The sequence below is a fragment of the Micromonospora sp. NPDC047730 genome (assembly GCF_043204765.1).
Lineage (GTDB): Bacteria > Actinomycetota > Actinomycetes > Mycobacteriales > Micromonosporaceae > Micromonospora.
Genome location: NZ_JBIDCU010000005.1, coordinates 170,153 through 282,532, shown reverse-complemented (window position 1 = coordinate 282,532; position 112,380 = coordinate 170,153). Strand labels below are relative to the sequence as shown.

Here is a 112,380-nt window from a genome sequence, read left to right as displayed (position 1 = left end):
GGCGGCATCTATGAGCACGTCTGGCTGACCGACAATCCAAGACCACCGAAGGTCGACCCCCAGGTCGTGGCGAACCCCGACGCCGGACTGATCCACATCCCGCGCAGCACGCTGCCCATACCCCAGATTCGTCTAGCCGTGGAAGAGTTCTGCTACGGGGACGCCGGCGACCGGCCGGAACGAGTCCGCTGGGCACGCGGCGACCTGAACGGCCACCGCCACGACTGAGCCGGACACGTCAGCCGATGGCCCAGGCCCACCAGCGTTTGGAGCCGCGCGCCAACATTAACTCATCGGTAGGTCGCCGCCTGCCGCCGTTGCTCGGTTGTCGCAGCATGCGACCGGAGTTCTCCCAGTAATCAAGGCCGACCGTCAAGTATGTCCTGGGACGGATTCGTCAAGCATGTGGTGGGACTAGACAGATTACTGCTAGCTGATGGGTGGGAAAAAGCCGTACCGGCCCAGACTCTTCTGCTTGGTGAACCGGTGCACAAGTGCTGCTTTAGAGAGCTGTGCGGGTGGCGTGGTGTTTTCGATGACGATCGTCTGAGCCGCAACTTCGCTGTCGAGGTAGCGGTAGAACGCCGCAGCGACATCGGAGCTTACATACTCCTCTTCGTTCGCGCTCTTGTTTTCGGCTTCGGCCGCCTCCGGCTGCCGGTAGGTTACAAGTGGCGAGTCGAGCACGGTGAAGCCGGGGTGCGGTAGGCCGTGTTGCCGGCAGTATTCCGAAAGCGCGAGAGTGAAGCCGGCATGGATCACAGAACGCATGCCTTTTCCGCGTGTATGACGCGGGCGGTTATCTACGAGAAGATCGTCGCGCTCGACGTCGAATGCAACGGTTCCGTTCGTTTCGACGCCCCATTTGTCCAGCAGTTGTCGGATGATTTCCGCGAGGGCCTGCAGCGACGCTGGGCTAGGCCACTTTTTCGCTGGAACAACGTCTTCCGGTTCGCCAAGTACTGCGAAGGTGGAGGCCAGCCGCTCGATCTCCTCGATTTGTTCGTAGGTAGCGAGCATGTGATTGACCTGTGACTGCTTAGCGTATGCGGAGGCTAACTCCTGTTGTGTTGGACCGATCTCCCCTTCGAGGGCTACCACTGCGGCACGGGCAACTTCAGTGCGCTGGGCTGCCTCTGTCGCAGCAGCTTGCGCAATTTCTACCTGACTGGCTAGATCGTCCAGAGTGAGCTGTAGATCAGTTAGCAGATCGCTGGTCTTCTGCTGTTCCGCCGCAATTGCCTCCGCGAATTTTTCGGCTTCAGCTACGGCATGGCTTGGCGGAATTTGATGCTCAGTAGATGCGCCACAAAATATGCAGACGTCGGATTGGAAGAAGCCGAGGACGTTGCCCGCTTCCTGGATTGCCTCCAGCCGCGCTAAGTCGGATTGATACTGCTGACTCAGAAGTCCGAAGCGTGCGGTGACTTCCTTCATCTGGCCGATCCGGTGTTCCAGCGACCGCTGATCGTCGGCAAGTTCATTCTGAGCACGAATCAAGCTGTCACGCCTGACGAGTACGTCCTCTAACGTTGGAGTTAATTCGGCGATGGTTCGGCTGAGTGCTTCGTTCTGCCTGTGAAGCTCTGCAACTGACGCTGATCCTTCTACAGAGCGATAAAGCGCACTAAGGACCTGCTGTAGAACTTCATGCTTGCCTTTACTAACCTTGCGAACATCGTCGGATACTGCGGCCTCTAAGTTAGAGTCGTCTTCGCCTTCGAGCATCACGCGTAGGAGCGAAAGCTCGGTCGTGGCGTCGGTTCTGCTTGCGGTGTGATATGGCGGCGTCAGAGCCACCATCTGTCCTTCGTGGACTACGAAGAGTGGGGCTAGCTTGCGCAGCGTGAGTTCCACTACTTGGTTCTGTGCGTTCTTGCGCAAAACTTTGCCGTGCAGCCCAATGCGGTCGAGGAGGAACGCCGATACTGTGTTCCTCTGGCCCTTAGTGTGTTTGGCCTTGAGTTCAACTGTCGGCGGAGACTGGGGGATTTCCTTTAGGAGAGTGTTGTAGACCCTTACGGTTCCACCGGATAGTGATCGGACTAAAGTTAAGTCTTCTTCATCCACCCTCAGGCCGAGGAGAACCGAGGAGTAAGGCTCTGCCTCGCGGATCGGTCGTAGTTGGGAACTTCCCATCGCGAAATCGATAGCATCGACTATGAACGACTTGCCGGTGTCTGATGCGCCGTAGATTACGGTAAGGCCGGGGCTGAAGTCGACGGTTGCCGGTTCGGCGTCTTTCCCTACAAACGTCAGGTGAGTAAGAGTCATCCCAGCCATCACTGAACCTCGCTGGTTATAGGCGGGTGACTATCAAATTCTTCAACCCAGCGCCCGAGTGTTGCACGCATTCTTTGGCGCATCTCTGCGTGTGTATCGTAAGCGAATTCTTCGGCAATCCACTGGGCTGTTTCGACGAGTCGCGTCACATACGAGGACTCAAGGACACCGACGAATGCCGCAGCGTTGTCTGCAGCTCTGTACCCCATCCCGTCTGTACTCATCACAAGGTCTACCATGCCGGCCCTCATCATGAGTAGTAGTCCGTCCTCTAGTATTGCCCTTTTAATGCCGATCTCGCCTGATCGCATGGGAAGGTCCGGGTGGATGCTTGTCGGGCCGCCCAAGTCACCGCTGTGGACAAGGCTATGGTCGAGCAGAACTAACGTGTCGACGTCGAGAGTTCGGGGATATGTTGCCGTTAAGATGATCACGGCTCGTAGTCCGACCTCGACTGGGCTATTGAGTGGGCCTCTCATGTGCGCCTGCACCACCTGAGCTTTTCGTCATTGGCTAGCTGGTGGCACATGCCCTTCCGGTCTACGGTTGTTGCAACCGTGATCAGGGCATTCGACGTGATCTCCAAGTCCATCGAGGCCTGAAGGACCGCGCCCAGGCGATCATAGCCCGATTCATGGTTCCCATCATGAATCTCGATCACGCCTTCGTAAACCTCGTTTTGAAGGCTGTCAAAAGTTTCACCTGGCACGCTGTCACGGGAAAACGTTCGGAGGGCCTCGGCGCTGTAAAAGGCGACTCTCTGTCGGCGGATATGGCGACTCGCCTCAGGGTGTTGCAACGCGTCGGCAGTGGAAGAGATCGCGTCGCCGTACCTTTCGCGGTGCACATCCAAAAGTTGTTCAAGGTAGCGGGTTTCACTTGGGTGAGGATCGGCAGGGGGCGGGGGCGCGGCCGGTCGCGGCGGAAGGCCGCCACCGAACTCCCTGATGTAGACCGGTGTCCCCGCTAGGTCGCTGAGCACCTCTTTTAGATCCTGTGTGTTGAAGATGCTGAAATCGGTCGTCTCGGCGGCTGCTCGGATTTTCGCCGTCATGGCGGGGTCTAGACCTGGCAGTAATGCGGCATTTTGGTCAAGGTGCGTTATGAAACCAGCTTGGAGTAGGCCAGGGTGGTTTAGCTTGTTGCTCAGTGGTGTGCCGCACCCCCGTGGGGCTACAAATCGATATTTCCGGGGAAGAATGTAATGCCTTTCGATTACGCCCTTTAGAATCTTTGCTATCTCGATGTATGCGTCCCGCGGGGCAAGGGGCTTGCTGTAGTGCTTGCACTGGAAGCAGTCCCACTCGCCTTCATAGCCTCGGCTCGTGACAAATGCTGCAACGTCGACGCCGTGGTCGTTGGCGCCGCCCATACGCTCTACCTTGGCGTACTTAGGCGTTAATGTGGCGACCCATTCCTCGACGAACTCTTCCCACTGGTTCGGCTCGTAAGTGAAGATTATCTGCCGTGGTGTCAGCCGGCGTCCCGCGAGTACGTCGGCGACGGTCATTACGCGGGTGCGGGACCCGGTCGTCGGAGCGACCTCGGGCTCTTCTGCCGCCGGTCGCGCCTCAGCCATCGACACCAGGCACCCCCGTATGTCTGGACATGTGATCTCTCTCGCGGGTCCACACAGGGTAGCGGATCAAGCGCCTCGTGTAGAAGTCCAAGCTGAGGCCGTCGACCAACGGTGAAGAGGGCATGCGGGGCAGCATGTCTGGCTGCGTGACCTTCGGACCTGGAAGATCGGGCCTAGCCTCACTGTGGTCACCGGTCAAGTTTTCCGGCGTGCATGACTTGCAGCCCCTCCCTCTGCACGAAGACGCTGCGGCGGGCGGCGGCGTCTCCCCTGTGGTCGAGTTCGTAGCCGTCGAGCCATGTCCAGCGGTCGTAGGTTGGCCAGTCGAGTACGCGTATGACGCGAAACATGATGGGGTTGATGAACTGCACGCTCGCGGCTCGGGTGAGGTGAACGACGTCCCCGGCCTTTGGGAGGGTCACAGCCATCGGGCGTTGTGTGCGCGGAGTCGCCAAGGCCAACTGAGGGACAGGGCTGGGCGGGCTGCAGCATCGGTTATGAGCAGCACGTCACCGGCTTTCACGGCGGCTCTTCCTGTCTCGCCAGGCGCGTAGGGTCTCGCCGGCCGCCGACAGGCGTGGGCATCCGTCGTCGGAGCACTGCCGGCAGGTGGCGCGGTTGTGGAAGTCGATGACGTTGCCGGCCATCAGGACGAGGAACGGGGGCTCTGGCTGCCGCTGCGGGATCGACATGGCCTACCTCTGGTTGAGGCGCGTCGAGGTGCTCCTGGAGCGCCAAAGTCCTGCCTTGGTCATCAGGGGAGGCTCTGGTGCGGGGACGGCGGCGCGACCAGTCCATCTCTGCGGCTCCCGGCCATACCTGGATGGGGCTGGCTCACCGGCTACGTAGTCGACAGGCTGGCCGGGGCGTTGGAACCACTTGAACCTAGTCATGCGTAAAGGGTAAGCGACTAGCGGCGGCGCTAACTAGGTGTCCATCAACTTGACTCACGCCTAGTCGGCGTGTGCCTAGCGTCAGTGTCATGGGCAAGAAGCTGCGACTGGTGGGTTCGGGGGAGATCCGGACCATGCTCGGTGGCGTCTCGCGCCAGCGCGTTTATCAGATCACCAACCGGCGCGACTTCCCGGAGCCTGTAGCCACGCTCCAGATGGGCAACGTCTGGCTTGCCGAAGACGTTGAAGCGTGGATCGCTGCCAAGCGTGGGGACCTGGACTAGCTCCAGGGCGGCTGCACCGCGACCCCGGGCCAGGGGGTGAACTGACGGCACGAGAAACGCCCCGGTGACGATCTCCCGGGGCGCTCGTGTGCGGTGTTGTGGTGCTACAGCTCGTCGACGGCGAAGGCGGTCACCAGTTCGGCCATGCTGTCGATGACGACATCGGCGGCGGCGAACCGCTCGCGCTTGCCGGGCTTGTTGGCGTACCCGACGGCGGCGACCCCGGCGGCGTGGGCGGCCTCGATGTCGCTGACCGAGTCACCGACCAGGACGCATTCCGCCGGCTCCGCGCCCAGCTCACGCACGGCTGCCAGCACCGGGAACGGGTCCGGCTTCATCCGCTCGGGTGCGGCCTCGGGGCGGCCGATGACCGGGTGCACGTACGAGGTGAGTCGGCGGGCGCTCAGGTAGGCGTGGACGGAGTCGGCGGAGTTGTTGGACACCACGGCGACTCGGCGGCCGGTCTGCTGGGCGGCGACGATGACTTCCCGGCCGTACGGGGTCGGTTCGGCGGTGCGGGCCGCGGTGACTTCCTCGCGGGTCATGGCCTCGTCGACCAGGCGGACGACGGTGGGGCGCCCAAGGGTGGCGGTGAAGCGGAGCACGGCGAGCGGGTCGCGTTCGGCCAGGATCTCGGGCGGCAGGGTGACGGCCTGGTCGACGAGCAGCCGGCGCAACGCATGGGCGACGGTCGACGCGGAGTGCTGGGCGAAGATGCTGCACACGGGGCCGTCGAAGTCGAGCAGGATCACGCGGGCGCGGTCGATCACCTTGGCGACGTCGGGGGCGGTCACGAGGCGTACTCGCGGGCGATGGTGCCCCACATGCTGTCGAACCAGGCGCGGGCCTGCTCGACGTAGAGGGCGTCATTGCTGCTGTCCTCGTCGCTGGGCGTGAACGGGAAGAGGATCGCGTCCTTGCCCATCGCGTCGTAGATCGCCATCGGCTTGCCCTCGACGGAGACGGTGTGCTCAACCACCGGGTAGAAGCCGAAGAACGCTTCCTGCTCGTTGATGATGAAGAGCTTGAACAGCGGGGCGGCCCTGTGGACGCGTACCTCGGTGGTGGCGGTCTTGACCAACCCGAGGTCGGCAAGTTCCTGGACGGCGTCGGTGAGTGCGTGAATCGAGCGGTCGGTGATGCGGCGGGCTCGGGCGCGGATGCCGGGGTCGTCGGCCTGGTCCTCGGCGCGGCAGGGGATCGCCATCGGTGCGGTCATGTCGGAGATCAGGACCCGTACCCGGATGGACTCCGGGGTGAGGCGCCCGATGCGGACCTTGTCCAAGGTCTCCTGGATCGCGTTGTACATCGTCTCTCCGGAGAAGCCGGCGAAGTCGATCGTGACGTTCGTGGCCTCGAACGCTCGTTCGATGTGCGGCCGGAGTCCGACCGGGCGTTCCGTGTTGGCGCGGACGAAGGTGCCGCTGCCCTGACGGGTGACGATCAGGCGTTCATCTTGCAGCTTCCGTAGGGCAGCTTTGATCGTCTCGCGGGCGACGCTGAACCGCTCGACGAGGTCGTGTTGTGACGGCAACTTCTCGCCCGGTGCGAACTTCCCTGTCTTGATCTCTGCGCGAAGTGTGGCCGCGATCTGTTGCGACGGCGTGCGCGGGTCGTCTGGGTCAAGAGCCATGAAGGGACGGTACCGCTGACTAGCCAGGCTAGGAAAGTTTCGACACTGTCGTTGACATGACTAGCCAAGCCGGCCTACCTTTGATCCACACCACCTGACTAGTCAGGACAGTCAGGTGAAGTCAGGAGGTTGAGCTATGGCTCTGCGTGGCGGTACGAGGTTCGCCGTGCGTTGTGAGGACGTGTTCCCGGCGGGGTGCGCGTTGGTGCCCGAGTCGCTGGGTGAGGTGGAGGACTACGACGAGAAGACCGGCCGGCGTAGCCCGGCGAAGGACAAGTTGACCGGCCAGCGGGTGTGGCAGGTCCGCGTGATGGACCTGGACCCGGAGCTTGGCAAGCGGTCGCGGGAGACGACGGTGAAGATCTCGGCGGACTACCAGCCTGTTCCGCCGACGGGTGCCCCGTTCGAGGCGGTGGAGTTCGAGGGCATGACGGTCACGCCGTACGTGTCGAACAACGGTCGGATGGCGTACTCGCTGCGGGCGACCGGGATGCGTGCCCCGGCGGGCGTGGCCGGTAAGGCGGCGGCGTAGCCGCATCTGGTGGGGGCGGGGCTGTCAGGTCTTGGCGGACGGCAGCCCCGCCCTCTGTCTCTTCCCCCTGCTCTGTCGAGAGAGGTAGTGACGTGTCCAAGGGTAGGCGTCGGGCTGGCCGTGGCTGGCCCCGGTGTGGTGTGTGTCAGGTCCGGTTCGATCCGGTCAGCGGTGCTGACGGCCGTTGTGGTGTCTGCGTCGGGCAGCTCGTTCTTCCGTTCCCTCCGGTCCGTGACGCGTCGGGGCGGTTCGTGTCGCTGCGGGGTGCCAAGTGATCGGGCGGCCTCGCGGTGAAGTGGTGATGACCTCGGCCGGGGATTTGCTGGTGATCCGGCCCAAGCGGTTCGAGTTGCCGGTCTGGGCGGCGCTGCTCTGGCTGGTGCTGCGTTGGTCCGGGCGGGCGCTCTGGTGGTGCCTGCGTCACCCGGTGGCCACCGTCTCGGCCGTGCTGGCGCTTTGGCTGTACGCCGAGTTCGGCTGGTCCGGCCTGGTGGTGCCGCTCGTCGTGGCGTCGGCGGCCTCGGCGGTGTGGCGCTGGCGGGATGAGTCGTCCTGGTGGGCCTGGCTGGCGGGTCCACTGCTGGGTTCGTTCCGGCGGGTGTTCGTCTACCGGCGGGTCTGGCGTGAGGCCATGACGCTGTGCGGGCTCGCCGAGACGTACGACCACCGCAAGGTTCTGCCCGAACTGCTGCGGGTCCGCTCGGATCAGGCGCTCGACGTGCTGACCGTCCGCATGGTGCGGGGCCAGACGCCGGAGCAGTTCCAGAAGGCGAGTTCCCACCTGGCGTACGCCTTCGGCCGGCGGCACGCCCGGGTCTACGCGGAACGTCCCGACGAGGTGCCGACCCGGACCGGTCGGGGTGCCTGGCTGCTTCGGCTCGTCGACCGGGTGCGGTACCGGGACCGGCCGACCGTCGTCTACCTGGCGTTGGTGCGTACCGATGCGTTGCGGACGGTGGTTCCGCCGTTTCCGGTGCCGGCGGTGCCGGACTTCACCGCGCTGCCGCTGGCCCGGCGGGAAGACCTGCGTACCTGGTCGCTTCACCTGCTCGCGACTCACGTCCTAGTCGGCGGTGCCACCCGATCGGGGAAGGGCTCGGTGCTCTGGTCGCTCGTCCGGGTCCTCGGCGGCGGGATCGCCTCCGGTCTGGTGCGGCTATGGGTGATCGACCCCAAGGGCGGGATGGAGTTCGCGCTTGGTCGGCCGATGTTCGCCCGGTTCGCCTGCAAGTCGTTCGAGGCCATGGCGGATCTGTTCGACGAGGCCGTGACCGTCCTGCGTGAGCGTCAGACCCGGTTGGCCGGAACGGTCCGGGTGCACACCCCGACTGAGGCTGACCCCCTGGTCGTGGTCGTCGTCGACGAGATGGCGGCGCTGACGGCTTACCTCCAGGATGTCGACCTGCGGAAGCGCATCGCGTCCTCGCTGGGGCTGTTGCTGTCGCAGGGTGCCGGCGTCGGGGTCCTGGTCGTGGCCGCGTTGCAGGACCCGCGCAAGGAGGTGCTGCCGTTCCGGGACCTGTTCCCGACTCGCATCGCGCTCGGCCTCACTGAGGCGTCGCAAGTCGATCTGGTCCTTGGCGACGGCGCCCGCGACCGGGGTGCTCTGGCCGACCAAATGCCCCGATGGGCCAAGGGCGTCGGCTACGTGATTCTCGACGGTACCCCCGACCCGATGCGCGTCCGGTTCTCGTACATCAGCGACGACGACATCCGCGACATGGCGCGGCAGTACCCGGCGCCGGTCGACGCGGCGGACATCCTCGCCCAGGTCGGCCGGGAAACCGCCCCGGAACCGGTACGCCTTCCGCTGCCCCGCAAGCCGTCCGGGCCGCTACTGCCTGATGCGCTGCGCAACCTCCTCGACCGGGACAGCGGGGGTGATCCGCGGTGACCGCCACCTCGAACGGCCGCCGGTTCTACCGGCTCCGTACCCCCGACCCAACTACCGCCGTCTCCGTCCGGGTCGACCCCGAACGGCCTGACCCGTACCCGGTCTATCTGGCGGTCGGTGCGGGTCGGCGGCGAATGTCCCTGACCCCCGACGAGGCGTGGGCGCTGTGGCGCTGCCTCTCCGAAGCGGTCGCCGCGCTCGGCACCCCGCCCGACTACATCCGCACCGACATTCGACCGGCCCGGAGGTGACCGCCGTGACTCCCCTCATCCGTTTGACCAACCGCCTTCGGCGTCCGCTTCACATCCAGCTCGTCGGGCCGGCCGACCAGACCGCCGCCGCGCTGCGCGGGCTCGCTCACTTCATCAACCGCCGCCGCGACATGGACGGCCGGCGCATTCGGATCGACGTGACCATCCGCGAGAAGGCGAAGGGGGAGCAGCGATGAGCCAACGAACCGAATCCGCCGTACGCCTGGTGATCCTGCTCGCCATTGGCACGATGGCCGGCGCCGCCGCCTTCACCCACGTGCACGACCTTTCCGTTGCCCACGGTCAGCCGCACTGGATCGGCTGGGCCAACGCCGTAGCGGTCGAGCTGATGGCGATCTACCTCGGCCTGGAGATCCGTTCCCGTCGGCGCACCGGTCGCCCCGTCGGCCTGGTCGGCTCGCTCCTGGTGGCGTTCGCGCTCCTGTCGCTCGCGGCCCAGGTCGCAGAAGCCGAGCCATCGGTGTGGGGCTGGATCGTGGCGGCGGTGCCGTCGCTGGCCTTCCTCGCCCTGGTCAAGGTCGTCCTGTCCAACGCGCCGGTCACCCCGCCGGCTGACGAGCCAGACCAGCCGACCGCGTACCGGTACGAGGAACCAGCACAGGCCACCGACGCCGAACCGATCCGCCCGGCTGAGCCGACGCCGGCCGTCCCCGCCCCGGCAGCGGTCCTGCCTCCGCGTGGCGTCGTTCAGTCCAACCGGCCACACGTCGTCGGGATCATCCGATGACTGCCCCGACCCTGCCCGGCCTCGCGCCGGCCGCCCCGACTCCGGTTGCTCCTCGGCCGGGGTCGCGGGCGGCCCGCATGGCGCTTCCTCGCTCGGTCGACGTGCTGAAGGAAATTGCGGCCGAGTACGGCGTCTGCGTCCGGCCGCTCGCCATGCGGCGCACGGATCTCGACACCGGCCGAACCGAGGTCATCGACCTGCCCTGCGGCGCGACGCGTGAGGACAAGTGCGCGCCGTGCGCGAAGAAGAACCGCCGGCTGCGACAGGCCCAGATCCGCGAGGGCTGGCACCGGGACGACGAGCCGCTACCGCCCCCCGAACCCGCGACCGAGGAACAGAAGGCGCTGATCCTGCTGCGCGGGCACCTGGAGTTCTCCCGCGACGAGGCGTCCCGTGCGTGCCAGTGGGACCAGGTCGCCGACCTCGACGAGGCGATCACGGAGGTCGAAGAGGCGATTACCGCCGAAGGTCTGCGCGGCCGGGTCGCGCCCCCGCACTCGACCGGCGACGAGGACCAGGGCGACGAGGATAACGGCCGGCGCCGGAAGCGGTCGACCAAGCGGCGCCAGGATGCCCCGGACCTGCCTCGACGCAAGGTAGAGCGGCGAACGGTCGGCAAGACGTACACCGCCCCGGACGGGTCGACCTACCGGCCGTCGATGTGGCTCACGCTGACGCTCGACTCGTATGGGCCGGTCCGTCCCGACGGCACCCCGGTCAACCCCGACCGGTACGACTACCGGCGGGCCGCCTGGGACGCGGTCCACTTCCCCCGGCTGCTCGATCGGTTCTGGCAGAACTTGCGGCGGTGTGAGGGCTGGAACGTCCAGTACGCGGGCTGCGTCGAGCCTCAGCGCCGTCTCGCCCCACACGCGCACTTCGCTATAAGGGGGACCGTCCCCCGGGACATCCTGCGCACCGTTGCGGCGGCGACGTACCACCAGGTGTGGTGGCCCTCGGTCGACGTCCAGCGGTACACCGCCGACCGGCCGCCGGTATGGGACGAGGACGCTTCGGCGTGGGTCGACCCGGACACCCGCCAGCCGTTGACCATCTGGGCCGAAGCGCTCGATGCGATCGACGAGGATCCGGACGCGGAACCGGTGCACGTGGTCCGCTTCGGCGCCCAGGTCGACGCGCGTGGTGTCATGCCCGGCACCGAGGATGCGGAACGCACCATCCGGTACGTCACGAAGTACATCACCAAGCACACCGGCGACTGCCACAAGGCGACCACCTCCCGGCAGCGTGCCCACCTCGACCGGCTGTGGCAGGAACTGCGCGTCACCCCGTGCACCGATCGATGCGCGAACTGGCTGCTCTACGGCGTCCAGCCGAAGAAGGCACACGCCAAGCTCAGGCCGGGCCGCTGCAAGGGCAAGGTGCACCAGCGGGACACCCTCGGCATCGGCGGCCGGCGCATCCTCATCTCCCGTGACTGGTCGGGCAAGACGCTGACCGACCACAAGCACGACGTACGGGCCTGGGTGCGGGCGCTGCTCGGCGTCACCGTCGGCCTGGATGGCGTCGACGATCAGGGCGCCACCGTCGAACCGGTCCGGCACGCCTGGGAACTCGCCCGGCCCGACGATCCCGACGTGCCTGCCATGGCGCACCGGCTCCTGCGGTCGATCAGTGAACGCGCCCGCTGGCGCTCCGAGCTGCTCGCCGCGAGGGACCGTGCCGCACAGCCGCCTTCGAGCACATCACCGGACGCACCGACGCACGACACGGGGGAGGGGTAGCAATGAAGACGGTCGACGAGCTGTGGACGATCCGGGACGTGTCGGCGTACCTGCGGGTGCCCGCTGAGACGCTGTACCGCTGGCGCAAGGTCAAGTACGGTCCGCCGGCAGCCCGGGTCGGTCGACACCTGCGGTACGAGCCGGATTCGGTCCGGGCGTGGGTACGTGAGCAGGCGGCGGCCTGATGGGGCACGTGGAGGACCGCTGGTACAAGACGCTGCGTCATCCGAACGGTCGGCCGGAGCGGGTCAAGACGGAACTGTTCGGCAAGGGACTGCGCTACCGCGTGCGCTACATCGGGCCGGACGGCAGGGAACGCAAGAAGTCCTTCCCGGACCGGGCCAAGCGTGAGGCTGAGGCGTTCCTTGTCTCGACCGAGACGGACAAGCTCCGGGGCTCCTACGTCGATCCGCTTGCCGGCCGGATGACCTTCGCCGAGTACGCCGAAACCTGGCTCCGCACGCGCTCCTTCGACGAGTCGACCCGGGAGAGCACGGAGTTCCGGGTACGCAAGCACCTGCTCCCGTTCTTCGGCTCTCGGCAACTGGCATCGATCAAGCCGGGCCACATTCGGGAGTGGGATGCCGCGATGGTCGGCAAGCTGGCTCCGGCAACCCGGGCCGTGGTCTTCGCGCACCTGCGGACCATCCTCGGTGCGGCCGTCGACGACGAGCGGATCGCCAAGAACCCCTGTTCGGCAAAGTCGGTAACGCCGCCGCGACCGGTTCAGCGCCGCGTGGTGCCCTGGCGGTACGAACAGGTTTCGGCAATCCGCGGTGGCCTCGCCCAGCGGTACCGCGCGATGGTCGACCTGGGCGCCGGCTGCGGGCTGCGGCAGGGCGAAATCCTGGGGCTCGGCGTCGACGACATCGACCTTGACGCGGGTTGGGTCCACGTCTCACGTCAGGTCAAGCTCGTCCGCTCCCGGCTCGTCTTCGGCCTACCCAAGAACGACCGTGACCGTCGGGTGCCGCTGCCGGACTCCGTCGCCCTGGTGCTGCGGCAGCACATCGAGGACTGCGTCCCCGTGGCGCTCACCCTGCCGTGGGAGAACCCGGCCGACGACGAGCGGGTCACGGTGCCGCTGCTGTTCACCACCACCCGACGCGGTGCGATCAACCGGCGCACCTTCGACGACAAGAGTTGGCGCCCCGCCGTGCTGGCGGCCGGCATCACGCCGACCCGAGCCACCGGGATGCACGCGCTGCGTCACTTCTACGCCTCGTCGCTGCTCGACGCGGGGGAGAGCATCAAGGCCCTTGCGTCTTACCTCGGGCACGCCGACCCTGGCTTCACGCTCCGGGTCTACACCCATCTGATGCCGGCCAGCGAGGAACGCACCCGGCGCGCGATTGATGATCTGTTCGCGGCATCGTAGAGACCGAACGCGCCGCACTCGGGATACTTCGACAGGCAGGATTCGAGCAAATGGACCGACACGCCCTCCGACCTGGTAACCATGTCGATCTTGCCTGCGAAGCGGTCGAGTGGATGGACCGGGCCTTCTTCCCGGCCGTGGTCCGGGTCGTGTTTACCGATGCACAGGGCCGCGCATGGTCGCTCGTCGACAAGGCGCCGATCTTCGGTATCGACCTTGATCCTGAGTCAGCGTTGCCGAACCCGGCTGCGGTGCGGTGCATCGTCAAGGAGTTCCGGGATAAGTCCGATGCCTCGTCTTTGCCGCTGGTCCTGGTGTCGACGGAGCCCGACGGCGTAGCTGCCGAGGACGGAACGGCCACCTTCCTCGTGTCCTCGGACCTCTTAAACCCGGCGGCCAGATAGTGGCGTTGTGATTACGCCGGTTGTAGCTGAGTGGCCATCGTCGAGGTTCCCTGAATTTCGCCAGACGCCCTGGCGACGCCCTGAGCGGGTACCTGGCGAATGAAACGCCTGCTCAGGGCGCGTGTTCCGTTCATAATCCGGCGTACAGGTCGACTCGTCCGTCGCCCCCAGGTCAGCCGCCAACACATGGTGGCTGACCTGCTGTTTCTTCGGGTGCTGCTGGTCAGCTCTGGTCGGCGTTTGACGGCCCCGACGGCCCAGACGGCCCAGTGGCGGCCAGCTCGACGCGTGGGCTACCTGTAGACGCGTTGACCACGCCAGCGTCGTTGCTGACCCGTTTTAAAGTCCGGCCATGAACCGTCGACGGCCAAGCCGAAACCTCCTGCGGGTGTTCTCGGCGTTCAGTCTGGTCTTTGCGATTGTCCTCACGGCCCTGGCCACATGGTCGATCACAGACGAGCGTCGGGGATCAGAGGCAGTCGCCGAGGTGATGGACGTCGAGCATCGCGGAGCGAGAACCTTCCTGACAGTTCAGTTCACTACAAATCGCGACGAGGTGTGCGAATCCGTTCTGCGCGTTACGGTCGATGCAAACCGGGCTGTTACTATCGGTGAGTACATCCGCGTCCACCACGCCGAGGGCGACCCATGCCTCAGGGTGCGTGAGGCTGGCGATCAATCTGGATGGTTGATCATCCTCGTCGCGGTGGTACTTCTGATCACGTTTACCATCCTGACCTACGTCGCGTGGCGTCGGCCCCGACCGCCGCTCCCACTTCGATACGCGGGCATGCCCTAACGAGACGGACGAGGTCGGTTTGAGCCGGACCCAACGTCAGACGTTGAGGCGGAACTTAGATCGGCTATCCGGTCACCAGCAGCGATGCTTCTCGACGCCTGCTCAGGCGGCGTCTCGGGCTGCCATGGTTGGTCGATACTTCACGACATTTCACGGTGTCTTGTGCCCCTGTGTGCCCCACACCCCCGCAGCCTGCAAAAGATGACGTGCCGGCGGCCCGGCCCCTTAGCCGCTGACTCGCTGAATCACGGCCACGAAGGCATAGAACACTCCCACCCAGGCAGCCACTTGTCCGGCGCGGAAGAATCCCGTCCCGGCTTGGAGGAATCTGATCCTCGCCTGCTGCTCAGCCTCGTCCGGGCTCATGGTGATGCCTCCCGCGCTGATGTTCAATCCGGTCGTTGATGTTGCCGGTTCCGCCCCACGAAGTGAACCCACCGATCGTCCTGAGGGTGCCGGGACGACCTGACGTCTTCGTCCTGAGCACTGCCCGACGATCTTCGGCCACGGCTTGGCACCGACTTCTTCCGTGTGAAGGAATGATCAGCCGTCGATGAGCTGGGGAGCAGTAGGGGTGACCTGCTGGAACGGTCCGCCCCCGTTCTATGAGCGTCCAGCGTTGGCCGCGTCGTCGTCACCCAGTTGGTCACCCGACCGGTCGGCCGGACTGAGGCGGAGGGCGTTCTGGCGCGTATGCCGTAGCGTCGATGGCATGAAGCCAGTGGTGGTGTCCCTCATAGCGTTCGCCGCGTTACTGATCGCGACGTTCGTCTTCGTTGGCTGGCGTGACCGAAAGCGTCTCTCCTCGCCCGAGGACTCGGCTTCGGCCCGCGATGCCAGGTCTACGCAAGAGCGGTACGCGGCAGAGCGTCACGCCGTCCAAGGTGAGGTATGGCGGCGCGGCCAAAACCCGCCTAGCACCTGAGCGAGCCTCGCGCGAGCAGGAAGCCCCGACCGAGCCATCCCGTCTGCTGCCGACCCGCCCTCCAAGTGCCCGGCCCGCCACGTCAAGCGGACCTTGACGCACGTACGGACGCTGCCGGCACAGCCTGGGTCGGCTCTCGTGTCACGGACCGCGCCCCCGGCGGACACCGCCACAGTGGCGCAGTTGACCCAACCTCGCCCGGCACGGACCCGGCTCCCAGGGTCGGAGCTGGCCACCGGCGGCCGCCCCTCCCCTCCCAGGTGAGCGGTTGACCTGACCCTGAGCGGCTGTGGAGCTGGCTCCTGGACGACCGGCATGCCTACGCGCGGCCACCGCCCCCATGCTTGGGGCTTGCCGCGCGGACCCGGCAGGCCCTTCCCAGCGCCGCGCTGCTCAGGCGCGGCGCAGGCCGGCTGCCGGCGAGGAACCTCCACCACTCTCCCCGCTATCCCGTCTGCAGCGGCCCCGGGCTTCCCGCTCTCCGCGCCAGCCACCGGCATCAGGCGTGACGGCCGCAGAGCGACAGCGGCAGCGGCCGGCGCGCGCGCCCAGGCGGCGGCGACCCACCCACCCCGGCAACCCAGCCACTTCGCGTCGAACGACGGTCAGTAGCCGCGGTGCCCTCGTCATCGCCGGCCAGAGGATCCACGTCGGCCTCGGCCACGCCGGTCGAACCGTCACCATCGAAGACGCCGACACCACCTTCCGCGTCCACGACGGCGACCAACTCCTGACGGAAGTGCCTCGCACGACCACCAAGCCCATCGCCCGGTTCAAGGTCCGAAGACCAGAACCGCCACGACGGACCGGCCTCCGATCAACACCATGAGAGCCTGGCCAGCATGCCGCTTCCCGACGCTGACCTGACTGCAGTCACAGCCGCTGCTTCCTCGCAGGATTGGTCCGTCCGTGCACAGGCCGGCCGCCAGTTGGCCCGATGGGCACACCGCAACGACTCCGGCGAGGTCTTGCTACGCCTGATCCTCGATCCGCACGACACCGCCGTCACCGACGCCACCAGCCAAGCACTGCTGCAACGCAACGACGCACACGGCCTGCGCCTCATCGCTCGCGCTCTCGCCACCGCCTACAACAGCGAATACGCCGATCACCTGCACGACGCAGTCACACAGCACCTACAACCCGACGGCCCGACCACCGAGTTCCTTGGCCTCTGCAACGAACTCATCGAAGACCCAGAACCAGCCACACGACTCGGAGCCAGCCACCTACGGCACATGGCCACGCCATGGATCCCGACGACTTAGCCCCTCGCGGGCTACCCTACGAACACAAAGATCGTCTAGCCGGATGTGTAACGGATCATCTGAGCACAATCCGTAATACATCAACTGGAGCCCGACGCTCGCCGGCGGCCGGCTGTGATCCGCCAGTTGATGTGCGATACAACTCCGTCAGGTGATGTGCGACAGGGCCCGGCGATCGAGGAAGGGCAGGTTAGTCGCCGACCAACGTCCTGTCACAGCCGAGAAGCGGAGCGTGGACTGGGCGCGAGGGTCTTATGGCGAGTTCGACTCCGGAGCGCTACGAGCGCCATATGTCATTGTCGCGCGGTTGAGGGAGGTTTTGCTGCGCCCGTTACGGCTATCCGTTACGGCGAAGCGATCACGAGTGGGCCCCGACGTCCCAGCGCCCACACGGTGAGCGCGAAGCAACAGAGCAACGCTCCCGTGATCGTGACCGCTGTCCAGCCGCCCGCGGACCAGAGCGTGGTCGCGGCCGCGGAGCCGATAGCAGCGCCGATGAAGTTGCCGGTGGCTAGCGCCGTGTTGAGCCGGCTGCGGGCCTCGTGGGAGAGGGCGAACAGCCGGAATCGCGTCCGTGGCAGCGACTGCCAGATCCTTGTCGCCGCCTACCGATGGGTGCCAGGCTCTTCCGATGACCTTGCTTAGCCTGATCGAGACGACCCCTGGGCAGTATTCGCTGTTGCTGGATGCGGGGACCACGCCAGTTGACGACCTGGTCCAGGATCTTGGTCACGAACCCAACGGGTACTTCTGGGAAGGTGTCGCGCAAGTTCTCGTCAGCACCGAGGCTCAGACTCTCGAAGGCCGGTTCGCCTACGACCCCGAGGGTGGCATGTTCTGCGCTTACGGCACCGATCGAGGCGCGCTGGAAGAGCTGGGAGCTCGGATGAACGTGGTCGCAACCGACGGCGAACGCATGCGGCGGCTGATCACGGACGCCGAGGCGAGCGGGTTTGAGTTCGACGACTGACAGCCAGGGTGGCTGGCGGCCTGTTTCGCGCCAGACGCCCTGGCGACGCCCTGAGCGGGTGCCAGGCGAACGAAACGCCTGCTCAGGGCAAGTTTCACCTTCATGATCCGGCGTGCAGGTCGACTCGTCCGTCGCCCACCAGGCCGGTCGCGGTCACCGGGTGGTTGCCGGGCCGCGCAGCAGGATTTCCCGTCGGCGGTTCGCCGATGGCCCCGCGTTGGCGAAAATGCCCGAGATGTCCACCTTGTGGGGGATTCTGGATTTCCGGGCGCGACGTACCCTTCTACCCCTCGTTGCCCCCGGTGTCAACAATCCACACCACGGGGGAAATTACATGAGCAAGACCTCTACGCCGCGCAGACGGGGCGGCATCTACGCGCGGCTGGCGGCGTTCGCGCTGTTGGCCGGTGCCCTGTTACTCGCGGGCGGCTCGCCGGCCACCGCCGCGTCGACGATCAACATCGAGCCGGGGAACGTGCCGACGATGGCGTCGCAGGTCACCCAGAACTGCGACCCCAACCTCGGCGGCGGGCCCTTCGCGAACGAGGACGTGTGGGTCTTCAACCTGCCGGGCAACCCGAACACCACCGGCACCTTCCAGACGGTCACCGCGACGTTCAGCACGCCGACCGGCAACGTCACGAGGACGATCCCCACCGACCCGAACAGCGCCATCGTCAACAACATGGGCACCAGCAAGGCGTGGATCCGGACCCCGGCCGGCTGGACGCTCATCAGCGCCACCGCGGTGATCTCCGGAACCGCGGACTTCTTCGTGCTCAGCAACACCTGCGCGGCGTCGAACCCGCGGGTGAACCCGAAGCTGCACCTGACCAAGACCGGATCCCCGGCCAAGGACGTCAGGGCCGGTGACGTGATCACCTACACCTACACGGTGACGAACCAGAGCACCGGCACGACCAACCCGATCACCGACATCACCATCGACGACGACACGGTCACCGGCATCACCTGCGAGGACACGTCGCTCGCGCCGGGGGAGAGCACCACCTGCACCGGCACGTACACCGTCAAGAAGAGTGACGTGAAGAACGGCAAGATCGTCAACACGGCTCAGGCGCTCGGGATGTTCGGCGAGCAGACGGTGCCGTCCAACAAGGCCACGTTCACCGTGACCACCAAGCCCGCGCCGCCGAAGCAGGTCGGCCTGTCGATCGACAAGAAGGCCCGGGTCGAGTCGGACTGCAGCAAGAAGTGTGAGAACGACGGCTACGCCGCTAAGGGCGACAAGATCTTCTACACCTACCGGGTCGCCAACACCGGCACCGCCACCATCACCAACGTCGGCGTCGAAGACCCGGCCGCCGGCGAGGTGGTCTGCAACAACACCACGCTGGCGCCGCGCACGAGCACCGACTGCCACGCCGTCAAGCCGCACGTGGTGACCAAGGCCGACGTCAAGCACGGGAAGGTGGTCAACACGGCCCGGGCGACCGGCACCTTCAAGGGCGAGATCGTGGCCTCCGACCCGGTCACCGTCACCGTCTGCATCCGGGGCGGCAAGTACGACCACCGGCACGACGGTAAGCACGACAAGGAGCTGCCGGTCACCGGCGACAACTCCGCCGTGGCCCTCTCCCTGGGCGGTGGCCTGCTGGCCGCCGGCGGTCTCCTGATCGGGGCCAGCCGGATCCGCCGTAAGGCGGGCCTCCAGCTCTGATCGGTACGGCAGGCACTCCGGGCACCGGCATCCGGCGCCCGGAGTTTCTGTCCGCACCACGGCCGGGCCGGACGACGACCCTCGGGCCCGCACGGCGTGACCTACCCCTGCTTGGCTCTCTGCCGTGCGGCCTCGTACAGCACGACCGTTCCGGCTGCCGCCGCGTTCAGCGAACTGGCGGCACCGACGATGGGGATGCGGACCATCCGGTCACTCGCCTCCTGCCAGCCGGAGCTGAGTCCGTGTGTCTCGTTGCCAACGAGAAGGAGTGTGGGGCGCGTCAGGTCATGCGCCGCGACATCCACCTCGCCATGCTCGTCCGTGCCGATGATCTGAACCTGTGGAAGGCCGGACGCACGCATTGCGGCCACCCAGTCGAGAACTTCCCGATGGCTGGCGACTCGCACGACTGGGAGGGCGAACAGGGATCCCGTGCTGGCCCGGACTGCCTTCGGATCGTAAGGGTCAGCTGCATGGCCGGTAATGATCACACCCGAGGCCCCGAAGGCGTCTGCGGAACGGATCAGAGTGCCGATGTTGCCCGGGGTCTTCGGGCGATCGAAGACCACGACAAGCATCTTCGGCCCGACCGGAATACGACCCAGGCTGTCCTCGGGCTGCGCCACCACAGCCAGCAACTCGGGCGCCTCCTCCTCCTTGCCGCCTAGTTCATGCATCAGCTCCGGTGCAAGAGCTACGCGAGTAGTCGAGACCTGATCGAGGAGGTCCCGACACCACCGGGACAGGACCTGCCGGTCGGGGTAGAGGAGAGCCCGAATCTCCCATCCCTGTTCCAGGGCCAGGGTGATCGGTCGGACCCCTTGCACCAGGAACTCCCGCAAACGCTGGCGCTTGTTGCGATTGGTCAGCAGCGCCTGCCACTGCTGGAAACTCGCGTTCCGAGTGGTGATCTTCAAGGTCTTCGCCACGGAGCCGATTCAACACCATCCGCCTGCCCACGGATCATTGCCGAGGGGGCGCGAGACGCAACCGGAGATCTCCCGTACCCGGCACTCGGCGGACGGCGCCGAGGCGGAGGCAGAGCTGTGGATACCGGTGGAGTCGGTCAGCCGCTGATCTCGGCCAGGACGCGGCGCTGGAAGGCCCGTGCCTCCGGCCCGCTCGGCGGCGGCCCGCCCGCCCGCGCGGCGATCGACCGCGCGACCAGGTCGGCGGGCCCGCCGTCGCGGGCCGCCGGATCGGCGGCCGGGCCGACGGCGGGGCCGTTCGGCCAGCCTCCGGCGGTCGGGTCCGCCGGCCAGCCGTCGGCGATCAGCCGGCGGCCGGCGTCGGCCTTCGACAGCCAGACGCCGTGGCGGACCTTCACCAGGGACCGGCAGGCGCCGAGCACCGCGTCCTCGGCCCCGGGGGCGGGACCGTCGCCCGGCGGGGTCGGCAGGGCCAGCCACCAGCGCAGCGCGTCGGTCAGCAGGCGGCGCAGGTCGGCGGGGGAGAGGTCGGCGAAGGTCTCGGCGGCCGGCGGCCCGAGCAGGGCGTGCCCGCACTGGTGCAGGATGCTGCGATCCAGGCCGTACCAGAACAGGCCGTCCCCGGCGGGCCGGTCCGCGGCGGCCCAGGTGGCCCGGAACGCCATCCGCGCGCCGGTGTTCAGCTCGACCTCGAACCCGGGCTCCGGCGTGCCGGAGGCGGCGACCGCGCGGCGGTAGACGACCAGTTCCAGCCCGCGCGCGGGGCACGGCAGGGCCTCGTGCCGCAGCCGCGCCACCAGCTCGTGCCTGCGCGCCAGGTCGAGGGCGTCCGCGCAGACCAGCGCCACGTCGACGTCGCTGCGCCCCGGCTGGTACGCGCCCAGCCCCACCGAGCCGGCCGCGTACGCCCCGACGAGGTCGTCGCCGAGGACGTCGCGGGCGGCGGCGACCAGGTCGGCGAGGTAGCGGCGCAGGGCCGGGTCGAGGTCACTCATCGGACTCGGTCCACACCGTGCCGGCAGGCAGGAACCAGGCGGCCTGCTCGGCGCCGAGGGCGTGCGCGAGGACCAGCCGGGCGTGCCGGTCCAGCTCGGGCAGCCGGTCCGGGGAGAACCACTCCACCGACACCGACTCGTCGTCGTTGACCCGGGCGTCCCCGCCCAGCAGCCGGCACTGGAAGCCGAGGTTCAGGTATTCGCAGCGGTCGCCGTGGGGATAGGTGTGCGGGTGATTGAGGACGCTGCTCAGCCGGACCGGCTCCACGTGCAGGCCGGTCTCCTCCCACACCTCGCGGACCACGGCCGTGGCCGGCTGCTCGCCCGGCTCGAGGACGCCGCTGATCACCGACCAGCGCCCGTCGTCGGCGCGCTTGCCGAGCAGCAGCTCGCCGTCGTCGTTGCGGATTACCGCGCTCACGCTCGGCAGCAGGAGCAGGCTGTGGCCGACGCGTTCGCGGATCCGCAGGATGTAGTCCGATGCACCCATCCGGCGACCCTAACCCGCCCTCCGGTCGGCGGCCCGCCCCACGTCACCCCGCCCAGCTGATCTCCCGGGCGACCCGGGCGTACTCCTTCGCCAGCTCGGCGTCGATGCGCGCCATCCGCTCCTCGGTGAGCACCACCGCCGCCTCGTGCGCCGGCCGGCTCTCCAGCATCCGCCGCCGCAGCCCGGCGGGCGGGTGCGAGGAGAAGAGCGACACCTCGTCGCGGACGGAGAGCTGGCGCAGCAGTGGCAGCCGGTCCTCGGCCGCCGCGCGGGCCTCGGCCGCCGCCGTCCGCCACCGGTCCGCGCCGTGCCCGGCTCGCGACTCCCGGCGTACGGCGCGCGCCGTCGACTCCATCGCGAGCATCACGTCCAGCAGGCCGACCGCGCCCGCCGTCCCGGCGGCCCGGGCGGACATCTCGTCGGCCAGGTACTCGGCGCGCTGGCTGTCCCGCAGCGCGATACTGACCAGGACCAGGTGCGCGCCGAACAACAGTCGGGACAGCACCCAGCCGAACGCCTTGCCCAGCGCCTCGCCGACCATCTCCACCAGACCGCTGGGGGACACGGTGTCCACCGGGCGGACCAGGTCCGCCGCCGAGCCGAGCATGGTGAAGGCGGGCTGGCTGAGCAGCATCCGGCGGGGGTCGCCGTTGACGAAGTGACCCAGCTCGTGGCCGAGCAGCGCCACCCGCTCCTGCGGGCCGAGCACGCCGAAGTACGGCAGCCCCAGGCAGAGCACCCGCCGCCTGCGCACCCCGACCAGACCCGCGTACGCGTTCAGGTCGCCGTCCACCCCGACGACGTCCGGGACGGGCGCGCCCACCGCCGCCGCCACCTCGTCGACGAGGGCGTGCAGCTCCGGTGCCCGCTCCCTGGTGAGCACCTCCAGGTCCGGGTCGAGCCGGCCGAACCGGGGCCGCAGCGCGACGGCCAGACCGAGCAGCGCCACGCCGAGCAGGACGGACAGGCTCGGGAAGGGGAACGCCACGAGCAGCCAGACCCCGGTGACCGCGAGCGCGACCACCGCGCCGATCAGCACCAGCGACGCCCCCGCGGTCAGCAGCGCGGCGCCACCCCGCCCGTTCGCGCCGAGCGGGCGCCCGACCAGGCGGGCGTACTGGCCGCGGGTCATCCGGAACGCGAGCCGGTAGGTCCACCGGTCCACCCACGCCCAGCCGAACTCGCGGTCACGCCGCCGGCCGTCGTACGCGTCGAGGTTCCACTCGCAGCCGGCGCACCAGGGGACGGCCTCGGCCAGCGACACCGTGGCGGCGCCGCATCCGGGGCACGTCCGTGTGTCGGACGTCGTGTCGATCACGACGCCCGATCCTGCCGACGGTCACCGTCCACCGGAACCGGCTGTTCAGCCGATGCCCGCCCCGGGTGCCGCCGGGCGGCGGCGTCGACCGCACCTGCGGCGTGCGGGCGGGTCAGTCCGGGCAGGACAGCCGTTCGAGGGCGGCCGGGCCGGCCTCGGCGTGCACGACCTGCGCGAAGCAGGCCGACGCGTCGGCCCGCTGCCAGCCGAAGACGGACGCCGCCGTCTTGGTGACCCGGACCCGGAACACCAGCCGGACCGCCGGCCCGTCGCCGCGTACCGTCAGCACCTCGACCCCGGCCACCGAGCCGGCCGCCTGCCGCAGCGTCGACTCCCCTGCCCGGGGGTCGGCGAGCAGCCGCGTGCGGGCGAGCTGCGCGGTCGCGGTCACCTCCCGCTCCGCCCGCTGTTCCAGCCGCTGCTGCGACCGGTCCCGCAGCAGCGGCAGCCCGACGACCACCCCGATCGTCGCCAGCACGGCCGCCAGCGCCGCGACGGCCAGCCCGCGCCGCAGCCACACCGATGTTCCTCCCCCGCGTCGCACCGGGGGATTGTGCGACACCGGCGCGCCCCGCGGCTGCCCCGTCGGGCCCCCGCCGGGCGGCCCCGGAGGGCCCGGAAACCGTGTTTTCGCAGTTCCCGCCCCTGCGGCCGGAACCACGTCTACTGTGGAGAACATCGGCGACTTGTGGTGTTCCGGTGGCGGCCGGGTGGTTCGCGGTGCACAGTGATCCCATGAGCGACAGCGGAAGCGGTGCGCACTACTACTGGTGCACCCGACACCACCGGGTCGAGACCGATGCCGACGTGTGCCCCGCCAAGCACGTTCTCGGGCCGTACGCCTCAGCCGCCGACGCGGAGAACGCCCTGCAGTTGGTGCGGGAGCGCAACGAAGCGTGGGACGCCGAGGACGCCCGCTGGGCCGGGGAGGACAGATAGGCGGCGCGGGACGGCCCGCGTCGAGGTACCCCGTGCTCCGCGAGGGCGAGAGCACGTCCCCAAGGAGGGAACCGAGATGGCCGAAGCACAGCAGGCCACCACCCGCCCGGCCGCCAGACGTACGCCCGCCAGGAAGACCGCCGCGGCGGAGCGTTCCGCGGGCGCGACCCGGACCGCGCGGCCGACCGCCTCGACCGCCGCGGCGAAGAAGGCGCCGGCCAGCAAGGCCGCCGGTGGCGCCGGGCGGGCCCCCGCGAAGAAGGCCACCGCAGCGAAGAGGACGACGGCCACCGCGGCGAAGAAGGCCCCCGCGAAGAAGGCCCCCGCGAAGAAGGCCCCCGCGAAGAAGGCGGCGACCAAGGCCGCCACCACGGCGAAGAAGACCACGGCCGCCGCGAAGAAGACCACGGCTGTCGCGGCGAAGAAGGCGCCCACCGCGGCGAAGCGGACGACGACGGCGGCGGCGAAGCGGACGACGGCCGCGGCGAAGAAGGCCCCCGCGAAGAAGGCGGCGACGAAGGCCACCACCGCGGCGAAGAAGACCACCGCGCCGGCGAAGAAGGCTCCCGCCAGGACGGGCACCGCCGCCCGCAAGGTCACCTCGGCGGCGAAGAAGACCACGATGGCGGCGAAGAAGACCACGACGGCGGCGAAGGCCCCGGCGAGGAAGACCACCGCCGCGAAGACGACGCCGGCCCGCAAGACGGCCGCGACCCGGCCCACCGGCGGCGCCCGCAAGGCGGCGGCGAAGAAGGCCCCGGCGAGGAAGGCGACCGCGACGTCGTCGGCCACCACCCGCAAGGTGGCCGCGAAGAAGGCCCCGGCGAAGACCACCGCCGCCAAGGCGCCGGCCAAGAAGGTCACCGCGCGCAAGGCGCCCGCCCGGGCCACCGCCGCCCGGGCCACCGCGCCCCGCGCCGGGCGGGCGGGCGCGCGCAAGGCGACCGGCTGATCCCGGCGTCGCGGCTCCCGGCGCGCGCCGGGAAGCGGATCATCCGCCACACTGTCAGGATTGACCCCGTGGTGATCCGACGCGTACTCGCGCCCCGCATCGACTTCGGCGCGCTGCGCCGCGAGCTGGGACTGCCCGAGGGTTTCCCGGCTGCGGCGCAGCGCGAGGCCGACGACGCGGCGGCGGCGCCGCCCCGGCCGGCCGTCGACCGCACCGACATCCCGTTCGTCACCGTCGACCCCGCCGGCTCGCGCGACCTCGACCAGGCGATGCACCTCGCCCGCCGCGCCGGCGGCGGCTACCGGGTGACGTACGCGATCGCCGACGTGGCCGCGCACGTGCGCCCCGGCGGGGCGCTGGAGGAGGAGACCTGGCGGCGCGGGCAGACCGTCTACCTGCCCGACGGGACCGTGCCGCTGCACCCCGAGACCCTCAGCGAGGGCGCGGCGAGCCTTCTGCCGGCCGTCGACCGCGCCGCCGTGGTGTGGACCGTCGACCTCGACTCCGACGGCGGCACCGTCAGGGTCACGCTGGAGCGGGCGCTGGTCCGCAGCCGGGCCCAGCTGGACTACGTCGGCGTCCAGGCGGCCGCCGACGCCGGCCGGCTGCCCGACCCGATCGCCCTGCTGCCCGAGATCGGGGCCCTGCTCACCGCCCGCGGCCTGCGCCGGGGCGCGATCAACCTGCCCCTGCCCGAGCAGGACGTGGAGGCCGACGGCGACGGCTGGCGGCTGGTGCTGCGCGGGCCGGTGCCGATGGAGGAGCACAACGCCCAGATCTCCCTGCTGACCGGGATGGCCGCCGCCGACATCATGCTGGCCGGGCGGATCGGCCTGCTGCGCACGATGCCGGCGCCGAAGCCCGAGGCGGTGGCGCGGCTGCGGGCCGCCGCCGCCCCGCTGGGCGTGCACTGGCCCGACGGGGCCGGCCCCGGCGAGGTGATCGCCGGGCTGGACCCGTCGCAGTCCCGGGCGGCGGCCTTCGTCGACCAGGCGGCCGAGCTGATGCGCGGCGCCGCGTACACCGCCTTCGACGGCGCGCCGCCGGAGCAGCGGGAGCACGGCGGGGTCGCGGCAGCGTACGCCCATGTCACCGCGCCGTTGCGGCGCCTGGCCGACCGGTACGCCACGGAGGTCTGCCTGGCCCTGCACGAGGGCCGGCCGGTGCCCGACTGGGCCCGCGCGGCGCTACCCCGGCTGCCCGAGGTGATGGCCGCCACCGACCGGACGGCCTCGGCGGCCACCCGGGGGGCGATCGAGCTGGCCGAGGCGGTGCTGCTCCAGCACCGGGTGGGGGAGACCTTCGACGCGGCGGTGCTGGACGTCGACGCGGCCCCGGACGGCCGGGCCCGCCCGGGTCGCCGGCCGGGCGGCACGGTGGCGCTGGACGACCCGCCGGTGCGGGCCCGCTGCCTGGGCGAGCTGCCGCTGGGGGAGCGGGTCCGGGTCCGGCTGGTCACCGCCGACCCGGTCGCCCGCTCGGTCGCCTTCGAGCGGGCCTGACGCCGCCTGCCCACCGACCCTGCCTCCGCCTGTCCGTTCGCGCGCCGGCCAACGCCTGCCGGTTCGTGCGCCGCGTGCGCGCCGGCTGCCGCCTGCCCGGCGGTCGCCGCCGCCCGCCTCGCGCGGCCGTCGGCGTGGGGCGGCAGCGGGGTTTGTCACAGTGCCGGCCGCTGCTGCCGGCGGGCGGGTTTGCGAGGATGGCGGCATGGCTTACGACGCGAGCACCCTGCCCGACGTGTCCGGGCTGACCGTCGGCATCATCGGCGGCACCGGTGACCAGGGGCGGGGCCTCGCCTACCGGTTCGCCCGGGCCGGCCAGACGGTGCTGATCGGATCCCGATCCGCCGAGCGGGCCGCGCAGTCCGCCGAGGAGATCGCGGCACTGCCGGGCGTCCCGGCCGGGGCCGAGGTCGCCGGTGCCGGCAACGAGGAGGTGGCCCGGCTCAGCGACGTGGTCGTCATCGCGGTGCCGTGGGACGGGCACGCCGCCACCGTCGCCGCGCTCGCCGAGCCCCTCGCTGGCAAGATCGTCATCGACTGCGTCAACCCGCTCGGCTTCGACAAGCAGGGCCCGTACGCGCTCGCCGTGCCGGAGGGCAGCGCCGTCCAGCAGGCCGCCGGGCTGCTGCCCGACTCCCGGGTCTGCGCCGCCTTCAACCACGTCAGCGCGCCGCTGCTGGCCGATCCGGAGATCGACCGGATCGACCTCGACGTGCTGATCTGCACCGAGGAGCGGGAGTTGGTCGGCGTGGTCGCCGCGCTCGCCGCCCGGATCCCCGGCATGCGCGGCGTCTACGCCGGCCGGCTGCGCAACGCCCACCAGATCGAGGCGTTCACCGCCAACCTGATCGCCATCAACAAGCGCTACAAGGCGCACGCGGGCATCCGGGTCACCGACCTCTGACCCCGGGCGGGGCCAGCCTCGCCGGGGCCGCGAAGCGGTGTCGGGTCTGCCCGGGCAGCGGCCCTCCACTGTGCCCTCGACGCCGGCCGGGCTCTGCGCGGCCGCTCCCCGGCGCCGGCCGAACTCGGCCCGGCGCACGGTCCGGCGGCGCGCACGGCCGCCGGACCGGCTGACCGGCGTCAGAAGGTGTGCTCGGCGGCGGGAAAGTCGCCGCCGCGGACCTCGTCGGCGAAGCGCCGGGTCGCGTCGGTGAGGGTCCCGGCCAGGTCGGCGTAGCGCTTCACGAAACGTGGCGCCTTGCCGGCGCGCAGGCCGGCCATGTCCTGCCAGACCAGCACCTGGGCGTCGGTGTCCGGGCCGGCGCCGATGCCGACGGTCGGGATCGGCAGCTCCGCCGTGATCCGCTTGGCCACCTCGCCGGGCACCATCTCCAGCACCACGGCGAACGCGCCCGCCTCGGCCACGGCACGGGCGTCGGCGATCACGTCGTCGGCCGCGTCGCCGCGCCCCTGGACCCGGTAGCCGCCAATGGCGTGCTCGCTCTGCGGGGTGAAACCGATGTGCGCCATCACCGGGATACCGGCACCGGTGATCGCCGCGATCTGCGCCGCGCAGCGCCGGCCGCCCTCCAGCTTCACCGCGTGGCAGCCGCCCTCCTTCATGAACCGCACCGCCGTGCGCAGCGCCTGCGTCGGGCCCTCCTCGTACGAGCCGAACGGCAGGTCGCCGACGACCAGCGCGTGCCGGGTCGCCCGGACCACGGCGCGGACCAGCGGCAGCAGCTCCTCGACGGTCACCGGCACCGTCGTCTCGTAGCCGAAGACGTTGTTCGCCGCCGAGTCGCCGACCAGCAGCACCGGGATGCCGGCCTGGTCGAAGATCGAGGCGGTGTACTGGTCGTACGAGGTGAGCATCGGCCACCGCTCGCCGCGCTCCTTGGCGGCGATCAGGTCGCGGGTGCGGACCCGCCGGGTGGCCGGGCCGCCGTAGAGGGCGGTCACCTCGGACGGGGTGGACTCCACCATGACTCTCTCCTTCCTCGAGGCCGCGTGCGCGGTCCCCGGGTTCCGCCGCGATCGTCGCACCACCCGACCGGCCGGCGGCAGAGCTCAGTGGAGGATGTCACTCCCGGGCCGGCGCCGGCCCGGGAGCGGCACGGCTCAGCCGTCCTCGCGCCACCGGTTCGTGATCGGCAGCCGCCGGTCCCGCCCGAACGCCTTCATCGAGATCTTCGTGCCCGGCGCGGACTGCCGCCGCTTGTACTCGGCGGTATCCACCATCCGCAGCACCCGGTCGACGACGGCCGGGTCGTGGCCGGACGCGACCAGCCCGTCGCGGCCGAGGTCGCCGTCGACGTAGCCGATCAGGATCGGGTCGAGCACGTCGTAGTCGGGCAGCGTGTCGCTGTCCAACTGGCCCGGGCTCAGCTCGGCGCTCGGCGGCTTGCCGATCGAGCTCTCCGGGATCGGCGGGGTCTCGCCCCGGCGGGTGGCGTCGGCGTTGCGCCACTTCGCGAGCCGCCAGATCAGCGTCTTCCAGACGTCCTTGACGGGGTTGAAGCCGCCGACCGAGTCGCCGTAGAGGGTGGAGTAGCCGACCGCCAGCTCGCTCTTGTTGCCGGTGGTCAGCACCAGGTGGCCCTCCTGGTTCGACAGCGCCATGAGGATCACCCCGCGGACCCGCGCCTGGAGGTTCTCCACGGAGACGCCGGAGAGCGACATGTTCGCCAGGAAGGTGTCCACCATCGGCTGGATCGGCTCGACCCGGTAGTCCAGCCCGGTGCGCTTCGCCAGCTCCGCCGCGTCCTCCCGGCTGTGCTCCGAGGAGTGCTGGCTGGGCAGCGAGACGCCGACCACCCGGTCGGGGCCGAGCGCGTCGACGGCCAGCGCGGCCACCACCGCCGAGTCGATGCCGCCGGAGAGGCCGAGCACCACCGACGGGAACCGGTTCTTGTTGACGTAGTCGCGCAGGCCGAGCACGAGCGCCTGCCACACCTCGGCCTCGTCGGCCACGGGGGCGATGGTCCCGCCCGTGGCGACGGGACCGCCGGTCGGTGACGGGACGGCGTCGACCGCGGCGCGGACCACCCGCATGTCGTCGGCCAGCGCCTGGTCGGGGCCGGCCGGCTCCCCGGCCGCCGGCAGCTCGACGTCGTGCACCAGCAGGTGCTCGACGAACTGCGGGGCCCGGGTGAGCAGCGTGCCGTCGGCGGTCACGATCATCGAGTCGCCCTCGAAGACCAGCTCGTCCTGGCCGCCGACCATGTTGACGTACGCGATGGTCGCCCCCGCCTCGGCGGCCCGGCGGCGCACCAGCGGCAGCCGGATGTCGTCCTTGTTCAGCTCGTACGGCGAGCCGTTGATGTTCAGGACCAGGCCGACGCCGGCCTGGCGCGCGGCGGCGAACGGGCCGCCGGCCTGCCACAGGTCCTCGCAGATGGTCAGCGCCACGTCCACCCCGCCGATCCGGACGACGGTCAGCGCGTCGCCGGGGACGAAGTAGCGGTCCTCGTCGAAGACCCCGTAGTTGGGCAGGTGGTGCTTGAAGTAGGTGGCCACGACGTCGCCCCGGTGCAGCAGGGCGGCCGCGTTGCGGGCGCCGTGGCCCGGCTCGGCGTCGCCGCTGACCTGCGGCGGGCCGTCGGCGTCCAGGTAGCCGACCAGCACCGGCAGCTCGCCCAGCCCGTCCGCGGCGAGGTCGCCGGCGAGCCGCTCCAGCGCGGCCTTCGACGCGGCGACGAAGGACCGCCGGAAGACCAGGTCCTCGACCGGATAGCCGGTCAGCGCCATCTCCGGGAACGCGACGAGCTGGGCGCCGGCGGCGGCGGCGCGGCGGGTCCAGTCACGGACCAGGCCGGCGTTGCCGGCGAGGTCGCCGACGGTCGGGTTGACCTGGCACAGGGCGAGACGCAGGGTGGGCATGCCCTCATCTTGCCCCAGCCGTCCGGGCCCGACACGCTGGGCGGGGCGAGACGGCGGCCACCGCCGCGGGGCGCTACCGGACGGCGGCGGCGAGCCCGGCGGCGACGCGACGACGGCGGCGGCCCGTCCCGTCGGGCGGGGGTCGGCCGGTCGGGCGGGAGCCGCGGACAGGGCGGGACGCGTGCCGGCCGGTCGCGTAACGTCGGCGTAACGAGGCGGGTGGAGACTGGTCGGTCAGGCCGGGTCGCCCCCGGTCGAAGGCGGACAACAGTGTCGCGAGGGGTGGAAGTGGACCGTCAGCAGGAGTTCGTCCTCCGTACGCTGGAAGAGCGGGACATCCGGTTCGTCCGGCTGTGGTTCACGGACGTGCTGGGCACGCTCAAGAGCGTCTCCGTGGCCCCCGCCGAGCTGGAGGCGGCCTTCGAGGAGGGCATCGGGTTCGACGGCTCGGCGATCGAGGGCTTCGCCCGGGTGTTCGAGTCCGACATGGTGGCCATGCCGGACCCGACGACCTTCCAGGTCTTCCCGTTCGAGGGCGGGGTCAGCGGCGAGAGCGCCCGGATGTTCTGCGACATCCTGCTGCCCGACGGCGGTCCCTCCTGGGCCGACCCCCGGCACGTGCTGCGCCGGGCGCTGTCCAGGGCGGCCGAGAAGGGCTTCACCTTCTACACCCACCCCGAGATCGAGTTCTTCCTGCTGGAGAACGGCCCGATGGACGGCTCGGTGCCGGTCCCGGTCGACACCGGCGGCTACTTCGAGCACACCACCCACGCGGTGGCCCGCGACTTCCGCCGGCAGGCGGTGCTGGCGCTGGAGCGGATCGGCATCTCGGTAGAGTTCAGCCACCACGAGGTCGCCCCCGGCCAGCAGGAGATCGACCTGCGCTACGCCGACGCGCTGACCACCGCCGACAACATCATGACCTTCCGGCACGTGGTGAAGGAGGTCGCCCTCTCCACCGGAGTGCAGGCCACCTTCATGCCGAAGCCCTTCACCGACCAGCCCGGCAGCGGCATGCACACCCACCTGTCGCTGTTCGAGGGGGAGCGCAACGCGTTCCACGACGCCGGCGACCCGATGAAGCTGTCCAAGGTGGCCCGCGCGTTCATCGCCGGGCTGCTGGTGCACGCCCGGGAGTACACGGCCGTCACGAACCAGTGGGTCAACTCCTACAAGCGGCTCTTCCCGCAGGCGCTGCCGGACCGGGTCACCGAGAGCCCCGCGTACGTCTGCTGGGGTCACCTCAACCGGTCGGCGCTGGTCCGGGTCCCCGCCTACGGCAAGCCGAACTCGGCCCGGGTGGAGGTCCGCTCGCCGGACTCGGCGGCCAACCCCTACCTGGCCTTCGCGGTGCTGCTCGGCGCCGGCATGAAGGGCATCGAGGAGGGCTACGAGCTGCCGCCGGGCGCCGAGGACGACGTCTGGTCGTTGACCAGCGCCGAGCGGCGGGCGATGGGCTACGAGCCGCTGCCGGAGAACCTGGCCGAGGCGATCGACGTGATGGCCGGCTCCGAGCTGGTCGCCGAGGTGCTCGGTGAGCACGTCTTCGACTTCTTCCTGCGCAACAAGCGGGCCGAGTGGGAGCAGTACCGCCGCGAGGTCACCCCCTACGAGCGGCAGCGCTACCTGTCGCTGTAGGGCGGGGGCTGCCGCCGCTGGCGTACTGCCGCTATCGTCTCGATCACCGCGCCGGCACCCCCGCCGGGCGCAGAGGTCGGGGAGGCAGTCGGTGCTGGAGGATCTGCTCAGCGGAGCCTGGCAGAGCGTCGTGTTCGGGGTCGTCGGGGTGGCCCTGATGGCGGCCGGGTTCGGGCTGGTCGACGTGCTCACTCCCGGCAAGCTGCGGGAGCTGATCTGGGTGCGGCGCAACGGCAACGCCGCGCTGCTGCTCGCCGCCAACCAGCTCGGCATCGCCGGGATCGTGTTCACCGCGATCCTGACCAGCTACAGCGACTTCGCCAAGGGGCTGGCCTCGACGGTCCTCTTCGGCCTGATCGGGCTGGCCATCATGGCGCTGGCGTTCTTCGTGCTGGACCTGCTCACCCCGGGCAGGCTCGGCGAGATCATCTGCTCCGACGAGCCGCACCCGGCGGCCCGGGTCAGCGCCGCCACCCACTTCGGCGCCGCCCTGATCGTCTGCGCCTGCATCGCCTGAGCCGGTCCGTCCCGCGCTCCGTCGGAGGCGGAGCGGCCCCGCTGCGCTCCGTGACCACGGGCTGCGGGCACTGCGACAACTGGGCCCGCGGGCGGAGCGATCGCGTCGCACCCCCGTCGTAGGTTGCGGGGGTGAACCGGACGGACCGTCTCTACGCCCTGGTGGAGGAGCTGCGCGCCGTGTCGCCCCGGCCGCGCAGCGCCCGCTGGCTCGCCGAGCGCTTCGAGGTGAGCACCCGCACCATCGAGCGCGACATCGGCGCCCTCCAGGAATCGGGCGTGCCGATCTGGGCCGAGCCGGGCCGCACCGGAGGCTACGCGCTCGACCGGGCGCGCACCCTGCCGCCGGTCAACCTCACTCCCGCAGAGGCCGTCGCCCTGGCGGTGGCGCTGCACCGCATGCGCGGCACGCCGTTCGGCGCCGCGGCCGGCACCGCGCTGCGCAAGCTGCTCGCCGTGATGCCGGCCGCCGACGCCGCCGAGGCCCACCGGCTGGCCGCGCGGGTGCACCTGATCGGCGACGGGCCCGTCGCGCCCGTCCCGGCCGGGGTCGCCGACGCCGTACGCGCACGCCGCGTGCTGCGCATCCGCTACGCCGACCGGGCGGGCGCCGGCTCGCTGCGCGACGTGGAGCCGCTCGGCTTCCTCGGCAACCCCCGGCACTGGTACCTGCTGGCCTGGTGCCGGCTGCGCGGCGGCATCCGGGCCTTCCGCACCGACCGGATCACCTCGGTGGCCGCCCTCGGCGAGCGGATCCCCGAGCGTGAGCTGGCCGTCGACGACCTCGACATCCCGCACGACCGGATCCACCGGCTCAGCCTGGTCTGAGACGGGGCGGCGCTGCCCTCCCACGCACGGCATCCTGTCCCTCTTGGACACTTCCGCCGGTGCGGGATCCGGTCGAACTGCCGGGGAAACACCGACAGGACGGTGTCGTGGGCGGGGCCGAGGCTTTCTCCTGACGGCGCCGGTCGACCGGCCGGCGCGGGGAACGGGAGGCCACACATGACCATCAGCAACGCCGTCACCTGGTTCGAGATCGGCGCCGAGCGGCCGGACGAGGCCCAGCGGTTCTACGGCGACCTGTTCGGCTGGAGCTTCACCGAGGAGGGCACGGCTGAAGCGCCGTACCGGACGACCGAGGGTGGCGTCGGTGCGGGGATCAGCGGAGCGATCCGGGGCACCGGCGGGGCAGGCCCCGACTACGCCATCTTCTATGTGCAGGTGGCCGACGTGGCGGACGCCTGCCGGCGCGCGGAGGCGGCCGGCGGCAAGGTGCTGGTGCCGCTGAAGTCCACCGACAACGGGCTCACCTTCGCCCACCTGGCGGACCCGGCCGGCAACCACGTCGGCGTCTTCGCCCCGCCACCGGGCGCCTGAGCCGCCCGCCACGGCGTGAGTCGTGCGGCGTCGGCGTGAGTCGTGCGGCCGGCGGCCCGAGCCGTGCGGCCCGAGGCCGGAGCCGCCGCCGTTCGCCCCGGGAGGTCGCCGGAGCCGCCGCCGTCCGCCCCGGGAGGTCGCCGGAGCGGACGGCGTGCGGTCACCTGCCGGCCGGGCCGCCGTGCCCGCCGCGACCGCCCGGGCCGGGGAAGACGCCGGCCTCGGCGGCGGCGGTGATGGCGTCCGCCTGCTCCTGGGTGAGCTTGCCGTCCTCGACCGCCTGCGCCAGGCGCTCCTTCAGCGCGGCCTGTCGGTCGGCGGAGTCACCCCGCTCGGGCCGGTCGGCCGGCTTCCGAGCCTCGTGCACCTTCTCCAGCGCGGCCGTCACCTTGTCGGTGGAGACGCCCAGTTCCTTGGCCAGAGCCTCGGCGAACTCCGCCTGCCGCTCGGCCCGCTGCTGCTGCCGCCCGTCCTTGCCGCTGCCGCTATCGGTGCCGCTGCCGCTCTCGCTGGCGCTGGCGCTCGGCGTCGAGGTGCCGCCGTCCGCGGCGAACGCGACCGTCGGCGCCGCGATCCCCACGCCGAGTACCCCGGCCGCGGCCAGGCCGGCCAGCAGGTGCTTCTTCCTCATGGTGCCGGACATGTTGTCCTCCATCGGGTCGGTGGGTGGTGCGATGACCTCACCGACGGTGACCAACCCGGCTGGAGGAAAGCCGTGGTGAACCTGTCAGCGAGCTGGCAATCCGCCCGCCGAGCCGGACAAACGGGTTGCCGTGGCGCGCGCCGGCGGTCAGGGTTGGCGGTCGGCAGGCCCCACCGGGGCGGAGCAGACGACGGAAGGTGACCCTCGTGGCGTTGGCGAAGATCCGGGAAGTGCCGCTCACCGGGGCGGACGCCGGCCCGTACGGCATCACCGTCGGCCCCGACGGCGCGCTCTGGCTGACGCTGGTCCACGCCGGCGCGGTCGCCCGGGTGGGCGCGGACGGCGACCTGCGCACCTGGCCGGTGGCGGCCGACAGCCGGCCGCTGATCGTCACGCCGGGCCCCGACGGCGCCCTCTGGTTCACCCGCTCCGGCGACGACCGGATCGGCCGGATCACCACCGACGGGGAGCAGAGCGCCGTCGCGCTCCCGCCCGGAAGCGGCCCCTGCGGCATCGCCGCCGGTCCCGACGGCGCCCTCTGGTACGCGGCGATGACCGCCGACGCGATCGGCCGCGTCACCACCGACGGGGAGGTGACCCAGTTTCCGCTGCCGGTGAGCGGCGGCTTCGCCTCGATGGTCGCCGCCGGCCCGGACGAGGCCGTCTGGTTCACGCTCAACCGGGCGAACGCGGTCGGCCGGATGGGCACGGACGGCGCCGTGGCGCTGCACCTACTGCCGACCGAGGGCGCCGCCCCGGTGGGCATCACGGCCGGAACGGACGGCGCGCTCTGGTTCGTCGAGATCGGCGCCGGCCAGCTCGGCCGGATCACCCCGGACGGGCGGATCGACGAGTACCCGTTGCCGGACCGGGCCGCCCGGCCGCACGCGATCGCCGCCGACCCGGCCGGCGGCTGCTGGTTCACCGAGTGGGGCGGCAACCGGATCGGCCACGTCGCCCCGGACGGCACGATCGTCACCCACGACCTCCCGACCCCGGCCGCCGAGCCGCACGGCATCACGGTCGCCCCCGACGGCACGGTCTGGGCCGCCCTGGAAACCGGCGCCCTGGCCCACCTCACCCCCTAACCCCACCCCCCTCCCCCCCTCCCGCCCACCCCCCCCGGGAATCTCCCCGTTGATCATGAAGTTATTGGCGCCGATTCCGGCATTTCGCACCAATAACTTCATGATCAACCACGCTGGGCCGGGGGGTGGGGGCCGGGGGTGGGGGTGGGGGGGGTTAGTGGACGGCGGGGGTGATTGTGAGGGTGGCCGTCGTCGTGTCGAGGGTGGCGTCGGTGCCGACCGGGACGGTGAGCTGGCCGACGCCGTGGCCGACGGGCAGGCCGCCGAGGACCGGGACGCCGAGGTCGCCGAGGCGCTCGGAGAGCACGTCGGCGACGCTGGTCGACCAGCCGTCCGCGCAGCCGGTGAACTGACCGACCGCCACCCCGGCCAGCCCGTCCAGCGCGCCGGCCCGGCGGAGCTGGGTGAGCATCCGGTCCACCTTGTACGGCGGTTCCTGCACGTCCTCGACCAACAGGACCGCCCCGGTCAGGTCCGGCATGTCCGGGGTGCCCAGCGACGCCACGATCAGGCAGAGGTTGCCGCCCAGCAGCGGTCCCCTGGCCCGCCCGGGCACCCGCACCGGGAACGTCTCCTCCTCGGCGACGGCCGGCACCGTCACCGGCTCGGTGGTCATCAGGGCGGCGTGCAGCGACTCGGCCGAACGCAGCGGGGTGCGCTCGTCCAGCCAGGCCGCCCCGGGGCCGTGCACGCCGGCCAGCCGGGCGCCCCGCCACAGCGCGAGCTGCAGCGCGGTGATGTCCGAGAACCCGGCGACCACCTTCGGGTCCCGGCGTACGGCGGCCATGTCGATCGCGTCGACGATCCGCTGCGCGCCGTACCCGCCCCGCGTGCAGATCACCCCGCGCACCTCGGGGTCGGCGAACGCCGCGTTCAGGTCGGCGGCGCGCAGCTCGTCCGCGCCGGCCAGGTAACCCTGCCGGGCGTACGCGTTCGGCGCCAGCACCGGCCGCAGCCCCCAGCCGGTGAGCAGCTCGATGCCCCGGGCCACCCGCTCGGGCCGGGTCGGCCCCGACGGCGACACCAGCATCACCGTGTCGCCGGGGCGCAGCACCGGCGGTCGTACGGCGGTGGGAGTCGTGCTGGCATGGTCGGCCACAGCGGCAGAGCCTAGTCGCGGCGGGGCACGGTCCACGTACGGGTCGGCTCACTCCGCCGAGCGTGGGACGGCTGGTCCGGTCGGCCGTCGGGGCCGCCGCCGCGCCGGCGGAGGCGTTCGGGGCCCGCCCGAGTCACCGGCTAGCCTCGACGTCGTGGCTACCGCTTTGGTGATCGAGAACGACCCGACCGACGACGTCCGCCGGCTCGGCGAGTGGCTGACCGAGGCGGGTCTCGACCTGTGGGTGGTACGCGCGCACGCCGGCGACCAGCTCCCCGCCGACCTGGAGGGATACTCCGCGCTGGTGGTGTTGGGCGGCGAGCAGCAGGCGTATCCGCTGCCCGATGGCGCACCCGGCGCGCCCTGGTTCCCCGCCGTCGAGGGGCTGCTCCGCAAGGCCGTCCGGCACCGGGTGCCCACCCTCGGTATCTGCCTGGGCGCGCAGCTGCTGGCCACCGCCCACGCCGGCGAGGTCGCGCGCAGCGCGTCCGGGCCGGAGGTCGGGCCCGGCGTGGTCGGCAAGCGGGACGCCGCCGACGCCGACCCGCTGTTCCGCTACGTCCCGCTGATCCCCGACGTGCTCCAGTGGCACTCCGACGAGATCACCGAGCTGCCCCGGGGCGCCACCCTGCTGGCCGCCTCCACCCGCTACCCGCACCAGGCGTTCCGCCTCGGTGACCGGGCCTGGGGGTTGCAGTTCCACATCGAGTGCGACACCGCGATGATCGCCGACTGGGCCGCCGACTCGACGCTGCTGGCCGAGCTGGGCTACGACACGGACCTGGTGGTGGCGGCCTGCCACGCGGTGATGGTCGACGTCGAGGAGGTCTGGCAGCCGTTCGCCGCCCGGTTCGCCGCGCTGGCCCTCGGCGAGCTGGGCGACGACCCGTCCCGCCGCAGCCTGCCGCTGCTCGGGCAGTGATGAGCCGGCCGACCAGCGCCGCGGGACGGCTCGCCCGCTACGGGTTCGGCATCGTCGGCGGCGACGGCGCCACCCGCGCCGCCGACCTGCTCGGCCCCGACGGGCTGGGCCTGTGGCGGCCGGACGTGCAGGAGCCGACCGACGACCGTGCGGCGGAGTTGCTCGCCGCGCTCTCCCGGGCCGCCGACCCGGACCTGGCGCTGCGCCAGCTGCACCGCATCGTCGAGGCCGAGCGCCGGGCCGCCGGTCCGGCAGCCGCCGGTTCGGCGCTGCTGGAGGCGCTCGCGCGCGACCCGGGGCTGCGCCACCGGCTGATCGCCGTCCTCGGTGCCTCCTCGGCGCTGGGCGACCACCTGGTCGCCAACCCCGACCAGTGGGCGGCCCTGCGCACCGCCCCGGACGGGCTCGCGCCGACCGCCGAGGGCCGGCTCGACCTGTCCGGCGCCGGGCAGCCGGTCGCGGTGCTGCGCAGGGCGTACCGGCTGGCGCTGCTGCGGATCGCGGCGGCCGACCTGACCGACGGCCGGGGCCTGGAGCAGACCATGGCCGCGCTCTCCGCGCTGGCCGACGCGACCCTCGCGGCGGCGTACGAGATCGCCGTCGGCGAGCTGCCGGAGGGCACCCCCCGGCCCCGGCTCGCCGTCGTGGCGATGGGCAAGTGCGGCGGCGACGAGCTGAACTACGTCTCCGACGTCGACGTGATCTTCGTGGCCGCGCAGGACGACGACCTTGCCGCGGCCACCACGGTCGCCACCCGGCTGATCCACGTCTGCGGGCTGGTCGCCTGGCCGGTCGACGCCGCCCTGCGGCCGGAGGGCAACCGTGGCCCGCTCGTGCGGACCCTGGCCAGCCACCTCGCCTACTACCGGCGCTGGGCGCGGACGTGGGAGTTCCAGGCGCTGCTCAAGGCCCGGCCGGCGGCCGGCGACCTGACGCTGGGCCGGGAGTGGATCGACCAGCTCGCCCCGCTGGTGTGGCGCGCCGCCGAGCGCCCCGAGGCGGTCGAGGACGTCCGCGCCATGCGGCGGAAGATCATCGACAACATCCCGCCGAAGGAACTGGAGCGCGAGATCAAGCGCGGCCCCGGCGGGCTGCGCGACATCGAGTTCGCCGTCCAGTTGCTGCAACTGGTGCACGGCCGGGGCGACGAGTCGCTGCGGGTGCCCGGCACCGTCCCGGCGCTGCGCGCGCTCGTCGCCGGCGGCTACGTCGGCCGGGCCGACGGGGAGGCGCTGCTGGGCGGCTACCGCTTCCTGCGCGGCGTCGAGCACCGCCTTCAGCTCCAGGGGCTGCGCCGCACCCACACCGTGCCGACGGAGCCGGCCGCGCTGCGCTGGCTGGCCGCCGCGCTGGGCTACGCGGCCACGCCGGGCCGCAGCGCCGTCGAGGAGTTCCGCGCCGAGTGGGTCACCCACGCCACCGAGGTACGCCGGCTGCACGCCAAGCTGCTCTACCGGCCGCTGCTGGAGTCGGTGGCCCGGGTGCCGGCCGACGGGCTGCGGCTGACCCCGGAGGCTGCCCGGCACCGGCTGGAGATCCTCGGCTTCGCCGACCCGGCCGGGGCGCTGCGGCACCTCCAGGCGCTCACCGGCGGGGTGAGCCGCACGGCGGCCATCCAGCGCACCCTGCTGCCGGTGCTGCTCAGCGAGTTCGCTGACGCCCCCGAGCCGGACCGCGGCCTGCTCAACTACCGGCAGGTCTCCGACAAGCTCGGCAGCACGCCCTGGTACCTGCGCCTGCTGCGCGACTCCGGGCCGGTGGCCCGCCGGCTGGCCCGGGTGCTCTCCTCCTCCCGCTACGCCGCCGACCTGCTGGCCCGTGAGCCGGAGGCGCTGCGGATGCTGGCCGAGGAGAGCGAGCTGACCCCCCGGCCGAGGGGGGTGCTCTGCGAGGGCTTCGCCGCCGCGGCGACCCGGCACGCCGACCCCGTCGAGGCCACCCGGGCCATCCGCGCGCTGCGCCGCCGGGAGCTGGTCCGCGTCGCCTGCGCCGACCTGTTGAGCCGGGCCGGCTCGTTGGCCCCGTCGCCGCCCCGGCCCGACGGCGGGCGGGCCGCGCTCGGCCTCGCCGACGTCACCGCCGTGGGTACCGCGCTCGCCGACGTCACCGACGCCACCCTGGCCGCGGCGCTGCGGGCCGCCCGGGCGGCCCAGCCGCCCATGCCGGGGCTGCGTTTCGCCGTGATCGGCATGGGCCGCCTGGGCGGGTACGAGTCGAACTACCTCTCCGACGCCGACGTGCTCTTCGTCTACGATCCCCCGGCCGGCGGGAACGCGGCCGGCGCGGCGAGCGCCGCCGCCCACGCGATCGCCGAGGAACTGCGCCGGCTGCTCGGCATGCCCGCGCCCGACCCGCCGCTGGGCGTGGACGCCGACCTGCGCCCGGAGGGCCGGCAGGGCCCGCTGGTGCGCAGCCTCGCCGCGTACGCGCAGTACTACGCCCGCTGGTCGAAGGTGTGGGAGGCGCAGGCGCTGCTGCGCGCCCGGTTCGTCTGCGGCGACGCCGACCTCGGCGCGGAGTTCGAGGCGATGGTCGACCCGGTCCGCTACCCGGCCGACGGGCTGACCCGCGAGCAGGTGGTGGAGATCCGGCGGATCAAGGCGCGGGTGGAGCACGAGCGGCTGCCCCGGGGCGCCGACCCGGCCACCCACACCAAGCTCGGGCGGGGCGGCCTCGCCGACGTCGAGTGGGCGGTGCAGCTGCTCCAGCTCCGGCACGCCGGGACGGTCCCGGAGCTGCGCGGCACGCGTACGCTCGACGCCCTCGCGGCGGCCCGGGACGCGGGCCTGGTCGACCCGACGGACGCCACCGAGATGGCGGCCGGCTGGACCCTGGCCGCGCAGGTCCGCAACGCGCTGATGCTGGTGCGCGGCCGGGCCGGTGACCAGCTGCCCCGGCACGGCGTCGAGCTGGCCGGGGTGGTCCGGCTACTCGGCCGGGACGATCCCGGCGAGTTCCTCGACGAGTACCTGCGCACCGGCCGCCGTTCCCGCGCGGCGATGGAACGGGTCCTCGACGCCTGAGCCGGCCGGGCCCGGCAGGCTGATCGAGTCCGTGCCGGCCGGCAGCGGCCCGGCCGGGGTGCTCCGGCCGCCGCCGAAGCTACCGCGTGCGGCGGACCAGCACCACGTTGTCGACCAGGGTCCCGGTCTCGCCGTCCGGGCCGGTGGCCTGGCGGCGGGACGCGTCGAGCCGCTCGGTGTGCCACCGGTCGGGGTCGAGGTCGAGCGACGCGAAGGTCTCCTGCGGGGTGGGGAAGCGCACGTCCGGGTGGTTGGCGCGCCCCCACGGCGGGACCTCGCCGTGCTCGACGACGAGCAGCCGGCCGCCGGGGGCCACGGCCCGGGCCGCCGACTGGAGCAGCCGTGCCCGGGGAAACTCCAGCGGCGACTGGAGGAACTGGGCGGAGACCAGGTCGAACGAGCCCGGCGGAAAGGTCCGGGTGAGGTCGTGCCGGCGGAACTCGATGCGGGAGGCGACCCCGGCGGCGGACGCCTCCTCGGAAGCCCGGGCGAGGGCGGTCTCGGCGACGTCGACCGCGGTCACCCGCCAGCCCTGCCCGGCCAGCCAGATCGCGTCGCCGCCCTCACCGCAGCCGAGGTCCAGCACGGCGCCGGCCGGCAGCGCCCCGGCGACCTCGACCAGGACCGGGTTCGCCCGGCCGCTCCAGACCCGGTCGCGCCGCTGGTAGAGCTCCTCCCAGAACCGCGCGGTCTCGTCGTCCACGTCCGGGTGCGGCCGCGGGGCGACCACCGGCGCCGCCGGAGCGTCGTGGTGGTGATGATGGTGGTGGCCCTGCCGGGGGTCTCCGGCCGTCGCGTCGTGGTGCACGTCTCGTCCTCCTGTGCGCTGCCCTCGGTGACCTGTCGCGTCGATCGTGCGCGGCGCCGGCGGAAGGAGCAAGGAACGTTGCCGAGATGGCAAAAGGACGGGAGACGCCCTGGTCAGCTGCCGAGGCGGTACGTTCCGGCGCGTGGCACGGTCACCGCGGTCCAGTCGCCGTCGGCGGCGACGGTGGCGCCGCCGGAGGCGGTCAGCCACCTGCTGTGCCGCACCCGGACCGGCACCGTGCCGGCGGCCGGCGCCTGGAAGGTCACCGAGGCGCCGTCCCGCGCGACGAGGTCGGCCGGCGCGCCGACGATCGGGGTCGGCTCGGCGACCGCCCAGACCCGCCAGTGCGGGCCGGACCAGACGGGCGTGAGATACGGCAGGCCGCCCGTGACCAGCTCGGCCTCGGCCCGCCCCACCCACGACAGCGGGGCGTCCGGCACCGCGACGAACTGCACCGCGTTCTCGGCCAGCCAGTCCCGGTAGCTCGCGGCGGTCAGCGGCACCCCGGTGCCGGCCGCGCCCGGGACGGTGGTGAAGAAGAGGGGGTTCCGGTCGATGTCGGCCTGCCGCAGCCAGCCCCGGGCCAGCGGCACCTCGCCCAGCCTCGCCGCCTCCCAGTAGTTGCGGGTCGGCGGCACCTCGACCCGGCCGGTGAGCCGCTGCCCGTCGAGGAACTCCCGCAGCGGCGCGAAGTACGCGGCCCGGCCGGTCGGGTCGTCGACGCTGCGCAGGTCGGCGGGGGGCACCGGCGGCTGCCACCAGCACACCGCCAGCAGCAGCGCGGCCAGCGCGACGCGGCCCCGGACCGTGCCCCGCCCCTGCGACGGCGAGCGGGCCGAGGAGTCCCCGGGTGACGGCCGGGCCGAGCCCGCCGCGCCCCGGCCGCGTCGGGCCCACCACCGGGTCAGCCGGGCCGGGGGGCGGGCGGCGGCGGCCAGCAGTGGAAGGGCGAACATGACGGCCAGCCGGGTGGCGTTCAGCCCGACCGGGGTGTGCGCCAGCGCCGCCGCCAGCACCCCGGCCGCCGAGAGCAGCGCACCCACGCGCACCGGCCGGTACGCCACCAGCGCGGCGACCAGCAGGCTGGTCAGCACGGCGCGCAGCGTGTCGGTGCGGCTGATGTTCATCCAGCCGCCGTCGCCGAAAAGCAGCGCGGTCGCCCCGAGCGGCAGCGCGGCGGCGACGCCGAGCGCCAGGCCGTCGGCGTACCGGCGGGTGAGCAGCAGCGCCGCGCCGGCCAGGCCGACGAAGAGGCCCGCCACCGGGCTCGTCGCCGAGGCCAGCAGCGCCCCGGCGACCGCCAGCCCGAGCCGCGCGAGCTGCCGTCGCCGCGCCCGCCCGTCCGGGCCGGGGGGAAGGGTGAGGGCGAGCAGCGCGCCGAGGCCGAAGGCCACCCCGAGGCCGTACGTCACCCGGCCCGATACCAGGTTGCCGGCGATCGTGACGACCCCGACCAGGCTGCCGAGCAGTGGCCGCGGCACCCCGGTGCGCACCAGCAGCGCCGCGAACGCGGTCGCCGCCGCCACCAGCGCCAGCGCGCCGGTGACCCGTACCCCGAGCAGCGCCATCACCGGCTGGGAGACCAGGCTGTAGCCGAACTGCTGGACCCCGCCGTACCAGCGCAGGTCGACCGGGGCGAGGCCGTGGGCGGCGAAGAAGTCGGCCCGGGCGACCTGCGCGGCGAGGTCGGAACCGGTCGGCGGGAGGGCGAGACACGTCACCCCGAGGAGCACGGCGGACGCGGTGGCCACCGCCACCACCCGACTGCGCCGCATGCCCACCTCCGTACCGCGACCACCGTACTGGCAGCATGTCCGGCGTGCCTCACCACCTCGCGCGCTGGATCGGCCTGGCCGGCTCGACGCTGCTCGCCGTGGCCGCGTTCCTCGGCGGAGCGCTGCCCGACGGCGACCTGCGCCCCACCCCGGTCAGCATCTGGCAGGGCCCGCACGGCCCGCTGATCATCGCCGCCTGGGCGGTCGGCACCGGGCTGATGGCGTACGCCTGGTGGGCGCTGCGCGGCCGGGTGCCGTCGACCCGGTGGGCCCTGGTCACCGTTGGGCTCTGGCTGCTGCCGCTGCTGGTCGCGCCGCCGCTGGGCAGCCGGGACGTCTACGCGTACGCCTGCCAGGGCGCCAGCTACTCCGCCGGCATCAACCCGTACGAGCAGGGCGTCTCGGCGCTGCCGTGCCCGTGGCTGGACACCATCTCCTACATCTGGCGGGACACGTCGGCGCCGTACGGGCCGCTGTTCGTGCTGCTCGCCGGGGCGGTGGTGGAGGCGACCGGGTCGCTGTACGGCAGCATCGTGCTGTTCCGGCTGCTCGCGGTGGCCGGGGTGGGGCTGACCGCGGCCTGCCTGCCGGTGTTGGCCCGGCGCTGCGGTGTGCCGGCCGGCCGGGCGGTCTGGCTGGCGCTGGGCTCGCCGCTGATCGGGGTGCACCTGGTCTCGGGGGCGCACAACGACGCCCTGATGGTGGGGCTGCTCGTGGCCGGGCTGGCGGTGGTGGCGGCCCGGCCGGGCCGCCCCGGTCCGCTGCTCGCCGGGGGAGCGCTGCTCGGCCTCGCCGCCGCCGTCAAGATCACCGCGCTGGTGGTGGTGCCGTTCGCGGCGCTCGCCGCGATCGTCGGGGCGTACTCGATCAGGGCGCTGCTCCGCGACGGCGGGTGGGTCGTCGGCGGGGCGCTCGCGGCGGTCGTCGGCGCGACCCTCGCCACCGGCCTCGGCTTCGGCTGGGTCACCGGGCTGGAGCAGGGCGGCCTGGTGATCGCCTGGACCTCGCCGTCGACGGCGGTGGGGCAGACCGTCGCCTACCTCGCCGCGCCGTTCGGCTGGCACGGCGACCCGCTGCCGGTCACCCGGGGGATCGGGATGGCGGTGCTCGCGCTGGTGCTGATCTGGCTGTGGTGGCGGGCCCGCACCCGGGAGCCGCTGTGGCACGCCGGCCTGGCGCTGGCCGCCACCGTCGCGCTCGCCCCGCTGTTCCACCCCTGGTACTGGGTCTGGCCGCTGGCCGTGCTCGCGGCCACGTCGCGGCGCACCGGCTGGTTCGCGGTCGTCGCGATCGTCTCGGCGTTCCTGGTCCTACCGGACGGCACCGGGCTGGCGCGGTACAGCAAGACGGTCGGCGCCCCGCTGATGACGCTGTTGGTGATCGTGGTGGCCGTCCGCTTGGTACGGTCGGCTCGGGCGGCCCGCCGGCCGGCCGCCGTGGACTGAGGAGAGGACGCCGGTGACCACTCCCGGCTCCCCGCCGCCGACCCCGCCCGTCACCTCGCGGCCCACCTCGCCCGACACCCCGCCGACGCCCGGCGCCGCCCGCCTGGCCCGGTACGCCGGCCTGGCCGGGGCGGTGCTGCTGGCCGTCGCCGGCTGGCTGGGCGGGGCGCTGCCGTCGATCCCGCTGGACGCCACCCCGGCGGACCGCTGGCGGTCGGACACCGGGCCGCCGGTGCTGGGCGCCTGGCTGGTCGGCACGGCCCTGCTGGTCGGCGCCTGGTGGGCGCTGCGCCGGGGCGCGCCGTCGACGCGGTGGGCGTACCTGACCGCCGGACTGTGGGCGCTGCCGCTGCTGGTCACCCCGCCGCTGGGCAGCCGGGACGTCTACTCCTACGCCTGCCAGGGCTGGGCGTACGCGCACGGCGTCGACCCGTACGCGACCGGGGTGGCCGAGGCCGGCTGCCCCTGGGTGGAGTCGGTCGCGCCGCTCTGGCGGGACACGCCCGCGCCGTACGGGCCGTTCTTCGTGCTGCTCGCCGCGCTCGCCGTGACCCTCGGCGGCGGCCTGGTGGGTACGGTCGTGGCGCTCCGGCTGGTCTCCGTCGCCGGGCTGCTGCTGGCCGCCCTCTGCCTGCCGGGGCTGGCCCGGGCGGCCGGCGTGCCCACCCGCCGGGCGGCCTGGCTGGTGCTGGCCTGCCCGCTGGTCGGGGTGCACCTGGTGGCTGGCGCGCACAACGACGCGGTGATGCTCGGCCTGCTGCTGCTGGGCCTGCTGGTGCTGGTCCGCCGGCCCGGCAAGCCGAAGCCGCTGCTGGTGGCCGGGGCGCTACTCGGGCTGGCGGTGACGGTGAAGGCCACCGCCGTGGTGGTGCTCCCCTTCGCGGCGCTGGCCGCGGTGCTGGGCCGCTACACCGTCCGGGCGCTGCTGCGCGACGCCGGGTGGCTGGCCGGCGGGGCGCTCGGCGCGGTGGCGGTCGCCTCGCTGCTGTCCGGGCTCGGGCTCGGCTGGGTGGGCGGGCTGAGCCGCAGCGGCGACTCCGAGCAGTGGACGTCCCCGCCGACGGCGGTGGGCTTCGTCGTCGACTACACGGGCGGGCTCGTCGGCCGGGACCCGGCCGCGGTGCCGGTTACCCGCGCGGCGGCGCTGCTGCTGCTCGCCGTGCTCGTGGCGGCGCTGTGGTGGCGGGCCTGGTCGGAGCTGCGCGGGCTGAACGACGTCCGGCAGCGGGTGGCCCGCCTGGACGCCGCCCGCCCCCGGGTGGCCCTGCTCGGCGCGGGGCTGGCGCTGGCCGCCACGGTCCTCCTCGCCCCGGTCTTCCACCCCTGGTACGCCACCTGGCCGCTGGCCCTGCTCGCGGTCGCCGCGACCCGGACCACCTGGTTCGTGCTGCCCTGCGCGGCGGCGGCCTTCCTCACCCTGCCCGACGGCGCCAGCCTGGCCCGGTTCAGCAAGGCCCCGGGCGCGCTGGCGATGACCGCGTTGGTCGCCGGGCTGGCGGTGTGGGGCCTGCTCCGGCTGCGCCGGTCCCGTGCCGCGCACCATGGCTGACGGGTCATGATCGTGGGATGAGCACGGCCGAGGAACCGTTGCCGGGCAACGCCACCACCGGCGTGGTGTGCGTCGGCGACACCGTGTGCCGTCCGGCCGGCCCCTGAAGCGATCCGCCGCCGCTCGCCGTCGCGGATCGGCCGCGTCGAGTGGAACGCCATGGCTGTCAAAACCCTCCTGTGACAGCCATGGCGTTCCACCGGCCGCGCGGGTGCCGCTGCGACTGGTCCTACGGGACCCGCTCGGCGCTGCGCCCGCACGTCGGGCAGCGGGTGTCAATTCCGACCGGCCTGGGTGCGCGCACACGCTTGCGCAGGGCGATCGTCAGCGGCAGCAGCGCGGGGCCGGCCAGGCCGATCACGACGGCCGTCGCGGCGAGCGCGGACCAGCCCGGTTGGGGCGCGCCGTGCAGCAGGCCGTCCACCACGCCGGCCAGGGTGTGCAGCGAGAGCAGGCCGACCGGGGTCAGCAGCACCAGCAGCGCCCAACCGCCTCGGTGGTCGGCCCGCAGGGCCAGACCCGTGCCGAGCAGCAGCACCGTGGCGAGCAGCGCCACGGCGGCGCCGGGCAGGATCTGGCTGGCCGTCCAGCCGTAGTAGCTGACGAAGAAGTCGTTGCGGGGCAGCAGGTTGACCTGCGCGACACCGGAGGCGACGACGGCGAGCAGGGGCATCGCCTGAACCGCCACCGAAAGCCGCTCGGGTAGGCCGAGCGCCAGCAGCCCCAGCCCGACCTGCGGCAGCAGTACGTACAGCGGCGGGCGGGGCAGGCCGGCGAGGGCCGCGACCGGCACGACCGCCGCCGTGAGTAGCAGGGCGAGGGCCACGGCGCGGCGGGTCCAGCGGCCCGGTGCCACCGCGTGCACCGCCGCGGCGAGCAGCCAGGCGGCCCACACGCCGATCCCGAGCGAGACGAACGGCCCGGCGCTCGGCACGCCCCACTGCGCCGGTGGCGGGTGCAGTTCCAGCACCGACCAGGCCGCCGCCAGCGCGGTCGCGGTGAGGAAGGCGAGGACGGCGGCGAGGCGTACGCCCGGGATCAGGTCGGCGGCCCCGGCGGCCCGCAGCCGCTGGCGGAGGCCGCCGCGCAGCAGGTCCGCGGCGTCCGCCGGGGAGGGCCAGCGCCGCTCCGGCCCGGCCAGGTCGAGGTACGTGCCGACGATCTCGGCGCCGCGCGCCCGCCGGTAGTCGGCGGGATAGGCGAGCAGCAGGCGCAGGTAGCGGCGTTCCAGGTCCGTCATGCCAGCCCTCCCGCGACGCGCGGCGCCGTCGGCCGGGCCTTCGCCGCGCGGGTGCGCAGCCGGGCGGTGGCCGCCTCGACGTTGCGGCGCAGGCGCTCGGTCTCGGCGGTGAGGGTGGCGTCGCCGGTGGGGGAGAGGCGGTAGTAGCGGCGCAGCCGCCCGTCCACCACCTCCTCCCGGTCGACCTCGACCATGCCGGCGTCGACCAGCCGGTCGAGCGCGCCGTAGAGGGTGCCCGGCCGCAGCGCCACGCGCCCGTCGGAGAGGGCGGCGACCTCGCCGATCAGGCCGTAGCCGTGCATCGGCTCGCCGGCCAGCGCGGTGAGGATCAGGAAGGTGGGTTCGCGCAGCGGAGTGTCCACGCCCCGCAATATAACGGACGCGAAGGTATGCAGGCGGCCGTAACGCGACCGGTCGGAGAAACCGCTCCACCCGCGTCGCCCCCGCGCTGCCCTGGACGCCCGCGCTGCCCTGGACGCCCGCGCTGCCCTGGACGCCCGCGCGCCCCCAGCGGATCGGTCGCGCCGAGTGGAACGCCATGGGTGTCAAAGGGCTCCGGTGACACCCATGGTGTTCCACCGACCCGCGAGTAGCGGAGCCGGCCCGGTCGGAGTGGAACGGTGGAGTCGCTGGTGGCAAGGAAGAAGGCCCTGGGCGAACCCAGGGCCTTCTTCCTGATCTCAGGTCAGCAGTCGAAGTACATGGCGAACTCGTGCGGGGTCGGGCGCAGGCGCACCGGGTCAACCTCGTTGGTCCGCTTCCACTCGACCCAGGTGGAGATCAGGTCGGGCGTGAAGACGCCGCCGTCGAGCAGGTAGTCGTGGTCGGCCTCCAGCGCGTCGAGCACCTCGGGCAGCGAGCCCGGCACCTGCTTGACGTCGCCCCACTCCTCCGGCGGCAGGTCGTACAGGTCCTTGTCGATCGGCGCCGGCGGCTCGATCTTGCTCTTGATGCCGTCCAGGCCGGCCATCATCATCGCCGCGAAGGCCAGGTAGACGTTGGCCGACGGGTCCGGCACGCGGAACTCGACGCGCTTGGCCTTCCGGTTGCTGCCGGTCACCGGGATGCGGGTGCAGGCGGAGCGGTTGCGCTGCGAGTAGACCAGGTTGACCGGCGCCTCGAAGCCCGGCACCAGCCGGCGGTACGAGTTGACCGTCGGGTTGGTGAAGGCCAGCAGCGACGGGGCGTGGTGCAGCAGGCCACCGATGTACCAGCGGGCCATGTCCGACAGGCCGGCGTAGCCGGTCTCGTCGTAGAACAGCGGCTCGCCGTTCAGCCACAGGCTCTGGTGGGTGTGCATGCCGGAGCCGTTGTCGCCGAAGAGCGGCTTCGGCATGAAGGTGGCGGTCTTGCCGTTGACCCACGCCTCGTTCTTCACGATGTACTTGAAGAGCTGGAGCTGGTCGGCCGCGTGCAGCAGGGTCGAGAACCGGTAGTTGATCTCGGACTGGCCGGCGGTGCCCACCTCGTGGTGCGAGCGCTCCACGGTGAACCCGGTGTCGACCAGCCGGCGCACGATGCTGTCGCGCAGGTCGGCGTAGTGGTCCACCGGCGGCACCGGGAAGTAGCCGCCCTTGTACGGGGTCTTGTAGCCGCGGTTGCCGCCCGGCTCCTCGCGGCCGGTGTTCCAGGCGCCCTCGATCGAGTCGATGTAGTAGAACGACTGGTGCGCCGAGGTCTCGTGGCGGATGGAGTCGAAGATGTAGAACTCCGCCTCCGCGCCGAAGTAGGCGGTGTCGGCGATGCCGCTGGCCGCCAGGTACGCCTCGGCCTTCTTCGCCACGTTGCGCGGGTCCCGGCTGTAGGCCTCGCGGGTGAACGGGTCGTGGATGAAGAAGTTGAGCGCGAGGGTCTTCTGCGCCCGGAAGGGGTCGATGAAGGCGGTGGCGACGTCCGGGAGCAGGAGCATGTCCGACTCGTGGATCGCCTGGAAACCGCGGATCGACGAACCGTCGAAGGCCAGGCCCTCGGTGAAGAATTCGTCGTCGACGGACTCGACCGGCAGGTTGAAGTGCTGCATCACGCCGGGCAGGTCACAGAAACGTACGTCGACGAACTTCACGTCCTCGTTCTTGAGGTATCGCAGGAGTTCCTCGGGATTGGCGAACACACGTCCTCCTGGCACGTCCACGGGTGGCTGGGCTCTTGGCGACGCTATGGCCGGGTGGTTGCCCGGCCATGTCTTGAGTGTTTCTGCCGTGTTACGTCCCTCGCGGAGCGTCATCCGCGCTGCTCCGGCGGGGGCGAGCGGGTGACGGAACACCACCGGCTGTGCCAGTGTATTGACACTTGCTCGCTTTGGTCCCTTTTTGCGCTCGGGGTGCTCGCGGCCGTCCCCGAGCCGCCCGTACGTCCTGGATACCCTTGACCGTTGTGAGCAACCCGCCTGACCGCCCCGTGCCGCCCGCGTCCGATCTTGCCTTCACCCCGCCCAGCCTGGGCCGCCGGTTCGGCGCGCTGGTGATCGACTGGGTGCTCTGCCTCCTCGCCGCCCGGGGCTTCGCAGACCCGGTCCGCGACGGGTGGGCGCCCGTGCTGGTGCTGATCCTGGAGTACGGCTTCTTCCTCGGGCTGTTCGCCCAGACGCCGGGCATGTTCATCACGAAGATCCGCTGCGTCGCCTGGGCCGACGGCGGGCGCATCGGCCTCGTCCGGGCGCTGCTGCGCGGCGTGCTGCTCGCCCTCGTCGTGCCGGCCCTGCTGATGGACAACCACCGCCGCGGCCTGCACGACCGCCTCGCGGGCTCGGTCGTCACCAACGCCCCCCGCCCCTGACCCCCGTCCCCTCCCCTCCCCGCCCGTCCCTCCTCCCTCCCGCGATCTTGCACTTCCTGCCCGGACGAACGGGGCATAAGCGGCAGAAGTAGGGCCGAAACTGCAAGATCGCCGAGGAGCGGGAGGGGCGGGGGTGGGGAGGGAGAGGGGGAGGGGGAGGGGGAGGGGGAGAGACGCGAGAGCCGGGCCCGACAGGGCCCGGCTCTCGTTGCGTACGTCCCGCTGGGTCAGCGACCGCGCGACTGGCGGAACGCGCCGCGCGGGGGCCGCATGTTCTTCGGGATCGCGCCCTTGGGCATCTGCGGGCGGGCGGTGAGCGCCTTGAGCCGCTTGTCGAGGGAGTTGACGTCCTTGCCGCTGAGCGTGCGCGGCAGCCGCATCAGGGTCATCCGCAACTTGCGGACCGGCAGCTGGCCCTCCTCCTGCCCGATCACGTAGTCGTGCAGCGGTGCGTTGCCGATGACCTTGGCAAGCCGTCGCTTCTCCTGGCCGAGCAGGCCGCGCACCCGCTGCGGGTTGCCCTCCGCCAGCAGGATCACGCCGGGCCGGCCGATGACCAGGTGGACCATGTCCATCTGGGTGGTGGAGCTGACGGCCGGGGTGACCCGCCAGTCGCCGCGCATGCTCTCCATGATCTGGGCCGCCGCGCCCGGCTGCCCCTCGGCCGCGTTCATCATCGCCCGGTTGGACCGCAGGTTGAGCACGATCAGCAGGCAGAGCAGGGCGAGCAGGATGCCCAGCGGCAGCCAGATCCAGCCCCAGAGCAGGACCGCGACCACGGTGAGCGCGAGCGGGATCAGCACCGCGCCGGCGGCCAGCGGGGCGAACCACCTGTCCTGCTTGGCGGTGAACTTGAACACCATCCCGATCTGCTTCAGCCGTTGGCCGAACGAGACCTTCTCCTGGGGCTTTGCCATGCCGCTGAGTCTAGTGGTCGCCGTACGCCGCGATCACCCGCGGCCGGGCTGAGTACCTTACGCCGCCGTACCGCCCGCAGGGGTGGGGAGTAAGGCGGGGGAGCGGGCGAAGATCAGGCGGCTTACCCATGCCCCGTGGGCACCTTCGCGCGGAGAGTCAGAGTCGACAGCGACGACGACCTCAGGGAGCCCGAGATGTTCGGCACCGACGCGGACTTCATCCTCTCCATCCACCGTACGCACGCCGCCGAGCTGCGCGCCGATGCCGCGGCCGACCGGCTCGCCCGTGCCCTGCCACGCCGCTCCACGCGCGGCTGGCTCAGCCGGTGGCAGCACCCGGGCCGCGCCGGCGCCGTCCGCCGGTGAGCGCCCCCGCGCCCCCGGCGGCCGCCATCGTGCCGCCGGGGGCCGCCATCGTGCCGCCGGGGGCCGCCACCGACCCGTCGAGGGCCGTCACCGTCCCGGCGGGGGCCGTCACCGTCCCGGCGGGGGCCGGCGCCCCGCCGCGGCCCGCGCCGTGCAGCGGGCCCGCTCCGCCGTCCGGCGGGCAGCCTGCCCAGGCGACGGCCGGGCCGTCGGTCGCCGGCCGGCCGGTCAGCGGAATCGAGGGCGGCGAGGGGCGTGGCATGCTCGGTGCCGTGACCGCACGCGCCGCCAGCACCGTCCTCGTGGGCCGACAGCCGGAACTCGCGGCCCTGCGTGACGCCCTCGCCCGGGCCCGCGCCGGCGAGCCGACCACCGTGCTGGTCGGCGGCGAGGCCGGGGTGGGCAAGACCCGGCTGACGGAGGAGTTCGGCCGGTCGGCCACCGACGCCGGGGCCCGCCTGCTGGTCGGCCAGTGCCTCGAACTCGGCGAGGCCGGCCTGCCCTTCGCGCCGTTCGCGGCGGCGCTGCGCGCGGTGCTGCGCCGCGACGGCCCCGGCGTCTTCGACGGGTACGAGGCGGAGTTCGCCCGCCTCCTGCCGGAGCTGGCCCGGGGGCCGGTCGGTGTCGCCGCGCCCGCCCCGGCGCCGGTCTCGGACGCCCCGCGCGGCTACCTGTTCGACCTGGTCGCCGAGCTGTTCGAGCGGCTCGCCGCCGGGCAGCCCCTGGTGCTGGTGATCGAGGACCTGCACTGGGCCGACCGGTCCACCCGCGACCTCATCGCCTTCCTGGTGCGGGCCGCCCGCACCGCCCGGCTGCTGCTGGTCTGCACCTACCGCACCGACGAGCTGCACCGCGGGCACCCGCTGCGGCCCTTCCTCGCCGAGCTGGACCGGGCCCGCGGCGTCGAACGGATCGAGCTGGGCCGCCTCGACCGGGACGGCACCGGCGCGATCCTGGCCGACCTGCTCGGCACCGAGCCGCTCGCCCGGGCGGTCGACCACATCCACGACCGCACCCAGGGCAACCCGTTCTTCATCGAGGAACTGGCCGCGGCCGGCGGCCCGGTCGGCTGCGCCGCGCTGCCCGAGACGCTGCGCGACCTGCTGCTGGCCCGGGTGGACCGGCTGCCCGACCCGGCCCAGCGGGTGCTGCGCATCGCGGCCGCCGGCGGCACCCGCTTCGCCCACCAGCTCATCGCCGAGGTGGCCGGGCTGCCCGAGCCCGAGCTGGAGGACGCGCTGCGCGCCACCGTCGCCGCCCAGCTCGTCGTGGCCGACCCGGAGGGCGACTACGAGTTCCGGCACGCCCTGGTCCGCGAGGCGGTGCACGACGAGCTGCTGCCCGGTGAGCACGCCCGGCTGCACGCCCGCTTCGCGGCGGCCATCGAGGCGCAGCCGCACCTGGTCGTCGCCGGCCGCGCCCCGGCCGAGATCGCCCACCACTGGTACGCCGCCCACGACCACCCCCGCGCCCTGGTGACCGCCCGCACCGCCGCCCGCGCCGCCGCCGACCGGTACGCGTACGCGGAGCAGAGCCGGCTGTTGGAGCGGGTGCTGGAGCTGTGGGAGTTGGTGCCCGACGCGGCCGACCGGCTCGACATGGACCACCTCGCGGTGCTGGAGGAGACCATCGCGGCGGCCACCACCGCCGGCGACTACCAGCGCGCGCTCACCCTCACCCGGGCCGCCCTGGCCGAGGTGGACACCGACGCCGAGCCGCTGCGCGCCGCGCGGCTGCTGGACCGGCGCGGCCGGATGCTGGCCATGCTCGGCAAGAGCGACGGCACGACGGAGCTGCGGGAGGCGTACCGGCTGGCCTCGGGGGTGCCGGACGGGCCGGAGCGGGTCCGGCTCCTCGCCGACATCGCGGCGCACCTGATCAGGATCGACCCCGAGCAGGCCGGCGCGCTCGCGGCCGAGGCGACGGCGGCGGCCGAGGCGCTCGGCGAGGACCTGGAGCTGCTGCCGGCCCGGATCGTGCTGCTTTGCCGCACCGCGGCCTCGGTCGACCTCGGCCTGGCCGAGCTGCGCCGGGTGGCGGAACGGGCCCGCGCGGCCGGGAACGCGCCGGCGCTGGTGAGCGCCCTGGTCCACCTCTCCGACGTGCTCTTCGAGCTGGGCCGGTACGCCGAGTCGGCCGACGCGGCCGCCGCCGGGGTGACCGAGGCGCGGCGGGTCGGCATCAGCCGCTCCACCGGCGCCTACCTGCTGTCGAACCAGGCCGAGGCGCTGATCGCCCTGGGCCGCTGGGACGAGGCCGACGCCGCCTGCGCGGACGCCGCCCGGATCGACCTGCCGGGCGTGTCGGGGCTGCACTGGCTCCAGCTCCGCGCCGGCCTGCGGCTGGCCCGGGGCCACCCCGCCGCGGACGAACTGGTGGGCCGCGCCCTCGGCTTCCTGGCCCGGCCCTACCTGTGGCCGAACCACCGGCTGCCGCTGCGGGAGCTGCGGATCGAGGCGGCGCTGGCGGCCGACGACCCCGCCGAGGCCGTACGCGCGGCCCACGCGGCGCTGGCCGACGAGCGCCTGCCGCAGCTACCCCGCGAGGGCTGGCCGGTGCTCAGCGCCGTCGCCCGCACGGCCGCCCGGGCCGGCGACCCCGAGCTGGCCGCCGCGGTGTCCGCGCTCGCCGCCGGCCTGCCGGCCCGCTGCCCGGCCGAGCGGGCGCACGCCGCCCAGGTGGGCGCCCTCCTGACGGCTGGTGACCAGGCGCTTGCGGCGTGGCGGGCGGCGGTCGCGGCGTGGCGGGCGGACGGGCAGCCGTACCCGCTCGGACGCGCGCTGCTGGCGCTCGCCGAGGCGGCGGCCGCGGCGGGGGAGCGGGACGAGGTGGCGGCGGCGGTGGGCGAGGCCGCCGCGATCGCCGATCGGCTCGGCGCGGCGCCGCTCGCGGAGCAGGCCGCCACGCTGGCCCGCCGGGTCGGCCTGCGCGGGGCCACCCGGGGCCGCCCCGGCGCGGACCTGCTCACCCTGCGCGAGCGGGAGGTGCTGCGCCTGGTCGCGGAGGGGCACAGCAACAGCCGGATCGCCGAGCAGCTCTTCATCTCGCCGAAGACGGCCAGCGTGCACGTCTCCCGGATCATCGCCAAGCTCGACGTGAGCAACCGCGTGGAGGCCGCCGCGCTGGCCCACCGCCTCGGCCTGCTCGGCGAGCCCACCGCCCCCCGCTGACCCTCGATCGAGGGTCGCCCGGGGGCGGAGGCTCGCCGCGACGTGCGGCGGTGCCGGCGCGCCGGCCGGGGTGGGTCAGCCCGCGGTGACCTGGGTGCCCTCGCGGGCCTCCAGCGCCTGCCGGTAGAGCCGGCCGGCCCGGTACGACGAGCGCACCAGCGGCCCGCTCATCACGCCCGCGAAGCCGATCTCCTCGGCCTCCTCGCGCAGCTCGACGAACTCCTCCGGCTTCACCCAGCGGGTGACCGGGTGGTGCCGCGGGGAGGGGCGCAGGTACTGCGTGATGGTGATCAGCTCGCAGCCGGCGTCGTGCAGGTCACGCAGCGCCTGGGAGACCTCGGCGCGTTCCTCGCCCATGCCCAAAATCAGGTTGGACTTGGTGACCAGCCCATCGGCGCGGGCCTGCCGGATCACGTCCAGCGAGCGCTCGTAGCGGAACGCCGGCCGGATCCGCTTGAAGATCCGCGGCACGGTCTCCACGTTGTGCGCGAGCACCTCCGGCCGGGCGCCGAAGACCTCGGCGAGCTGCTCGGGCACCGCGTTGAAGTCGGGGATCAGCAGCTCCACGCCGCAGCCGGGCTGAAGGGCGTGGATCTGCCGGACGGTCTCGGCGTAGAGCCAGGCGCCGCCGTCGGGCAGGTCGTCCCGGGCCACGCCCGTGATGGTCGCGTAGCGCAGGCCCATCGAGACCACCGACTCGGCCACCCGGCGCGGCTCGTCGGCGTCGAACTCGGCCGGCTTGCCGGTGTCGATCTGGCAGAAGTCGCAGCGCCGGGTGCACTGGTCGCCACCGATGAGGAAGGTGGCCTCCCGGTCCTCCCAGCACTCGTAGATGTTGGGGCAGCCGGCCTCCTGGCAGACGGTGTGCAGCCCCTCGCGCGAGACGAGCCCGCGCAGCTGGGTGTACTCCGGCCCCATCTTGGCCTTGACCTTGATCCACGGTGGTTTGCGCTCGATCGGCGTCTCGGCGTTGCGCGCCTCGATGCGGAGCAGACGCCGCCCCTCGGGGGCGGGCGTCGCGGTGCGCGCTACCTGGCCGGTCGTCGGCGCGGAGTGCTCGATCGTCACAAAACCGAGCCTACGCCCGACGGCCGCCGTCGATGTACCGCGGGCGACCGGCGTCACGCCGGAAGCCTTGTGACGCCGGACACCGGAGGCGGGAAAATCGCGTCACAGTACGCGCCGGCGGGGTGCTACGGTTCCCGGCAGAGCTGTGACGGAGCCGAGTAGCGGCCCGATCCGCCAGCCGAGAGAGCCGCCGGTTGCTGTGAGGCGGTCTGGCGCCGGACCGCGAAGACCCTCCCGAGCTGCGGGAAGAACGGCGTGTAAGGAAGGGCACCTTTCTAACGCCTCCGGTAGAGGAGGGGGCCCTTCCTAACCACGCCAAGTAGAGCCCGCCCGGCTGGCCCCGGTGAAAAGGCGACGAAACGAGGCCCCCGTCAGCGGGGGCGAAGGTGTGGTGGCACCGCGAGGCTCCCGCTCGCCCACACCTCCCGGGGATCGCGTTGCGATTGATCGAGGAGGTAACCGCCGTGCAACGCATCCTTTCCCACCAGCTCTCCGCCCATGTCGGCGCAACCGTCCGGATCGCCGGCTGGGTGCACCGCCGCCGGCTGCTCAAGTCGGTGGCGTTCCTGATCGTCCGGGACGCCGCCGGCCTCGCCCAGGTGGTGGTCGCCGACCCGGCCGTCCGTGCCGACCTGGAGAAACTGACCGAGGAGACCGTCGTCGAGGTCACCGGCACGGTGGTCGCGAACCCGACCGCTCCCGCCGGGGTCGAGGTCGCCGAGCCGACCGTACGACCACTCGGCCCGCCCGCCGTGCCGCCGCCGTTCGACCTCTACCGGCCGGCCCTGACCGCGAGCCTGCCCACCCAGCTCGACCACGCGCCCGTGGCGCTGCGCCACCCGACCCGTTCGGCGGCGCTGCGCGTCTCGGCGGCGGCGGTGGCCGGCTTCCGCGCCGCGCTCGACGCCCGCGACTTCGTGGAGATCCACACGCCGAAGGTGGTCGGCTCGTCCACCGAGAGCGGGGCGAACGTGTTCGCGCTGGACTGGTTCGGACGGCCCGCGTACCTGGCCCAGTCGCCGCAGTTCTACAAGCAGCTCATGGTTGGCGTCTTCGAGCGGGTCTACGAGGTCGGGCCGGTGTTCCGGGCGGAGCCGCACGACACGGTGCGGCACCTGGCGCAGTACACCTCGCTCGACGCCGAACTCGGCTTCGTCACCGACCACCGGGACGTGATGGCCGTGCTGCGGCATACGGTGGCCGGCATGCTCGACGCGGTACGCGGGCGGGCCGGCTCCGCGCTCGCCACGCTCGGCGTCGAGGCCCCCGAGGTGCCGGCGGAGATCCCCGCCGTGCACTTCACCGAGGCCCTGGAGATCGCCGGCGCGCCGGCCGACGAGCCGGACCTCGCCCCGGCGCACGAGCGGGCGCTGGGGGAGTGGGCGCGGCGGGAGCACGGCTCCGAGTTCCTCTTCGTCACCGGCTACCCGATGGCGAAGCGGCCCTTCTACACCCATCCCGACCCGGCACGGCCCGCGTACTCCAACGGGTTCGACCTGCTGTTCCGGGGGCTGGAGCTGGTGACGGGCGGGCAGCGGCTGCACCGGCACGCCGACTACCTGGCGGCGCTCGCGGCGCGCGGCGAGCCCGTCGAGCCGTACGCCGGCTACGTCGACGCGTTCCGGCACGGGATGCCGCCGCACGGCGGTTTCGCCATCGGGCTGGAACGCTTCGTGGCCCGGCTGACCGGCGCGGCCAACGTCCGGGAGGTGACCGCCTTCCCACGCGACCTGCACCGGCTCACCCCGTAGCGGTATATGAAGGAGCGGGGGTGCGGTGGAAGGTGATGGGCGAGCGGTTCCGGGCGACGCTGCGCGACCTGCTGCACCTCCGCGAGGCACACGGCACCCACCGGGTCGCGTTGCGGGCCGGCGTCAGCGTCCTCGTGCCGCTGCTCGCGGTGCTGGCGGCCGGCCACCCGGACTGGTCCCTGTACGCCGCGTTCGGCGCGTTCACCTCGCTCTACGGGCGCAACCACGTGCACCTGTCCCGGGCGGCGATGCAGGCGAGCGCCGGGGCGGCCCTCACCGCGTCGGTGGTGCTCGGGGTGCTGGTCGGCTCCCTGGAGTCGCGCGCGTGGGTCGCGGTGCCGACCGCGGCGGCCGTCGCGGCGGCGGGTGCCGTGCTCGCCGCCGCGCAGGACTGGCACCCGCCGGGACCGCTCTTCCTCGTCTTCGGGTTCGGCGCCGCGGCGTCGGTGCCGCACGCGGTCTCCGACGTGCCGACCGCGGCGGCCGTGGCCGGGCTCAGCAGCCTGTTCGCGCTGCTCGTCGGTGCCGTCGGCAGTGTCTTGCGGCGGCAGCGGAGCCGGCCCGCGCGGCTGCGCCACGTGTGGACCTGGGAGCCGGTCCGCTACGCCGTCGCCGTGGTGCTGGCCGGCGGCGCGGCGACGGCCATCGGGATCGGGCATCCGTACTGGGCGATGGTGGCGGCGGTGGTGCCGCTCAGCGCCCGGGGCGTCACCGCCCAGCTGGTGCGCGCCGGGCACCGGATCGTCGGCACCCTGCTCGGGCTGCTGACCAGCGCGGCCCTGCTCGCGCCGGGGTTCTCGCCGGTCGCCACCGTCCTGGTGGTGGCGGCGCTCCAGATCGTCACCGAGCTGCTGGTGGGGCGCAACTACGGGCTGGCGCTGCTGTTCATCACGCCGATGGCCCTGCTGATGGGTCAGCTCGCGGCGGCCCGCCTGGTGGGGTCGCTGCTCGTCGACCGGGGCGTCGAGACGGTGATCGGCGCCGCCATCGGCGGGGCCGTCGTCCTGTGCCAGCCCTGGCTCCGGCGCTGCGACGGTGCGCCGGAGCACCCGCCCGAACCGGCCGATCAGGTCTGACCGCCGGGGCGTGAGCGGGTGCCCGGTGCCCGTCGGCGGTCAGGCCGGGCCGGGGCAGCGTGAGTGGGGGCGCGTCCCGCTGCCGGTCAGGCCGGGCCGAGGAGGTCCCAGAGGTTGCCGGCGATGTCGCGGAAGACCGCCACCCGGCCGTACGGCTCGGTGCGCGGCGGTCGCACGAACTCGACGCGTGCCTCGACCATCCGGCGGTGGGTGGCGTCGAAGTCGTCGACCTGGAGGAAGAAGCCGACCCGGCCGGCGACCTGTTCGCCGACGGCCTGCGCCTGCCGCTCGCCGTCGGCGCGGGCCAGCAGCAGCCCGGTCTGCGCGCCGGGCGGTCGGACGACGACCCAGCGCTTCGGGCGGCCGTCGTTGGTCAGCGACGGCGAGTCCTCGACCAGGTCGAAGCCGAGCACCTCGGTGAAGAAGTCGATGGCCGGGTCGTACTCGGCGACGACGACGGTGACGAGATCGATCCGCACGGGCGGGGTCAGACGGCGACGAGGGCCGGCAGGTGGCGCTCGACCACCGGCAGCACGTCGGCCACGGTGACCGGGCGGCCCAGCTCGGCGGTGAGCGAGGTGACGCCGGCGTCGCGGATGCCGCAGGGCACGATCCGGTCGAAGTGGCCCAGGTCGCAGTCGCAGTTGATCGAGAAGCCGTGCAGGGTGACCCCGCGGGCGACCCGGATGCCGATGGCGGCCACCTTGCGGGCCGGACCCCGGTCGTCCTCCGGCACCCAGACCCCGCTGCGCCCGTCGACCCGGCCGGCGGCCAGCCCGAACTCGGCGCAGACGTCGATCAGCAGCTGCTCGGTGCGGCGCACGTAGGCGACCACGTCCACCGGGTCGGGCAGCCGCACGATCGGGTAGCCCACGAGCTGCCCCGGGCCGTGCCAGGTGATCTTGCCGCCCCGGTCGACGTCGACCACCGGCGTGCCGTCCATGGGCCGGTCCCACGGCTCGGTGCGCTTGCCGGCGGTGTAGACGCTCGGGTGCTCCAGCAGCAGCACCGTGTCGCCCCGCTCGCCGGCCACCACCGATTCGTGCAGCCGGCGCTGCTCGTCCCAGGCGGCCTGGTAGTCGAGGAGACCGGCGCGGACGGCCGTGAGGCCGGAAGTCGTCGTGCTCACGCGCCAAGCCTAGCCCCGTACCGGCCGGTCACCTGCGGTGACGCGGCTCACCACGGCACCACGGCGCTCATCCCTGCGGGACCCGCCACAGCCAGACGTCGTCCACCCGCTCGGGTGGGCCGAGCAACGCGGTCACGGTGCGGCGGACCGCGTCCTCGTCGACCGGCCACTTCGCCCCGTGCACCTCGTCGGCCAGCACCACCGTCTCGATCCGCCAGTGCCGCAGGTCGGCGCGGGCCTCCCGGATGCTGCCCTCGGTGATGATCGGCACCAGCCCGCTCCGACCGGCCTCGTCGAGCATGGCGCTGAACGGGCGCGGCGGCGGGCCGATTCGGCCCCGGCCGTCCGGGCCGCCCGGGCCGAGGAAGAAGCCGGAGGGGATGGCGAACTCGCCCTGCCGGTGCGCCAGCGCGTACGCCTGCCAGCGCTGCCCGTCGGGATAGACGTCGAGGGTCAGCGGCACGGGGGTCAGCACCCCGCCCGGGGAGACGTACTCGCGCCAGGTGCCGGCGGTGATGAAGCGCGGGATCGGCTCGCGTTCGATGGTCAGCAGCGGGGTCGGCAGCAGCGGCACCAGCGCCACCGCGAACCCCGCCCACCAGGCCAGCCGCGCCGGGCGGCGCCGGGGCGGCTCGGCCCGGAGCCGGTCGACGGTGTACGCGAGCAGCACCCCGATCACCGGCGCCACCACCAGCGCCAGCCGGGCGGGCAGGGCGGCGTTCATCACCGGCAGGTGCCCGAGCAGGTCGAACGGCATCGGCAGGTCGGCGCGGTGTCCGTCGACCTTGGCCTCGGGGCCGAAGGAGAGCACGGTGAAGACCACGGCGGTCACGCCCAGCGCCCAGAGCGTCGCCCGGCGGCCCGCGTCGGCCCGGCGCCACAGCGTCACGAGGCAGGCGACGGCGAGCAGCAGCAGCGGGATCCCGAAGAACGAGTTCTCCTCCGTCGGGTTCGGCGCCAGCCGGGTGCCCAGCCCCACCTCGCCGGCCAGCGAGCGGCGCGGGTACGCCCCGAACGCGACGACGTCCTCGGAGTGGATGACCGCGTCGAAGCCGGTGCCGTGGAAGCGCTGCGGGCCGGCGAAGTGCAGCCAGAGCGGGTACGCCAGCAGCACCCCGGCGACCACGGCGGTCACCCCGAGCCCGCGCAGGAAGGTCGGCAGCGCCGCCCGGGCCTCGGCGCGGTGGGCCGGGTGCAGCGCCCAGACGGCGACGAAGACGCCGAGCGCCAGCGCGGTGAAGAAGAGCCCCTCGGCGGCGATGGAGAAGGCGACGGCGACGAGCGCGCCGAGGATCGCGCCGTCGCGCAGCGGGCGCCGGGAGCGGCGCAGGGCGAACGTCCGCCACACCAGCAGCGGCACCAGCCAGCCGGCGGTCCAGTTCAGGTGGGCGTTGGCGTGCGACACCATGCCGGGGGAGAAGCCGATGAACAACCCGCCGACCGCGGCGGCGAGCGGGCTGCGGGCCAGGTGCCGGGTGAACAGCCAGTACCAGGCGAGCGCGGTGGCGGCCAGGTTGAGGGTGAGGATCACCAGGAACGTGGCCGGCGGCCCGATCAGGTACGTCAGGGGGGCGAAGACCACCGCGTACACGGTGATCGAGGTGTTGACCGCGAGGTTCACGCCGTCCGGGACGTTGACCAGGTGGGTGAAGAGCGGGTCGTCGCCGTGGGTCACCGTGTGGCCGCCGAAGGCCAGCAGCCACTCGAAGAGCGCCTGGTCGCTGGAGTTGACCGTGATGGCGCGGACGTTCGGGTCCCGCCACAGCCCGCTGGTCACCCAGACGGCGAGCGCCAGCGCGACCAGCGCCATGATCAGGTCGGCCCGACGGTCGCGGACGACACGGGGCGGCGAGGCCGGCGAGGGCGCCAGGGACGGGGAGGTCGGCACGCAGCGGACGTTACCAACCGGACCTGGACACGCCGGTCAGGACGCACATCCTCCCGACAGCGAATGTGTGACCGTGGCCCATGTCACAGCATCGATACATCGACGTAACCTCGCGGCAATTCGCGGGTGACCCAGTTCACAACCCGTCCCCAGGAGGCCCCCGTGCGCCGCTCCTCGTCCCTGCTCACCCGGCTGACCGGTGCGGTCGCCGGGCTGGTCCTCGCCGCCACCGCGGTCGTGACCCTCGCCGCCCCCGCCCAGGCCGCCACCCTCACCCAGGTCACCGGCTTCGGCTCCAACCCCGGCAACCTCGCCATGTACGCGTACCGGCCGGACAACCTCCCGGCCGGAGCGCCGGCGGTCGTCCTGCTGCACGGCTGCACCCAGAACGCCTCCGGCTACTTCGCCAACTCCGGCTGGCGCAAGTACGCCGACCAGTGGAGGTTCGCCCTGATCGTGCCGCAGCAGTCCAGCGCCAACCAGCCGCTGAGCTGCTTCAACTGGTTCGTGGAGCAGGACATCACCCGGGGCTCCGGCGAGGCGCTGTCGATCAAGCAGATGGTCGACTACGCCAGGAACAACTACGGCACCGACCCGGGCCGGGTCTTCGTCAGCGGGCTCTCCGCCGGCGGGGGGATGAGCGCGGTCATGCTCGCCACCTACCCGGACGTCTTCTCCGCCGGCTCCGTCATCGCCGGCCTGCCGTACCGCTGCTCGCCGCCCGCCACCACCAACGCCTGCCAGTTCCAGGGGGTGGACAAGACCCCGCAGGAGTGGGGCAACCTGGTCCGCGCCGCCCATCCCGGGCACACCGGCCCGCGCCCCCGGGTCGCCATCTGGCACGGCACCTCGGACTCCACCGTCGTGCCGGCCAACGCCACCGAGCTGCGCGACCAGTGGACCAACGCCCGGGGCGTCTCGCAGACCCCGACCAGCACCGCGTCGCTGCCCGCCAACACCAGCCTCGAGGTGTACGGCAACAACGACGTGCGGGTCTACCGGATCTCCGGCATGGGCCACGGCACCCCGGTCGACCCCGGCTCGGCCGCCGACCAGTGCGGCACCACCGCCCCCTACATCCTGGACACCATCTGCTCCGCGTACCACGACGCGGTCTTCTTCGGCCTGGACGGCGGGACCCAGCCCAGCCCGACCGCGACGGCGAGCCCCACGGCCTCCCCGACGGCGAGCCCGACCACCGCGCCGACCTGCGTGACCGCCAGCAACTACGCGCACGTCGGCGCCGGCCGCGCCTACCAGTCCGGCGGCTACGCCTACGCCAACGGCTCGAACCAGCGGATGGGCCTCTACAACACCTTCTACACCAGCACCCTCAGTCAGACCGGCCCCAACCACTGGGTCGTCGGCTGCTGACCCTCCCTCACCGCGCGTTGATCATGAAGTTGTTGCCACCCCGCCCGGCGTGTCGTGGCAACAACTTCATGATCAACCGGGTTGGGGGAGGGTCGAGAGTGGGGATTGTCAGTTGTGTAGTGCGGCGTTTAGGGCGGCGGCCAGGTCGGGGTGGCGGAAGGTGAAGCCGGCCTCGGTGAGCACGCCGGGGAGGACCCGGGTGCTGGTCAGCGCCTCGTGGGCGAAGCCGCCGAGCGCCACCTTCAACGCCAGGGCCGGGATCGGGATGATCGCCGGCCGACGCAACTGCCGCGCCAGCTCGCGGGTGAAGTCGGCGTTGGTCACCGGGGCCGGCCCGACCACGTTGACCGGCCCGGCGACGTCGTCACGGGCCAGCAGGAACACCACGGCGTCCAGCCAGTCGACCAGCGAGATCCACGGCAGCCACTGCCGGCCGCTGCCGAGCCGGCCGGCGATCCCCAGCCGGAACGGCAGCAACTGCGGCTTCAGCAGCCCGCCGTCGCGGTGCAGCGGCAGCCCGGTGCGCAGCCGCACCACGCGTACGCCCGCGTCCTCGGCCGGGCGCGTCGCGGCCTCCCAGACCCGGCAGACGTCGGCCAGGAAGCCCTCGCCGGCCGGGGCGTCCTCCTCGACCGTCCGGTCGCCGGTGTTGCCGTACCAGCCGACCGCCGAGGAGTTGAGCAACACCCTCGGCCGGTCGCCGTCGGGCAGCCCGGCGATGGTGATCGCCAGGGTGGTGGTCGCGTCGACCCGGCTCGACCGGATCACCTGCCGGTACCCGTCGTTCCACCGACGGTCGCCGACGCCCGCGCCGGCCAGGTTGACCACCGCGTCCGCCTCCGCCACCGTCGCCGGGTCGAGCTGCGCGGCGGCCGGGTCCCACTGCCGCTCGTCGGGGGCGCGCGGCGGCCGGCGGACCAGTCGGGTGACCTGGTGCCCGTCCGCCGTGAGCCGGTCGACCAGCCGGGTGCCGAGGAAGCCGGACGCACCGGCCATGAGGATCCGCATGCTCATATCTTCGGGTACGGACGCCGAGCCGGACGTGTAGAGCCGGTCACCGTCCGGGGGCTGCGGGCCAAGAGGTCACGGGGGTCGCCACCCCTCGCACCGGCTGCGTGGCACCCGGCCGACCTCGGGGGATCGGGCCGGCCGGGCGCGTTTCACGGGACGACCAGCTCCGGTTTGCAGACCTGGGAACCAGTCAACGAGAGCTTTGCACGACATGTTGTACAAAGCAAGGCTCAACTTGTCCTTACTTGTCGTGCCAAGTTGTTCATGGTCGAATGGCGGTGCAGACCTGGGAGTGTGAATGCCCGCCAAGCCGAAATGGGCGCAGCTCGCCGACCACATCCGTGCCCGGATCGAGTCAGGCGAGTGGGCGCCGGGAGACAAGCTGCCGTCCACCGCGCAGCTCAAGGAAGAGCACGGTGTGTCGCAGACGGTCGTGCGTCAGGCGATCCTGGTGCTCCAGACGCAGGGGCTCGTGGAGGGCGTGCACGGCGTCGGCGTGTTCGTTGCCGAGCAGCCGACGGCCTGACCTCGCCGCACCCGTATCCGAAAGTCGGTGGCTCAGCCGGCGGCGGCCAGGCGGGCCATTACGGGGGTGAGCGGGTCGAGGGCGTCGACGCGGACGACGAAGCGGGTGACGCCCCAGCGGCGCCGGTGCGCGGCGACCGCCGCGACGATCTCGTCCTCGGTGCCGGCCAGCACGAACGGCGTGGCCAGCAGCTCGGCGGCGGTCAGGCCGGTCTGCTCGGCGAACTGGGCGGTGGCGGCCTCGGCGTCGTCGGTGACGGCGACCAGCTGCACGAGCGCCTCCAGCGCCGGCGGCTCGGCCCGACCGGCCGCCCCGGCCGCGACGCAGGCCAGCTGTGCCTCGATGTCCGCCTCGCGCCAGCGCACCTCGTGCATGTAGCCGTCGGGCAGGGTGCGCCCCAGGCCGGCCAGCCCGACGATGTCGGCGTGCGCGCCGGCCCAGCGCAGCATCGCCGAGTTCGCCGTGCCGAGGGTGAGCGGGACACGCCGCTGCACCGGTCGCGGCGTCTCCAGCCGCGCGGCCCGCACGACCAGGTCGGGGGAGTCGACGGTGACCTCCTCGCCGTCGAGCAGCGCGCGGACGGCCTCGGCGACGGCCAGGCAGCGGCGCACCCGACCGGCGACGTCGGGGCGCTCCCGCCCGACCGCGTGCCACTCGGCCGGGGTGTGGCCGGCGCCGAGGCCGAGCCGGGCCCGGCCGCCGGAGAGCAGGTCGAGGGTGGCCACGTCCGACGCGAGCAGCATGGGCTCCCGGATCCCGGCGTTGGAGACGTACGAGCCCAGCTTGATCGTCGACGTCACCGCCGCCGCGGCGGCCAGGGCGACGAACGGCGACGTCGTCCTGCCGGGGTGGTCGGCGGTGGACAGGGTGTCGAAACCGGCCGCCTCGGCCCGCCGGGCCAGGTCCAGCCAGCCCGGGCCGTCGGACGGGGTCGCCTGGAGGGAGAAGATCGCCATACGCCCACCCTGCCGGGCCCGGGGCCGCCCGGCCAACCCGACGCCGGCAATTCTGCTACCGGCAGACCTGCTCGGGGTCGAGCGGCGGGACGGGGACCCCGAGGAGCCCTTCGGTGGTGCCGTCGGTCAGCGCGTTGAGCGCGTCGACCAGCTTCTTCTCCTCGTAGACGAAGTGCGATTCGAGCAGCGCGGCGAGCGTGTCCAGCTCGGCCCGCACCTCGGCCGGCGGCGCGGCGGCGTCGGCCAGCTCCTCGACCCGGCGCAGGATTCCGGCCACCACGTGGTGGTCGGCTTCCAGCTCGCGCAGCACCGGGGCCAGCTCGGGGACGCGGTCGGCCAGCACCCGGAACGCCCCGGCGTCCTCGCCGGTGTGGTGCCGGGTCAGCGCCGCGCAGAAGGCCAGGCAGTGGGTCCGCAGGTCCCGGGGGCGTACGCCGGGCTCGCCCAGCCCGTCGCGGATGCGGGTGAGCTCCTCGCGGAGCCAGAGGTGGATCTCGATCAGTTGGTTGCCGAAGGCCCGCAGGCGCACGTCCGGCGTGGATGGATGCACGTGTGTCCCATGCTGTCCCGCGCCTCCATGCCCTCGGCGGTCTCCTTGCCGGGTGCACCGCGACGCTGCCGGCCAGCCTATACAGCGAGGGCGGGTGCGACGAAACCGTTCAGGGACGCCGGACGGGCATGATCCTGACCAGCTCCTCCAGCCCCAGGAAGTCGCTCGGGTTGGTGGTGTAGAGCGACAGGCCGTTCGCGTACGCGATGGAAGCGATCATCAGGTCCGCCAGCCGACGGCGGGTGGTGCGCCCGGTGGCCAGCACCGCACTGGTGATCATGCCGAAGGCCCGCGCCGCCTCGGCGTCGAAGGGTAGCGGCTCGAACATGGCCTCGGCGTGTTGCAGAACGCTGGTCCGTCGGGCCCGCTCGGCGCGGTCGTCGGTGTGGTGCGGGCCTGCGGACAGTTCCGCGAGTGTCACCGCACTGATGACCATCTCGTCCGGCAGTTCCTCGGGACCCAGGGCGCTGAGGTGGATCACGATGTTCGTGTCGATCAGGCCACGAACCGGCGGCTCACCACTCACGGCTGAACGGGTCCTGCTCCACCGACGAGTCGATGTCTGCGCGGAATGCCTCGGCGTCGAGCACAGGGGCCGTGGCGAAGGCGGCGAGCACCTCGGCCCGCGGCACGAAGGTGCGCCGGCGCAGCGGGATGAGCTTTCCGATCGGCGTGCCGTTCCGTGTGATGACGAAGGATTCGCCACGCTCGACGTTACGCATGATCGCGCCCGATTCGTTGCGCAGCTCCCGTTGCGTGATCTCCCGATGAGCGTGCTCTGCCACGGAGCAATTCTAGGTCGGCGTGCTACGAAGTGCTACGACCGACGGGATTCCTTGCGGTGTCAGGTCGACGGCTCCTCGGGGGTGGGCTCGCGCCAGCGGGCCCGCCAGGCGGCCTCGTACGCCTCGTGGCTGGTCTTCTCCTCGAAGACCCTCTCGCGCAGCGCGCGGCGTTCCTTCGCCTTGACCACCACCTCCACCCCCACCAGCCCGACGCAGATGGCGGTGAGCAGGGCGAGGGTGGCCAGCCCCGGCAGCACCAGGCCCACCGGGATGGCGGCGGCGAGCAGCAGCACCGCGCCGACCCTGGTCCAGTAGACGGTGTGCAGGGTGCGCGCCTGAAACAGCATGTTCGAGGAGAGGTAGCAGATCACCCCGCCGAACAGCAGCGGGACGCCCGGCCCGTGCGTCGGCTCGGCGTACGGCACCTCGGGGTCGGCGATGTCGCGCACGACCTCCTCCGCGCCGAGGGCGAACAGGATGATCCCGGCGATCATCGGCAGGTGGAGATAGGCGTACGCGTCCCGGGCCATCGCCACCCGGGTCCGGCCCTCGGCCGTGTGCAGGGCGATCCGGGCGGCCGGGCCGACCACGTCGTAGTGCGCCCACCACAGTGCGGCGGTGAAGAATATGCCGAGCACCGCCGCCGCCACCGCGGGCCAGGTCGGGGGCTGACCGAGCAGGTTGCTGCCGACGCCGACCGAGATGACCGACTCGCCCAGCGCGATGATCAGGATGAGGTCGTACCGTTCGGTCCAGTGCTCGGCGGAGGTCACCGTCCAGCCCCAGGCGCCGGCCACCAGGCCCATGCCGTACTGGAGCAGGACGACGCTGATCCAGAGCCCGTCCCGCACCAGTACGGCCCGGCCCGGGTCGTCGATCTGCGGCGGGATCAGCGCGGCGGCCGTGAGCAGCAGGGTGCTGACCGTCAGCTCGGGGGAGTACTTCGCCAGCAGCCGGCGCTCGCCGGGCTTCTCCCGCGCGATGTGCCAGTACAGCAACAGGTGTACGCCGCGGATCACCACGTAGCTCAACGCGACCACCATCGGCCCGGCGGCCACGTCCTCCGTGTCGCCGAACGCCTGCGGCAGGGACAGCGCGAAGCAGAACAGCGCGGCCATGCCGACGACCATCAGCACCGGCACGAAGCCCTCGCCCAGCCGGACCCGGGTGGCCACCACGCAGTGCACCACCCAGCACCACCAGAGCACGGCGAGCACCAGCAGGGCGTGCAGCAGCTGACGGCCGGAGATGTTGGCGGCGGTCGCCCGGGTGATGATGAAGAACGAGTAGACGAAGACCAGGTCGAAGAAGACCTCGAACCGGTCGACCCGGGCGCCGGGGGCGATCGAGACGGCAGGCCCCAACCGCTCGTGCCACCGGAAGCCACCCACCAACCCACTCTCGCAGCGCCCCGGCCGCGCCGCGCCGGATTCGGGCCACGGCCGGCCCCGGCGTCGGCAGGGCGGGCGACGCATCGGCAGGGCGGCTCCCGTACCGGCAGGGCCGGGGCGCGTCGGGCGTGGGCGGGGCTGGCGGGGCGGCGGCGTGCAGGTCCGAGCCACGTCGGGAACGACGAGGGCGCCCCGGTCCGTGACCGGGGCGCCCGCTGTGCGTCGTGCGGGACTACAGACCCAGCTCGGCCTCGAAGTTGCCGGCCTCCAGCCGCTCCTTGACCGCGACCAGGAAGCGGGCGGCGTCCGCGCCGTCGATCAGTCGGTGGTCGTACGACAGGGCCAGGTAGACCATCGACCGGACGGCGACCACCTCGCCCAGCTCCGGGTCGTTGACCACGACCGGGCGCTTGACCACGGCACCCGTGCCGAGCATCGCCGACTGCGGCGACGGCACGATCGGGGTGTCGAACAGCGCGCCCCGGCTGCCGGTGTTGGTCAGCGTGAAGGTCGCGCCCGCGATCTCGTCCGGGCTGATCTTGTTGGTGCGGGTGCGCTCGGCCAGGTCGGCGATCCGCTTGGCGATGCCACCCAGGTTCAGGTCGCCGGCGCCGTGGATGACCGGGACCATCAGGCCGCGCTCCGTGTCCACCGCGATGCCGAGGTGCTCGGCGTCGGGGTAGGTGATCGTGCCCGCCTCCAGGTCCATGCTGGCGTTGACGATCGGGAAGGTCTGCAACGCCTCCACGGCCGCCAGGGCGAAGAACGGCAGGAACGACAGCTTCACGCCGTGCCGCTGCTGGAACGCGTCCTTGGCGCGGGCCCGCAGCTTGGCGATCCTGGTGACGTCCACCTCGACCACGGTGGTGAGCTGCGCCATCTCGTGCAGCGACTGCTGCATCCGCTTGGCGATGGTGGCGCGGATCCGGGGCAGCTTCTCGGTGGTGCCGCGCTTCGCGCTCGGCTGCGGCCTGGCGGCCGGCTTGGCCGGGGCCGCCGCGGCGGCGGGCTGCTGCGCCGGGGCCGGCGCGGCCTTGGCCGCCTTGGCCTTCTCCGCCGCGTCCAGCACGTCCTGCTTGCGGATGCGACCGCCGACGCCGGTGCCGTTGACCGAGGTCAGGTCGACGCCGTGCTCGCTGGCGAGCTTGCGCACCAGCGGGGTCACGTAGCCGGCCGCCTCCTCGCCGCCCTGGACGGGCGCCGCCGGGCGCTGCGGGGCCGGGGCCGCCGGCATCGCCTTCTGCTCGGCCTGCGCCGGCCGCGCCGAGATCTCGGCCTCCGCCGCCGGCTCGTTGTACGACAGGCCCGGGGTCGGCTCCTCGACCTTGGGCTCCGGCTTCGGCTCGGCCTTCGGCTCGGGCTTCGGCTCGGCCTTGGGCACCGGCTTCGGCTCGGGCTTGGCCTCGGCCGGGGCCGCGCCGGCGGCACCGATCACGGCCAGGTCCGCGCCGACCGCGGCGGTCTCGTCCTCGGCGACCTTGATCTCCAGGACGGTGCCGGCGACCGGCGACGGGATCTCGGTGTCGACCTTGTCGGTGGAGACCTCCAGCAGCGGCTCGTCCACCTCGACGGTCTCGCCGACCTGCTTGAGCCAGCGGGTGACCGTACCCTCGGTGACGCTCTCGCCGAGGGCCGGCATCTTGACCGGAGTGCCCTCGCCCGACGGCGCCGGGGCGGCCTGCGCCCGCGGCTCCTCGACGGCCGGCTGCTCCGCCTCGGCCTGCGGCTCCGCGGCGGCCTCGGCGGCCTCCTCGGCCGGCTCCTCCTGCTGCGGGGCGGCCTCGCCCTCACCGGCGATCACGGCCAGCTCGCTGCCGACCTCGGCGGTCTCGTCCTCGCCGACCACGATCCGGCTCAGCACGCCCGCCGCCGGGGACGGGATCTCGGTGTCGACCTTGTCGGTCGACACCTCGAGCAGGGGCTCGTCGACCTCGACGGTGTCGCCCTCCTGCTTGAGCCAGCGCGTGACGGTGCCCTCGGTGACGCTCTCGCCGAGCCGGGGCATGGTGACCGATACCGGCATCTTCTAAGACTCCTTCATTCCCCTGGTGGGATCATCGCCCGTCGCCGGACGCCGCGGTTGTCGTGGTCAGGCGTGTGCGTGCAGCGGCTTGCCGGCGAGCGCCAGGTGCGCCTCGCCCAGGGCCTCGTTCTGCGTCGGGTGGGCGTGCACGAGCTGCGCCACCTCGGCCGGGTACGCCTCCCAGTTGTAGATGAGCTGCGCCTCGCCGACCATCTCGCCGACCCGGGCGCCGACCATGTGCACGCCGACGACGGGGCCGTCCTCCACCCGGACGAGCTTGACGAAGCCGGCCGTCTTGAGGATCTGGCTCTTGCCGTTGCCGCCCAGGTTGTAGTTGTAGCTCTTCACCTTGTCGGCGCCGTACTGCTCCTTGGCCTTCGCCTCGGTCAGGCCGACCGACGCCAGCTCGGGGTCGGAGTAGGTGACCCGCGGGATGCCGGCCTCGTCGATCACGGCCGGGTTCTGGCCGGCGATCTCCTCGGCGACGAAGATGCCCTGCTGGAAGCCGCGGTGGGCGAGCTGGAGGCCGGGCACGATGTCGCCGACCGCGTAGACGTTCGGCACGCTCGTGCGCAGCCGCTCGTCGGTCAGCACGTAGCCGCGGTCCATCTTGACGCCCTGCTCCTCGTAGCCGAGGCCGGCCGTGTTCGGGCCACGGCCGACGGCGACCAGCAGCAGCTCCGCCTCGACGGTCTCGCCGCCGGCGATGGTCACCCTGACGCCGCTGTCGGTCTTCTCGACCTTCTCGAACGGCTTGCCGACCTTGAAGTTGATCTTCCGCTTGCGGAAGGCCCGCTCCAGCGCCTTCGACGACTCCTCGTCCTCGGCGGCGACCAGCCGGGGGAGCGCCTCGATGATCGTGACGTCGACCCCGAAGGACTTCCAGACGCTGGCGAACTCGACGCCGATCACGCCGCCGCCGAGCACGATCGCGGAGGACGGCACCCGGTCCAGGACCAGCGCGTGGTCGCTCGTGATGACCCGCTCGCCGTCGACCTCCAGGCCCGGCAGGCTCTTCGCGTACGAGCCGGAGGCCAGCACGACGTTGCGGCCGGTGTAGCGCTTGCCGTCGACCTCGACGACGTTGCTGCCGACCAGCTTGCCGTGACCCTCGACGATGGTGATCGCCTTGTTGCCCTTGAGCATGCCCTGCAGGCCCTTGTACAGGCGGGAGACCACGCCGTCCTTGTACGAGTTGACCGCGGCCATGTCGATCCCGACCAGCTCGGCCTTCACGCCGAACTGCTCCGACTCGCGGGTCTGGTCGGCGATCTCGGCGGCGTGCAGCAGCGCCTTGGTCGGGATGCAGCCGTTGTGCAGGCAGGTCCCGCCGAGCTTGCCCTTCTCGACCAGCGCGACCGTCAGGCCCAGCTGGACGGCGCGCAGGGCGGTCGCGTAGCCGCCGCTGCCACCTCCGAGGATGACGATGTCGAAGGTTGCGTCATTCGGCTCGCTCACGTCCAACTCCCAGGTCGCGTCACTGCTTCGGGGGGTCACGGCGGGGGGCCACGGACACACCCCACCTCGGTCATCTTGTCACCACCGGGCACAGGCCGCGTAGTGAGGTGCCCAACGACACGTCCGAGACACGTACGCTGGGCACTGCCTTCGATGACGGAGCTTGGGGGAGACGGCCGGTGGGACTGTTCCGACGACGCAAGAAGGCCCGCAGCGCCGTGAGCCTGGACCGCGCCGCCGACCGCGCCGATCTGGACCATCTGGAGAACTTCGTCCGGAGCCGGCGCGGGGTCGAGGCGTACATCGAGCCCCGCACGACCGTGACCGAGACCACCGTCATGCTGATCGCCGACGACGGCGAGTGGACCCGCCGCCGCATCGACGGCCCGGACGGCGCCCGCCGCTTCGCGTACCGGATGGGCATCCCCGTCTACGACGTCCGGCTGATGGGCTACCCGCAGCGGATGCGGGACTACAACGAGCGCCGCAAGCGCCGCCCCGAGCTGTTCTGACCCGGCGGCCCCGCCACCAGGTGTAAGGAAGGGCCCCTTGTTAACGCAATGCGTTAACAAGGGGCCCTTCCTTACACGTCAGCCGTTGGCGGCGACGTCCTCGACGAGCTGGACGAGCGTGCGGACCGGGACGCCGGTGCCGCCCTTGGTCCAGTAGCCGGTCGGCTCGCCCGAGTGGTAGCCCGGCCCGGCGATGTCGATGTGCGCCCAGGCCACGTCCTCGGTGACGAACTCGCGCAGGAACACCCCGCCCTGGAGCATGTGACCGGCCCGGTCCATGCCGGCGTTGACCTGCGAGATGTCGGCCACGTCGGAGTCCATGCCCTTGCGCACGTCGTCCGGCAGCGGCATCGGCCAGGCCGGCTCGCCGACGGCGTCGCCGGCGACCCTGACCCGCTCGCACAGCTCCGGGCTGCCCATCACGCCGGCGATCCTCTTGCCCAGCGCGATGACCTGCCCGCCGGTCAGGGTGGAGGTCTCGAAGAGGTAGTCGCAGCCGTCCTCGCAGGCCCGCGCCATGGCGTCGGCCAGGATCATTCGGCCCTCGGCGTCGGTGTTGAGCACCTCGACCTTCTTGCCGTTGTACATGCTGATCACGTCACCCGGCCGGTACGACCGCCCGGACGGCATGTTCTCCGCCATCGGCAGGTACGCGGTCACCGCCACCGGCGGCTTGAGCGCGGCGATCGCCAGCATGGTGGCGCCCACCGCGGCGGCGCCCGCCATGTCGGACTTCATCTCCCACATGCCCTGCGCCGGCTTGATCGAGATGCCGCCGGTGTCGAAGGTGATGCCCTTGCCGACCAGCGCGACCCGCTTGCCGTTGCCGCCGCCGGCCGGGGTGTAGCTCAGCTTCACCAGGCGCGGCGGGGCCTCCGAGCCCTGCCCGACGGCGATGATGCCGCCGTAGCCGCCGGCCGCCAGCGCGGCCTCGTCGAGGACCTCGACCTCGAGGCCGGCCTCGCGGGCGGCGTCCGCCACCGAGTCGGCGAAGGACGGCGGGCGGAGCTCGTTGGGGGCGGTGTTGACCCAGTCCCGGCTGCGCCGGACCGCGCCGCCGACCGCCTGGGCCCGGGCGATCTCGGCCTGGGCGCCGGCGTCACCGGCGTCCGGGACGGCCACCAGCACCTCGGCCACCGGCTCCCGCCGGGCCGGCTGCGGCCGGGTCTTGTAGCCGGCGAACCGGTACCCGCCGAGCAGCGCCCCCTCCGCCACGGCGCGCAGCGCGGCCGGCGCGTCGGCGTCGTCCGGCAGCGGCAGGGCCAGCGCCACCCGCGGCGCGCCGGCGAGCGCCCGGACGGCCGCGCCGGCCGCCCGGCGCAGGGTCTCCGGGGCCGGGGCGGCGCCGGTGGGCTCCGGGCCGAGCCCGACGGCCGCGACCACCGGGGCCGTCACGGTGCCCAGCGTGGCCAGCTTGATCACCTCGCCGGGGCCGCCGGTCGCGCCCAACAGGGCCAGCGTCTCGGTCAGCTTGCCGTCGAAGGCGGCGGCGATGCTCTCCGCGCCGCTGGCCAGCAGCAGGGTCCCGGCGGGGCCGCTGGTGGCGTCCTGCTCTCCGGTCTGGCTGTGCACGCCGATCACGATCGCGTCGACGGCGAGCTCGGCGGGGTCGGTGTCGACCAGGCTCAGGGTGGTGCTGGGCGATGTCACTGAAGCTACTCCGGGCGGGCCGGGCCGGTCGCGTCGTGGCGTACCGGCGATGAAGGTCTCCGGCGGAACGTACCCGTCGGAGGTCGGGGCTGTCCCGCCGACGGCTCCGGCGGGTCCCGCCGATGCTAACCAGCCGTTCAGACCCCGGTAAGTTCCCACCCATGACCGACGCGACCTCCGACGCCGCCGCGACCCGGCTGCGCCGTTCCCCCCTGCACGAGCGGCACACCGCTGCGGGCGCGAAGTTCGCCCCGTTCGGCGGCTGGGAGATGCCGCTGGAGTACGCCGGAGGCGGCGTGCTCAAGGAGCACACCGCGGTGCGGACCGGGGTCGGCGTCTTCGACGTCTCCCACCTCGGCAAGGCGCGGGTGACCGGGCCGGGCGCGGCGGAGTTCGTCAACGCCTGCCTGAGCAACGACCTCCGCCGCATCGGGCCGGGCCAGGCGCAGTACACGCTGTGCTGCGACGACGCCACCGGCGGCGTGGTGGACGACATCATCGCCTACCTGCATGCCGACGACCACGTCTTCCTCATCCCGAACGCGGCGAACACCGCCGAGGTGGTGCGCCGGCTCCGCGCCGCCGCGCCCGCGTCGGTCACGGTCACCGACGAGCACGAGGCGTACGCCGTCCTCGCCGTGCAGGGGCCGCGCTCGGCGGAGCTGCTCGGCGCGCTGGGTCTGCCGACCGACCACGGCTACATGAGCTTCTCCACCGCGACCCTGGACGTGGCGTCCGGGCCGGTCGAGCTGACGGTGTGCCGCACCGGCTACACCGGCGAGCTGGGCTTCGAGCTGGTGGTGCCGGCGGAGCACGCCGTCGCGGTCTGGGACGCGCTCTTCGCCGCCGGGGAGCCCTTCGAGCTGCGCGCCTGCGGGCTGGCCGCCCGGGACACCCTGCGCACCGAGATGGGGTACCCGCTGCACGGGCAGGACCTGTCGTTGGAGATCACCCCGGTGCAGGCCCGCTCCGGCTGGGCGGTCGGCTGGGACAAGGCGGCCTTCTGGGGCCGCGACGCGCTGCTCGCCGAGAAGGCCGCCGGCCCGAGGCGTACGCTGCGCGGCCTGGCGGCCGTCGACCGGGCGATCCCGCGCCCCGGCATGGCGGTGTTCGTCGGCGACGGGCAGGTCGGCGCGGTCACCAGCGGCACGTTCTCCCCGACGAAGAAGCAGGGCATCGCCCTGGCGCTGCTGGACACCGCCGCGAACCTCGCCGACGGCGACCTGGTCGAGGTCGACATCCGCGGCCGCCGCGCCCAGATGCGCGTCACCCGCCCCCCGTTCGTCACCCCTTCGGTGAAGTGACGCGACCCGTTGATCATGAAGTTATAGCCGTCCGGATCGGCGTGTCCCGGCAATAACTTCATGATCAACGGGGTTGGCTGGGAACGGGGTTGGCTGGGTGGCTGGCGTGGTCAGACCGGGGGCGGGGGGCGTTCGCCGGCGTCCAGGACGGCCTGAGTCCAGCCGCCCTCGATGACGCCGGTGCCGTCGAGCACCGCCCAGTCGACCACGTCCGCCGCCTCCACCACGACAGGGGAGCCGATGCGCACGGTGGGGTCGGTGTTGGCGTCGCTGGCGCTCGCGCCGACGATCCGTTCCGGCGCTTCCCACGACGTGACCCCGGCCCAGACGTACTCCGGGCCGTCGTCGCCCGGCAGCCCGTACTTCACCACGAGCTGCGTCTCCGGCGGGAGCCGGCCGGCGAGGAACCGGGCCCGGATGTCGCCCAGCCCGGCGCGCGCGGTGGCGATCGCCCTGCTCATCGCGTCGCCCGGGCGGGCGTAGCGCACGTCCGGCTGGATGCCGGCGAAGAGGGTCGCGCAGGCGGCGGCGAAGTAGCGGCCGTCCGGCCCCGGGTGCCCGGCCGGCGGACGCAGGCTGAGGAACGAGTCGGCGTCCGGATCGGTGGCCGGGTCCAGCTCCAGCCGCAGCAGCACCGGCGCCGTCGCCCCGTGCTGCTCCGGATTGCCGTACGCCACCGCGATGTCGTGCCCCGTCACGGTGGCCAGCACCGGCAGCTGCACGAACGCGGGCACCTCCTCGCCGGAGAGCCCGTCGGTCCAGTCCCGCAGCAGCCGCCGTGCCGCGCCGGTCATCACCGCGCCCCACGCCCGGGTCAGGTGGTCCGGCACGCCCTGGGTCTGCAACTCCAGCAGCCCGAAGCGACGCAGCCCCTTCGTGGTGAACCAGAGGCCCTCGGCGTCCGAGGAGTAGGGCACCAGCACCCAGTCGACCAGCCGGATGCGCCCCTGCTCGTCGGGGAGCGAGCGCAACGCCGTCGCCGGGTCGAGGAACTGCAGGCCGAAGACGTCCACCACGTCGCCGTCAACGGTCTCGGCGACGGCCGCGGCCACCGCCCGCGCCGCCCACTCGTGGGCCGGCGGCCAGCCGGGCCGGTACTCGGCCTGCACCACCACCAGGTGGCTCGCGGCGGCCAGCCGGGCCAGCTGCGCCTCCGTGGCGCCGAACGCGGTGAGCAGGTCCGGCGGCAGCGCGGGGAACTCGCCGATCGGGCGGGTGTCCACGGTCATCAGCGGGCTGTCCAGCATCTGCCGGGCCAGCCCGTGCACCGGCTCGGCCAGCCGGCCGCTGAGCCGCTGCACGGCCGTCTTCGTGCTCACCTTCGGCAGCCCCGTCATGGGCACCAGATAGGTCGCGCTCAGCGACTCCGGGACCGGTACGGGCAGGAAGTCGTCCGTGATGAGCATGTCGTCCCCCGGATGGCCGCGCCGGTGCTGTCGTGGGAGAACGCTACCCGCCGCGGCGTGCCCCGTTCAGCCGGACAGCACCAGTCCCAGGTAGACCAGCGTGGTGACCACCTCCACGGTCGCGCCGAGCACGTCGCCCGTGACGCCGCCGAGTCGGCGTACCACGTGCCGCAGCAGCCCCACCGCGACGGCGAGGGCGGCGGCGACGGCGAGCGGCCCCTGCCACGGGCGGCCCGGCACGGCCGCGAGGGCCGGCAGCGCGACGGCGACCGTCCCGCCTACCAGCGCGACGGGCCCGACGGTGCCGGCGACCAGCGCGCCGAGCCCCTCCGGGCGGGCCGCCGGCACCCCGCGCCGGCAGGCCACCGCCACCCCGAGCCGGCCCGCGGCGGTCGCCGCCACCACCGCCGCGAGCGCCGCCGGCCACGACCGGCCGGCCAGCTCCGCGAGGGCCGCCGTCTGCACCAGGAGTACGACCACCAGCGCGACCACCCCGAACGGGCCCACGTCCGGCTTCTTCATGATCTCCAGCGCGGCCGCCCCCCGCCGGTACGACCCCAGGGCGTCCACGGTGTCGGCCAGCCCGTCCAGGTGCAGTCCGCGGGTGAGTAGCGCGCCGGCACCGACGGTCACGGCCGCCGCGACCAGCGGGGGCGCGAGCGCGCCCGGGAGCAGCAGGATCGCGGCCAGGACGGCGCCGAGCAGCGCGCCGACCGCCGGGGCGAGCGCCATCGCCGTCCCCGCCGCCGGCCGGTCGATGCGCCCGGCGCGCACCGGCAGGGTGGTGAAGGTGGTCAGCGCCAGCCGCGCCCCGTCGGCGAGCCGCGACTCAGCCGGCACGCCGGCCGGACGGGTCCACCGGCTCCGTCTCCGGTTCCGTGCTGGTCGGCCCGGGGCCGGCCGGCTCCGGCTCGCGGAAGTCGGGCTCGTCGGTGTCGACACCGGGCTCCCGCTCGCCGTCGTCGTCGCCGTCCTCCCCACCGCCGCCGGGCGACGGGCGGGCCGGCAGCGCCGCGGCCAGCGCCAGCACCGATCGCAGCAGCGGCAGCACGGCCAGCGCGTTGGCGCCCTCGCCGAGGTCGAGGTGCACGTCGAGCAGCGGGGTCAGGCCCAGCACGTCGGCGGCGAGCCGGACGGCGGGATCCCCGCGGTGGTCGGCCAGCAGGCACCAGTGCCGGGCCTGCCCGGCCAGGTCACGGCTGACCATGGCGGCGGCCACGCCGACCGGCCCGTCGAGCATGACCGGCAGCCGGCGGGCGGTCGCGCCGAGCAGGACGCCGGTGGCCACGGCGACGTCCCCGCCGCCCAGTTCGGCCAGCACGTCCTTGGCGCCGCGCGGCGAGCGCCGGGTCCGGTGCAGCGCGTCCCGCACGGCGGCGCACCGCCGCATCCAGGCCGCGTCGTCGATCTCGCCGGAGGCGGTGACCACGCGGCCGAGCACCGCGGGCGTCTCGGCGCCGGCCGTCGCGGCCAGCACCGCCGCCGCGGCGGCCTCGGTGCCGGCACCGCACGCCCCCAGCACCAGCAGGTGTACGCCCGCGTCGGCGGCCTCCTCGGCGAGCCGCCAGCCGTCCCGCAGGGCCGCCTCGACCTGCTCGCCGGTCAGCGCCGGCTCGTCCTCCATCGGTGCCGAGACAGGGGTCTCCACGACCTGGACGTCGGCACCGCTCTCGGCGGCCAACCGGGCCAGCACCCCCCTGCCGGCGCGGGCCTGCCGGGCCCGGCGCGCCGACTCGCCGTCCACGCTGCCGGCGGCGGCGCCGCCGAGGTGGTCGCCGTGCAGCAGCAGCACCCGTACCGAGCCCCACGGGGCCGGCGTGGCGGTGCCCTGGGTGGCGGCGGCGAACCCGACCACCCGCTCCAGGGCGCCCAGCCCCGCCCCGGGCACGTCCAGCGTGGCGAGCCGCTCGATCGCCTGCGGGCCGGCGTACTCGTCGGGCATGGGCAGTTCCATCCCGGGCTGGATGACCAGGCCGGTGGCGACCACCGGCAACGCCATGGTCGGTGCGGCCCAGGCGGCGCCGTCGGGCTCGGCCGACGCGGGGACGGGCCCGCCCGCGGCGCGTTCCGCGGCGCCCACCGGCCCGCCGGCCGCGCCGGTGGCGGTCGTGGCGGCGGCCGGCTCAGTCGTCGCGCCGGTGGCGGCCGGCACACCCGTCGCGGTGAGCGGGGCCGGGCCGGCCTGGGCCGGCACGACGCCCGGCTGCGGGGCGCCGGGCTTCAGCCAGGCCGCCTGCCCCGCGACCACCAGCACGACCGCGTCGCAGGCGTCGGCGACCGCCCGGTTGGCCGCGCCGAGCGCGTCGGTGAACGCCCGGCCGAGCGGGGTGGTCGGCACCAGCGAGAGCCCGACCTCGGGGCTGACCAGCACCAGCCGGGCCGCGCAGCCGCGCACCGCCGCCGCCAGTTCGGCGACGGTGGCGGTGTCGTCGGCCGGTTGGTGGGCCGGATCGAGCAGCACCGTCACCCAACCGCCGAGGTCGTCGACGAGCAGCGTCTCGTTCGGGCCGGCGGAGGCGATCACGTCCGCCAGGCGGCGCGGGTCGTCCGCGGTCTCCTCGGTGGTCCAGCTCTCCGGTCGACGGGCGCGGTGCGCCGCCAGCCGGGCCGCCCACTCCGCGTCGTCGGCGGGCGCGTCGGCGGCGGTGGCCACGTAGCGGACCGTCGGCGCCTCGGCGACCAGGGACTCGGCGAACTCCGACTTCCCGGACCGGATGCCGCCGAGCACCAGGACCGTGTTCCACCCGTCAACCGACATGCCCGTACTTTAGAGCCAGCCCCCGGGGCGTGGCCCCCGGAGGTACGAGGAGCTGGCGGCCCCAGCGGGCGGGCGGCCAGCGGCCCAGCCGGCGGCCGGCGGGTCCGGCCGGCGGCCGGCGGGTCCGGCCGGCGGCCGGCGGGTCCGGCCCGGCAGTGGGCGGGTGCGGTCAGCCGCCGCAGGCCCGCCCACGGCGGGTGAGGCGCCGCGGGCTCCGCTCAGTCGCAGTGCTCGAAGCCGCTGCCGTAGCTGGCCCCGCCGGTCGACCCGCCCCACTTCACGCAGACCCCGGCGGCCTTCGCCCGCACCGGCCCGGCGTAGTAGGAGAACGACCCGCTGTCGGTGCTGCGTGCCCGCCCCTGCACCTCCAGCCACGCCGAGGCGGACGTGGCCGTGCCCACCGCCGACTCCTTCATCGTCACCACACAGTTGGTGCCGGTGCCCGCGTGGTAGAGCAGGTAGACCCGGCCCTTGCGGACGCCCGAGGCGGTCAGCGCGGCCGAGTCGATCACCTTGTACCCGCTGCCGCACGCCTCGACCGGCGTGTACGGGTTCGGCTTCGCCGGCTGGCTGGTCGTCGGGGCGGAGCTGGGCCGCCCCGACGAGGTGACGGTCGGCTCGCCACCGGTCGTGGGGGCCGAGGAGCGGCCGGGCGTCGACGAGGGCGCCCCGGACGACGGGGCCGCCGACCGGGTGACGCCCGACGACGGGTCGACCTGGAGCTGCCCCGTGCCGTCGCCGCCCTCCGGCTCCGAAGTCCCCGCCGCCACGGACCTGCCGGTCAGCGCCGTAGGCGTGTCCCCGCCGGCCGGGTCTCCGCCCGAGAAGAGGGTCGTCGCCCCCACCACCCCGGCCAGCACCACGAACACGGTGGCCGCCGCGCCGACCAGCGCCCCCCGGCGCCGTCGCGACGGCCGCGCCTCGACCGGGTCCTCCCGGGTCGGCGGCAGCCCGCCCCACGTGTCGCTTCCGGCCGCCGGATGACCCGGGCGCCCGAACGGGGCCGCCTCCGCAGCCGGCGCGACCGGCCGGTGCCCGGCTGGAGCGGGCGGCAGCGCGCCGAACGGGTCGATGGGGAGCATGCGGCCCGCGTCGGCCCCGGCGGCGGACGGCGCGGGCGCGGCGAGGCCACCCGGCCCGGCGCCGGGCTGGAAGCTGACGCCCGGGCCGGTTCCCGCGCCAGCGAGGGACCTGCCGCCTGGACCGGTTCCCGCGCCGGGCAGAGAGCTGCCGCCCGGGTCGGTGCCCCCGCCGGCCAGGGACGCGAGCGGGGCGGGGGCCGGCCCGGCGACGGCCCACGGCGGGCGGGCGGAGGCCGGGACAACGGCCAGCGTCGCGTCCCGCGCCTCGGCCGCCGCGTCGGCGAGCGCCGCCGCGTCCGGGTACCGGTCGGCGGGGCGCTTGGCCATCGCCCGCTCCACCAGCGCGACCACCGGCGGCGGGGTGCCGGGCGGCAGCGGCGGCGGCTCCTCCTGGACGTGGCGCAGCGCCACCTGGAGCGGGTTGTCGCCGTCGAACGGCGGCTGCCCCGCCAGGCAGACGTACGCCACCGCGCCGAGCGCGTAGATGTCCGTCGCCGGGGAGACCGGCTGGTTCGCGGCCTGCTCGGGGGACATGTACGAGGCGGTGCCGAGCATCACGTTGGCGGCGGTGATGCCCGCCGTGGTGCCCGAGCGGGCGATGCCGAAGTCCACCAGAACCACCCGGCCGTCGGACTTCACCAGCAGGTTGCCGGGCTTCACGTCCCGGTGCACGATGCCGGCGAGATGGGCCGTGTGCAGCGCCGCGGCGGCCTGCCCCACCACGGACATCGTGGACGCCGGGTCGAGCCGCCCCGCCCGCCGCAGCCAGGAGCTCAGCGGCTGGCCGTCGACGTACTCCATCACCAGGTAGTCGGCCTGGCTGCCGTCGGCGAGGGTGGACCGGCCGACGTCGTGCACGGCGACCACACCCGGGTGACGCAGCGCCGCCAGCATCCGGGCCTCGGCCCGGAACCGGGCGGTGAACTCGGGATCGGCGGTCAGCGCCGGCAGCAGCACCTTCACCGCGACCTCGCGCTCCAGCATGATGTCGGTGCACCGCCAGACCGCGCCCATGCCACCGGTCGCCACCCGTTCGCCCAGCCGGTACCGCTCGCTGAGCACCACTCCTTGAGTCAGCACCGGGCCACGGTACCGGCCCGTCGCCCCCGGTTGATCAGCCCGTCGGAGCCCCGGCCGCCGAGCGTCGCGCCCGTAGGGGCGCGGCCGACTACGCTGGCGGGGGTTCGTCCCACGGGACATCAGCGGCGAGGGGAGACGCGGCATGGCGTGGAGCTGGCGGTACGAGGGCACGAACGGCGAGTCGGTCGAGGGGCCGGCGGAGTCGTTCGGCAGTCAGGCGGACGCCGAGTCCTGGATCGGCCAGACCTGGCGCGAGCTCGCGGCGTCCGGCGTCACCTCGGTCGCGCTCGTCGAGGACGACCGGGTGGAATACCGGATGAGCCTGCTGCCCCCGACGGAGTGATGGCCGGCGACCGCCCGGGGGGCGAGCCGCTGGTGCTCGGCGTGCCCCGGGCGGCGTTCCGGCCCAGCCCGGTCTTCCTCGCCCTGGTCGCGCTCTTCGCCACGAGCGGCGTGCTGACCTGGCACGGGTTCGGCAACGTGCGGCTCGACGTGTTCCTCTTCGTCGTGTCCGGCTGGTTGGTGTCGCTCTGCCTGCACGAGTACGCCCACGCGATCGTCGCGTTCCGGGCCGGCGACCGCAGCGTGGCCCACCGGGGCTACCTGACGCTGAACCCGCTGAAGTACAGCCACCCGCTGCTGTCGATCGGGCTGCCGGTGCTGGTGGTGCTGCTCGGCGGCATCGGCCTGCCCGGCGGGGCGGTCTGGGTGGACCGGCACGCCATCCCGGGACGGCTTCGGCACACGCTGGTCAGCCTCGCGGGCCCGGCCACCAACGTGCTGTTCACGCTGGTCCTGGTGGCCGCCGTACGCCTCGGCGCGGCCGGCGGCGGCCCGGTCGAGTTCTGGGCGGGCGTGGCGCTGCTGGCGTTCCTCCAGCTCACCGCGAGCGTGCTCAACCTGCTCCCGGTGCCCGGCCTCGACGGCGGCAACATGATCCAGCCGTGGCTGAACGCGCAGTGGCGCAAGATGTACGACCTGTTCGCCCCGTTCGGCTTCATCCTGCTGTTCGCGCTGCTGTGGAACCCGCGGATCAGCGGCTGGTTCTTCGGGGCGGTCTTCGCCGTGGGGGACGTCCTCGGCCTGCCGCCGTGGCTCTACGCGCTCGGCCTGGACCTGATCCGCTTCTGGCAGAGCTGACCGGCGGGTCGCACCCGGCCCGTCGTCGCCCGGCCCGGCCCGTTCGTCGGCCCGGCGCTGCCCGGCCCGGCCGGTCCCCTTCGTGGGGGCCGGCCGGGCCGGGGGTGTCACGGACGCTCGGCGGGGGACTCGGTCCGGGCCGGGTCGCGCTCGACGATCGGGTCGATGATCTCGTCGATCGCCTTGAGCAGGCCGGCGTCGAGCTGCACGCCGGCGGCCTTGACGTTGTCGTGCACCTGCTCGGGGCGGGACGCGCCCACGATCGCCGAGGAGACGTTCGGGTTCTGCAGCACCCAGGCGATGGCGAGCTGCGCCATGCTCAGGCCCGCCTGCTCGGCCAGCGGCTTGAGCCGCTGCACCCGCGTCAGCACGTCGTCGGCCAGGAACCTGGCGATGAAGCCCGCGCCCGACTTCTCGTCGGTCGCGCGGGAGCCGGCCGGCGGCGGCTGACCCGGCAGGTACTTGCCGGAGAGCACGCCCTGCGCCATCGGTGACCAGACGATCTGCCCGACGCCCAGCTCCTCGCTGGTGGGGACGACCTCGGACTCGATGACCCGCCAGAGCATCGAGTACTGCGGCTGGTTGGAGACCAGCGGGATGCGCAGCTCCCGGGCGAGCTGGTGGGCCTCGCGGATCTGCGACGCCTTCCACTCCGAGACGCCGATGTAGAGCGCCTTGCCAGAGTGCACGACGTCGGCGAAGGCCTCCATCGTCTCCTCCAGCGGGGTGCTGTAGTCGTACCGGTGGGCCTGGTAGAGGTCCACGTAGTCGGTGCGGAGCCGGCGCAGCGAGCCGTCGATCGACTCCATGATGTGCTTGCGGGACAGGCCCCGGTCGTTGCGGCCCGGCCCCGTGGGCCAGAACACCTTCGTGAAGATCTCCAGGCCCTCGCGCCGCTCGTTCTCCAGCGCGCGGCCCAGCACGTCCTCGGCGCGGGTGGCCGCGTACACGTCGGCCGTGTCGAAAGTGGTGATGCCGGCGTCCAGGGCGGCCCGGACGCAGGCGAACGCCGCGTCCTCCTCGACCTGCGAGCCGTGGGTGATCCAGTTGCCGTACGAGATCTCGCTGACCATCAGGCCGGAACGGCCCAGGTGACGGAATTCCATGCTCACGACCCTACTCCTGCCGATCATGACCGGCCGGGGACGCGGCTCAGAGCACCGGGTGGGTGTCGACGAGCAGCCGCTCGATCTCGGCGACGACCTCGTCGCGGTCGCGGTGCACCGGCTCGATCAGCGGCTCGCCCCGCCGGTCGAGCGCACCCCAGTGCCCGGTGCCGTCGTCGACCAGGAACGCGACGGGGTGGATGACCAGCGCCGGATGGGCGGGCGGGACCAGCACCTTCCCGGTGCGGTCCACCACGCCCCGCCGGCCGGCCACGTCCACCACGGCCAGCCCCTCGTCGGTGAAACCGTCGACGTACCGGCCGTCGGCCAGCACCGTGGCGAACCCGTGGTACCGGGTGGGCACCACGATGCGGCCGTTGCGGTCGACCGCCCCCCAGCCCTCCCGGCGGACCACCGCCACGCCGCGGTGGAACGGGCGTACGTCCGCGAAGCCGTGCGCCACGACCACCTCGCCGCCGGCGTCGATCGCCACCCACCCGGAGGCGCCGTCCGACACCCAGGCCAGCCCGTCGCTGAACGGACGGACCACCGGGTAGGACGGCCCGAGCACGGTGGCGCCGGCGAGGTCGACCAGCGACCACCGCTCCGTCTCCGGCCGCCGCACCCAGGCCAGCCCCTCGCGGAACGCCTGCGCCTCGGCGTACTCGGCCGCGACGGCCATGTCGCCGTCCGGGTCGGCGAAACCCCACAGGTCGCCGTCGCGCGCCGGCACCGGGGGCCGGTCACGCTCCAGCACCTCGTCCCGACTCCGGGGGTACGGCCCGAAGCCCGTCTCCGCCACCCGCTGCGCCACCGAGTCCAGGCTGAGCCGGATCCGTGCCTGGAGTTCGGCGTCCCCGTCGCCGCGCAGGTCGAGGGCCCGCTCGAAGTGGTGGCACGCCTCCATCAACCGGCCCTGGTCGTAGCACGACCGCCCCGCGTGCTCGTGCAGCGCCGCGCGCAGCCGGTCGGGCAGTTCCGTCGAGTTGGCCTCGGCGAAGAGCCGGTCGGCCTCCACGAACTCGCCGCGCCAGCGCAGCACGTGCGCCAGTCGTGCCTGCGCGACCGCCGTGCGCCGCAACTCCCCGGTAGCCTCCGCGTACGTGAGTGCGAGCCGACCGTCGGCGAGCGCGTCGTCCAGTTCGCCGAGCAGCCGCGAGACCACCGCCCGCAGGCTCAGCAGCCGGGCGCGCGACCGGTTGTCCACGGCGGCGCCCAGCTTCTCGGTGAGACGTCGGCGGATCGTCCGGAACTCCTCCGGCACCTCCACCACCTCGCGCAGGGTCTCCGGGTCGAGCCGCCAGCGGTAGGCCGCCAGCACCTGCTCCGGGTCGCCCTGCGCGGCACTCGTCCGGTCGACGTCCCGCGATTCCGGGCCGCGCTGCCCTGGGCCGTGCTGCTCGGGGGTGTGCTGCTCGGGGCCGTGCTGCTCCTGGCCGCGCTGCTCCGGGGTGTGCTGCTCGGGGCCGCGCTGCTTTGGGGTGTGCTGCTCGGGGGTGTGCTGCTCCTGGCCGCGCTGCTCCGGGGCGTGTGGCTCGCGCCGTTCGCCGGTAGACGACGGGCCCTGCCCGACCGGCGTCGACACGGCCGGCGCGGACGCTGCGGACGCCGGCTGCGCCGAGACGGGCGGCGCTGGCGCCGGCCGCCCTGGCGGCGCCGAGATGGGCGGTGCCGGGGCGGGCGGTGCCGAGATGGGCGGTGCCGGGGCGGGCGGTACTGGGACGGACGGTGCCGAGACGGGCGGTGCCGAGACGGGCGGTGCCGAGACGGGCGGTGCTGGGGCGGGCGGTGCTGGGGCGGGCGGTGCTGGGGCGGGCGGTGCCGGCGCGGTGACGGCCGGTGCCAGCGGTCCCGCTTGTGCCGGCGCTGCCGGAACGGGCGGTACCGGCCCGGTGGCGGAAGGAGTCAGCGGCTCGGCAACGGGCGGCGCGGGTGACGCTGGCACCGGTCGCGCCGGCGGTGTGGGCGCTGTTGGCACTGGTTGCGCCGGCGGCGCGGAGACAGGCGGCGCGGCTGCCTCGGAGACGGGCAGCGCGAATGGTGGTTGCGCCGGTGACATGGTGAGGGGCGACGCCGGCGGCGCGTCGACAGGCGGTGCTGGCGGCGTGGGCACCCCCTGTCCCGGCGCGACGTCGGGGACGCCGGGTGGCACTGCCGGCTTTTCGGAGGGTGGCGTGGTGACCGGCTGAGCCGGCATCGACGGCGTGCTGTCGGTGGTTGCGGCGGAGGGCCGGGTCGGCGGGGCCGACACGGGCGCGACGGGCGGAGTGGGCAGGGCCTGTGCCAGCGGCGCGGTGACTGGTGCGCGGGCCGGCGCGGCACCGTCCTCCGGACGGTCTTCGGGCACCGGGGTGTGCCCTTCGGGTGGGGCGGGCAAGGGCCCGTCCACCGACAGGGCGGGGAAGGGCGCCGGAGCCGGCAAGACACCCCCGGCCGCCGCACCCGTGACGGGCGGTACGGGTGCGGCCTGTGCCGGGGCCGCAACGGGCGGTACGGGTGCGGCCTGTGCCGGGGTCGCAACGGGCGGCGCGGACACGGGCCGCGCCGTGGGTGAGGCAGCGGGGCCCGCCGGGGATGCGGACACGGGCTGGGCAGGCGGTCCGGAAACCGGCGTGGCCGGGGCCGGCGCCGCCGCCGATGGAACGGCGTCGGGTGCGCTGCTCACAGTCGCCGGTCCAGGGGCGAAGTCGCTCGGGGATGCGTCGACCGGTCGCGCGGGGGGAACCGTTCCGGTTGCGCCGCTCAGCGGTGCGGTTGCCCGCACTGCCGGGTCTGCGTGCGCGGACGCTGAGCGCGGATCGGTCGCGTCGAGTGGAACGCCATGGGTGTCAAAACCCCTCGGTGACAGCCATGGTGTTCCACCGGTGGGTCCAGCCGTGGTCGCGGCGTCGGTGCCAGGGGTGCGCAGGGGCGCAGCGGCCGTTGCGGGCGGCGGGGCAGAAGCGCCCGGGGCAGGCGCCGTTACGGTCTGTGCCAGATCCTCGGGCCTGGACTGGCCGGTCTGAGGACCGTCAAGCGTGACTAAGGCAGGAGCGGCGTGCTCCCTTGGCACCGGATCCGACGCGGCTGGCGGTGTCGATTCCGACGGGACCGGGGGTGCTGACTCCGTCTGGGCTGGCGGTGTCGACTCCGGCGGGGCCGGGGGCACGGCCTCCGTCCGGGTTGGTGGTGCCGATTCCGGCGGCACTGCGGGCAGCGCCTCTGACCGGGCGGGCGGTGCCGCCTCTGACCGGGCGGGCGGTGCCGCCTCTGACCGGGCGGGCGGTGCCGACTCCGACGGGACCGGGGGTGCCGACTCTGGCCCGGCGGGTGATGTCGACACGTGCGGGGCAGGGGGCATGGAGGCAGGGCGGGGGACAGGTGGTCCGGAGACAGGGCGTGCCGGTGCGGAGGCGAGGTGGAGCTCCGTCGGCGCCGATCGTGTGGCGGCCGAGTGACTCGGGGGAACCGGGTCGCCCGCCGCAGGGGTCGTCGGGGCGGGTGCCCTGGGCGGCCCGGATACCGGTCCGGCAGGGGGACCGGAGGCAGGCGGCGTAGCCGGCGGCGAAGACACGGGCGAGGTAACCGACGAGGCGGCCGTCGACGAGGTCCCCGGCGGGGCCGGTGCGGGTGTCACCGGATCGGTCCCAGCCGCCCTGTCGAGGCGGTCGTGGGTGGGCTCGGGCGATAGGAGGTCGTCCTGGACGGGTTTCGGGGCCGCCGCCGGGGGTGTCGACACAGCGCTCGGGGACGCGTCGGCCGGGGCAGCGGGGTGGGGGCTGTCCGCCTCCGCGGGACGAGCGTCGTCCGTCTCTGCGGAAGGCGTCATGGGCTTGGAGGGCCGGAACCAGGCGTCCGCGCCGCTCGGCGCGGCCGGCTGGGGTCGGGCCGGGGCCGCCGGTGCCGGCGGAACGTACACCCTGGGCATGCCCGCTGTGAGCGGCATCGTGGCAGCTGGCGTCTCCGACGGTACCGCTGGGGTGGTCGCCGCACCCCTGTCCTCGGGAGCGGGGCGCGGACCGGCCGGCTGGACGCTCGCCAAACGGTCGGTCGGCGGCGTGGTGGCCGGTGGTCCGATCACGGGCTCGGCGCCGCGAGGTTCGGCACCGAGGCCCTGCTGCGGTGTGGGCCCGTACGGGTGGGTCGGCGGGACCGGCTCGGGGTGTGCCGGGGCCGGGCCGGAGGATCCGGTGCTGGACGCGACCTTCGGTGCCGGCAGGAACTCCAGCCGCAGTCGGGCGGCGGGCGGCGCCGGGACCGGCGTGACGTCGTCCGCGGGAGCAGGTCGCGGCACGTGGCCGGCCGCCTGGAACTGCTCCTCGGCGGAGGGCAGCGGGGGCCGAGAACCAGCAGCCGGTGGCTCGCTGGTCGGACCCGCCGGCGACACCGGCCGGCTCGGGACCGGAGATGCGGGTGACACCGGGCGGCCGGCGCCCGGACTTGCCGGCGCAACCGCGTCACCCCGGACCGAACCGGCGGGCGACACCGGTCGGCTGTTGACCGGGCCTGCTGGCGACATCGGGCTTGCCGGCGGCACGGGGGCTGCGGGCGACACCGGGCGGCCGGCGGCCGGGCCTGCTGGCGGCGCCGCGTCACCCCTGACCGGGGCTGCCGGCGACACCGGGGCTGCCGCCGTCGCCCGGGCGGCGGCCGGACCGGCCGGTGACGGCGGGCCGGCGGGGGGACCCGCAGCGGGGGTCGGGCGCGGGGCGGGACCAGCGGGCGACACGGGCAGGTCGCGGGACGGTGCGACCGGGCCGGTTCGGTCCGTGGGCGGCACGTCGCGGGACGGCGCGGGGGAGACCGGCCGGCCAGGGACCGCAACCTCGTCACGCGGGGTCAGGAAGCCCCGAGGGCCGGAGCCGGGCGGTACCGGGGCGGGCGGGCCGGCGGCAGGCGGCACCGAGATCGGCGGGCCGGAGATCGGCGGTACCGAGACCGGCGCGCCGGAGACCGGCGGCACCGAGACCGACACGCCGGAGACCGGCGCGCCGGACACCGGGCGGTCGCCGCCAGCGGGACCCCGCGACGGCGGGTACGGGCGTGGTTCGTCGTACCGGGGCTGGGCCGGTGGTGCGGCAACCTCGTGCGGGCCCCCGTGGTGGTGGGAACGGTCGGCCGGCTCGGCCGACCGCCGGTGTTCCGGGTGCGGTGCGGTGTGGCGCGTGTCCCGGTCGAAACCGGGCTGCGCCGGGCCGGACGACGGCCAGGGCAAGCCGTCCTGCTGCGGGTGCCTACGCGGCTCCCGGTACGCGTCGTGCTCCCGGTACGCCTCGGGCCGTGCAGCCTCGCGCGGACGCCGATCCGGGTACGCCTCAGCGCGCGCCGCCGCCTCGCGTGCCTGCCACCGTTCGTCCGGCTCCGGCTGGCGCCGTTCCCCGGCACGGTACGGCTGCCCGCTCGCGGCCCGGTCGGGGCGCTGCCACCCGTCGGCGGGTACGCCCGGCTCGCGGCCCCGTCCGCCCGGGGCGCGTTCCTCCCGCCCGTCGGAGCGCCGTTCCCACTGCCCTGACGCGGCGTGCTCCCACGGCCCGTCCCCGACGCGCCCCCGCCGCTCGTCCGAGGAACCGTCCCGCCTCCCGTCCGAGGAACGGTCCCGCGACGCGTCCGAGGGGCGGTGCTCGGTGGGGGCACCCCACTCGTACCGGGGCCGGCGGGCCCCCTCGCCCGTGCGGCGGTCGTCGTCGGTCTCCGGCCGGCGGTCGTGCCCTGGTCCGACCCGCGGATCGTGACCGCGCTCGGAGCGGCCGTCGTGGTCGCGCTCTGTCCGGTCGTCGTGGCCGCGCTCGCTCCGGTCGTCGTGGCCGGGTTCCGGCCGGCGGTCGTGGCCCGGGCCCGGCCGGCGGTCGTGACCTGGCTCCGGCCGCCGGTCGTAGCCCGGGTCCGGCCGCTGGTACGCCGGCGACCGGCGCGGGTCCTCGCCCGGCTCGGGCAGCCAGCCCGGCTCCGAGCGGCCGGCGGGCGAGACGGGGCGGTCCCGTCCGGCCGGCTCGTGCCGTGGCGGGCGGGCGTCGTAGCGGTCGTGGCCGGCGTGGTCGCGCGGCCGGGGGGAGTCGACCGGCCGGCCCGCGCCGGAGCGGCCGGGGCCGTCGAAGCCGTCCCGGGCGTTGCGGTGCGGCGGCTCCTGCCGGTGCGGCGGCTGCCGGTCGTCCGGCCAGGTCGGCTCCGCGTGCGGCCGGCGGTACGGCTCGTCGTCGCGCCGCCGCCCGTCGGGGCCGCCAAGCGGGCCGCTCCAGCCTTCCTGCCGGCCGTTCCACCCTTCCTGTCGACCGGTCCAGCCGGCGGCATCGTCGTCCCAGGACCGGCCGAGGTAGGTCCCGTCGGGCCGGGTCGGTGCGAGCGGGGGCACCTCGGCGCGGCCGACGGCGGTCGCCCGGCCCCGGGGCGTGGGCGGGGCGTGCTGGATGCCGATGTCGCCGGGGTAGCGCTGGCCCGGGAACTGTGGGTGCCACTCGGTGGTCGGCTCGACCATCCAGGACGGTTCGCCGGTGTCGTGCCACCGGTCGGCGTAGCGGCTCATCCGGGGGACCTGTCGCCACGGCGGGTGAGCGGAACGGCCGTAGCGCGCCGTCGGTGAACGGGCGCGTCGGGGTGGCCGGCTTGCGTCCGCTCGCTCACGGCGGCGCCCCGGTGGCCGGCTCGCGTCCGCTCGCTCACGGCGATGTCACCTCGTTGCAAATTGTCGCGCTGGGCGCCCCACGTGCCGGTAGAGTCGCCCGTCCCGGCATGGCGTGGCTGCGGAAGGAGGGTAGCGGCGTGGGCTCGCTCACCGCCACTGTGGCACCGCCCACCGCCCCAAACGTTATCCTATGGTTCCGGACATTTGGTGCTATAACCGGATCAGGCTTCCGGCGTTACGCCACGTATCGGCAGGCGACCGTGGCGGGCGTCGTCACCAACACGGTCTTCGGCTTCCTGCGCTGCTACGTCCTCCTCGCCGCGGCCGGTGCCGCCGGCACGGTGGCCGGGTACGACCGCACCCAGCTCGCCAGTTTCGTCTGGGTGGGTCAGGGCCTGCTCGCCGTGGTCCTGCTCTGGGGGTGGACGGACCTGGCGGACCGGATCCGCACCGGCGACGTCGCCAGCGACCTGCTCCGGCCGGTGCACCCGGTGACCAGCCACCTTGCCACCGACCTGGGCCGCGCCGGCCACGCCGCCCTGGTCCGGCTGCTCCCGCCGGTGCTGGTCGGGCCGCTCTTCTTCGAGGTGTACGTGCCCCGACGCTGGTCCACCCTGCCACTCTTCGTGCTCTCCGCCGTCGCCGCCGTGGTGCTCTGCTTCGGCTGCCGGTTCCTGGTCAACGCGACCGCGTACTGGTTGCAGGACGTCCGGGGACCGATGATCCTCTGGACTCTCGCCTCGGGGGTGCTCGCCGGGCTCTACTTCCCGCTGCGCTTCCTGCCGGAGTGGCTCCAGCACGTCCTCTGGCTGGGCACCCCCTTCCCGAGCCTGCTCCAGACCCCGCTCGACGTGCTCGTCGAGCGGGACCCGACCGGCACCCAGGTCGGGCTGGTCGGCCTCCAGCTCGCCTGGGCGGTGCTGGTCCTGGCCGCCTGCCGGCTCGTGCAGCGTCGCGCGGAACGCCGCCTGGTGGTGCAGGGTGGCTGACGGGGCGGTAGCGTCGGCCGCCCGGCGCCGCGGCGGCGGGGCGCTGGCCGCGTACCGGGCGCTGCTGGGGGCGCAGGCGCGGTCGCAGACGGCGTACCGGACGTCGTTCGTGGTCGACGTGCTCGGCAACGTCGGGTCCACCGTCTTCGACGTGCTGACCGTGCTGGTGATCTTCGGCGTCACGCGGGAGCTGGGCGGCTTCACGCTCCGCGAGACGCTGGTGATCGTCGGCCTCTCGACCTGCGCGTTCGCCACCGCCGATCTGCTGGTGGGTAACATCGAGCGGCTGCCCCGCTACGTGCGCACGGGGCTGTTCGACGCCGTGCTGGTCCGCCCGCTCGGCGCGCTGCCGCAGCTGCTGCTCATGGACCTGCCGCTGCGCAAGGTGTCCCGGGCGGTCTTCGGGCTCGCCGTGCTGGTCGTCGCGGTCGGCTCGGCCGGCGTCCAGTGGACCCCGGCGCGGGCGCTGCTGGTGGTCGTCGCCCCATTGGCCGGCGTGGTCTTCTTCGGGGCGGTCTTCGTCGCCACCGCCACCGTCTCCTTCTGGTGGGTCGACTCGGGCGAGCTGGCCAACTCGGTCACCTACGGCGGCCGGGACTTCACCTCGTACCCGGTCACCGTGTTCGGCGGCTGGTTCCGCGCCGTGTTCGCGTACGGTCTGGGCTTCGCCTTCGTCAGCTACCACCCGGCGCTGGCGCTGCTCGGCCGCGCCGACCCGCTCGGCCTGCCGGGCTGGGTCGGCTGGGCCGCGCCGGCCGTCGCGCTGGTCGCCGCCGCCGGGGCCGCGGCGGCCTGGCGCACCGGCGTGCGCCACTACCGGAGTACGGGGTCGTGAGCGAAGACGTCATCGTGGCCGACGGGCTGCGCAAGGAGTTCACGGTCCGGGTGCGGGCCGGCCGGCTGCGCCGGGAGAAGCGCCGGGTCACCGCCGTGGACGGGGTCGACCTGCGGGTCCCCCGGGGCGAGACGCTCGGCTACATCGGGCCCAACGGCGCGGGCAAGTCCACCACGCTCAAGATGCTCACCGGGGTGCTGACGCCCTCCGCCGGCGAGGTGCGCGTCTGCGGCCTGCGCCCGGTCGCCCAGCGCACCCGGCTCGCGCTGCGCATCGGCGTCGTCTTCGGCCAGCGCTCGCAGCTCTGGTGGGACCTGCCGCTGCGCGAGTCGTTCGCACTGTTGCGGCACGTCTACCGGGTGCCGGCCGCCGCGCACGCCGCCCGGCTGCGCCGCTGTCGGAGCCTGCTCGACCTGGACGCCTTCCTGGACACCCCGGTCCGGCAACTGTCCCTGGGGCAGCGGATGCGCGGCGAGCTGACGGCCGCCCTGCTGCACGGCCCCGAGGTGCTCTTCCTCGACGAGCCGACGATCGGCCTGGACGTGGTGAGCAAGCAGGCGGTCCGTGGCTTCCTCGGCGAGCTGGGCCGGGCCGGGGACACCACGTTGGTGCTCACCACCCACGACCTGGCCGACATCGAGCGGCTCTGCCGTCGCCTGGTGGTGGTCGACCACGGTCGGGTGGTGCACGACGGGTCGATCGCCGCGTTGCACGAGTGGTACGGCTCCCGTCGGCTGCTCGTCGCCGACCTGGAGGCCCCGCTGCCCGAGCCGCCGGCGCTGCCCGGCGCGCCGCTGCACCGGGTGGAGGCCGACGGGCACCGGCTGGCCTTCGCGCTGGAGTCGGCGGGCGTGGCCGAGGTGGTGGCCGCCCTGGCCGCCCTGGGCTCACTGCGGGACGTCTCGATCGTCGAGCCGGACATCGAGGACGTGGTGGCCCGGCTCTACCGGGGTGGCTGAGCCCCTCCGCGCGAGTGGAGCCTGCCGCCGGGCGAGCTGGGCCCGACTCCGGGGAGCCCGCGCCCGCTCCTGCCGCGGGAGGCGAGGCCGGACCGGACGGTCAGGGGTGTTCCATCACCAGGACGGCGAAGGTGCCGGGGGCCAGCGCCTCGTAGCGGTGCGGCGCGTCGCCGGGGAAGGTCGCGTAGTCGCCCGGGCCGAGCTCCACCAGGTCGCCCTCCGGCCCGACGCGCAGCCGCCCGGCGCCCACCACGATGTGTTCGACGCTGCGGGGGGTGTGCGACTCGGCGGTGCGTACCGTCCCGGGCTCCAGCTCGAGCAGGTAGACGTCCCGGCGGATGTGGGCGGTGCCGGCGGCGAGCAGCGTCGCGGTGAGGTCGGCGTGCTCGGAGCGGATCCGGGGGCCGTCGCCGGCCCGCACGACCCGGACGGTGGCCGCCGGCGGCTCGACCAACCGGCTGAACGGCACGCCGAGCGCCACCCCGAGCGCCCAGAGGGTCTCCACGCTGGGGTTGCCGACCCCGGACTCCAACTGGGACAGGGTGGACTTGGCGATGCCGGCCCGGCGGGCCAGCTCGGTGAGCGAGATGCCGACGCGTTCGCGCTCGCGGCGGAGCGCGACGGCGATGGTGGCCAGCGGTGGAGTCGGTTCGGCGGACATCGTTCGCTCCAATGTTCCGTTTGTTCGGTTTGACGAACAGGTGCGGCGCGTTCATCATGATGGACCATGCGTACGGTACAGCGAACGGTCGAGGGCGCGGCAGTCCGCGACGTCGCCGCCATCGGGGCGGCGATGGTCGCGGTCGGTGCCTCGTTCGGCGCGGTGGCGGTGGCCGCCGGCCTGCCGGGCTGGGCGGCCGTCGTCATGTCCGTGCTGGTCTACGCCGGCGGCGCGCAGTTCATGGCGGTCGGGCTGGTGGCCACCGGGAGTCCGCTCGCGGCGGTCCTCGCCGGCCTGCTGCTCAACGCCCGGCACCTGCCGTTCGGGCTGGCGCTCGCCGACAGCATCGGCCGCCCGCTGTGGCGTCGGCTGCTCGGTAGCCACCTGATGACCGACGAGGCGACCGCCTTCGCGCTGGCCCGCCCCGCCGGGGGCGCGCGCCGGCGGGCGTTCTGGCTCGCCGGCACCCTGCTCTTCCTGGCCTGGAACGTGGGGACCGTGCTCGGGGTGCTCGCCGGCGGCGTGGTCGGCGACCCCGCCGCGTTCGGCTTGGACGCCGCGTTCCCGGCCGGCCTGATCGCGCTGTTGCTGCCGGCGCTGCGCGACCGCGACACCCGGCGGGTGGCGCTGGCCGGCGCGGTGCTGGCGGTGCTGGCCACCCCGCTGCTGCCGGCCGGGCTGCCGGTGCTGCTGGCGCTCGCTGGCCCGGCCGTGCTGGCCGTCGCCGCCGTACGCCGTGGTCGGCGGGCCGCGAAAGGCGGCAGCCACGCGCCGAATGCGCCGGTCGCGGGCGGCAGCCGGGCACCGAATGCGCCGGTCGCGGGTGGCGGAACGGTCGCGGGAACCGCCGCCGAACCGCCGGGCGGGGTGGGGAAGCCGGTGCGTGCGGGGGAGAGGACGCCGCCGCGGGGCGGGTCCGTGCCGGTCGGCCAAACTGGGGAGGGGTCGTGCTGATCGCCGTGATCGTGGCGCTGGCCGCCGGGACGTACGGCTTCCGGGTCGCCGGGGTGCTGCTGCGCGACCGGCTCGACCTGCCGGAGTGGTCCCGGCGGCTGCTGCCGGTCGGCGCCGCCGCCCTGCTGGCCGCGCTGGGCGCCACCGCCGCGCTGACCGAGGCGGGCCGGTTCGCCGGCTGGGCCCGGCCGTTGGGCGTGCTGGTCGGCGTGTTGCTGGCCTGGCGGCGGGCGCCGTTCGTGCTGGTGGTGCTCGCCGCCGCCGGCACCACCGCGCTGCTCCGCCTGCTCGGCGTGCCGTAGGCCCCACCCCGGTCCACCGACGACGAACGGCCCCTCGCCGCGGTGCGGGAGGGGCCGTCAGGCGCCGAACACGGTCGCCTCCGCCGCCGGTGCGGCGGGGTCAGACCGGGTCGCCGATGTTGACCCGGGGCTCGGGCGCGCGCATCCGGCGGAAGGTGATCGACCGCATGATGGCGTAGAGGTAGAGCGAGCCCATCCGCTGCCCGGTGTTCGGGAAACGCTCCCGGACCAGCTTGCGGATCTTGCGGGAGATCAGGAACGAGTCGACCACCACACCCAGCGCGAGCGCGCCCCAGAGGAGATTGGAGACCAGGCGGACGATCGGGGGCATCGCCGCGTTGGAACCGATCAGCACGATCAGCGCGCCGCCAAAGAACCAGGTGCCGACCGTACGCCGGGAGTCGACCACGTTGCGGGCCAGCAGCCGCTCGGGGCCGCGGTCACGGGGCCCACCCTCGCGGCGGAACTCCGCCGCCGACTCCGCGCGCAGTTGGCGCCGGCGCTCCCGCGCCTCCTCCTTGGTCAGCGGCTTGGTGGCCGCGGCCGGCCGGCGGCCGGCGCTGGGCCGCTTCGGCGTGACCTTGCCCAGCTCCTTCTTGCTCGGGGTGTAGCCCCGGGGCTGGGCGGACGAGGACTCCTCGTCGGGCGTCACCGGGGTGACGGCCTCGTCGACGAGGTCGGTGGACTTGCGGCGAAACAGCGACGGCACGCGGAAAGGGTAGCCAAACGACGGCGCCCGGTGCACATCGCGGTGCACCGGGCGCGGTCGGGAGTGGTCGACGTTACGGACGCTCGGCGTGCGCGCCGAGGTCGGCGAGCTTCGCCTCGAAGTCCTCGTAGCCCCGGTTGATCAGGTCGACGCCGTAGACCCGGGAGGTGCCCTCGGCCGCCAGCGCGGCGATCAGGTGGCTGAAACCGGCCCGCAGGTCGGGGATGACCAGGTCGGCGGCGTGCAGCTTGCTCGGCCCCGCGATCACCGCGGAGTGCTTGAAGTTGCGCCGGCCGAAGCGGCACGGGGTGCCGCCCAGGCAGTCCCGGTAGACCTGGATGTTCGCGCCCATCGAGTTCAGCGCCTCGGTGTAGCCCAGCCGCTGCTCGTAGACCGTCTCGTGGACGATGGACAGGCCCCGGGCCTGGGTGAGCGCCACCACCAGGGGCTGCTGCCAGTCGGTCATGAAGCCCGGGTGCACGTCGGTCTCCAGGGCCACCGACCTCAGCTCGCCGCCCGGGTGCCAGAACCGGATGCCGCCCTCCTGGCCGGGGTCGCCCAGTTTCGGCGGCCGGGCGTCGGTGACCTCGTACTCGCCGCCGACCGAGCGGAAGATGTTCAGGAACGTCATCATGTCGGCCTGCTGTGCGCCGAGGACCTCGACGTGGCCGCGGGTCGCCAGCGCCGCCGCGGCCCAGCTCGCCGCCTCGATCCGGTCCGGGATCGGCCGGTGCGTGTAGCCGTGCAGCCTCGGCACGCCCTGGATCTCGATCACCCGGTCGGTGTGCACCTTGATGATCGCGCCCATCTTCTGCAGGACGCAGATCAGGTCGATGATCTCCGGCTCCACCGCCGCGTTGCGCAGCTCGGTGACCCCCTCGGCCATCACCGCCGTCAGCAGCACCTGCTCGGTCGCCCCGACGCTCGGGTACGGCAGCGAGAACTTGGTGCCGTGCAGCCCGTTCGGTGCCGACAGGTGCAGGCCCTCCGGGGTCTTCTCGACCGTCGCCCCGAACTCGCGCAGCGCCTGGAGGTGGAAGTCGATCGGGCGCGGCCCGATGTGGCAGCCGCCCAGGTCCGGGATGAAGGCGTGGCCGAGGCGGTGCAGCAGCGGCCCGCAGAACAGGATCGGGATCCGGCTGGAGCCCGCGTGCACGTTGATCTGGTCCGTGCTCGCGCTCTCCACGTTCGCGGGGTCGAAGACGAGCTCGCCGTCCTCCTCGCCGTCGGTGACCTTCACGCCGTGCAGGCCGAGCAGGCCCCGGACCACCTCGACGTCACGGATCTTCGGCACGTCGAACAGCCGGCTCGGGCTGTCGCCCAGCAGAGCGGCGACCATCGCCTTCGAGACCAGGTTCTTCGCGCCGCGCACGCGGATCCGCCCTTCCAGCGGAGTACCTCCGTGTACGACCAGGACGTCGTCGGTCAACGCAACCTCCAGCGCGTCGGTGCTGCCGTGTTGATGGTGGGCCCGCGATGTCTTCGCTACCCGGAATGCGGTCATGTCGAAACGGCCGCGTGATTCGTCGCCCCGGCAGCATAGCCCTCCGTGACGTAAATGGACCCGGTCAGATCGCCCCTCAGGGCACTAATCGGTGATCGGGCCCATTTACGTACCAGTGGTGCTACCGAGCGTGATCAGCTTGCCGCGGGCGGCGGGGTGTCGGCCCCGGGCAGGGCGAGCATCTGGTCCAGCGCCACCCGGGCGTGGTGCGCGGTGTCCGGGTCGACCGTGATCTGGTTGACCACCCGGCCGGCCACCAGCTCCTCCAGCGCCCAGACCAGGTGGGGCAGGTCGATCCGGTTCATGGTCGAGCAGTAGCAGACCGCCTTGTCCAGGAACATGATCTGCTTGTCGGGGTGGGCCAGCGCGAGCCGGCGGACCAGGTTCAGCTCGGTGCCGACCGCCCACGCCGAGCCGGCCGGGGCCGCCTCGATGGCCTTGATGATGTATTCCGTCGAGCCGACGAAGTCGGCGGCGGTGACCACCTCGTGCCGGCACTCCGGGTGGACCAGCACGTTCACCCCCGGCACCCGCTCCCGCACGTCGTTCACGCTGTCGAGGGTGAACCGGCCGTGCACCGAGCAGTGCCCCCGCCAGAGGATCATCTTCGCGTCGCGCAGCTGCTCCGGGGTGAGCCCGCCGTTCGGCTTGTGCGGGTCGTAGAGCACGCAGTCGTCCAGCGAGAGGCCCATCTCCAGCACGGCCGTGTTGCGGCCCAGGTGCTGGTCGGGCAGGAAGAGCACCTTTGACCCCTGCTGGTACGCCCAGTCCAGCGCCCGCTTCGCGTTCGACGAGGTGCAGACCACGCCGCCGTTACGGCCGACGAAGCCCTTGATGTCCGCCGAGGAGTTCATGTACGTGACCGGGACGGTCTGCTCCGCGATGCCCAGGTCGGTCAGCACGTCCCAGGCCGTCTCGACCTGCGACAGCACCGCCATGTCCGCCATCGAGCAGCCGGCGGCCAGGTCCGGCAGGACGACCTTCTGCGCGTCCGAGGTGAGGATGTCGGCGCTCTCGGCCATGAAGTGCACGCCGCAGAAGACGATGTGTTCCGCGTCGGGGCGGGCCGCCGCCTCGCGGGCCAGCTTGAACGAGTCGCCGGTGACGTCGGCGAACTGGATCACCTCGTCGCGCTGGTAGTGGTGCCCCAGCACGAAGACCTTGCTGCCCAGCTTCGCTTTCGCCGCCGCCGCCCGGGCCACCAGGTCCGGGTCGCTGGGCGCCGGAAGGTCACCCGGACACTCGACGCCACGCTCGGTGGCGGGGTCGCTGCCCCGGCCGAGCAGCAGCAGTGCCGTTGCGGTGTTGGAGGGTTCCACCCAGGTCGAAGTCACGTATCCCATGGTCCCACAGGGTGGCCTGAGCGCAGCCTCCACCGGTGTGGGCTGCCACACTGCTCGGCATGCGCGTGCTGCTCTGCCCGGACAAGTTCGCCGGCACCCTGTCGGCCCCGGAGGTCGCCGACGCCGTGGTCGCCGGCTGGCGCGAGGTGGCTCCCGGCGACGACCTGCTCGTCCGGCCGCTGTCCGACGGCGGGCCGGGCTTCCTCGACGTGCTCGGCGACGCGCTCGGCGGGCGTCGGATCCCGGTGCCGACCGTCGACCCGCTGGGCCGCCCGGTCGCCGGTGAGATCCTGCTCACCACCGACGGCGGGACGACCGCCTGGCTGGAGAGTGCCCAGGCGTGCGGGCTGCACCTGCTCGACGCGGGCGAGCGCGACCCGAAGACCACCACCTCGTACGGCCTGGGGGTGCTGGTCGCCGCCGCCGTGGAGGCCGGCGCCCGCACGGTGGTGATCGGCCTGGGTGGCTCCGGCACCAACGACGGCGGCGCGGGGATGCTCACCGCGCTCGGCGTGACCCCGCTGGACGACGGGGGCCGGGCGCTGCCGTACGGCGGCGCGGCGCTGGCCGCCGCGGTCGCGCTCGACGGGGCGCCCCGGCTGCGCGACGCCCGGCTGGTGGCCGCCACCGACGTGGACAATCCGCTGCTCGGCCTGCACGGGGCGAGCAACGTGTTCGGCCCGCAGAAGGGCGCCGACCGGGCGGACGTGCTGCTGCTCGACGCCGCGCTGGAGCGCTTCGCCGCCGTGCTGGAGCGGGACCTGCCCGGCTGCCCCGACCGGCTGGGCGCCCTGCCCGGCGGCGGCGCGGCCGGGGGCCTCGGCGCGGCCGTCCTGGCGCTGGGCGGGCACTGCGAGTCGGGCATCGGCCTGGTCACCCGGGCGATCGGGCTGGACGCCGCCCTGGACGCCGTCGACCTGGTGGTCACCGGGGAGGGCTCGTTCGACCACCAGTCGCTGCGCGGCAAGGTGGTGGCCGGGGTGGCCGGCGCCGCCCGGGACCGGGGCCTGCCCTGCGTGGTGCTGGCCGGCCAGGTGAGCGCCGGCCGGCGGGAGGCGGGCGCGGCCGGGGTGACCGACGCGTACAGCCTGGTGGAGCACTTCGGGGGCGAGGAGCGCGGCGGGCTGGCCGCCGCGCTGGAGCGCCCGGCCGAGGGGCTGCGGGCGCTCGGCGCCCGGCTGGCCCGGCAGTGGAGCCGCTGACCGGCCCGCGGGCGTGACCTGGCCGGCGCGCTCGCCGACGGCGTCGCGCGGCCGGGAGCCGCTCGCCCGCCGCCCGGTCGGGTCCGCCGGCGCGCCGGCTGCGGCGGCCCGCGTCACGGCGGCCGGGTGAGGCCGGTCGCAGCGGCGTACCATCGGATCTGGACCACACCGGGAATGGCTGGGCGACGTGAGATGTTGGCCAGTCCGTCCGGACCCAACCGCGCAGGGAGATTTCACGTGACCACGCCAGCGCAGACCGAGTCGACCGAGGCCAAGGCCCCCACGTCCGTCGTCCTCACCGACGTCGCGGCGCAGAAGGTCAAGGCCCTGATCGAGCAGGAGGGCCGCGACGACCTGCGGCTCCGGGTCGCCGTGCAGCCGGGTGGCTGCTCCGGCCTGCGGTACCAGCTCTTCTTCGACGAGCGCTCGCTCGACGGTGACGTCGTCACCGACTTCGACGGCGTCGAGGTCGTCGTCGACCGGATGAGCGCCCCCTATCTGGCCGGCGCCACCATCGACTTCGCCGACCGCATCGACGCCCAGGGCTTCACGATCGACAACCCCAACGCGGGCAACTCCTGCGCCTGCGGCGACTCGTTCAGCTGAGCCCACCTCCGCTCGCGACCAGCGGGGCCGTCCCCTCGGGGCGGCCCCGCTGCCGCGTTCGGGCCCGGTAGCGCAGCCGAGAAGATGACCGAGGCCGGACCGACGGGTCATCCTGAGGGGGCCGGACCGGTAGGCTGACCGGCGCCCTGCTCCCGACCCCGAGGGTTGACATGAAGATCGCCGTGACCGGCTCGATCGCCACCGACCACCTGATGAGCTTCCCCGGCCGCTTCGCCGACCAGTTCATCGCCGACCAGCTGCACAAGGTGTCGCTCTCCTTCCTGGTGGACGACCTGGTGCTGCGTCGTGGCGGCGTGGCGGCGAACATCGCCTTCGGCATGGGACAGCTCGGCCTGCGCCCGGTGCTGGTCGGCGCGGTCGGCGCGGACTTCGCCGACTACCGCTCCTGGCTGGAGCGGCACGGGGTCGACTGCGGCTCGGTGCACGTCAGCGAGGTGGCGCACACCGCCCGGTTCGTCTGCACCACGGACACCGACATGTGCCAGATCGCCTCGTTCTACGCCGGCGCGATGAGCGAGGCCCGCAACATCGAGCTGGAGCCGGTGGCCCGCCGCCTCGACGGGCTGGACCTGGTCCTGGTCGGCGCGAACGACCCGGCGGCGATGCTGCGGCACTCCGCCGAGTGCCGGGAGCGGGGATACCCCTTCGCCGCCGACCCGTCCCAGCAGCTCGCCCGGATGGACGGCGAGGACGTCGTCGCGCTGATCGAGGGCGCCGACTACCTGATGACCAACGACTACGAGAAGTCGCTGCTGCAGAGCAAGGCCGGGCTGAGCGACGCGCAGCTGCTCGACCGGGTCAAGGTCCGGGTCACCACGCTGGGCAAGCACGGCGTGGAGATCGCCGGGCGCGACATCGACCCGATCCACGTGCCGATCGCGCGGGAGATCCGGGCGGTCGACCCCACCGGGGTCGGCGACGGCTTCCGGGCCGGCTTCTTCACCGCGCTGTCCTGGGGCCTCGGGCTGGAGCGGGCCGCCCAGGTGGGCTCCCTGCTCGCCACGCTGGTGCTGGAGACCGTGGGCACGCAGGAGTACGAGGTCCGCCGTGACCTGTTCGTCAAGCGGATGGCCGAGTCGTACGGCGACGTGGCCGCCGAGGACATCCGGCCGCACCTGTTGCCGTAACCCCGACCTCGGTGTCAGGAAGGGCCCTCCGCCTCGACCGGGTGTCCTTCCTGACACCTCTCAGTGGAGGCGGCGGACGTCGAAGGCCGGGCCGTCGGGGCCGGTGACCGTGCCGAGGAACTCGTGGCCGCGCATCCGGCACCAGGCCGGGATGTCCACCGCCGCCGCCGGGTCGTCGGCCAGCACCCGCACCACCGTGCCGACGGGCAGCTCGGGCAGCCGCCGGGCCACCGCGATCACGGGCAGCGGGCAGCGCTGACCACGACAGTCGAGGATCTCCGCCGGCGCCGTCACAGCCCCACCACCCCCGCCTCGGCGCGCAGCCGCGCCACGACCTCGGGCAACTCGGCGAGGAACCGTTCCACGTCCGCCTCCGTCGTCTCCCGGTGCAGCGAGACCCGCACGTTGCCGTGCGAGAGCACCCCCATCGCCTCCAGCACGTGCGACGGGCGCAGCGTGGAGGAGGTGCAGGAGGAGCCGGAGGAGACCGCGAACCCGCGCCGGTCCAGCGCGTGCAGCAGGGCCTCCCCGTCGACGTACAGGCAGGAGAACGTCACCAGGTGCGGGAGGCGGTCGTCGGGATCACCCACCACCTCCACGTCGGGCACCTCCGCCGCCACCCGGGCCCGGATCCGGTCCACCAGCGGCGCCAGCCGGGCCGCCTCGGCCGCCGCGTCGGCCGCCGCCGCGCGCAGGCTCGCCGCCGCCGCGACCACCGCCGGCAGGTTGAGCGTTCCCGGCGTACGCCCGGACTCCCGCTCGTCGGCCGGCCAGGGCGACTCCCACCGGGTGCCCTTGCGCACCACCAGCAGCCCCACCCCGGGCGGGCCGCCCCACTTGTGCGCGCTGGCGGTCAGCACCGACCAGCCCGCCGGCACGGGCGCCCGGCCGACCACCTGGGCGGCGTCCACGAACAGCGGCACCCCGGCCTCGGCGCACTCCCGCGCGGCCTCGGCGACCGGTTGGCGCGTGCCGACCTCGTGGCTGGCGGCGATCAGCGCGGCCAGCGCCACGCCCGGTGCCCGCACCGCCGCCGACCAGCCGTCCAGGTCCAGCCGGCCCCGCCGGTCCACCGGCACCGACATCGCCGTGCCGCCCGCGGCGACGTGCCGCTCGGCGGCGTGCAGCACCGCCGAGTGCTCGATCGCGGAGTGCACCAGGGCCGGGCCGACCCGCCGCCGGCCGGCCAGGCCGCCGAGCACGGCGGCGTGCGCGGCCGTCGTACCGCTGGGGGTGAAGGAGATCTCGTCGGCGCGCACGCCGAGCGTCTGCGCGGTGGCCTCGCGGGCGGCGTCGAGCAGTTGGCGGGCGCGGCGGGCCTGGGTGTAGAGCCTGCCGGGGTCGGCCCATCCGTCGTCGAGGGCGGCCAGCAGCGCCTGTCGGGCGACCGGGTGCAGCGGCGCGGCGGTGGCCGCGTCCAGGTAGACCGGGGAAGCGCTCACGGAAGCCAACGCTATCGCGCCGGCACGCCCAAGATCCCCCCGATGGGGGCGGAGAGTGACCCCAAGACGGTCGAGCCCGTCATGGTCGAGTAATCTGCGACCGTCGGTGACGCCTTTGCCGCCGGTGTTGTCGCTCCGCCCCCGGCGGAGACCGGCAGAACAGAACAGACACCGCGGCGCGCTAGGGAGGCAGGACCAGGTGGTCGCAAGGAGTTCGGAGGTACGGCCGTCGGCCGTACGGCACAGCGCTTCCCCAGGAGCCGGTGGGCGCCGGGGGCGTGGTGCTGGTCGGATCGCCGGGCTCGGTCTCGGCGGGGCGGCGCTGCTGGTCCTGCTCACGGGCTGCGACGTCGGCGCCGCGTTCGGCGGCTTCGGCTGGCCGCAGGGCGGCATCTCGCCCGAGTCCCACCGGATGTACGACCTGTGGATCGCCTCGTGCGTCGCGGCGCTCGCGGTCGGCGTGTTCGTGTGGGGCCTGATCTTCTGGTGCATCGTGCGCTACCGCAAGCGGGGCAACGAGCTGCCGGTGCAGACCCGTTACAACATGCCGATGGAGTTCCTCTACACCATCGCGCCGATCCTGATCGTCTCCGTGCTCTTCTACTACACGGCGGTCGTGCAGACCGACGTGGTGCGGACGACCAAGAACCCCGACGTCACGGTCGAGGTGGTCGCGTTCAAGTGGAACTGGCAGTTCAACTACCGCGACGGCCAGGGCAAGGACGCCAACACCGTCGCCTCGGTGCTCGGCACCAGCGAGGTCATCCCGATCCTGGTGCTCCCGACCGACCGGTCCATCCGGTTCGAGGAGACCAGCCGCGACGTCATCCACTCCTTCTGGGTGCCGGAGCTGCTGTTCAAGCGGGACGTCATGCCGGGCAAGATCCGCAACGTGTTCGAGGTCTCCAAGCTCGACACCGAGGGCGCCTTCGTCGGCCGCTGCGCCGAGCTGTGCGGCAGCTACCACGCCTTCATGAACTTCGAGCTGCGGGTCGTCTCGCCGGAGAAGTACGACCAGTTCCTGGCGGCCAAGCGGGACGGCAAGTCCACGCAGGAGGCCCTGACGGCCATCGGTGAGGATCCGTACGCGCAGAAGACGCGGCCGTTCGAGACCCGTCGCACCGAGGCCAACTTCAACCCGGACAGCGCGCCGGCCGGTACGGGAAGCTGAGGGGGCTGGCATGAAGACCGAGTGGCGTATCTTCCTGGTCATCGCCGGGTTCCTGCTCTTCGCCACCGCCCTCTACGGGGGCTGGACCGCCGCCGACTCCGGTGGCCACGTCGAGTGGGTCGGCACGATCGCACTGCTGCTGAGCTTCCTGCTCTGCGCGATGTGCGGCGGCTTCTTCTGGTTCGTCTCGCGCCGGATCGACCTGCGGCCGGAGGACCGGCCGGACGGTGAGATCGCCGACGGCGCGGGCGAGGTCGGCTTCTTCAGCCCGGGCAGCTACTGGCCGTTCGGCCTGGCGCTGGCCGCCGCGCTGACCGGCTTCGGCCTCGTCTTCTGGCAGTTCTGGCTGCTGGGCGTCGGTGCGGTGGCGGTCATCTTCGCGGCCTGCGGCCTGCTGTTCGAGTACTACAGCGGCACCCGGCGCACCGCCGAGCACTGAGCCGGCGGCCGACGACGGCCCCCTGCACGTGACGAAGGCCCGCCTCCCCTCGGGGAGGCGGGCCTTCGTGCCGTGATCGCCGACGTGCGGGGCAGCCGAGGACCGGCCGGGGGCGTGCCGCGCCGGGCGTGTGCCGGGCCGGGGGGTGCGCCGCGCCGCCGGGCGGTGGGGCCGGCGCGGGCCGCGTCAGGCGGCGCGGCCGGGCTCAGGCGGCGCGGTGGCGATGGTCCAGGCGGCGCGGACCGGGTCGGGTGGCGATCGTGCAGACGACGCGGAGGGGTCAGGCGGCGCGGCGGTGGGGCGACGGCCGGCGGTGCCGCTGCGCCAGGCGCGGGGCCCGGAAGGTGAACGTGGCGACGAGCACCGCCTCGCCGCAGCCCGTGCAGGCCAGCTCGGGGCAGTCGACGCCGTGGCCGTCGACGCACGGCGGCGCCTCGAACGGCTGAACGCCCTCGCAGGTGGCGCAGTAGAGCTCGCGCTCCGACACGGGCGTCTCCTCTCGCTCGGGTCCCGTCGGGGGTGCACGGCGGAACTGCCGCGCCGCACGGCGCACGACGGATGTGCTGTGGTGAACAGCGCATAATGGAAGTGGAAAACTACTCATTTGTAGTTTCCCACGGGGGTCCGACAACTTCCGCACGCCACCCGGCCCGCCGGGGTGGCCGCCGGCGATCAGTCGGCGCGGGCGGCCTCGATCCAGCGGTCCAGGACGCGGGCGGCGGCCCCGGAGTCGACGGACTCGGCGGCCCGGCCCATCCCGACGCGCAACGCCTCGGTGAGGTCGCCGTCGAGGGGCCCCTGGGTGGCCAGCGCCGCCGCCGCGTTGACCAGGACGGCGTCGCGCACCGGGCCGGTCTCGCCGGCCAGCAGCCGGCGCACCACGTCGGCGTTGTACGCGGCGTCTCCGCCCCGCAGGTCGGCCAGGGTGGCCCTGGGCACCCCGAGGTCGGTCGCGTCCAGCAGCGCCTCCCTGACCGTGCCTGCCTGGATGGCCCAGACGCGGGTCGGCGCGGCGGTGGTGAACTCGTCCAGCCCGTCCTCGCCGCGCATCACCAGAGCCGAGTCGCCCCGGGCGGCGAAGACGCCCGCCATCACCGGGGCCATCCGGAGGTCGAAGCAGCCGACCGCGGCGGCCCGCGGCCGGGCCGGGTTGGTCAGCGGGCCGAGGAAGTTGAAGAAGGTGGGCACGCCCATCTCCCGGCGTACCGGGCCGGCGTGGCGCATGCCGGGGTGGTACCGGGCCGCGAAGCAGAAGCCGATGCCGGCCTCCGCGACGCACCGGGCCACCCCCTCCGGCCCCAGGTCCAGCGGCACGCCGAGGAACTCCAGCACGTCCGCCGTGCCGCAGGAGGAGGACGCCGCCCGGTTGCCGTGCTTGACCACCCGGACCCCGGCGCCGGCCACCACCAGGGAGGCCATGGTGGAGATGTTGACCGTGTGCGCGAGATCACCGCCGGTGCCGACCACGTCGAGGGCGGTGTCCCGCAGCGCCTCGGGCAGCTCGACCGCGACCGCCCGGCCGAGCATCGCCTCCACCAGGCCGGCCAGCTCGGCCGAGGTCTCGCCCTTGGCGCGCAGCGCGACGGCGAAGCCCGCGATCTGCGCCGGGGCGGCCGCGCCGGACATGATCTCGCCCATCGCCCAAGCGGTGTCGGCGGTGGAGAGCTCCTCCCCGCGCAGCAGCGCGGCGAGCAGGTGCGGCCAGGTCCGATCGCCCATGGCGGGCCTCCCGAGCGTGCGAAGCGGGTGGGATGGAACCGGCGCCGGGTGGTCCGGCGCCGAGACGGGCCGGAGCGGGGGACGTCAGGCGGGGGCGTGCGTCCGCAGCAGCTCGGCCACCGTGGTGCCGGTGGTCACCGGGTCGAGCGGGTGCACCAGGGTGGCGTCGACCTCGGCGTAGGCCGCGAGCCATCGGTCGGCGGCGCGGGCGATCACCACGCAGGTCGGGGGAGCGTCGTCCCGGTCGTCCTTGATCTGCCGGGCGATGCCGATGCCGCCGCCCGGGGTCGCCTCGCCGTCGAGCAGCAGCAGGTCGATCTCGTAGTCGTCGACGAGCCGGACGCACTCCGCGTAGGTGGACGCGTCGACGAACTCGATCCGCAGACCGGGCGCGGGGCGCGTGCCGACGGCGAGCCGCATCCGGTCACGGACCTGCGGGTCGTCGCTGTAGAGCAGGACGGTGCAAAGACGATCACTCATGCCGACACTCCGCTTCGCCGAACGGTCCGAGTCCACGCCGCGCCGGTGGATCCCACAGCGTCACCACGGCCTCGGCCGGGGATCGGGCTGTGAGCGGTGCCGTCATGATGCACCGTCGCACTGCGCTTGGTGATTCGCTCGCTGCGCTCACTCATTGGCTGGACAGGCTCCCACCTCGTAGCTGCCGGCTGATCCTACCCGTCGGTGTGAGGTGCGTGACGTCCGCCCGTCGGCGACGCCGGGGCGTACCGTCGGCGCAGGTCAGGCGGCGGACTCCGCGGCGCGCTGACGGGCCTCCTGGCGGTCCAGGTCGCGGTCGATCCGGCGGGCCTCCCGCTCGGCGTGGCGCATCCACTGCACGACCAGCACGGCCAGCATCGTGACGCTGACGAACTCGCCGCCGGCCCAGAGGATGCCGCCGGCGACCACCTGGTCCTCCCAGGGGTCGGACCAGGTCAGCCCGAGCGACGGGTACCAGTCGCCGCCGAAGAGCGTGGTGCTCTGCATGATGGTGAGCCCGAGCACCGTGTGGAACGGCACGGAGAGCAGCATCAGCAGCGCCCGGCCCGGGTACGGCCAGCGCCCGGGCAGCGGGTCGAGGCCGAGCAGCGGCCAGAAGAACACGCAGCCGGTCATGATGAAGTGCGCGTGCACGACCTCGTGCGCCCACGCGTGCTCGAGCGTGTAGCGGTACAGGTCGGTGAAGTAGAGCGCGAACGGGTTGACCACGAAGATGGCGAACGCCACCAGCGGGTAGCTGTAGATCCGCGCGACCCGGCTGTGCACGATCGCCAACAGCCGCTTGCGCGGCCGAAGCGGCAGGGTACGCAGGGCCAGCGTCACCGGCGCGCCCAGCGCGAGGAAGATCGGCGAGATCATGGAGAGCACCATGTGCTGGACCATGTGCACCGACAGCAGCGCCGTGTCGTACGCGTGCAGGCCGCTGACGGTGACCGCCGCGATCCCGCCGAGGCCGGGGCCGAGGAAGAACACCGTCCGGGCCACCGGCCACCGGTCGCCCCGGAGCCGGAGCCGGTGCACCCCGTAGAGGTAGATGCCGGCGGCCAGCACCAGGCCGACGGCCAGCCAACTGTCCAGCCGGGTCTCGGTGAACACGGAGGTGACGGTGAACGGCGGCGGGGTGGCCGCGGTCACCGTGGGCGCGGCGGCCGAGGTTGCGGTGAAGATCGGATCGACGTGCAGCACGCTTTTCAGCCTAGGTCAGGCGAACCGGACGACCCCGATCGGGCTGCCGACGCCACCGGTTTGCCACCCCGCTGATCGCCGGCCCCGGTCAAGGGCAATAATGACCGCGTGACTGCGGCCCCAGCCATTGACAAGAGCCGGATCCACTCCCTGACCCGACCCAACATGGTCAGCGTCGGGACGATCGTGTGGCTCTCCAGTGAACTCATGTTCTTCGCGGCGCTGTTCGCGATGTACTTCTCCATCCGCGCGGCGGCGCCGGAGCAGTGGGCGAAGCACACCGAGGTACTCAACATCCCGTACGCGACCACCTTCACGGTGATCCTGGTGATGTCGTCGGTGACCTGCCAGCTCGGTGTCTTCGCCGCCGAGAAGGGTGACGTCCACGCCCTGCGGCGCTGGTTCACGATCACCTTCGTGATGGGCCTGATCTTCGTGCTCGGTCAGGTCAACGAGTACCGCGAGCTGGTGCACGAGGGCATCAAGATCAACTCGGACGGGTACGGGTCGATGTTCTACCTGACCACCGGGTTCCACGGTCTGCACGTGACCGGCGGTCTGATCGCCTTCATCATCTTCATGATCCGCACGACCATGGGCCGGTTCACGCCGGCGCAGGCCACGTCGGCGATCGTCGTGTCCTACTACTGGCACTTCGTCGACGTCGTGTGGATCGGGCTCTACGCCATGATCTACTGGCTTCAGTGATCTTGGCGCGTCACGAACCGCGCCGCTGCTCCGTCCCCTGAGACAAGGTCCAACCGGTTAAGGACACAGGTCATGACTTCTGACAACGACCGCCGACGCGGTCTGCTCGCGCGGCTGCGCGAGCGGCCCGCGGCGCGCAGCAGGGGCCGCCGCCGGCTGGGTGCCGCGGTCCGGCTGTTCGCCGCGCTGATGCTGGCCGGCGGCGCCTACACCGTCTTCGCCCCCGGCGTGCAGGCGCAGGACGCCCCGCTCACCGGCGCCGCCGCGGAAGGCAAGGCGCTGTTCGACGTGAGCTGTGTGACCTGTCACGGTCGCAACGCCCAGGGCGTCGAGGGCCGTGGGCCGAGCCTGATCGGCGTCGGCGCGGCCTCGGTCGAGTTCCAGGTCAGCTCCGGCCGGATGCCGATGGCCCGCCAGGAGGCCCAGGCGGAGCGCAAGCCGGAGCTGTTCACCGACGAGGAGACCCGCCAGCTCGCGCAGTTCATCCAGGAGCTCGGCGGCGGTCCCGTCCTGCCCGACGGCGAGGACCTCCACTCCGACGGCAACATCGCCGCCGGCGGCGAGCTGTTCCGGATCAACTGCTCGCAGTGCCACGCCTTCGGCGGTGGCGGCGGCGCCCTCTCCTCCGGCAAGTACGCCCCGAGCCTGCGTCCGGCCAGCGACCGGCAGATCTACGCCGCGATGCTGAGCGGCCCGCAGAACATGCCGGTCTTCGGCGACAACCAGATCACCCCGGAGCAGAAGGCGGACATCATCGCCTACATCCAGGAGACCCTGAAGCACGACCAGGACCCGGGTGGCTTCAACCTCGGTCGGTACGGGCCGTCCACCGAGGGCTTGGCGATCTTCCTGGTCGGCATCGTCGCGCTCGTCTTCGCGAGCCTGTGGATCGCGGGCAAGTCGTGACCGGGCGGATCATCCGATTCAGTGCTGTGGTGCCGGGGTCCGGCACCGCCCGTAGCGAGGTGACGGCATGACCACGCACACCGAGCACCAGGCCCAGCAGGGCCGGGAACCGCTCGACGTGACGACCCCCGGGCTCAGCCAGTTCGACATCGTCCGCGAGGGCGCGCGCCGGGACGACATCGAGATCGTCCACTACGAGCCGCAGGTCGCCCCGGGCAGCAAGGCCGAGCGCCGGCTGACCCGCACCGTCGCGTCGTTCTTCCTGCTGACCGGGCTGGCGGCGACCGCCTTCCTGGTGGTCTACATCTGGTGGCCGTGGGAGTACGCTCCCGGCCGCGGCGGCGACACGTGGTACACTCCGCTGCTCGGCGTCACCCTCGGCGTGGCCCTGCTCGGCATCGGCTTCGGCATCCTGACCTGGGGCAAGAAGCTGCTGCCCAAGGAGGTCTCGATCCAGGACCGGCACGAGGGCGCCGTCAGCGAGGACGACCGGATCATCACCGGCCAGACCATGCTCTACATGGCCGACGAGCTGGGCGTGAAGCGCCGGCCGCTGCTCGGCATCTCGCTGCTGGCCGGTCTCGCGCCGGTCGGCGCGGTGGTCGCCGCGCCCCTGGTCGGTGGCCTGATCTCCCAGCCGCACAAGAACAACCAGATGTTCACCACCGGGTTCGCCCCGACCGAGGGCGGCGGCAAGGTCCGGCTGGTCCGCGAGGACGGCCGTCCGGTCCGCCCGGCGGACGTCAGCACCGGCGGCCAGATCACGGTCTTCCCCGGCATCGACCACGGCGTGAGCAACCTGCACGCCGACTCGCCGACCCTGCTGATCCACCTGCGGGACAGCGACGCGCGGGAGTCGCGCCGGGCCAACGAGCGGGTCGGGCACGGCGACTACATGTGGGGCAACTACGCCGCCTACTCGAAGATCTGCACGCACGCCGGCTGCCCGGCGAGCCTGTACGAGCAGCAGACCAACCGTCTGCTCTGCCCGTGCCACCAGTCGCAGTTCCTGATCACCGACAACGCCCGGCCCATCTTCGGTCCGGCCAGCCGGCGACTGCCGCAGTTGCCGATCGAGGTGGACTCCGAGGGCTACTTCGTGGCCAAGTCCGACTACACCGAGACCGTCGGGCCCGACTTCTGGGAGCGGCCGTGAAGCGGCGCAAGTTTGACATGGCAGCTGTGCCGGGCAACGCCGCCCGGGGAGTGGACGACCGCTTCCAGGTGGCCACCCCGCTGCGCCGGCTGCTGAACAAGGTCTTCCCGGACCACTGGTCCTTCCTGCTCGGCGAGATCGCGCTCTTCTCGTTCATCGTCCTGCTGTTGACCGGTGTCTTCCTGACCTTCTTCTTCGAGCCGGCGATGACCGAGGTGGTCTACAACGGCAGCTACGCCCCGCTGCGGGGCACGCCGATGTCGGCCGCGTACGCCTCCAGCCTGGACATCTCGTTCGACGTCCGCGGCGGCCTGATCATGCGGCAGATGCACCACTGGTCGGCGCTGCTGTTCATGGCCGCGATCGTGGTGCACATGCTCCGGGTCTTCTTCACCGGCGCGTTCCGCAAGCCGCGTGAGACGAACTGGATCATCGGCTCGCTGCTGTTCTGGGTCGGCTTCCTGGCCGGCTTCACCGGCTACTCGCTGCCGGACGACGGCCTCTCCGGCACCGGCCTGCGGATCGCCTCGGCGATCATGCTCTCCATCCCGGTGATCGGCTCCTGGGTCACCTCGTCGATCTTCGGCGGGGAGTTCCCCGGCACCATCATCATCAGCCGGTTCTACATCGCCCACGTGCTGCTCATCCCGGGTCTGCTGGTCGCGCTGATCAGCGTCCACCTGGGCCTGGTCTTCAAGCAGAAGCACACCCAGTGGCCCGGCCCCGGCCGGACCAACGGCAACGTGGTCGGCGAGCGGATGTTCCCCCGCTACGCGATCAAGCAGGGCGGCTTCTTCATGGTCGTCTTCGGCGTGATCGCGCTGATGGGCGGTCTGTTCCAGATCAACCCGATCTGGCTGTTCGGCCCGTACGAGGCGTGGGTGGTCTCGGCCGCCAGCCAGCCCGACTGGTACGTCATGTTCCTCGACGGCTCGACGCGCCTGATGCCGGCCTGGGAGATCAACATCCCGATCGGCGACGGGTACGTGATCCCGCCGCTGTTCTGGCCGACGGTGGTGCTGCCGGGCATCCTGGTGGGGCTCTCCACGCTCTACCCGTTCCTGGAGGCCCGGCGCCTCAAGGACACCCGCAGCCACAACCTGCTCCAGCGGCCCCGGGACGTGCCGGCGCGCACCGCGGCGGGCGCCATGGCCGTCTCGTTCTTCATCGTGCTGACCCTGTCCGGCGCCAACGACGTCATCGCCGACAAGTTCATGATCAGCCTGAACGCGATGACCTGGGCCGGCCGGATCGGCCTGCTGGTGCTCCCGCCGCTGGCGTACTACTTCACCTACCGGATCTGCCTCGGTCTCCAGCAGCACGACCGTGAGGTGCTCGCCCACGGTGTCGAGACCGGCATCATCCGGCGACTGCCCGACGGCCGGTTCGAAGAGGTGCACCAGCCGCTCAGCGCGGGGGACCACGACGGCCACGGCGGGCTCGAGTACGCCGGCTGGGTCGTGCCGAAGAAGATGAACCGGCTCGGGGCCCTCGGCCCGGCCATCCGGGGCTTCTTCTACCCGATCGAGAAGCCGGCCGAGGCGCCGGTCTCGCCGGGCCACCCGCCGGTCGAGCCGCGGCCCGACCGGGAGCAGATCGGCAGCGGCGAGAGCCGTCGCTGACCTCGCGACACCCGACGCGGCGCCCACCGGAGTCCTCCGGTGGGCGCCGCGTCCGTTTCCGCCCCTCCCACGGTCCGCGCGTGGCGTGTCGTCCGTCGCCCCCCGGGCGGGGATCGCAGGAATAAC

The 112,380-nt window shown here is 73.2% G+C and carries 105 protein-coding genes (1 of these 105 running past the window's edge); 54 read left to right on the top strand and 51 right to left on the bottom strand.

Annotated elements, in window-relative coordinates; translation table 11 throughout:
- A protein-coding gene (locus ACGF5G_RS15360; RefSeq protein WP_250100965.1) for an Imm1 family immunity protein crosses the window boundary here: on the top strand, positions 1 to 228 show its end. It extends 252 nt beyond the left edge of the window; the window shows 228 of its 480 coding nt (coding positions 253-480); the start codon falls outside the window, past its left edge; its stop codon occupies positions 226 to 228.
- A 201-nt stretch (positions 229 to 429) separates the two neighbouring features.
- Here the strand turns inward: ACGF5G_RS15360 and ACGF5G_RS15355 are convergent, their stop codons facing one another.
- The 5 genes from ACGF5G_RS15355 to ACGF5G_RS15335 all read right to left on the bottom strand — a co-directional run bounded on the left by ACGF5G_RS15355 (position 430) and on the right by ACGF5G_RS15335 (position 4,554).
- Positions 430 to 2,283, bottom strand: a complete 1,854-nt coding sequence (locus ACGF5G_RS15355) for an AAA family ATPase (RefSeq protein WP_393263079.1) — start codon at positions 2,281 to 2,283, stop codon at positions 430 to 432.
- Positions 2,283 to 2,762 (bottom strand): ABC-three component system middle component 2, encoded by a 480-nt coding sequence (locus ACGF5G_RS15350; RefSeq protein WP_308220779.1) that lies wholly within the window; start codon positions 2,760 to 2,762, stop codon positions 2,283 to 2,285. The genes ACGF5G_RS15355 and ACGF5G_RS15350 overlap by 1 nt, the downstream gene beginning before the upstream one ends.
- Entirely contained in the window at positions 2,759 to 3,862 is a 1,104-nt protein-coding gene (locus tag ACGF5G_RS15345) for an ABC-three component system protein (protein WP_393263320.1), read from the bottom strand. The genes ACGF5G_RS15350 and ACGF5G_RS15345 overlap by 4 nt, the downstream gene beginning before the upstream one ends.
- A gap of 188 nt (positions 3,863 to 4,050) precedes the next feature.
- Entirely contained in the window at positions 4,051 to 4,290 is a 240-nt protein-coding gene (locus ACGF5G_RS15340) for a hypothetical protein (protein ID WP_393263077.1), read from the bottom strand.
- A gap of 81 nt (positions 4,291 to 4,371) precedes the next feature.
- Positions 4,372 to 4,554 carry a hypothetical protein gene (locus tag ACGF5G_RS15335; RefSeq protein WP_250100970.1) on the bottom strand — a complete coding sequence of 61 codons (183 nt, stop codon included), beginning with the start codon at positions 4,552 to 4,554 and terminating at the stop codon, positions 4,372 to 4,374.
- Positions 4,555 to 4,844: 290 nt separating this feature from the next.
- On the opposite strand from ACGF5G_RS15335, the gene ACGF5G_RS15330 reads away from it, so the two are divergent.
- Positions 4,845 to 5,039: an AlpA family transcriptional regulator gene (locus ACGF5G_RS15330; protein WP_028189453.1), complete on the top strand. Its 195-nt coding sequence runs from the start codon at positions 4,845 to 4,847 to the stop codon at positions 5,037 to 5,039.
- Positions 5,040 to 5,143: 104 nt separating this feature from the next.
- Here ACGF5G_RS15330 and ACGF5G_RS15325 read toward each other — a convergent pair whose 3' ends face one another.
- Together ACGF5G_RS15325 and ACGF5G_RS15320 are read right to left on the bottom strand one after the other, a co-directional pair.
- Positions 5,144 to 5,833, bottom strand: coding sequence for an HAD family hydrolase (locus tag ACGF5G_RS15325; RefSeq protein WP_393263074.1), 690 nt, complete (start codon positions 5,831 to 5,833; stop codon positions 5,144 to 5,146).
- Positions 5,830 to 6,672, bottom strand: coding sequence for a GntR family transcriptional regulator (locus ACGF5G_RS15320; RefSeq protein ID WP_393263073.1), 843 nt, complete (start codon positions 6,670 to 6,672; stop codon positions 5,830 to 5,832). The genes ACGF5G_RS15325 and ACGF5G_RS15320 overlap by 4 nt, the downstream gene beginning before the upstream one ends.
- 136 nt (positions 6,673 to 6,808) lie before the next feature.
- On the opposite strand from ACGF5G_RS15320, the gene ACGF5G_RS15315 reads away from it, so the two are divergent.
- The 13 genes from ACGF5G_RS15315 to ACGF5G_RS15255 all read left to right on the top strand — a co-directional run bounded on the left by ACGF5G_RS15315 (position 6,809) and on the right by ACGF5G_RS15255 (position 19,267).
- Complete coding sequence (locus tag ACGF5G_RS15315; protein WP_151453817.1) at positions 6,809 to 7,204, top strand: transcriptional regulator; 396 nt, start codon at positions 6,809 to 6,811, stop codon at positions 7,202 to 7,204.
- A gap of 301 nt (positions 7,205 to 7,505) precedes the next feature.
- Positions 7,506 to 9,098, top strand: a complete 1,593-nt coding sequence (locus tag ACGF5G_RS15310; protein WP_393263072.1) for a cell division protein FtsK — start codon at positions 7,506 to 7,508, stop codon at positions 9,096 to 9,098.
- On the top strand, positions 9,095 to 9,349 hold the full coding sequence (locus tag ACGF5G_RS15305) for a hypothetical protein (protein WP_393263070.1): 255 nt from the start codon (positions 9,095 to 9,097) through the stop codon (positions 9,347 to 9,349). The genes ACGF5G_RS15310 and ACGF5G_RS15305 overlap by 4 nt, the downstream gene beginning before the upstream one ends.
- A 5-nt stretch (positions 9,350 to 9,354) precedes the next feature.
- A complete protein-coding gene (locus ACGF5G_RS15300; protein ID WP_393263069.1) occupies positions 9,355 to 9,546 on the top strand; it encodes a hypothetical protein in 192 nt (63 codons plus the stop codon).
- Entirely contained in the window at positions 9,543 to 10,097 is a 555-nt protein-coding gene (locus ACGF5G_RS15295; RefSeq protein ID WP_393263067.1) for a DUF2637 domain-containing protein, read from the top strand. Before ACGF5G_RS15300 ends, ACGF5G_RS15295 begins: the two co-directional genes overlap by 4 nt.
- Complete coding sequence (locus tag ACGF5G_RS15290) at positions 10,094 to 11,842, top strand: replication initiator (RefSeq protein ID WP_393263065.1); 1,749 nt, start codon at positions 10,094 to 10,096, stop codon at positions 11,840 to 11,842. The genes ACGF5G_RS15295 and ACGF5G_RS15290 overlap by 4 nt, the downstream gene beginning before the upstream one ends.
- Before the next feature lie 2 nt (positions 11,843 to 11,844).
- Positions 11,845 to 12,027 carry an AlpA family transcriptional regulator gene (locus ACGF5G_RS15285; protein WP_250100979.1) on the top strand — a complete coding sequence of 61 codons (183 nt, stop codon included), beginning with the start codon at positions 11,845 to 11,847 and terminating at the stop codon, positions 12,025 to 12,027.
- Entirely contained in the window at positions 12,027 to 13,220 is a 1,194-nt protein-coding gene (locus ACGF5G_RS15280; protein ID WP_393263064.1) for a tyrosine-type recombinase/integrase, read from the top strand. Before ACGF5G_RS15285 ends, ACGF5G_RS15280 begins: the two co-directional genes overlap by 1 nt.
- Before the next feature lie 50 nt (positions 13,221 to 13,270).
- Entirely contained in the window at positions 13,271 to 13,624 is a 354-nt protein-coding gene (locus ACGF5G_RS15275; RefSeq protein WP_393263062.1) for a hypothetical protein, read from the top strand.
- A 352-nt stretch (positions 13,625 to 13,976) separates the two neighbouring features.
- On the top strand, positions 13,977 to 14,423 hold the full coding sequence (locus tag ACGF5G_RS15270) for a hypothetical protein (protein WP_393263061.1): 447 nt from the start codon (positions 13,977 to 13,979) through the stop codon (positions 14,421 to 14,423).
- 1,767 nt (positions 14,424 to 16,190) lie between these two features.
- Positions 16,191 to 16,616 carry a hypothetical protein gene (locus tag ACGF5G_RS15265; RefSeq protein WP_393263059.1) on the top strand — a complete coding sequence of 142 codons (426 nt, stop codon included), beginning with the start codon at positions 16,191 to 16,193 and terminating at the stop codon, positions 16,614 to 16,616.
- 631 nt (positions 16,617 to 17,247) lie between these two features.
- A complete protein-coding gene (locus ACGF5G_RS15260) occupies positions 17,248 to 17,586 on the top strand; it encodes an immunity 51 family protein (protein WP_393263057.1) in 339 nt (112 codons plus the stop codon).
- 334 nt (positions 17,587 to 17,920) lie between these two features.
- Positions 17,921 to 19,267: an LPXTG cell wall anchor domain-containing protein gene (locus ACGF5G_RS15255; protein WP_393263056.1), complete on the top strand. Its 1,347-nt coding sequence runs from the start codon at positions 17,921 to 17,923 to the stop codon at positions 19,265 to 19,267.
- 101 nt (positions 19,268 to 19,368) lie between these two features.
- Here ACGF5G_RS15255 and ACGF5G_RS15250 read toward each other — a convergent pair whose 3' ends face one another.
- The 5 genes from ACGF5G_RS15250 to ACGF5G_RS15230 form a co-directional block, all read right to left on the bottom strand.
- Entirely contained in the window at positions 19,369 to 20,196 is an 828-nt protein-coding gene (locus tag ACGF5G_RS15250) for a TrmH family RNA methyltransferase (protein ID WP_393263055.1), read from the bottom strand.
- A 137-nt stretch (positions 20,197 to 20,333) separates the two neighbouring features.
- The gene (locus ACGF5G_RS15245; protein ID WP_393263053.1) at positions 20,334 to 21,191 is read right to left on the bottom strand and encodes a nucleotidyltransferase domain-containing protein; all 858 of its coding nucleotides are present in this window, start codon (positions 21,189 to 21,191) and stop codon (positions 20,334 to 20,336) included.
- On the bottom strand, positions 21,184 to 21,681 hold the full coding sequence (locus ACGF5G_RS15240) for an NUDIX domain-containing protein (RefSeq protein ID WP_393263052.1): 498 nt from the start codon (positions 21,679 to 21,681) through the stop codon (positions 21,184 to 21,186). Before ACGF5G_RS15240 ends, ACGF5G_RS15245 begins: the two co-directional genes overlap by 8 nt.
- 43 nt (positions 21,682 to 21,724) lie before the next feature.
- Entirely contained in the window at positions 21,725 to 22,999 is a 1,275-nt protein-coding gene (locus tag ACGF5G_RS15235) for a M48 family metallopeptidase (protein ID WP_393263050.1), read from the bottom strand.
- Positions 23,000 to 23,111: 112 nt separating this feature from the next.
- Positions 23,112 to 23,519 (bottom strand): hypothetical protein, encoded by a 408-nt coding sequence (locus ACGF5G_RS15230; RefSeq protein ID WP_393263047.1) that lies wholly within the window; start codon positions 23,517 to 23,519, stop codon positions 23,112 to 23,114.
- A gap of 215 nt (positions 23,520 to 23,734) precedes the next feature.
- Here ACGF5G_RS15230 and ACGF5G_RS15225 point away from each other — a divergent pair, with 215 nt between their 5' ends.
- The 4 genes from ACGF5G_RS15225 to npdG all read left to right on the top strand — a co-directional run bounded on the left by ACGF5G_RS15225 (position 23,735) and on the right by npdG (position 27,296).
- Positions 23,735 to 23,938: a hypothetical protein gene (locus ACGF5G_RS15225; RefSeq protein ID WP_350707829.1), complete on the top strand. Its 204-nt coding sequence runs from the start codon at positions 23,735 to 23,737 to the stop codon at positions 23,936 to 23,938.
- 76 nt (positions 23,939 to 24,014) lie between these two features.
- On the top strand, positions 24,015 to 24,890 hold the full coding sequence (locus ACGF5G_RS15220) for a histone (RefSeq protein WP_393263045.1): 876 nt from the start codon (positions 24,015 to 24,017) through the stop codon (positions 24,888 to 24,890).
- 68 nt (positions 24,891 to 24,958) lie between these two features.
- The gene (locus tag ACGF5G_RS15215) at positions 24,959 to 26,392 is read left to right on the top strand and encodes an RNB domain-containing ribonuclease (protein ID WP_393263042.1); all 1,434 of its coding nucleotides are present in this window, start codon (positions 24,959 to 24,961) and stop codon (positions 26,390 to 26,392) included.
- Positions 26,393 to 26,597: 205 nt separating this feature from the next.
- Positions 26,598 to 27,296, top strand: coding sequence for an NADPH-dependent F420 reductase (npdG, locus tag ACGF5G_RS15210; protein WP_393263039.1), 699 nt, complete (start codon positions 26,598 to 26,600; stop codon positions 27,294 to 27,296).
- Between the two features lie 179 nt (positions 27,297 to 27,475).
- Here npdG and panB read toward each other — a convergent pair whose 3' ends face one another.
- Together panB and ACGF5G_RS15200 are read right to left on the bottom strand one after the other, a co-directional pair.
- A complete protein-coding gene (panB, locus tag ACGF5G_RS15205; RefSeq protein WP_393263037.1) occupies positions 27,476 to 28,321 on the bottom strand; it encodes a 3-methyl-2-oxobutanoate hydroxymethyltransferase in 846 nt (281 codons plus the stop codon).
- Between the two features lie 135 nt (positions 28,322 to 28,456).
- Positions 28,457 to 30,217, bottom strand: a complete 1,761-nt coding sequence (locus ACGF5G_RS15200; RefSeq protein WP_393263035.1) for an NAD+ synthase — start codon at positions 30,215 to 30,217, stop codon at positions 28,457 to 28,459.
- 288 nt (positions 30,218 to 30,505) lie between these two features.
- On the opposite strand from ACGF5G_RS15200, the gene glnA (ACGF5G_RS15195) reads away from it, so the two are divergent.
- The 4 genes from glnA (ACGF5G_RS15195) (at position 30,506) to ACGF5G_RS15180 (ending at position 33,751) form a co-directional block, all read left to right on the top strand.
- Positions 30,506 to 31,855, top strand: a complete 1,350-nt coding sequence (gene glnA, locus ACGF5G_RS15195) for a type I glutamate--ammonia ligase (protein ID WP_350679748.1) — start codon at positions 30,506 to 30,508, stop codon at positions 31,853 to 31,855.
- A gap of 91 nt (positions 31,856 to 31,946) precedes the next feature.
- Positions 31,947 to 32,372: a DUF350 domain-containing protein gene (locus tag ACGF5G_RS15190; RefSeq protein ID WP_357451054.1), complete on the top strand. Its 426-nt coding sequence runs from the start codon at positions 31,947 to 31,949 to the stop codon at positions 32,370 to 32,372.
- A gap of 131 nt (positions 32,373 to 32,503) precedes the next feature.
- Positions 32,504 to 33,199 (top strand): helix-turn-helix transcriptional regulator, encoded by a 696-nt coding sequence (locus tag ACGF5G_RS15185; protein WP_393263032.1) that lies wholly within the window; start codon positions 32,504 to 32,506, stop codon positions 33,197 to 33,199.
- 177 nt (positions 33,200 to 33,376) lie between these two features.
- Positions 33,377 to 33,751 (top strand): VOC family protein, encoded by a 375-nt coding sequence (locus tag ACGF5G_RS15180; RefSeq protein ID WP_357694484.1) that lies wholly within the window; start codon positions 33,377 to 33,379, stop codon positions 33,749 to 33,751.
- 160 nt (positions 33,752 to 33,911) lie between these two features.
- Here the strand turns inward: ACGF5G_RS15180 and ACGF5G_RS15175 are convergent, their stop codons facing one another.
- Positions 33,912 to 34,394, bottom strand: a complete 483-nt coding sequence (locus tag ACGF5G_RS15175; RefSeq protein WP_393263030.1) for a hypothetical protein — start codon at positions 34,392 to 34,394, stop codon at positions 33,912 to 33,914.
- 206 nt (positions 34,395 to 34,600) lie between these two features.
- Between ACGF5G_RS15175 and ACGF5G_RS15170 the strand changes: the two genes are divergently transcribed.
- Positions 34,601 to 35,482 (top strand): virginiamycin B lyase, encoded by an 882-nt coding sequence (locus ACGF5G_RS15170; RefSeq protein WP_393263028.1) that lies wholly within the window; start codon positions 34,601 to 34,603, stop codon positions 35,480 to 35,482.
- A 154-nt stretch (positions 35,483 to 35,636) separates the two neighbouring features.
- Here ACGF5G_RS15170 and ACGF5G_RS15165 read toward each other — a convergent pair whose 3' ends face one another.
- Complete coding sequence (locus ACGF5G_RS15165; protein WP_393263319.1) at positions 35,637 to 36,512, bottom strand: LD-carboxypeptidase; 876 nt, start codon at positions 36,510 to 36,512, stop codon at positions 35,637 to 35,639.
- 223 nt (positions 36,513 to 36,735) lie between these two features.
- Here ACGF5G_RS15165 and ACGF5G_RS15160 point away from each other — a divergent pair, with 223 nt between their 5' ends.
- Both ACGF5G_RS15160 and ACGF5G_RS15155 read left to right on the top strand, forming a co-directional pair.
- Positions 36,736 to 37,503 (top strand): type 1 glutamine amidotransferase, encoded by a 768-nt coding sequence (locus ACGF5G_RS15160; RefSeq protein WP_393263025.1) that lies wholly within the window; start codon positions 36,736 to 36,738, stop codon positions 37,501 to 37,503.
- Positions 37,503 to 40,526, top strand: a complete 3,024-nt coding sequence (locus ACGF5G_RS15155) for a bifunctional [glutamine synthetase] adenylyltransferase/[glutamine synthetase]-adenylyl-L-tyrosine phosphorylase (protein ID WP_393263022.1) — start codon at positions 37,503 to 37,505, stop codon at positions 40,524 to 40,526. The genes ACGF5G_RS15160 and ACGF5G_RS15155 overlap by 1 nt, the downstream gene beginning before the upstream one ends.
- A gap of 79 nt (positions 40,527 to 40,605) precedes the next feature.
- Here ACGF5G_RS15155 and ACGF5G_RS15150 read toward each other — a convergent pair whose 3' ends face one another.
- Both ACGF5G_RS15150 and ACGF5G_RS15145 read right to left on the bottom strand, forming a co-directional pair.
- Positions 40,606 to 41,334, bottom strand: coding sequence for an SAM-dependent methyltransferase (locus tag ACGF5G_RS15150; RefSeq protein WP_393263020.1), 729 nt, complete (start codon positions 41,332 to 41,334; stop codon positions 40,606 to 40,608).
- 113 nt (positions 41,335 to 41,447) lie between these two features.
- Complete coding sequence (locus tag ACGF5G_RS15145) at positions 41,448 to 43,109, bottom strand: hypothetical protein (RefSeq protein WP_393263017.1); 1,662 nt, start codon at positions 43,107 to 43,109, stop codon at positions 41,448 to 41,450.
- Between the two features lie 44 nt (positions 43,110 to 43,153).
- On the opposite strand from ACGF5G_RS15145, the gene mptB (ACGF5G_RS15140) reads away from it, so the two are divergent.
- Both mptB (ACGF5G_RS15140) and mptB (ACGF5G_RS15135) read left to right on the top strand, forming a co-directional pair.
- The gene (gene mptB / locus ACGF5G_RS15140) at positions 43,154 to 44,554 is read left to right on the top strand and encodes a polyprenol phosphomannose-dependent alpha 1,6 mannosyltransferase MptB (RefSeq protein ID WP_393263014.1); all 1,401 of its coding nucleotides are present in this window, start codon (positions 43,154 to 43,156) and stop codon (positions 44,552 to 44,554) included.
- Between the two features lie 103 nt (positions 44,555 to 44,657).
- Positions 44,658 to 46,103 carry a polyprenol phosphomannose-dependent alpha 1,6 mannosyltransferase MptB gene (gene mptB, locus ACGF5G_RS15135; RefSeq protein WP_393263317.1) on the top strand — a complete coding sequence of 482 codons (1,446 nt, stop codon included), beginning with the start codon at positions 44,658 to 44,660 and terminating at the stop codon, positions 46,101 to 46,103.
- Between the two features lie 229 nt (positions 46,104 to 46,332).
- Here the strand turns inward: mptB (ACGF5G_RS15135) and ACGF5G_RS15130 are convergent, their stop codons facing one another.
- The 3 genes from ACGF5G_RS15130 to glnA (ACGF5G_RS15120) all read right to left on the bottom strand — a co-directional run bounded on the left by ACGF5G_RS15130 (position 46,333) and on the right by glnA (ACGF5G_RS15120) (position 49,453).
- Positions 46,333 to 47,343 carry a hypothetical protein gene (locus ACGF5G_RS15130; RefSeq protein WP_393263011.1) on the bottom strand — a complete coding sequence of 337 codons (1,011 nt, stop codon included), beginning with the start codon at positions 47,341 to 47,343 and terminating at the stop codon, positions 46,333 to 46,335.
- On the bottom strand, positions 47,340 to 47,705 hold the full coding sequence (locus ACGF5G_RS15125) for a PadR family transcriptional regulator (RefSeq protein WP_393263008.1): 366 nt from the start codon (positions 47,703 to 47,705) through the stop codon (positions 47,340 to 47,342). Before ACGF5G_RS15125 ends, ACGF5G_RS15130 begins: the two co-directional genes overlap by 4 nt.
- A gap of 323 nt (positions 47,706 to 48,028) precedes the next feature.
- Positions 48,029 to 49,453 carry a type I glutamate--ammonia ligase gene (gene glnA / locus ACGF5G_RS15120; RefSeq protein ID WP_393263005.1) on the bottom strand — a complete coding sequence of 475 codons (1,425 nt, stop codon included), beginning with the start codon at positions 49,451 to 49,453 and terminating at the stop codon, positions 48,029 to 48,031.
- 263 nt (positions 49,454 to 49,716) lie between these two features.
- Here glnA (ACGF5G_RS15120) and ACGF5G_RS15115 point away from each other — a divergent pair, with 263 nt between their 5' ends.
- On the top strand, positions 49,717 to 50,118 hold the full coding sequence (locus ACGF5G_RS15115; protein WP_393263003.1) for an RDD family protein: 402 nt from the start codon (positions 49,717 to 49,719) through the stop codon (positions 50,116 to 50,118).
- Between the two features lie 227 nt (positions 50,119 to 50,345).
- On the opposite strand, the gene ACGF5G_RS15110 is transcribed toward ACGF5G_RS15115, so the two are convergent.
- Positions 50,346 to 51,035: a DUF4191 domain-containing protein gene (locus ACGF5G_RS15110; RefSeq protein WP_350679779.1), complete on the bottom strand. Its 690-nt coding sequence runs from the start codon at positions 51,033 to 51,035 to the stop codon at positions 50,346 to 50,348.
- A gap of 195 nt (positions 51,036 to 51,230) precedes the next feature.
- On the opposite strand from ACGF5G_RS15110, the gene ACGF5G_RS15105 reads away from it, so the two are divergent.
- Positions 51,231 to 51,401, top strand: coding sequence for a hypothetical protein (locus ACGF5G_RS15105; protein WP_393263001.1), 171 nt, complete (start codon positions 51,231 to 51,233; stop codon positions 51,399 to 51,401).
- Between the two features lie 272 nt (positions 51,402 to 51,673).
- The gene (locus ACGF5G_RS15100) at positions 51,674 to 54,571 is read left to right on the top strand and encodes an AAA family ATPase (protein ID WP_393262998.1); all 2,898 of its coding nucleotides are present in this window, start codon (positions 51,674 to 51,676) and stop codon (positions 54,569 to 54,571) included.
- A 75-nt stretch (positions 54,572 to 54,646) separates the two neighbouring features.
- Here ACGF5G_RS15100 and lipA read toward each other — a convergent pair whose 3' ends face one another.
- A complete protein-coding gene (lipA, locus tag ACGF5G_RS15095; protein ID WP_393262996.1) occupies positions 54,647 to 55,696 on the bottom strand; it encodes a lipoyl synthase in 1,050 nt (349 codons plus the stop codon).
- A 407-nt stretch (positions 55,697 to 56,103) separates the two neighbouring features.
- Here lipA and aspS point away from each other — a divergent pair, with 407 nt between their 5' ends.
- Positions 56,104 to 57,390, top strand: coding sequence for an aspartate--tRNA(Asn) ligase (gene aspS, locus ACGF5G_RS15090; protein WP_393262993.1), 1,287 nt, complete (start codon positions 56,104 to 56,106; stop codon positions 57,388 to 57,390).
- Positions 57,391 to 57,410: 20 nt separating this feature from the next.
- Complete coding sequence (locus tag ACGF5G_RS15085; protein WP_393262990.1) at positions 57,411 to 58,466, top strand: FUSC family protein; 1,056 nt, start codon at positions 57,411 to 57,413, stop codon at positions 58,464 to 58,466.
- Between the two features lie 86 nt (positions 58,467 to 58,552).
- Here ACGF5G_RS15085 and ACGF5G_RS15080 read toward each other — a convergent pair whose 3' ends face one another.
- From ACGF5G_RS15080 to ACGF5G_RS15070, 3 genes are all read right to left on the bottom strand, one after another.
- Positions 58,553 to 58,945: a VOC family protein gene (locus tag ACGF5G_RS15080; RefSeq protein ID WP_393262987.1), complete on the bottom strand. Its 393-nt coding sequence runs from the start codon at positions 58,943 to 58,945 to the stop codon at positions 58,553 to 58,555.
- Positions 58,946 to 58,953: 8 nt separating this feature from the next.
- Complete coding sequence (lipB, locus tag ACGF5G_RS15075; protein WP_393262985.1) at positions 58,954 to 59,595, bottom strand: lipoyl(octanoyl) transferase LipB; 642 nt, start codon at positions 59,593 to 59,595, stop codon at positions 58,954 to 58,956.
- 67 nt (positions 59,596 to 59,662) lie between these two features.
- Complete coding sequence (locus ACGF5G_RS15070) at positions 59,663 to 61,483, bottom strand: DUF2079 domain-containing protein (RefSeq protein WP_393262984.1); 1,821 nt, start codon at positions 61,481 to 61,483, stop codon at positions 59,663 to 59,665.
- A 162-nt stretch (positions 61,484 to 61,645) separates the two neighbouring features.
- Between ACGF5G_RS15070 and ACGF5G_RS15065 the strand changes: the two genes are divergently transcribed.
- On the top strand, positions 61,646 to 62,857 hold the full coding sequence (locus ACGF5G_RS15065; protein ID WP_393262981.1) for an alpha/beta hydrolase family esterase: 1,212 nt from the start codon (positions 61,646 to 61,648) through the stop codon (positions 62,855 to 62,857).
- Between the two features lie 108 nt (positions 62,858 to 62,965).
- Here the strand turns inward: ACGF5G_RS15065 and ACGF5G_RS15060 are convergent, their stop codons facing one another.
- On the bottom strand, positions 62,966 to 63,865 hold the full coding sequence (locus tag ACGF5G_RS15060) for a TIGR01777 family oxidoreductase (protein WP_393262980.1): 900 nt from the start codon (positions 63,863 to 63,865) through the stop codon (positions 62,966 to 62,968).
- Positions 63,866 to 64,166: 301 nt separating this feature from the next.
- On the opposite strand from ACGF5G_RS15060, the gene ACGF5G_RS15055 reads away from it, so the two are divergent.
- Positions 64,167 to 64,394 carry a GntR family transcriptional regulator gene (locus tag ACGF5G_RS15055; protein ID WP_393262978.1) on the top strand — a complete coding sequence of 76 codons (228 nt, stop codon included), beginning with the start codon at positions 64,167 to 64,169 and terminating at the stop codon, positions 64,392 to 64,394.
- 32 nt (positions 64,395 to 64,426) lie between these two features.
- On the opposite strand, the gene ACGF5G_RS15050 is transcribed toward ACGF5G_RS15055, so the two are convergent.
- The 7 genes from ACGF5G_RS15050 to lpdA form a co-directional block, all read right to left on the bottom strand.
- A complete protein-coding gene (locus ACGF5G_RS15050; protein ID WP_393262977.1) occupies positions 64,427 to 65,350 on the bottom strand; it encodes a TIGR03621 family F420-dependent LLM class oxidoreductase in 924 nt (307 codons plus the stop codon).
- A 55-nt stretch (positions 65,351 to 65,405) separates the two neighbouring features.
- Entirely contained in the window at positions 65,406 to 65,900 is a 495-nt protein-coding gene (locus tag ACGF5G_RS15045) for a hemerythrin domain-containing protein (RefSeq protein WP_393262974.1), read from the bottom strand.
- A gap of 109 nt (positions 65,901 to 66,009) precedes the next feature.
- Positions 66,010 to 66,426, bottom strand: a complete 417-nt coding sequence (locus tag ACGF5G_RS15040; RefSeq protein WP_393262973.1) for a type II toxin-antitoxin system VapC family toxin — start codon at positions 66,424 to 66,426, stop codon at positions 66,010 to 66,012.
- Complete coding sequence (locus ACGF5G_RS15035) at positions 66,416 to 66,685, bottom strand: type II toxin-antitoxin system prevent-host-death family antitoxin (RefSeq protein ID WP_357451152.1); 270 nt, start codon at positions 66,683 to 66,685, stop codon at positions 66,416 to 66,418. The genes ACGF5G_RS15040 and ACGF5G_RS15035 overlap by 11 nt, the downstream gene beginning before the upstream one ends.
- Before the next feature lie 59 nt (positions 66,686 to 66,744).
- On the bottom strand, positions 66,745 to 68,076 hold the full coding sequence (locus ACGF5G_RS15030; RefSeq protein ID WP_393262970.1) for a low temperature requirement protein A: 1,332 nt from the start codon (positions 68,074 to 68,076) through the stop codon (positions 66,745 to 66,747).
- Positions 68,077 to 68,308: 232 nt separating this feature from the next.
- Positions 68,309 to 70,099: a 2-oxoglutarate dehydrogenase, E2 component, dihydrolipoamide succinyltransferase gene (gene sucB / locus ACGF5G_RS15025; RefSeq protein ID WP_393262968.1), complete on the bottom strand. Its 1,791-nt coding sequence runs from the start codon at positions 70,097 to 70,099 to the stop codon at positions 68,309 to 68,311.
- Between the two features lie 66 nt (positions 70,100 to 70,165).
- Positions 70,166 to 71,596 carry a dihydrolipoyl dehydrogenase gene (gene lpdA, locus ACGF5G_RS15020; RefSeq protein WP_393262966.1) on the bottom strand — a complete coding sequence of 477 codons (1,431 nt, stop codon included), beginning with the start codon at positions 71,594 to 71,596 and terminating at the stop codon, positions 70,166 to 70,168.
- A 140-nt stretch (positions 71,597 to 71,736) separates the two neighbouring features.
- Between lpdA and ACGF5G_RS15015 the strand changes: the two genes are divergently transcribed.
- Positions 71,737 to 72,069: a hypothetical protein gene (locus ACGF5G_RS15015; protein WP_393262964.1), complete on the top strand. Its 333-nt coding sequence runs from the start codon at positions 71,737 to 71,739 to the stop codon at positions 72,067 to 72,069.
- Between the two features lie 78 nt (positions 72,070 to 72,147).
- Here ACGF5G_RS15015 and ACGF5G_RS15010 read toward each other — a convergent pair whose 3' ends face one another.
- Positions 72,148 to 73,719 carry a leucyl aminopeptidase gene (locus ACGF5G_RS15010; RefSeq protein ID WP_393262962.1) on the bottom strand — a complete coding sequence of 524 codons (1,572 nt, stop codon included), beginning with the start codon at positions 73,717 to 73,719 and terminating at the stop codon, positions 72,148 to 72,150.
- Positions 73,720 to 73,880: 161 nt separating this feature from the next.
- Here ACGF5G_RS15010 and gcvT point away from each other — a divergent pair, with 161 nt between their 5' ends.
- Positions 73,881 to 75,023: a glycine cleavage system aminomethyltransferase GcvT gene (gene gcvT / locus ACGF5G_RS15005; protein ID WP_393262959.1), complete on the top strand. Its 1,143-nt coding sequence runs from the start codon at positions 73,881 to 73,883 to the stop codon at positions 75,021 to 75,023.
- A gap of 110 nt (positions 75,024 to 75,133) precedes the next feature.
- Here gcvT and ACGF5G_RS15000 read toward each other — a convergent pair whose 3' ends face one another.
- The 4 genes from ACGF5G_RS15000 to ACGF5G_RS14985 all read right to left on the bottom strand — a co-directional run bounded on the left by ACGF5G_RS15000 (position 75,134) and on the right by ACGF5G_RS14985 (position 81,349).
- Entirely contained in the window at positions 75,134 to 76,429 is a 1,296-nt protein-coding gene (locus ACGF5G_RS15000; RefSeq protein ID WP_393262956.1) for a DUF2314 domain-containing protein, read from the bottom strand.
- 66 nt (positions 76,430 to 76,495) lie between these two features.
- Entirely contained in the window at positions 76,496 to 77,269 is a 774-nt protein-coding gene (gene cobS / locus ACGF5G_RS14995; protein WP_393262955.1) for an adenosylcobinamide-GDP ribazoletransferase, read from the bottom strand.
- Positions 77,259 to 79,187, bottom strand: coding sequence for a bifunctional adenosylcobinamide kinase/adenosylcobinamide-phosphate guanylyltransferase (locus ACGF5G_RS14990; RefSeq protein WP_393262953.1), 1,929 nt, complete (start codon positions 79,185 to 79,187; stop codon positions 77,259 to 77,261). The genes cobS and ACGF5G_RS14990 overlap by 11 nt, the downstream gene beginning before the upstream one ends.
- Positions 79,188 to 79,405: 218 nt before the next feature.
- Positions 79,406 to 81,349 (bottom strand): protein kinase, encoded by a 1,944-nt coding sequence (locus ACGF5G_RS14985; RefSeq protein WP_393262951.1) that lies wholly within the window; start codon positions 81,347 to 81,349, stop codon positions 79,406 to 79,408.
- Positions 81,350 to 81,491: 142 nt separating this feature from the next.
- On the opposite strand from ACGF5G_RS14985, the gene ACGF5G_RS14980 reads away from it, so the two are divergent.
- Complete coding sequence (locus ACGF5G_RS14980) at positions 81,492 to 81,692, top strand: hypothetical protein (RefSeq protein WP_393262949.1); 201 nt, start codon at positions 81,492 to 81,494, stop codon at positions 81,690 to 81,692.
- Positions 81,692 to 82,489 carry a site-2 protease family protein gene (locus ACGF5G_RS14975; RefSeq protein ID WP_350707907.1) on the top strand — a complete coding sequence of 266 codons (798 nt, stop codon included), beginning with the start codon at positions 81,692 to 81,694 and terminating at the stop codon, positions 82,487 to 82,489. The genes ACGF5G_RS14980 and ACGF5G_RS14975 overlap by 1 nt, the downstream gene beginning before the upstream one ends.
- Before the next feature lie 107 nt (positions 82,490 to 82,596).
- Here the strand turns inward: ACGF5G_RS14975 and ACGF5G_RS14970 are convergent, their stop codons facing one another.
- Together ACGF5G_RS14970 and ACGF5G_RS14965 are read right to left on the bottom strand one after the other, a co-directional pair.
- Positions 82,597 to 83,595: an aldo/keto reductase family protein gene (locus ACGF5G_RS14970; protein ID WP_393262947.1), complete on the bottom strand. Its 999-nt coding sequence runs from the start codon at positions 83,593 to 83,595 to the stop codon at positions 82,597 to 82,599.
- Between the two features lie 46 nt (positions 83,596 to 83,641).
- A complete protein-coding gene (locus ACGF5G_RS14965) occupies positions 83,642 to 85,180 on the bottom strand; it encodes a WG repeat-containing protein (protein WP_393262945.1) in 1,539 nt (512 codons plus the stop codon).
- A gap of 3,624 nt (positions 85,181 to 88,804) precedes the next feature.
- Between ACGF5G_RS14965 and ACGF5G_RS14960 the strand changes: the two genes are divergently transcribed.
- From ACGF5G_RS14960 to ACGF5G_RS14945, 4 genes are all read left to right on the top strand, one after another.
- Complete coding sequence (locus ACGF5G_RS14960; RefSeq protein ID WP_393262942.1) at positions 88,805 to 89,086, top strand: hypothetical protein; 282 nt, start codon at positions 88,805 to 88,807, stop codon at positions 89,084 to 89,086.
- 1,244 nt (positions 89,087 to 90,330) lie between these two features.
- Complete coding sequence (locus ACGF5G_RS14955; RefSeq protein WP_393262940.1) at positions 90,331 to 91,182, top strand: ABC transporter permease; 852 nt, start codon at positions 90,331 to 90,333, stop codon at positions 91,180 to 91,182.
- Complete coding sequence (locus tag ACGF5G_RS14950; RefSeq protein WP_393262937.1) at positions 91,175 to 92,017, top strand: ABC transporter permease; 843 nt, start codon at positions 91,175 to 91,177, stop codon at positions 92,015 to 92,017. The genes ACGF5G_RS14955 and ACGF5G_RS14950 overlap by 8 nt, the downstream gene beginning before the upstream one ends.
- Positions 92,014 to 92,976 (top strand): ATP-binding cassette domain-containing protein, encoded by a 963-nt coding sequence (locus tag ACGF5G_RS14945; RefSeq protein WP_393262935.1) that lies wholly within the window; start codon positions 92,014 to 92,016, stop codon positions 92,974 to 92,976. The genes ACGF5G_RS14950 and ACGF5G_RS14945 overlap by 4 nt, the downstream gene beginning before the upstream one ends.
- Positions 92,977 to 93,076: 100 nt before the next feature.
- Here ACGF5G_RS14945 and ACGF5G_RS14940 read toward each other — a convergent pair whose 3' ends face one another.
- On the bottom strand, positions 93,077 to 93,637 hold the full coding sequence (locus ACGF5G_RS14940) for a helix-turn-helix domain-containing protein (protein WP_393262933.1): 561 nt from the start codon (positions 93,635 to 93,637) through the stop codon (positions 93,077 to 93,079).
- A 66-nt stretch (positions 93,638 to 93,703) separates the two neighbouring features.
- Here ACGF5G_RS14940 and ACGF5G_RS14935 point away from each other — a divergent pair, with 66 nt between their 5' ends.
- Together ACGF5G_RS14935 and ACGF5G_RS14930 are read left to right on the top strand one after the other, a co-directional pair.
- The gene (locus tag ACGF5G_RS14935; protein WP_393262931.1) at positions 93,704 to 94,591 is read left to right on the top strand and encodes an AzlC family ABC transporter permease; all 888 of its coding nucleotides are present in this window, start codon (positions 93,704 to 93,706) and stop codon (positions 94,589 to 94,591) included.
- Entirely contained in the window at positions 94,585 to 94,893 is a 309-nt protein-coding gene (locus ACGF5G_RS14930; protein ID WP_350707921.1) for an AzlD domain-containing protein, read from the top strand. The genes ACGF5G_RS14935 and ACGF5G_RS14930 overlap by 7 nt, the downstream gene beginning before the upstream one ends.
- 100 nt (positions 94,894 to 94,993) lie before the next feature.
- On the opposite strand, the gene ACGF5G_RS14925 is transcribed toward ACGF5G_RS14930, so the two are convergent.
- From ACGF5G_RS14925 to nadA, 3 genes are all read right to left on the bottom strand, one after another.
- The gene (locus ACGF5G_RS14925) at positions 94,994 to 95,602 is read right to left on the bottom strand and encodes a DUF3043 domain-containing protein (RefSeq protein WP_393262929.1); all 609 of its coding nucleotides are present in this window, start codon (positions 95,600 to 95,602) and stop codon (positions 94,994 to 94,996) included.
- Between the two features lie 73 nt (positions 95,603 to 95,675).
- The gene (murA, locus tag ACGF5G_RS14920) at positions 95,676 to 97,031 is read right to left on the bottom strand and encodes a UDP-N-acetylglucosamine 1-carboxyvinyltransferase (protein WP_393262927.1); all 1,356 of its coding nucleotides are present in this window, start codon (positions 97,029 to 97,031) and stop codon (positions 95,676 to 95,678) included.
- 209 nt (positions 97,032 to 97,240) lie between these two features.
- Positions 97,241 to 98,440 (bottom strand): quinolinate synthase NadA, encoded by a 1,200-nt coding sequence (gene nadA, locus ACGF5G_RS14915; RefSeq protein WP_393263315.1) that lies wholly within the window; start codon positions 98,438 to 98,440, stop codon positions 97,241 to 97,243.
- Between the two features lie 68 nt (positions 98,441 to 98,508).
- Between nadA and ACGF5G_RS14910 the strand changes: the two genes are divergently transcribed.
- The 3 genes from ACGF5G_RS14910 to ACGF5G_RS14900 all read left to right on the top strand — a co-directional run bounded on the left by ACGF5G_RS14910 (position 98,509) and on the right by ACGF5G_RS14900 (position 101,405).
- Positions 98,509 to 99,651 carry a glycerate kinase gene (locus ACGF5G_RS14910; protein ID WP_393263313.1) on the top strand — a complete coding sequence of 381 codons (1,143 nt, stop codon included), beginning with the start codon at positions 98,509 to 98,511 and terminating at the stop codon, positions 99,649 to 99,651.
- 237 nt (positions 99,652 to 99,888) lie between these two features.
- On the top strand, positions 99,889 to 100,257 hold the full coding sequence (erpA, locus tag ACGF5G_RS14905) for an iron-sulfur cluster insertion protein ErpA (protein WP_091104634.1): 369 nt from the start codon (positions 99,889 to 99,891) through the stop codon (positions 100,255 to 100,257).
- Between the two features lie 170 nt (positions 100,258 to 100,427).
- The gene (locus tag ACGF5G_RS14900; RefSeq protein WP_393262925.1) at positions 100,428 to 101,405 is read left to right on the top strand and encodes a carbohydrate kinase family protein; all 978 of its coding nucleotides are present in this window, start codon (positions 100,428 to 100,430) and stop codon (positions 101,403 to 101,405) included.
- Between the two features lie 60 nt (positions 101,406 to 101,465).
- On the opposite strand, the gene ACGF5G_RS14895 is transcribed toward ACGF5G_RS14900, so the two are convergent.
- On the bottom strand, positions 101,466 to 101,699 hold the full coding sequence (locus tag ACGF5G_RS14895) for a sulfurtransferase TusA family protein (protein WP_350682105.1): 234 nt from the start codon (positions 101,697 to 101,699) through the stop codon (positions 101,466 to 101,468).
- Positions 101,696 to 102,847: a cysteine desulfurase family protein gene (locus ACGF5G_RS14890; RefSeq protein WP_393262923.1), complete on the bottom strand. Its 1,152-nt coding sequence runs from the start codon at positions 102,845 to 102,847 to the stop codon at positions 101,696 to 101,698. The genes ACGF5G_RS14895 and ACGF5G_RS14890 overlap by 4 nt, the downstream gene beginning before the upstream one ends.
- Positions 102,848 to 103,046: 199 nt before the next feature.
- On the opposite strand from ACGF5G_RS14890, the gene coxB reads away from it, so the two are divergent.
- Both coxB and ACGF5G_RS14880 read left to right on the top strand, forming a co-directional pair.
- Entirely contained in the window at positions 103,047 to 104,018 is a 972-nt protein-coding gene (gene coxB / locus ACGF5G_RS14885; RefSeq protein ID WP_393262920.1) for a cytochrome c oxidase subunit II, read from the top strand.
- 10 nt (positions 104,019 to 104,028) lie between these two features.
- Complete coding sequence (locus ACGF5G_RS14880; RefSeq protein WP_357693104.1) at positions 104,029 to 104,457, top strand: cytochrome c oxidase subunit 4; 429 nt, start codon at positions 104,029 to 104,031, stop codon at positions 104,455 to 104,457.
- A gap of 280 nt (positions 104,458 to 104,737) precedes the next feature.
- On the opposite strand, the gene ACGF5G_RS14875 is transcribed toward ACGF5G_RS14880, so the two are convergent.
- The 4 genes from ACGF5G_RS14875 to ACGF5G_RS14860 form a co-directional block, all read right to left on the bottom strand.
- Positions 104,738 to 104,944, bottom strand: coding sequence for a hypothetical protein (locus ACGF5G_RS14875; protein WP_393262918.1), 207 nt, complete (start codon positions 104,942 to 104,944; stop codon positions 104,738 to 104,740).
- Positions 104,945 to 105,129: 185 nt separating this feature from the next.
- Positions 105,130 to 106,176 carry an anthranilate phosphoribosyltransferase gene (gene trpD / locus ACGF5G_RS14870; protein ID WP_393262916.1) on the bottom strand — a complete coding sequence of 349 codons (1,047 nt, stop codon included), beginning with the start codon at positions 106,174 to 106,176 and terminating at the stop codon, positions 105,130 to 105,132.
- Between the two features lie 84 nt (positions 106,177 to 106,260).
- Positions 106,261 to 106,656 (bottom strand): hypothetical protein, encoded by a 396-nt coding sequence (locus tag ACGF5G_RS14865; protein WP_350682093.1) that lies wholly within the window; start codon positions 106,654 to 106,656, stop codon positions 106,261 to 106,263.
- 261 nt (positions 106,657 to 106,917) lie between these two features.
- On the bottom strand, positions 106,918 to 107,862 hold the full coding sequence (locus tag ACGF5G_RS14860) for a cytochrome c oxidase assembly protein (protein ID WP_393262913.1): 945 nt from the start codon (positions 107,860 to 107,862) through the stop codon (positions 106,918 to 106,920).
- 108 nt (positions 107,863 to 107,970) lie between these two features.
- Between ACGF5G_RS14860 and ACGF5G_RS14855 the strand changes: the two genes are divergently transcribed.
- From ACGF5G_RS14855 to ACGF5G_RS14840, 4 genes are all read left to right on the top strand, one after another.
- Positions 107,971 to 108,570 (top strand): heme-copper oxidase subunit III, encoded by a 600-nt coding sequence (locus ACGF5G_RS14855; protein ID WP_393262911.1) that lies wholly within the window; start codon positions 107,971 to 107,973, stop codon positions 108,568 to 108,570.
- Positions 108,571 to 108,642: 72 nt separating this feature from the next.
- Complete coding sequence (locus ACGF5G_RS14850; protein WP_393262910.1) at positions 108,643 to 109,476, top strand: cytochrome c; 834 nt, start codon at positions 108,643 to 108,645, stop codon at positions 109,474 to 109,476.
- A 67-nt stretch (positions 109,477 to 109,543) separates the two neighbouring features.
- Positions 109,544 to 110,632 carry a ubiquinol-cytochrome c reductase iron-sulfur subunit gene (locus ACGF5G_RS14845; RefSeq protein ID WP_393262908.1) on the top strand — a complete coding sequence of 363 codons (1,089 nt, stop codon included), beginning with the start codon at positions 109,544 to 109,546 and terminating at the stop codon, positions 110,630 to 110,632.
- Entirely contained in the window at positions 110,629 to 112,254 is a 1,626-nt protein-coding gene (locus tag ACGF5G_RS14840; RefSeq protein WP_393262906.1) for a cytochrome bc complex cytochrome b subunit, read from the top strand. Before ACGF5G_RS14845 ends, ACGF5G_RS14840 begins: the two co-directional genes overlap by 4 nt.
- The last annotated feature ends 126 nt before the right edge of the window (positions 112,255 to 112,380 follow it).

Excerpts from the sequence above, each read along its gene's own strand:
- ACGF5G_RS15255 (WP_393263056.1), top strand. The coding sequence starts at position 17,921 with ATGAGCAAGACCTCTACGCCGCGCAGACGGGGCGGCATCTACGCGCGG.
- ACGF5G_RS15285 (WP_250100979.1), top strand. The coding sequence starts at position 11,845 with ATGAAGACGGTCGACGAGCTGTGGACGATCCGGGACGTGTCGGCGTAC.
- ACGF5G_RS15260 (WP_393263057.1), top strand. The coding sequence starts at position 17,248 with ATGACCTTGCTTAGCCTGATCGAGACGACCCCTGGGCAGTATTCGCTG.
- ACGF5G_RS14970 (WP_393262947.1), bottom strand. The coding sequence starts at position 83,595 with ATGGAATTCCGTCACCTGGGCCGTTCCGGCCTGATGGTCAGCGAGATC.
- ACGF5G_RS15240 (WP_393263052.1), bottom strand. The coding sequence starts at position 21,681 with ATGGGTGCATCGGACTACATCCTGCGGATCCGCGAACGCGTCGGCCAC.
- ACGF5G_RS15330 (WP_028189453.1), top strand. The coding sequence starts at position 4,845 with ATGGGCAAGAAGCTGCGACTGGTGGGTTCGGGGGAGATCCGGACCATG.
- ACGF5G_RS15265 (WP_393263059.1), top strand. The coding sequence starts at position 16,191 with ATGCCGCTTCCCGACGCTGACCTGACTGCAGTCACAGCCGCTGCTTCC.
- ACGF5G_RS15320 (WP_393263073.1), bottom strand. The coding sequence starts at position 6,672 with ATGGCTCTTGACCCAGACGACCCGCGCACGCCGTCGCAACAGATCGCG.
- ACGF5G_RS15335 (WP_250100970.1), bottom strand. The coding sequence starts at position 4,554 with ATGTCGATCCCGCAGCGGCAGCCAGAGCCCCCGTTCCTCGTCCTGATG.
- ACGF5G_RS14975 (WP_350707907.1), top strand. The coding sequence starts at position 81,692 with ATGGCCGGCGACCGCCCGGGGGGCGAGCCGCTGGTGCTCGGCGTGCCC.
- npdG (WP_393263039.1), top strand. The coding sequence starts at position 26,598 with ATGGCTTACGACGCGAGCACCCTGCCCGACGTGTCCGGGCTGACCGTC.
- ACGF5G_RS14900 (WP_393262925.1), top strand. The coding sequence starts at position 100,428 with ATGAAGATCGCCGTGACCGGCTCGATCGCCACCGACCACCTGATGAGC.
- ACGF5G_RS15165 (WP_393263319.1), bottom strand. The coding sequence starts at position 36,512 with ATGCTGGTGTCGCCGTCGGGGCCGACCCGGCCCGAGCGGGTGGCCCGG.
- sucB (WP_393262968.1), bottom strand. The coding sequence starts at position 70,099 with ATGCCGGTATCGGTCACCATGCCCCGGCTCGGCGAGAGCGTCACCGAG.
- panB (WP_393263037.1), bottom strand. The coding sequence starts at position 28,321 with ATGGTGGAGTCCACCCCGTCCGAGGTGACCGCCCTCTACGGCGGCCCG.
- ACGF5G_RS15175 (WP_393263030.1), bottom strand. The coding sequence starts at position 34,394 with ATGTCCGGCACCATGAGGAAGAAGCACCTGCTGGCCGGCCTGGCCGCG.
- ACGF5G_RS15055 (WP_393262978.1), top strand. The coding sequence starts at position 64,167 with ATGCCCGCCAAGCCGAAATGGGCGCAGCTCGCCGACCACATCCGTGCC.
- ACGF5G_RS15295 (WP_393263067.1), top strand. The coding sequence starts at position 9,543 with ATGAGCCAACGAACCGAATCCGCCGTACGCCTGGTGATCCTGCTCGCC.
- gcvT (WP_393262959.1), top strand. The coding sequence starts at position 73,881 with ATGACCGACGCGACCTCCGACGCCGCCGCGACCCGGCTGCGCCGTTCC.
- ACGF5G_RS15220 (WP_393263045.1), top strand. The coding sequence starts at position 24,015 with ATGGCCGAAGCACAGCAGGCCACCACCCGCCCGGCCGCCAGACGTACG.
- ACGF5G_RS15000 (WP_393262956.1), bottom strand. The coding sequence starts at position 76,429 with ATGCTCATCACGGACGACTTCCTGCCCGTACCGGTCCCGGAGTCGCTG.
- ACGF5G_RS15200 (WP_393263035.1), bottom strand. The coding sequence starts at position 30,217 with ATGCCCACCCTGCGTCTCGCCCTGTGCCAGGTCAACCCGACCGTCGGC.
- ACGF5G_RS14935 (WP_393262931.1), top strand. The coding sequence starts at position 93,704 with ATGCGTACGGTACAGCGAACGGTCGAGGGCGCGGCAGTCCGCGACGTC.
- ACGF5G_RS15275 (WP_393263062.1), top strand. The coding sequence starts at position 13,271 with ATGGACCGACACGCCCTCCGACCTGGTAACCATGTCGATCTTGCCTGC.
- ACGF5G_RS15310 (WP_393263072.1), top strand. The coding sequence starts at position 7,506 with ATGACCTCGGCCGGGGATTTGCTGGTGATCCGGCCCAAGCGGTTCGAG.
- ACGF5G_RS15290 (WP_393263065.1), top strand. The coding sequence starts at position 10,094 with ATGACTGCCCCGACCCTGCCCGGCCTCGCGCCGGCCGCCCCGACTCCG.
- ACGF5G_RS15350 (WP_308220779.1), bottom strand. The coding sequence starts at position 2,762 with ATGAGAGGCCCACTCAATAGCCCAGTCGAGGTCGGACTACGAGCCGTG.
- ACGF5G_RS15145 (WP_393263017.1), bottom strand. The coding sequence starts at position 43,109 with ATGCGGCGCAGTCGGGTGGTGGCGGTGGCCACCGCGTCCGCCGTGCTC.
- ACGF5G_RS14980 (WP_393262949.1), top strand. The coding sequence starts at position 81,492 with ATGGCGTGGAGCTGGCGGTACGAGGGCACGAACGGCGAGTCGGTCGAG.
- ACGF5G_RS14910 (WP_393263313.1), top strand. The coding sequence starts at position 98,509 with ATGCGCGTGCTGCTCTGCCCGGACAAGTTCGCCGGCACCCTGTCGGCC.
- ACGF5G_RS15225 (WP_350707829.1), top strand. The coding sequence starts at position 23,735 with ATGAGCGACAGCGGAAGCGGTGCGCACTACTACTGGTGCACCCGACAC.
- ACGF5G_RS15180 (WP_357694484.1), top strand. The coding sequence starts at position 33,377 with ATGACCATCAGCAACGCCGTCACCTGGTTCGAGATCGGCGCCGAGCGG.
- trpD (WP_393262916.1), bottom strand. The coding sequence starts at position 106,176 with ATGGGCGATCGGACCTGGCCGCACCTGCTCGCCGCGCTGCTGCGCGGG.
- ACGF5G_RS15105 (WP_393263001.1), top strand. The coding sequence starts at position 51,231 with ATGTTCGGCACCGACGCGGACTTCATCCTCTCCATCCACCGTACGCAC.
- ACGF5G_RS15050 (WP_393262977.1), bottom strand. The coding sequence starts at position 65,350 with ATGGCGATCTTCTCCCTCCAGGCGACCCCGTCCGACGGCCCGGGCTGG.
- ACGF5G_RS15355 (WP_393263079.1), bottom strand. The coding sequence starts at position 2,283 with ATGGCTGGGATGACTCTTACTCACCTGACGTTTGTAGGGAAAGACGCC.
- ACGF5G_RS15130 (WP_393263011.1), bottom strand. The coding sequence starts at position 47,343 with ATGACGGACCTGGAACGCCGCTACCTGCGCCTGCTGCTCGCCTATCCC.
- ACGF5G_RS15280 (WP_393263064.1), top strand. The coding sequence starts at position 12,027 with ATGGGGCACGTGGAGGACCGCTGGTACAAGACGCTGCGTCATCCGAAC.
- ACGF5G_RS15155 (WP_393263022.1), top strand. The coding sequence starts at position 37,503 with ATGAGCCGGCCGACCAGCGCCGCGGGACGGCTCGCCCGCTACGGGTTC.
- ACGF5G_RS15060 (WP_393262980.1), bottom strand. The coding sequence starts at position 63,865 with ATGCGGATCCTCATGGCCGGTGCGTCCGGCTTCCTCGGCACCCGGCTG.
- ACGF5G_RS15340 (WP_393263077.1), bottom strand. The coding sequence starts at position 4,290 with ATGGCTGTGACCCTCCCAAAGGCCGGGGACGTCGTTCACCTCACCCGA.
- ACGF5G_RS14990 (WP_393262953.1), bottom strand. The coding sequence starts at position 79,187 with ATGTCGGTTGACGGGTGGAACACGGTCCTGGTGCTCGGCGGCATCCGG.
- ACGF5G_RS14865 (WP_350682093.1), bottom strand. The coding sequence starts at position 106,656 with ATGAGTGATCGTCTTTGCACCGTCCTGCTCTACAGCGACGACCCGCAG.
- ACGF5G_RS14845 (WP_393262908.1), top strand. The coding sequence starts at position 109,544 with ATGACCACGCACACCGAGCACCAGGCCCAGCAGGGCCGGGAACCGCTC.
- ACGF5G_RS15110 (WP_350679779.1), bottom strand. The coding sequence starts at position 51,035 with ATGGCAAAGCCCCAGGAGAAGGTCTCGTTCGGCCAACGGCTGAAGCAG.
- ACGF5G_RS14940 (WP_393262933.1), bottom strand. The coding sequence starts at position 93,637 with ATGTCCGCCGAACCGACTCCACCGCTGGCCACCATCGCCGTCGCGCTC.
- ACGF5G_RS15315 (WP_151453817.1), top strand. The coding sequence starts at position 6,809 with ATGGCTCTGCGTGGCGGTACGAGGTTCGCCGTGCGTTGTGAGGACGTG.
- ACGF5G_RS15270 (WP_393263061.1), top strand. The coding sequence starts at position 13,977 with ATGAACCGTCGACGGCCAAGCCGAAACCTCCTGCGGGTGTTCTCGGCG.
- ACGF5G_RS14880 (WP_357693104.1), top strand. The coding sequence starts at position 104,029 with ATGAAGACCGAGTGGCGTATCTTCCTGGTCATCGCCGGGTTCCTGCTC.
- ACGF5G_RS14850 (WP_393262910.1), top strand. The coding sequence starts at position 108,643 with ATGACTTCTGACAACGACCGCCGACGCGGTCTGCTCGCGCGGCTGCGC.
- ACGF5G_RS15245 (WP_393263053.1), bottom strand. The coding sequence starts at position 21,191 with ATGAGTGACCTCGACCCGGCCCTGCGCCGCTACCTCGCCGACCTGGTC.
- ACGF5G_RS15345 (WP_393263320.1), bottom strand. The coding sequence starts at position 3,862 with ATGGCTGAGGCGCGACCGGCGGCAGAAGAGCCCGAGGTCGCTCCGACG.